General features: G+C 35.9%; 115 protein-coding genes, 2 pseudogenes and 1 other annotated feature (2 of these 118 only partly in view). Of the genes and pseudogenes, 92 read left to right on the top strand and 25 right to left on the bottom strand.

The features are described from left to right. From KUA55_RS08075 to KUA55_RS08085, 3 genes are all read right to left on the bottom strand, one after another. Positions 1-63, bottom strand: partial view of a hypothetical protein gene (locus KUA55_RS08075; protein WP_218325691.1) — the 5' end (the start) only. The gene continues 144 nt to the left of window position 1, outside the view; 63 of the gene's 207 nt are visible here — the first part of the coding sequence; its start codon is at positions 61-63; its stop codon lies off the left edge, out of view. 114 nt (positions 64-177) lie between these two features. Beyond that, a complete protein-coding gene (mgsA, locus tag KUA55_RS08080; RefSeq protein WP_218325692.1) occupies positions 178-606 on the bottom strand; it encodes a methylglyoxal synthase in 429 nt (142 codons plus the stop codon). A 5-nt stretch (positions 607-611) separates the two neighbouring features. After that, positions 612-1,985 (bottom strand): M24 family metallopeptidase, encoded by a 1,374-nt coding sequence (locus tag KUA55_RS08085; protein ID WP_218325693.1) that lies wholly within the window; start codon positions 1,983-1,985, stop codon positions 612-614. A 629-nt stretch (positions 1,986-2,614) separates the two neighbouring features. Here KUA55_RS08085 and KUA55_RS08090 point away from each other — a divergent pair. Genes KUA55_RS08090 through KUA55_RS08125 form a run of 8 tightly spaced genes read left to right on the top strand, consistent with a single transcriptional unit; the run spans position 2,615 to position 10,889 of the window. After that, positions 2,615-3,208: a YveK family protein gene (locus tag KUA55_RS08090; protein ID WP_218325694.1), complete on the top strand. Its 594-nt coding sequence runs from the start codon at positions 2,615-2,617 to the stop codon at positions 3,206-3,208. 16 nt (positions 3,209-3,224) lie between these two features. Then, positions 3,225-3,899 carry a sugar transferase gene (locus tag KUA55_RS08095; RefSeq protein WP_218325695.1) on the top strand — a complete coding sequence of 225 codons (675 nt, stop codon included), beginning with the start codon at positions 3,225-3,227 and terminating at the stop codon, positions 3,897-3,899. Between the two features lie 12 nt (positions 3,900-3,911). Then, positions 3,912-5,093, top strand: coding sequence for a beta 1-4 rhamnosyltransferase Cps2T (gene cps2T, locus KUA55_RS08100; RefSeq protein ID WP_218325696.1), 1,182 nt, complete (start codon positions 3,912-3,914; stop codon positions 5,091-5,093). Then, positions 5,094-6,347: a glycosyltransferase gene (locus KUA55_RS08105; RefSeq protein WP_218325697.1), complete on the top strand. Its 1,254-nt coding sequence runs from the start codon at positions 5,094-5,096 to the stop codon at positions 6,345-6,347. It abuts the gene before it with no gap. A gap of 4 nt (positions 6,348-6,351) precedes the next feature. After that, complete coding sequence (locus KUA55_RS08110; protein ID WP_218325698.1) at positions 6,352-7,593, top strand: O-antigen ligase family protein; 1,242 nt, start codon at positions 6,352-6,354, stop codon at positions 7,591-7,593. Next, positions 7,572-8,477 carry a glycosyltransferase gene (locus KUA55_RS08115; protein ID WP_218325699.1) on the top strand — a complete coding sequence of 302 codons (906 nt, stop codon included), beginning with the start codon at positions 7,572-7,574 and terminating at the stop codon, positions 8,475-8,477. The genes KUA55_RS08110 and KUA55_RS08115 overlap by 22 nt, the downstream gene beginning before the upstream one ends. Then, positions 8,464-9,450 carry a Stealth CR1 domain-containing protein gene (locus tag KUA55_RS08120; RefSeq protein WP_218325700.1) on the top strand — a complete coding sequence of 329 codons (987 nt, stop codon included), beginning with the start codon at positions 8,464-8,466 and terminating at the stop codon, positions 9,448-9,450. The genes KUA55_RS08115 and KUA55_RS08120 overlap by 14 nt, the downstream gene beginning before the upstream one ends. Before the next feature lie 11 nt (positions 9,451-9,461). Beyond that, entirely contained in the window at positions 9,462-10,889 is a 1,428-nt protein-coding gene (locus KUA55_RS08125; protein ID WP_218325701.1) for a lipopolysaccharide biosynthesis protein, read from the top strand. Between the two features lie 16 nt (positions 10,890-10,905). Here KUA55_RS08125 and proS read toward each other — a convergent pair whose 3' ends face one another. Next, positions 10,906-12,345 (bottom strand): proline--tRNA ligase, encoded by a 1,440-nt coding sequence (proS, locus tag KUA55_RS08130; protein WP_218325702.1) that lies wholly within the window; start codon positions 12,343-12,345, stop codon positions 10,906-10,908. A 42-nt stretch (positions 12,346-12,387) separates the two neighbouring features. Continuing rightward, positions 12,388-12,583 (bottom strand) — a binding site (T-box leader). Between the two features lie 105 nt (positions 12,584-12,688). On the opposite strand from proS, the gene KUA55_RS08135 reads away from it, so the two are divergent. The 3 genes from KUA55_RS08135 (at position 12,689) to KUA55_RS08145 (ending at position 14,413) form a co-directional block, all read left to right on the top strand. Continuing rightward, positions 12,689-13,570 carry an AraC family transcriptional regulator gene (locus tag KUA55_RS08135; protein WP_218325703.1) on the top strand — a complete coding sequence of 294 codons (882 nt, stop codon included), beginning with the start codon at positions 12,689-12,691 and terminating at the stop codon, positions 13,568-13,570. Between the two features lie 104 nt (positions 13,571-13,674). Further along, on the top strand, positions 13,675-14,073 hold the full coding sequence (locus KUA55_RS08140; RefSeq protein WP_218325704.1) for a helix-turn-helix domain-containing protein: 399 nt from the start codon (positions 13,675-13,677) through the stop codon (positions 14,071-14,073). Between the two features lie 13 nt (positions 14,074-14,086). Continuing rightward, complete coding sequence (locus KUA55_RS08145) at positions 14,087-14,413, top strand: hypothetical protein (protein ID WP_218325705.1); 327 nt, start codon at positions 14,087-14,089, stop codon at positions 14,411-14,413. 188 nt (positions 14,414-14,601) lie between these two features. Here KUA55_RS08145 and KUA55_RS08150 read toward each other — a convergent pair whose 3' ends face one another. Further along, on the bottom strand, positions 14,602-15,147 hold the full coding sequence (locus tag KUA55_RS08150) for an SHOCT domain-containing protein (protein ID WP_218325706.1): 546 nt from the start codon (positions 15,145-15,147) through the stop codon (positions 14,602-14,604). Positions 15,148-15,312: 165 nt separating this feature from the next. Between KUA55_RS08150 and KUA55_RS08155 the strand changes: the two genes are divergently transcribed. Further along, positions 15,313-16,413 (top strand): glycerol dehydrogenase, encoded by a 1,101-nt coding sequence (locus KUA55_RS08155; protein WP_218325707.1) that lies wholly within the window; start codon positions 15,313-15,315, stop codon positions 16,411-16,413. Between the two features lie 40 nt (positions 16,414-16,453). Here the strand turns inward: KUA55_RS08155 and KUA55_RS08160 are convergent, their stop codons facing one another. Continuing rightward, positions 16,454-17,500: a DUF975 family protein gene (locus KUA55_RS08160; RefSeq protein ID WP_218325708.1), complete on the bottom strand. Its 1,047-nt coding sequence runs from the start codon at positions 17,498-17,500 to the stop codon at positions 16,454-16,456. Between the two features lie 475 nt (positions 17,501-17,975). On the opposite strand from KUA55_RS08160, the gene KUA55_RS08165 reads away from it, so the two are divergent. Then, positions 17,976-19,244: an MFS transporter gene (locus tag KUA55_RS08165; protein WP_218325709.1), complete on the top strand. Its 1,269-nt coding sequence runs from the start codon at positions 17,976-17,978 to the stop codon at positions 19,242-19,244. A 12-nt stretch (positions 19,245-19,256) separates the two neighbouring features. Beyond that, positions 19,257-20,453, top strand: a complete 1,197-nt coding sequence (locus KUA55_RS08170; RefSeq protein ID WP_218325710.1) for an amidohydrolase — start codon at positions 19,257-19,259, stop codon at positions 20,451-20,453. Between the two features lie 48 nt (positions 20,454-20,501). Here KUA55_RS08170 and KUA55_RS08175 read toward each other — a convergent pair whose 3' ends face one another. Together KUA55_RS08175 and KUA55_RS08180 are read right to left on the bottom strand one after the other, a co-directional pair. Then, positions 20,502-20,876 (bottom strand): hypothetical protein, encoded by a 375-nt coding sequence (locus KUA55_RS08175; protein ID WP_218325711.1) that lies wholly within the window; start codon positions 20,874-20,876, stop codon positions 20,502-20,504. After that, a complete protein-coding gene (locus KUA55_RS08180; RefSeq protein WP_218325712.1) occupies positions 20,873-21,079 on the bottom strand; it encodes a helix-turn-helix transcriptional regulator in 207 nt (68 codons plus the stop codon). Before KUA55_RS08180 ends, KUA55_RS08175 begins: the two co-directional genes overlap by 4 nt. Positions 21,080-21,234: 155 nt before the next feature. Here KUA55_RS08180 and KUA55_RS08185 point away from each other — a divergent pair, with 155 nt between their 5' ends. The 9 genes from KUA55_RS08185 (at position 21,235) to KUA55_RS08225 (ending at position 28,284) form a co-directional block, all read left to right on the top strand. After that, on the top strand, positions 21,235-21,555 hold the full coding sequence (locus KUA55_RS08185) for a DsrE/DsrF/TusD sulfur relay family protein (RefSeq protein WP_218325713.1): 321 nt from the start codon (positions 21,235-21,237) through the stop codon (positions 21,553-21,555). A 14-nt stretch (positions 21,556-21,569) separates the two neighbouring features. Beyond that, entirely contained in the window at positions 21,570-22,316 is a 747-nt protein-coding gene (locus KUA55_RS08190) for a sulfurtransferase (RefSeq protein ID WP_218325714.1), read from the top strand. A gap of 157 nt (positions 22,317-22,473) precedes the next feature. Next, on the top strand, positions 22,474-23,274 hold the full coding sequence (locus KUA55_RS08195) for an SDR family oxidoreductase (RefSeq protein ID WP_218325715.1): 801 nt from the start codon (positions 22,474-22,476) through the stop codon (positions 23,272-23,274). Between the two features lie 18 nt (positions 23,275-23,292). After that, positions 23,293-25,143, top strand: coding sequence for a BglG family transcription antiterminator (locus KUA55_RS08200; RefSeq protein ID WP_218325716.1), 1,851 nt, complete (start codon positions 23,293-23,295; stop codon positions 25,141-25,143). Then, complete coding sequence (locus tag KUA55_RS08205) at positions 25,140-25,625, top strand: transcriptional regulator GutM (protein ID WP_218325717.1); 486 nt, start codon at positions 25,140-25,142, stop codon at positions 25,623-25,625. Before KUA55_RS08200 ends, KUA55_RS08205 begins: the two co-directional genes overlap by 4 nt. Next, complete coding sequence (gene srlA, locus KUA55_RS08210; protein WP_218325718.1) at positions 25,625-26,194, top strand: PTS glucitol/sorbitol transporter subunit IIC; 570 nt, start codon at positions 25,625-25,627, stop codon at positions 26,192-26,194. Before KUA55_RS08205 ends, srlA begins: the two co-directional genes overlap by 1 nt. A gap of 19 nt (positions 26,195-26,213) precedes the next feature. Next, the gene (gene srlE, locus KUA55_RS08215) at positions 26,214-27,218 is read left to right on the top strand and encodes a PTS glucitol/sorbitol transporter subunit IIB (RefSeq protein WP_218325719.1); all 1,005 of its coding nucleotides are present in this window, start codon (positions 26,214-26,216) and stop codon (positions 27,216-27,218) included. An 11-nt stretch (positions 27,219-27,229) separates the two neighbouring features. Further along, on the top strand, positions 27,230-27,589 hold the full coding sequence (locus KUA55_RS08220) for a PTS glucitol/sorbitol transporter subunit IIA (protein WP_218325720.1): 360 nt from the start codon (positions 27,230-27,232) through the stop codon (positions 27,587-27,589). 17 nt (positions 27,590-27,606) lie between these two features. Further along, positions 27,607-28,284, top strand: coding sequence for a fructose-6-phosphate aldolase (locus KUA55_RS08225; RefSeq protein ID WP_218325721.1), 678 nt, complete (start codon positions 27,607-27,609; stop codon positions 28,282-28,284). A 50-nt stretch (positions 28,285-28,334) separates the two neighbouring features. Here the strand turns inward: KUA55_RS08225 and KUA55_RS08230 are convergent, their stop codons facing one another. Next, positions 28,335-28,877: a DUF1697 domain-containing protein gene (locus KUA55_RS08230; RefSeq protein WP_218325722.1), complete on the bottom strand. Its 543-nt coding sequence runs from the start codon at positions 28,875-28,877 to the stop codon at positions 28,335-28,337. A 127-nt stretch (positions 28,878-29,004) separates the two neighbouring features. On the opposite strand from KUA55_RS08230, the gene KUA55_RS08235 reads away from it, so the two are divergent. From KUA55_RS08235 to dagF, 12 genes are all read left to right on the top strand, one after another. After that, entirely contained in the window at positions 29,005-29,868 is an 864-nt protein-coding gene (locus tag KUA55_RS08235) for an SAM hydrolase/SAM-dependent halogenase family protein (protein ID WP_218325723.1), read from the top strand. A 122-nt stretch (positions 29,869-29,990) separates the two neighbouring features. Beyond that, positions 29,991-31,694 carry an ABC transporter ATP-binding protein gene (locus KUA55_RS08240; protein WP_218325724.1) on the top strand — a complete coding sequence of 568 codons (1,704 nt, stop codon included), beginning with the start codon at positions 29,991-29,993 and terminating at the stop codon, positions 31,692-31,694. Next, positions 31,694-32,527 (top strand): energy-coupling factor transporter transmembrane component T family protein, encoded by an 834-nt coding sequence (locus tag KUA55_RS08245; RefSeq protein ID WP_218325725.1) that lies wholly within the window; start codon positions 31,694-31,696, stop codon positions 32,525-32,527. Before KUA55_RS08240 ends, KUA55_RS08245 begins: the two co-directional genes overlap by 1 nt. 297 nt (positions 32,528-32,824) lie before the next feature. Next, complete coding sequence (locus tag KUA55_RS08250; protein ID WP_218325726.1) at positions 32,825-34,678, top strand: BglG family transcription antiterminator; 1,854 nt, start codon at positions 32,825-32,827, stop codon at positions 34,676-34,678. A gap of 4 nt (positions 34,679-34,682) precedes the next feature. Next, on the top strand, positions 34,683-35,015 hold the full coding sequence (locus tag KUA55_RS08255) for a PRD domain-containing protein (RefSeq protein ID WP_218325727.1): 333 nt from the start codon (positions 34,683-34,685) through the stop codon (positions 35,013-35,015). A 19-nt stretch (positions 35,016-35,034) separates the two neighbouring features. Then, positions 35,035-35,391, top strand: coding sequence for a glycine-rich SFCGS family protein (locus tag KUA55_RS08260; protein WP_218325728.1), 357 nt, complete (start codon positions 35,035-35,037; stop codon positions 35,389-35,391). Between the two features lie 11 nt (positions 35,392-35,402). Beyond that, positions 35,403-35,762: a DUF4312 family protein gene (locus KUA55_RS08265; RefSeq protein ID WP_218325729.1), complete on the top strand. Its 360-nt coding sequence runs from the start codon at positions 35,403-35,405 to the stop codon at positions 35,760-35,762. A gap of 17 nt (positions 35,763-35,779) precedes the next feature. After that, entirely contained in the window at positions 35,780-36,559 is a 780-nt protein-coding gene (locus tag KUA55_RS08270; protein ID WP_218325730.1) for a DUF4311 domain-containing protein, read from the top strand. Between the two features lie 53 nt (positions 36,560-36,612). Continuing rightward, a complete protein-coding gene (locus KUA55_RS08275; RefSeq protein ID WP_218325731.1) occupies positions 36,613-37,305 on the top strand; it encodes a DUF4310 family protein in 693 nt (230 codons plus the stop codon). 18 nt (positions 37,306-37,323) lie between these two features. Then, the gene (locus tag KUA55_RS08280) at positions 37,324-38,430 is read left to right on the top strand and encodes an amidohydrolase/deacetylase family metallohydrolase (RefSeq protein ID WP_218325732.1); all 1,107 of its coding nucleotides are present in this window, start codon (positions 37,324-37,326) and stop codon (positions 38,428-38,430) included. Then, entirely contained in the window at positions 38,420-39,511 is a 1,092-nt protein-coding gene (locus KUA55_RS08285) for a DgaE family pyridoxal phosphate-dependent ammonia lyase (RefSeq protein WP_218325733.1), read from the top strand. The genes KUA55_RS08280 and KUA55_RS08285 overlap by 11 nt, the downstream gene beginning before the upstream one ends. A gap of 11 nt (positions 39,512-39,522) precedes the next feature. Further along, positions 39,523-40,260 (top strand): 2-dehydro-3-deoxy-phosphogluconate aldolase, encoded by a 738-nt coding sequence (gene dagF / locus KUA55_RS08290; RefSeq protein ID WP_218325734.1) that lies wholly within the window; start codon positions 39,523-39,525, stop codon positions 40,258-40,260. Positions 40,261-40,301: 41 nt separating this feature from the next. Here dagF and KUA55_RS08295 read toward each other — a convergent pair whose 3' ends face one another. Further along, positions 40,302-42,209 carry a BglG family transcription antiterminator gene (locus KUA55_RS08295; protein ID WP_218325735.1) on the bottom strand — a complete coding sequence of 636 codons (1,908 nt, stop codon included), beginning with the start codon at positions 42,207-42,209 and terminating at the stop codon, positions 40,302-40,304. A 174-nt stretch (positions 42,210-42,383) separates the two neighbouring features. On the opposite strand from KUA55_RS08295, the gene KUA55_RS08300 reads away from it, so the two are divergent. From KUA55_RS08300 to KUA55_RS08330, 8 genes and pseudogenes are all read left to right on the top strand, one after another. Then, positions 42,384-42,698 (top strand): PTS sugar transporter subunit IIB, encoded by a 315-nt coding sequence (locus KUA55_RS08300; protein WP_218325736.1) that lies wholly within the window; start codon positions 42,384-42,386, stop codon positions 42,696-42,698. Positions 42,699-42,710: 12 nt separating this feature from the next. Beyond that, positions 42,711-43,979, top strand: coding sequence for a PTS sugar transporter subunit IIC (locus tag KUA55_RS08305; protein ID WP_218325737.1), 1,269 nt, complete (start codon positions 42,711-42,713; stop codon positions 43,977-43,979). 17 nt (positions 43,980-43,996) lie between these two features. Further along, on the top strand, positions 43,997-44,344 hold the full coding sequence (locus KUA55_RS08310; protein ID WP_218326151.1) for a PTS sugar transporter subunit IIA: 348 nt from the start codon (positions 43,997-43,999) through the stop codon (positions 44,342-44,344). Between the two features lie 83 nt (positions 44,345-44,427). Then, positions 44,428-45,219 (top strand): histidine phosphatase family protein, encoded by a 792-nt coding sequence (locus KUA55_RS08315; protein ID WP_218325738.1) that lies wholly within the window; start codon positions 44,428-44,430, stop codon positions 45,217-45,219. A 79-nt stretch (positions 45,220-45,298) separates the two neighbouring features. Continuing rightward, positions 45,299-46,726, top strand: a complete 1,428-nt coding sequence (locus KUA55_RS08320) for a glycoside hydrolase family 1 protein (RefSeq protein ID WP_218325739.1) — start codon at positions 45,299-45,301, stop codon at positions 46,724-46,726. A gap of 468 nt (positions 46,727-47,194) precedes the next feature. Then, a pseudogene (locus KUA55_RS08325) lies at positions 47,195-48,403 on the top strand (MFS transporter). Between the two features lie 124 nt (positions 48,404-48,527). Then, positions 48,528-48,686, top strand: coding sequence for a hypothetical protein (locus tag KUA55_RS18710; protein WP_425514609.1), 159 nt, complete (start codon positions 48,528-48,530; stop codon positions 48,684-48,686). A gap of 348 nt (positions 48,687-49,034) precedes the next feature. Beyond that, positions 49,035-49,991 carry an alpha/beta hydrolase gene (locus KUA55_RS08330; RefSeq protein ID WP_218325740.1) on the top strand — a complete coding sequence of 319 codons (957 nt, stop codon included), beginning with the start codon at positions 49,035-49,037 and terminating at the stop codon, positions 49,989-49,991. A gap of 333 nt (positions 49,992-50,324) precedes the next feature. Here the strand turns inward: KUA55_RS08330 and KUA55_RS08335 are convergent, their stop codons facing one another. The 5 genes from KUA55_RS08335 to KUA55_RS08355 all read right to left on the bottom strand — a co-directional run bounded on the left by KUA55_RS08335 (position 50,325) and on the right by KUA55_RS08355 (position 53,764). Further along, positions 50,325-50,714: a VOC family protein gene (locus tag KUA55_RS08335; protein WP_218325741.1), complete on the bottom strand. Its 390-nt coding sequence runs from the start codon at positions 50,712-50,714 to the stop codon at positions 50,325-50,327. 80 nt (positions 50,715-50,794) lie between these two features. After that, a complete protein-coding gene (locus KUA55_RS08340) occupies positions 50,795-51,568 on the bottom strand; it encodes a helix-turn-helix domain-containing protein (protein ID WP_218325742.1) in 774 nt (257 codons plus the stop codon). A 233-nt stretch (positions 51,569-51,801) separates the two neighbouring features. Beyond that, entirely contained in the window at positions 51,802-52,542 is a 741-nt protein-coding gene (locus KUA55_RS08345) for a hypothetical protein (RefSeq protein ID WP_218325743.1), read from the bottom strand. Beyond that, a complete protein-coding gene (locus KUA55_RS08350; protein ID WP_218325744.1) occupies positions 52,539-53,399 on the bottom strand; it encodes an ATP-binding cassette domain-containing protein in 861 nt (286 codons plus the stop codon). Before KUA55_RS08350 ends, KUA55_RS08345 begins: the two co-directional genes overlap by 4 nt. Continuing rightward, the gene (locus KUA55_RS08355) at positions 53,396-53,764 is read right to left on the bottom strand and encodes a GntR family transcriptional regulator (protein WP_218325745.1); all 369 of its coding nucleotides are present in this window, start codon (positions 53,762-53,764) and stop codon (positions 53,396-53,398) included. Before KUA55_RS08355 ends, KUA55_RS08350 begins: the two co-directional genes overlap by 4 nt. Positions 53,765-53,953: 189 nt before the next feature. Here KUA55_RS08355 and KUA55_RS08360 point away from each other — a divergent pair, with 189 nt between their 5' ends. From KUA55_RS08360 to KUA55_RS08390, 7 genes are all read left to right on the top strand, one after another. Continuing rightward, positions 53,954-54,898, top strand: a complete 945-nt coding sequence (locus tag KUA55_RS08360) for an AAA family ATPase (RefSeq protein ID WP_218325746.1) — start codon at positions 53,954-53,956, stop codon at positions 54,896-54,898. Next, positions 54,898-55,971, top strand: a complete 1,074-nt coding sequence (locus KUA55_RS08365; protein WP_218325747.1) for a DUF58 domain-containing protein — start codon at positions 54,898-54,900, stop codon at positions 55,969-55,971. Before KUA55_RS08360 ends, KUA55_RS08365 begins: the two co-directional genes overlap by 1 nt. After that, entirely contained in the window at positions 55,968-58,172 is a 2,205-nt protein-coding gene (locus KUA55_RS08370; protein ID WP_218325748.1) for a transglutaminaseTgpA domain-containing protein, read from the top strand. The genes KUA55_RS08365 and KUA55_RS08370 overlap by 4 nt, the downstream gene beginning before the upstream one ends. A 2-nt stretch (positions 58,173-58,174) precedes the next feature. Further along, entirely contained in the window at positions 58,175-58,588 is a 414-nt protein-coding gene (locus KUA55_RS18650) for a helix-turn-helix domain-containing protein (protein ID WP_218325749.1), read from the top strand. A gap of 509 nt (positions 58,589-59,097) precedes the next feature. Continuing rightward, positions 59,098-59,931, top strand: coding sequence for a PRD domain-containing protein (locus KUA55_RS08380; protein ID WP_218325750.1), 834 nt, complete (start codon positions 59,098-59,100; stop codon positions 59,929-59,931). A gap of 4 nt (positions 59,932-59,935) precedes the next feature. After that, positions 59,936-61,795, top strand: coding sequence for a beta-glucoside-specific PTS transporter subunit IIABC (locus KUA55_RS08385; RefSeq protein ID WP_218325751.1), 1,860 nt, complete (start codon positions 59,936-59,938; stop codon positions 61,793-61,795). Positions 61,796-61,811: 16 nt separating this feature from the next. Further along, entirely contained in the window at positions 61,812-63,242 is a 1,431-nt protein-coding gene (locus tag KUA55_RS08390; RefSeq protein ID WP_218325752.1) for a family 1 glycosylhydrolase, read from the top strand. A 411-nt stretch (positions 63,243-63,653) separates the two neighbouring features. Here KUA55_RS08390 and KUA55_RS08395 read toward each other — a convergent pair whose 3' ends face one another. Both KUA55_RS08395 and KUA55_RS08400 read right to left on the bottom strand, forming a co-directional pair. Next, the gene (locus KUA55_RS08395) at positions 63,654-64,892 is read right to left on the bottom strand and encodes a hypothetical protein (RefSeq protein WP_218325753.1); all 1,239 of its coding nucleotides are present in this window, start codon (positions 64,890-64,892) and stop codon (positions 63,654-63,656) included. Between the two features lie 101 nt (positions 64,893-64,993). Continuing rightward, complete coding sequence (locus KUA55_RS08400; RefSeq protein ID WP_218325754.1) at positions 64,994-66,070, bottom strand: NAD(P)/FAD-dependent oxidoreductase; 1,077 nt, start codon at positions 66,068-66,070, stop codon at positions 64,994-64,996. A 136-nt stretch (positions 66,071-66,206) separates the two neighbouring features. Between KUA55_RS08400 and KUA55_RS08405 the strand changes: the two genes are divergently transcribed. Then, on the top strand, positions 66,207-66,530 hold the full coding sequence (locus tag KUA55_RS08405; protein ID WP_218325755.1) for a PadR family transcriptional regulator: 324 nt from the start codon (positions 66,207-66,209) through the stop codon (positions 66,528-66,530). A 7-nt stretch (positions 66,531-66,537) separates the two neighbouring features. Continuing rightward, a complete protein-coding gene (locus KUA55_RS08410; protein WP_218325756.1) occupies positions 66,538-67,497 on the top strand; it encodes a permease prefix domain 1-containing protein in 960 nt (319 codons plus the stop codon). A 160-nt stretch (positions 67,498-67,657) separates the two neighbouring features. Here the strand turns inward: KUA55_RS08410 and abc-f are convergent, their stop codons facing one another. Beyond that, positions 67,658-69,148: a ribosomal protection-like ABC-F family protein gene (gene abc-f / locus KUA55_RS08415; RefSeq protein ID WP_218325757.1), complete on the bottom strand. Its 1,491-nt coding sequence runs from the start codon at positions 69,146-69,148 to the stop codon at positions 67,658-67,660. A gap of 614 nt (positions 69,149-69,762) precedes the next feature. Between abc-f and ppdK the strand changes: the two genes are divergently transcribed. The 4 genes from ppdK (at position 69,763) to KUA55_RS08435 (ending at position 76,762) form a co-directional block, all read left to right on the top strand. Next, the gene (ppdK, locus tag KUA55_RS08420; RefSeq protein WP_218325758.1) at positions 69,763-72,390 is read left to right on the top strand and encodes a pyruvate, phosphate dikinase; all 2,628 of its coding nucleotides are present in this window, start codon (positions 69,763-69,765) and stop codon (positions 72,388-72,390) included. Positions 72,391-72,972: 582 nt separating this feature from the next. Further along, positions 72,973-74,385: a dipeptidase PepV gene (pepV, locus tag KUA55_RS08425; protein WP_218325759.1), complete on the top strand. Its 1,413-nt coding sequence runs from the start codon at positions 72,973-72,975 to the stop codon at positions 74,383-74,385. Positions 74,386-74,472: 87 nt separating this feature from the next. Continuing rightward, entirely contained in the window at positions 74,473-76,401 is a 1,929-nt protein-coding gene (locus tag KUA55_RS08430) for an OPT/YSL family transporter (protein ID WP_218325760.1), read from the top strand. Next, positions 76,394-76,762 carry a PqqD family protein gene (locus KUA55_RS08435; RefSeq protein ID WP_218325761.1) on the top strand — a complete coding sequence of 123 codons (369 nt, stop codon included), beginning with the start codon at positions 76,394-76,396 and terminating at the stop codon, positions 76,760-76,762. The genes KUA55_RS08430 and KUA55_RS08435 overlap by 8 nt, the downstream gene beginning before the upstream one ends. A 47-nt stretch (positions 76,763-76,809) precedes the next feature. Here KUA55_RS08435 and KUA55_RS08440 read toward each other — a convergent pair whose 3' ends face one another. Continuing rightward, positions 76,810-77,331, bottom strand: coding sequence for an HdeD family acid-resistance protein (locus tag KUA55_RS08440; RefSeq protein ID WP_218325762.1), 522 nt, complete (start codon positions 77,329-77,331; stop codon positions 76,810-76,812). 528 nt (positions 77,332-77,859) lie between these two features. On the opposite strand from KUA55_RS08440, the gene KUA55_RS08445 reads away from it, so the two are divergent. Both KUA55_RS08445 and KUA55_RS08450 read left to right on the top strand, forming a co-directional pair. Continuing rightward, entirely contained in the window at positions 77,860-78,330 is a 471-nt protein-coding gene (locus KUA55_RS08445; RefSeq protein ID WP_218325763.1) for a hypothetical protein, read from the top strand. Between the two features lie 29 nt (positions 78,331-78,359). Beyond that, entirely contained in the window at positions 78,360-78,599 is a 240-nt protein-coding gene (locus KUA55_RS08450) for a hypothetical protein (RefSeq protein WP_218325764.1), read from the top strand. A 44-nt stretch (positions 78,600-78,643) separates the two neighbouring features. On the opposite strand, the gene KUA55_RS08455 is transcribed toward KUA55_RS08450, so the two are convergent. Both KUA55_RS08455 and KUA55_RS08460 read right to left on the bottom strand, forming a co-directional pair. Next, positions 78,644-78,859, bottom strand: a complete 216-nt coding sequence (locus KUA55_RS08455; protein ID WP_218325765.1) for a hypothetical protein — start codon at positions 78,857-78,859, stop codon at positions 78,644-78,646. A 187-nt stretch (positions 78,860-79,046) separates the two neighbouring features. Beyond that, positions 79,047-80,771 (bottom strand): Na/Pi cotransporter family protein, encoded by a 1,725-nt coding sequence (locus KUA55_RS08460; RefSeq protein ID WP_218325766.1) that lies wholly within the window; start codon positions 80,769-80,771, stop codon positions 79,047-79,049. 204 nt (positions 80,772-80,975) lie between these two features. Here KUA55_RS08460 and KUA55_RS08465 point away from each other — a divergent pair, with 204 nt between their 5' ends. The 15 genes and pseudogenes from KUA55_RS08465 to KUA55_RS08535 all read left to right on the top strand — a co-directional run bounded on the left by KUA55_RS08465 (position 80,976) and on the right by KUA55_RS08535 (position 94,653). Next, on the top strand, positions 80,976-81,293 hold the full coding sequence (locus KUA55_RS08465; protein WP_218325767.1) for a DsrE family protein: 318 nt from the start codon (positions 80,976-80,978) through the stop codon (positions 81,291-81,293). After that, on the top strand, positions 81,287-81,805 hold the full coding sequence (locus KUA55_RS08470; protein WP_218325768.1) for a GNAT family N-acetyltransferase: 519 nt from the start codon (positions 81,287-81,289) through the stop codon (positions 81,803-81,805). The genes KUA55_RS08465 and KUA55_RS08470 overlap by 7 nt, the downstream gene beginning before the upstream one ends. Before the next feature lie 52 nt (positions 81,806-81,857). Then, entirely contained in the window at positions 81,858-82,547 is a 690-nt protein-coding gene (locus tag KUA55_RS08475) for a response regulator transcription factor (protein ID WP_218325769.1), read from the top strand. Continuing rightward, entirely contained in the window at positions 82,540-83,559 is a 1,020-nt protein-coding gene (locus KUA55_RS08480; protein ID WP_218325770.1) for a sensor histidine kinase, read from the top strand. Before KUA55_RS08475 ends, KUA55_RS08480 begins: the two co-directional genes overlap by 8 nt. Positions 83,560-83,659: 100 nt before the next feature. After that, a complete protein-coding gene (locus KUA55_RS08485) occupies positions 83,660-84,418 on the top strand; it encodes an ABC transporter ATP-binding protein (protein WP_218325771.1) in 759 nt (252 codons plus the stop codon). Positions 84,419-84,420: 2 nt separating this feature from the next. Further along, a complete protein-coding gene (locus tag KUA55_RS08490; RefSeq protein ID WP_218325772.1) occupies positions 84,421-86,424 on the top strand; it encodes an FtsX-like permease family protein in 2,004 nt (667 codons plus the stop codon). A 125-nt stretch (positions 86,425-86,549) separates the two neighbouring features. Further along, positions 86,550-87,509 carry a DUF4097 family beta strand repeat-containing protein gene (locus KUA55_RS08495; RefSeq protein WP_218325773.1) on the top strand — a complete coding sequence of 320 codons (960 nt, stop codon included), beginning with the start codon at positions 86,550-86,552 and terminating at the stop codon, positions 87,507-87,509. A gap of 14 nt (positions 87,510-87,523) precedes the next feature. Further along, positions 87,524-88,186: a TetR/AcrR family transcriptional regulator gene (locus KUA55_RS08500; protein ID WP_218325774.1), complete on the top strand. Its 663-nt coding sequence runs from the start codon at positions 87,524-87,526 to the stop codon at positions 88,184-88,186. 78 nt (positions 88,187-88,264) lie between these two features. Beyond that, positions 88,265-88,909, top strand: a complete 645-nt coding sequence (locus KUA55_RS08505) for a putative ABC transporter permease (protein WP_218325775.1) — start codon at positions 88,265-88,267, stop codon at positions 88,907-88,909. Positions 88,910-88,912: 3 nt separating this feature from the next. Continuing rightward, a complete protein-coding gene (trhA, locus tag KUA55_RS08510; protein WP_218325776.1) occupies positions 88,913-89,557 on the top strand; it encodes a PAQR family membrane homeostasis protein TrhA in 645 nt (214 codons plus the stop codon). Positions 89,558-90,021: 464 nt separating this feature from the next. Continuing rightward, complete coding sequence (locus KUA55_RS08515) at positions 90,022-90,714, top strand: DUF969 domain-containing protein (protein ID WP_218325777.1); 693 nt, start codon at positions 90,022-90,024, stop codon at positions 90,712-90,714. Next, positions 90,715-91,659 (top strand): DUF979 domain-containing protein, encoded by a 945-nt coding sequence (locus KUA55_RS08520; protein WP_218325778.1) that lies wholly within the window; start codon positions 90,715-90,717, stop codon positions 91,657-91,659. It begins immediately after the preceding gene. 18 nt (positions 91,660-91,677) lie between these two features. Further along, positions 91,678-92,322 carry a pyroglutamyl-peptidase I gene (gene pcp, locus KUA55_RS08525; RefSeq protein ID WP_218325779.1) on the top strand — a complete coding sequence of 215 codons (645 nt, stop codon included), beginning with the start codon at positions 91,678-91,680 and terminating at the stop codon, positions 92,320-92,322. A gap of 13 nt (positions 92,323-92,335) precedes the next feature. Further along, positions 92,336-93,274 carry a 5-oxoproline transporter, DUF979 family subunit gene (locus tag KUA55_RS08530; RefSeq protein ID WP_218325780.1) on the top strand — a complete coding sequence of 313 codons (939 nt, stop codon included), beginning with the start codon at positions 92,336-92,338 and terminating at the stop codon, positions 93,272-93,274. A gap of 399 nt (positions 93,275-93,673) precedes the next feature. Next, positions 93,674-94,653, top strand: a pseudogene (locus tag KUA55_RS08535) (aldo/keto reductase). Between the two features lie 41 nt (positions 94,654-94,694). Here the strand turns inward: KUA55_RS08535 and KUA55_RS08540 are convergent. Then, a complete protein-coding gene (locus tag KUA55_RS08540; RefSeq protein ID WP_218325781.1) occupies positions 94,695-95,138 on the bottom strand; it encodes an Lrp/AsnC family transcriptional regulator in 444 nt (147 codons plus the stop codon). Positions 95,139-95,340: 202 nt separating this feature from the next. Here KUA55_RS08540 and KUA55_RS08545 point away from each other — a divergent pair, with 202 nt between their 5' ends. Beyond that, positions 95,341-96,522, top strand: a complete 1,182-nt coding sequence (locus tag KUA55_RS08545; RefSeq protein ID WP_218325782.1) for an MFS transporter — start codon at positions 95,341-95,343, stop codon at positions 96,520-96,522. A gap of 11 nt (positions 96,523-96,533) precedes the next feature. Then, a complete protein-coding gene (gene kynU, locus KUA55_RS08550; RefSeq protein ID WP_218325783.1) occupies positions 96,534-97,805 on the top strand; it encodes a kynureninase in 1,272 nt (423 codons plus the stop codon). Positions 97,806-97,872: 67 nt separating this feature from the next. On the opposite strand, the gene KUA55_RS08555 is transcribed toward kynU, so the two are convergent. Next, positions 97,873-98,052: a hypothetical protein gene (locus tag KUA55_RS08555; protein ID WP_218325784.1), complete on the bottom strand. Its 180-nt coding sequence runs from the start codon at positions 98,050-98,052 to the stop codon at positions 97,873-97,875. Positions 98,053-98,125: 73 nt separating this feature from the next. On the opposite strand from KUA55_RS08555, the gene KUA55_RS08560 reads away from it, so the two are divergent. The 5 genes from KUA55_RS08560 to KUA55_RS08580 all read left to right on the top strand — a co-directional run bounded on the left by KUA55_RS08560 (position 98,126) and on the right by KUA55_RS08580 (position 101,203). Beyond that, positions 98,126-98,305, top strand: a complete 180-nt coding sequence (locus tag KUA55_RS08560; protein WP_218325785.1) for a hypothetical protein — start codon at positions 98,126-98,128, stop codon at positions 98,303-98,305. A gap of 74 nt (positions 98,306-98,379) precedes the next feature. Further along, positions 98,380-98,559, top strand: a complete 180-nt coding sequence (locus KUA55_RS08565; RefSeq protein WP_218325786.1) for a CsbD family protein — start codon at positions 98,380-98,382, stop codon at positions 98,557-98,559. A 75-nt stretch (positions 98,560-98,634) separates the two neighbouring features. Further along, positions 98,635-99,168, top strand: a complete 534-nt coding sequence (locus KUA55_RS08570) for an acyl-CoA thioesterase (RefSeq protein WP_218325787.1) — start codon at positions 98,635-98,637, stop codon at positions 99,166-99,168. 69 nt (positions 99,169-99,237) lie between these two features. Further along, positions 99,238-99,882: a bifunctional 4-hydroxy-2-oxoglutarate aldolase/2-dehydro-3-deoxy-phosphogluconate aldolase gene (locus KUA55_RS08575; protein ID WP_218325788.1), complete on the top strand. Its 645-nt coding sequence runs from the start codon at positions 99,238-99,240 to the stop codon at positions 99,880-99,882. A 91-nt stretch (positions 99,883-99,973) separates the two neighbouring features. Then, entirely contained in the window at positions 99,974-101,203 is a 1,230-nt protein-coding gene (locus KUA55_RS08580) for a serine hydrolase (protein ID WP_218325789.1), read from the top strand. A gap of 15 nt (positions 101,204-101,218) precedes the next feature. Here the strand turns inward: KUA55_RS08580 and KUA55_RS08585 are convergent, their stop codons facing one another. Together KUA55_RS08585 and KUA55_RS08590 are read right to left on the bottom strand one after the other, a co-directional pair. Then, positions 101,219-102,100 (bottom strand): helix-turn-helix domain-containing protein, encoded by an 882-nt coding sequence (locus KUA55_RS08585; protein ID WP_218325790.1) that lies wholly within the window; start codon positions 102,098-102,100, stop codon positions 101,219-101,221. A gap of 127 nt (positions 102,101-102,227) precedes the next feature. Continuing rightward, entirely contained in the window at positions 102,228-102,962 is a 735-nt protein-coding gene (locus KUA55_RS08590; protein WP_218325791.1) for an epoxyqueuosine reductase QueH, read from the bottom strand. A gap of 163 nt (positions 102,963-103,125) precedes the next feature. Here KUA55_RS08590 and KUA55_RS08595 point away from each other — a divergent pair, with 163 nt between their 5' ends. The 12 genes from KUA55_RS08595 to KUA55_RS08645 form a co-directional block, all read left to right on the top strand. After that, positions 103,126-105,510, top strand: a complete 2,385-nt coding sequence (locus tag KUA55_RS08595; protein ID WP_218325792.1) for a Xaa-Pro dipeptidyl-peptidase — start codon at positions 103,126-103,128, stop codon at positions 105,508-105,510. Between the two features lie 13 nt (positions 105,511-105,523). After that, entirely contained in the window at positions 105,524-105,877 is a 354-nt protein-coding gene (locus KUA55_RS08600; RefSeq protein WP_246601441.1) for a hypothetical protein, read from the top strand. A gap of 180 nt (positions 105,878-106,057) precedes the next feature. Beyond that, positions 106,058-106,702, top strand: a complete 645-nt coding sequence (locus tag KUA55_RS08605; protein ID WP_218325793.1) for a TetR/AcrR family transcriptional regulator — start codon at positions 106,058-106,060, stop codon at positions 106,700-106,702. Between the two features lie 66 nt (positions 106,703-106,768). Beyond that, complete coding sequence (locus tag KUA55_RS08610) at positions 106,769-107,302, top strand: GNAT family N-acetyltransferase (protein ID WP_218326153.1); 534 nt, start codon at positions 106,769-106,771, stop codon at positions 107,300-107,302. Between the two features lie 119 nt (positions 107,303-107,421). Next, positions 107,422-107,547 (top strand): hypothetical protein, encoded by a 126-nt coding sequence (locus KUA55_RS18515; protein WP_281419018.1) that lies wholly within the window; start codon positions 107,422-107,424, stop codon positions 107,545-107,547. A gap of 225 nt (positions 107,548-107,772) precedes the next feature. Next, positions 107,773-108,363 carry a TetR/AcrR family transcriptional regulator gene (locus tag KUA55_RS08615; RefSeq protein WP_218325794.1) on the top strand — a complete coding sequence of 197 codons (591 nt, stop codon included), beginning with the start codon at positions 107,773-107,775 and terminating at the stop codon, positions 108,361-108,363. Positions 108,364-108,467: 104 nt separating this feature from the next. Then, a complete protein-coding gene (locus tag KUA55_RS08620) occupies positions 108,468-109,826 on the top strand; it encodes an aldehyde dehydrogenase family protein (RefSeq protein WP_218325795.1) in 1,359 nt (452 codons plus the stop codon). 8 nt (positions 109,827-109,834) lie between these two features. Next, the gene (locus KUA55_RS08625; protein ID WP_218325796.1) at positions 109,835-110,716 is read left to right on the top strand and encodes a phosphate acyltransferase; all 882 of its coding nucleotides are present in this window, start codon (positions 109,835-109,837) and stop codon (positions 110,714-110,716) included. A gap of 4 nt (positions 110,717-110,720) precedes the next feature. Continuing rightward, complete coding sequence (gene buk / locus KUA55_RS08630) at positions 110,721-111,782, top strand: butyrate kinase (protein WP_218325797.1); 1,062 nt, start codon at positions 110,721-110,723, stop codon at positions 111,780-111,782. Positions 111,783-111,795: 13 nt separating this feature from the next. Then, positions 111,796-112,914, top strand: coding sequence for an NAD(P)-dependent alcohol dehydrogenase (locus KUA55_RS08635; RefSeq protein WP_218325798.1), 1,119 nt, complete (start codon positions 111,796-111,798; stop codon positions 112,912-112,914). Between the two features lie 11 nt (positions 112,915-112,925). After that, positions 112,926-113,597, top strand: a complete 672-nt coding sequence (locus KUA55_RS08640) for a hypothetical protein (protein ID WP_218325799.1) — start codon at positions 112,926-112,928, stop codon at positions 113,595-113,597. Positions 113,598-113,794: 197 nt separating this feature from the next. Continuing rightward, positions 113,795-115,343 carry the 5' portion of a carbon starvation CstA family protein gene (locus tag KUA55_RS08645; protein WP_218325800.1) on the top strand. Its footprint extends 206 nt past the window's final position, so the window shows 1,549 of its 1,755 coding nt (coding positions 1-1,549); the start codon lies at positions 113,795-113,797; its stop codon lies off the right edge, out of view.

Genomic DNA, 115,343 nt, shown 5'->3' on the forward strand with positions numbered 1-115,343 from the left:
ATAAGCTAAATGAAGAAAAATAAAAATATAGATACTTCTAAAAATTAAATGGTATGCCACCATGAATTACACCTCTTGTAAAAAAATATGGGTTCTCTTCTTAGTATAGCATTTATTTTTATTATTTTTACCAATAAAAAAACTGCTCTTCTGCTAAAAGCAGAGGAGCTGTATTGGTTATAAATCAAAACTAATACTTTTTTTAGGTGCATCGTCAATAATTTGGCGAAAATCTAGTAGGCCCTCAGCTAATCCACGAATCAAAATCTCAGCAGTGCCTAAATTTGTTGCCAATGGAACATTGTAAACATCACTTAATCGAATTAATGCATTAACATCCGGTTCATGAGGTTGAGAAGAGAGTGGATCTCTCAGGAAAATTACCAAATCTAACTCATCTTCGGAAATTAAAGCGCCAATTTGCTGATCACCGCCAAGAGGGCCAGATTTGAAGCGGTGAACCTTTAGTCCAGTCGCTTCACTAATTCTTTGACCAGTCGTACCAGTAGCGAATAATTCATGATTTTTCAATAATGGTTGATAAGCGGTAACTAATTGAACCATCAAATCTTTTTTTCGATCATGAGCGATAAAAGCTATTTTCATTTGGCTCACTCCTTATTATAAAATGCTAATTCTTGATTTAACAAAAATGGACGATAATAAGCAACAGTATCACTCATCGGTAAAATTTCAGGTGCTAACTCAATATTCAACGACTCTGCCAAGTAATCACGGCGACGAGTAAAATCAGCCCAAACTTTCGGATAATCCCGCTTAATTTCTTCTCGCAAAGCTTCATCCGCTAAACAAATCCCATCTTCACAGCCAACGCCAGCATAACCAGCAACTTTAGGAATGAGATCAATTTGTAATAACTGCCCACTTTGTAAAACAGCGCTAGAATTTTTGGCAAATGGTGAAGACAACCATTCTTCATCGGCAATAAAATGACCAGGATTTAGTTCCCAGTGGTAATCTTTTTGTGGTAAAACTTTATCGATTTCAGTAAATAAAGTAGCGCCAGTTAAACCAAGCTTGACTGTTTTCAGCCAAGTAACCAAGGCTTGGTAATAGGGATAAGCCACTTTTTCTAGATAATCTTGTTGCTTTTCTGGTAAGTCATTAACATTATTTGCGACAAATGCTGCACGAGAAGACAAACCACCTTTGTAACTTGTGGTTAATGAAAAAGTATCTCCCAGCTTGGTTTGCTTATTGCGAGGATAAAGTGTCGCGTGACTGAAACGTTCACCAGTGGCGCAAATCGTTGTTACATTATGTTGTTGTCCAAAAGCCGATAAACTTGTTGCAATCGCCAGCTCGGTTTTATTTAATTCAATTTGATTTAAGGTTTCTAATAAACAATTACCTGCTAAACTCGCACCAAAACTATAATGAGCGATTTCGTTGGCATTGTTCGTAACGCGCAGACCATCTATTGGTGATAATAATAAATCAGCCACATTTTCCACGGAGGTAATGCTTTGTAAAGCTTGCAAGATATAGTGGGGTAAATCAAATAATTGACGGTTGTCTTCAATAGAAGAAGTAAACATTTTCCAACCAATTACGCCGACTTTAGTTAAATTGTTTAAGCCTGCTTCCGCAAAATAGCTACTCAAGGGGGCATCGCCTAACATCGGTTGATTTGGTAAAGAGAAGAATGGAACATGAATTACTTGATTTTCCAGTCGCGCGACTTTACCCATCTTAGTATTTTCATTACCTAATAGTAAAAATGCTTTTCCATCTTGATGAAGTACCAAACAGGCTTCTTCAAAACGAGGAATAAAACCAGTAAAGTATTCAAAGTTAGCACCATGTTCACGATCGGCATAAATTACGACTGCATCCAATTGTGCGGCTTTCATTTTAGTTAAAAAAATCTGTCTCCGTTGGTTTAATGTTTCATCGGTTAAGTCGATCGGTGCAAGGTCTTCACTTCGTTGAGGTGAAGTTATTTTTTTTGTTTGAATTGTCATAAGAACTCCTTTATAGCTTTTCTAAAATGATAGCATAAAAAGGATTTTGATGGGACATTGATTTATTGAAAAATCAGACTATTTATATTCCATCAAAAATATTATTTTTTTAGAAAAAAACGATAGAAAAAACACGAACGTTTAATTATGTAAGGAGAAAGCCTAAGTTAACAAGCTTTCTCTTTTTTTGAATCATTTTCAATCAGTGAATTATTTTGCTTGTGAAAAATGTATTAGTGAAAAATAGATCATTTTGAAAACGTAACACTTTCTTGTTAAAGAAACCATTTTTTCTTAGAAGAAGTCAATAATAGCTTGTTTTTCATCAAAAATATCTAGCTATTTTTTCAAATAAGCATACGAGATTTTCATTTATAAAAAGATAATTTCCATTAAAGATGAATGAATAATTACTTGTGAACATTAAATATTTTTAGTAAAAAAAATAAAAAACATTATTATATAGGCATTTAAACGTAATAATTTTTATAATTTTTGATTGCGATAAAAATCACAATGAAATTCATTATTTTTGTTTCTGAAAATCGCAAGAAAGAATGCTTGGCAGATTCTCATTTTCTGATTATATTAATTTCACTTTTAACGAGGAAATAGAGAGGAAGTATGGCATGGAAGAAACAATGAATTTAAGTCAGCTTTTTAAACAGTTTAGAAAAGGCATCGGCTGGTTTGTCGGACTGACTATTGGAGGAGCATTAATCGGTGGCATTATCGCTTACCTGATTTTAACCCCGCAATATACAAGTCAAAGTCAATTAATAGTAAAAATATCTGATACAAATAATAGCGGAAAAATAAGTGCAGGTTTAGCAATGATTAATACCTATAAGGATTTTGTTACTAGCGATGTAGTAGTGAAAGAAGTTAAACAGGAATTATCCGAAAATGAAAATCTTCAGCTCTCAAAAAAAGCAATAAAAAATAGTCTTGAGGTTAATCAAAGTCCCAGTTCACAAATGTTTACGATTGAAGCGACTGCGACTGATAAAAAAGAAGCGGCAAAAATTGCAAACACAACAGTTGCTGTTTTTAAAACGAAAATTCGTGATGTTTTAGAAGTAAAAGATATTAAAACAGTCTCAAAAGCAACGCCCGCAAATCAAGCATCGTTTCCTAATCACTTGTTAATTGTTGGAATGGCTACATTGTTGGGCTTATTACTAGGATTTATAGTTGCTGCATTTAAGGGTAAGAAAGATTAATCAGGGGTGATTTGATATGGAAAAATCAATTAAATTAGTGGTTGAAAATCATCAATTACTGAATCGATTGCTTTACAAAAACCGACCTATTTATGGTTTCTTTAAAAGATCAATGGATATTGTTGGAGCCAGTATCGGCTTAGTCTTATTGTCGCCATTATTCATTATTATTGCATTGCTGATTACCCATGAAGATGCAAAGGGATCCATTTTCTTTGTTCAAAAAAGAGTTGGCAAGGATGGCAAAGTTTTTTGGATGTATAAGTTTCGCTCTATGTGTGTAGATGCTGAAAGTCAGTTGACTGCTTTGTTAGATCAAAATGAAATTGCTGGCAAAATGTTCAAAATGAAAAAAGATCCCAGAATCACAAAAATTGGTCGTTTTATTCGTAAAACCAGTATCGATGAATTACCTCAGCTTTTTAATGTATTAAAAGGTGAGATGAGTTTGATTGGTCCACGACCACCTTTGGAAAATGAAGTGGACGATTATTCCAGTCAAGATGCCAAACGTTTGTTAGTTAAACCAGGCTGCTCAGGCTTATGGCAAGTTAGCGGTCGAAATCAATTAAGTTTTGAAGAAATGGTTGCATTAGATGTTCGCTATATCCAAACCCGGAATCTAATATTTGATATTTTAATAATCGTCAAAACGATTTGGGTAATGATTAAACCAAACGGCGCATATTAAGAAGGAAAAACAATGAAAGAAAAACATATATATATCATCGGTTCGAAAGGGATTCCTGCAAAATATGGTGGATTTGAAACTTTCGTAGAAAAATTAACAGCCAATCGTTTAAATAATCAATTAACCTATCATGTAGCTTGTACGAAAGAGAACTCTTTAAAATCGGGCATTCAAGAAAAGACTTTTGTTTATCAATCAGCCCAATGTTTTACGATTGATGTCCCTGATATTGGGCCAGCTAAAGCAATCTATTACGATATTGCAGCTTTAAATTACGCAATTCAAGAAGCCGAAAAAGAAAATTATCAACAACCAATCTTTTACGTTTTGGCTTGCCGGATTGGTCCATTTATTCAAGGATTTAAAAAGAAAATTGAAAAAATCGGAGGACAATTATTTTTGAATCCCGATGGTCATGAATGGTTACGGGCAAAGTGGTCTTATCCTGTCCGCCGTTACTGGAAACTTTCAGAACGGTTAATGGTGAAACATGCAGATTTAATTATTTGCGATAGTCAAACGATTGAGCAATATATTCAAAAAAGTTACGCCAAATATCAACCTAAAACCACTTATATTGCCTACGGTAGTGACATTCCCCAACACTACTTAACTGCAACTGAGCCGAAAGTTCGTAAGTGGTTTTCTGACAATCATATTCGCGAAAAAGAGTATTATTTGATTGTCGGTCGTTTTGTACCAGAAAACAATTACCGCGCAATGATTGAGCAATTCATGAAATCCACTAGCCAAAAGGATTTAGTGATTATCACTAATGTCGAACACAATAAATTGTATCAGCAATTATTAAAACAAACTGATTTTACTAAAGATGCGCGGATTAAATTTGTTGGGACGGTCTATGATCAAGAATTATTAAATTATATTCGGGTAGCAGCATATGCGTATCTCCATGGACACGAGGTTGGCGGTACCAATCCTTCATTATTAGAGGCACTTGCTACCACACAATTAAACTTGTTATTGGATGTCGGCTTTAATTACGAAGTTGGCGAACAAGCAGGTGTTTATTGGCAAAAAAATAATTTAGCAGAAGTAATTACCACGGTTGAGAAATATTCCCCCCAAAAGATTTCTCAATTGAAGGAGCAAGCTGTCAGACGAATTAGGCAGGATTTTAGCTGGCAGAAGATTAATCAACAATACGAAAGCTGTTTTAATGAAGGTGTTTAAATGAAAATCTTACATTATACATTAGGCTTTGAACCTGCTAGGAGTGGCGGATTAATCAATTATGCAACTGATTTGATGCAAGAGCAACATCATTCTGGACATCAAGTCTTTGCATTATATCCTGGAAAAAAATTGCTAACTAGTCAAAAAATAAAATTTTCCTTTCTTCAAAAAGAAGGAATCACGCGGATTGCGCTGAGAAATAGTTTGCCGTTGGCTTTGTTTGGCGGCATTAAAAGCCCCACGGATTTCATGACTCCAGTGGAAGTGGTCAATTATTTGGCATTTTTGAAAAAAATCCAACCAGATGTGGTTCATTTACATACTTTAATGGGACTGCATCTGGAATTTCTGGAGGCCTGTCGTCAACTGAATATTCCTACAATTTTTACCAGTCATGATTATTTCGGTTTGGCACCAGAGCCCAATTTTTTTGATGGCAAAACCAGTTATCACCAAGATAATACAGCTTTAAATTGGCAAAAGGCCTCTGAGGATGCTTGGTCCACTGAGAAATTACGTTTATTTCAAAGTCGTTTCTATCCATTGATACGAACGATGGGGCGCCGTTTACCTCAATCAAAATTAATTCAGCAAGATCCATTTTTTGCAAAAAAAACCGAGTATCAAGCCTTAAAAAGCTATTATCTGAAAATGTTTCGCTTGATTACCAAGTTTCACTTTAATAGTCAGGTAGCAGAAAGCGTGTATAGAAAAAACCTGCCTTTCAGAATAAACGGACAGGTTTTAAGCATCACTACTAACAATATTTATCCGCGAACGATGGCTCAAAAAGAGCTGGCAGAAAAAATAAATGTCGCTTATATCGGACCAGCCAAAAAATTTAAAGGCTTTGCTGATTTTCTACAATTAGCCAAAGTATTACCGACGGAGAAATATCGTTTTCATACATTTGGTTATGCAGTCAAGAATAGTTATTTTAATATTCACCAACATGGCCGGTTTGAAAAAGCTGATTTGGCGGCAGTCTATCATCAGATTGATTTGCTGATTGTTCCCAGTCAATGGCAGGAAACCTTTGGCTTGATTGTGTTGGAAGCTTTAAGTTTTCAAATACCTGTTTTAGTCAGCGAAAAAGTCGGTGCCAAAGATATTTTACCGAACCATTGGCAGTACAAAAACTTGTCAGATTTAATTGAGAAGCTCAAAAAATTTGATTTTACTTTTAGTCCGGTTCATTTGAAGGACATATCGCAACATAGTGAAGAAATATTGACCCTTTATAGGAGGTGAGACGATGGAATTAGCATTAACTTTTAAAAAATCAACTATTGGATTGTTACTATTTGGGTTCTTGGTAGCAGCTCAAAGTTTATTTCCCCGAACGATTTTTTTTATTAGTGCAATTGTCGTTTTGGGTATACTTTTTGGACTGGCAGATTATCATTTTCCCTTGAAAATCGTCTCATATCAAACACTGTTAATTGGATTGTTTTTCTTAGGATTATTTGGAACTTTATTTCCTTTGGGTAATTATCAAACGACTGATCTGATTAGAGATATGGTTTATTTTCTTTCCCCGGTTCTTTTTATTCTAATTGGTCGATACTTATCTATTTTACAGGTTTCATTTGAAAAAATTATTCAATGGGTCATTATTCTTTCAGCAATACTTAGCCTTTATTTCATAGGACATCTCATTTGGGTTTTACTGCAGCTGAATGTCACAAATATATATAATTTGCGAAATCAAATCGGTCATGGCTATACGATTGTTCCTTTTGGTCTAACTTTACTTATTTTTACTTCAGTTATAAAAAATAAATTTTGGCGCGTAGTTTTGAGTTTATTGATGCTAAGTCACTTAATTCTGTCTTTTTCTCGTTCGCTAATGATCATTACCATGATTCTAGTCTTGGTTTTGGCGATGGAGAAAAAAGCCAGTCGGAAGCTTATTTCAGTGAGCTTAATTATTCTATTGGCGGCTGTAATTTTTAAAATTTTCGAAGAACAAACCTTTATTGCAAATTTTCTAACAAAAATCATGCGAACAATCACTGAATTAAGTGGCAGCCAAGATTGGAGTAGTAGCCAGATGATTACTAGCAATTGGCGGGGTTATGAAACCCATCAAGCTATGACCGAATTTAATAGTTGGAATATTTTCCATCAGTTATTTGGGGGAGGCTTTGGTAATAATATTTATGTTGGAGACTATGCTTATTTAGTTGGTGTGAAAGGCAATAGTATTCCTTTTTTACATAATGGTTATTTCACTATTTTGATAAAACAGGGCGTTCTTGGTGTTATTATTTATTTGGCCTTTTTAGGATTGAATAGTTTAACGGCTTTCGGCGCAATTTTACGTAAAAATAGTTTTGAAAATCGTTTACTGTTAGCAGTTTTCTTAATTATTTTAGTCACAACTTATACGACTACTGGCATTTTTACTTTGGAAAATGGTGGATTCTTATGTGTATTTATCGGTTATTTAGCTAAGAAAGAACAGGTGTCCATTTGGAAAACTTCGTTAACTTAATTGTTTTAAATTACAATAACTACCAAGAAACTAGTAATTTTGTGAAAATTATGGAGGAACGCCGCCAGATTGATCAAATTATAGTGGTAGATAATGCTTCAACTGATCGTTCTTACGAATATTTGTGGCGTTTGCGAAACAAAAAAGTTCATGTGATCCAAGCAACAAAAAATGGGGGCTATAGCGCCGGTAATAATTTCGGAATTTTTTATGGATTGAAGCATTTTAAGCCCCAATTTTTTTTAATTGCTAATCCTGATATTGCAATAAGTGAGGAAGACTTGGATCAGTTTATCAAAAATTTAGCTGATTTGCCTAAAAAAACTGGGATTGTCGCACCCATCATGCTGACAAAAGAAAAATCGCAAGCTTACAATTCCGGCTGGCAGTTACCTAGTTATGGCTCAGATTTACTGGCAACTAGTTTAATCTTGAATAAATTTTTTAAAAAAAGAAATAGTTACGGCAGCTTACCAGACGAAAAAAAATTAATCCCTGTAGATGTATTGCCAGGCTCATTTTTTGCTATTTCAGCTGAAGCGCTAGAAGAGATTGGCTATTTGGATGAAACGACGTTTTTGTACTGTGAAGAACGAATTTTAAGTTATAAATTACGAGCGCATAGTTATAGGAATTTTTTAGACAGTCGATTTGTCTATTTTCATGACCACGGAACGACTACCAAAAAACAAATCAGCAAATTAAAACAACAAGAAATTTATTTCTCTAGTATACGTTATTACTTAAACCATTATTTACAAGTATCAACTTGGCAGAAAAATGTTTTTTCCTTTTTTGCTTATGCAGGATTATTAGAACGAAAATTGATTTATTCGTGGCAAGATTGGTTATTAGAAAAGAGGCAAAAAAATGGAGAAAATTGATTTTGTTGTGACCTGGGTCGATGGTAATGACCCAATTTGGCAAACTAAAAAAGCCCATTATCAAACAAAAAATCCGTTATTAAACAGTGAAGCCCGTTATCGAAATTGGCAATTTTTACATTATTGGTTTCGTAGTGTGGAAAAAAATGCCCCTTGGGTCAATCGAATCTTTTTGATCACAGAAGGACATTTACCCAGTTGGTTAAACACTGCGCATCCCAAGCTGGTTCATGTTCGTCATGAGGATTATATTCCTGCAGAATACCTACCTACGTATAATTCTAATGTGATTGAACTTCATATTCATCGAATTAAAGAATTGAGTTCGCAGTTTGTTTTATTTAATGATGATATGTTTTTAAATCGACAAATGCGTCCTACGGATTTCTTTTCAGCTGGTAAACCGCGAGACTTTGGAATTTTTAGTCCTTTAGTGCCACAAGCTAATTCATTAGACACCGTCATTCTAAAAATGAATCAATTGATTAATCAACATTTTTCAAAGCAAAGCATTCTAAAAGGACATTTTTCTCAATACTTTAATCTGAAATATGGCCGCCAATTGTTGAAAAATTTTTGTGTTCTTCCTTGGCAAGGTGTATTGGGTTTTTACGATCCCCACTTGCCGGTCGCTTATTTAAAAAGTACTTTTGAAGATGTTTGGCAAATTGAGCAAGCTGAATTGGAGAGGATTTCTCAGCATCGTTTTCGTGAAAGTGACGATATAAGTCATTGGTTAATGCGGTATTGGCAATTAGCCAGCGGTAATTTTGAGCCACAACCTATTTCTGTCGGAAAAAATTATCTGATTGGTGAGTTACCGATTGATATTGAAAGAGAAATTAATCAAGGAAAACATTCCTTGGTTTGTCTAAATGATAATGATTTTTTGAAAAATTTTAATAGAGCCAAAGAAATGATTTTGACCGCTTTTGACAATCGCTATCCTGAAAAATCTGCATTTGAAAAATAAAAGGAGCTTGAATGAATACAAAAACCAAAAATTTACTCAAGAATCTACGCTATACCTTATCTGCTAATTTTTTAGTGTTAGGTATTTCACTGATCTTAAATATTGTGGTGCCAAAATTTATTTCTACTGAAGCGTATAGTTATTGGCAATTGTATGTTTTTTATGGCACTTATGTAGGCTTCTTTCATTTTGGCTGGCTTGATGGAATTTATTTAAAAACCGGCGGGAAGTATTACCAAGAATTGGACAAAAAATCCCTCGGTAGTCAATTTTGGTATTTAATGATTTTTGAGACCTTCTTAACCTTGATTGTTGGTGGGTACGGAATAATATTGAATAATAATAAAGGGATTGTTTTGTTGTTTACCGCGATTCTTTTAGTAGTAACCAATAGCCGGACGTTTATTTTATATATTTTGGAATCCACCAATCGTTTTAAAGAATATGCCCAACTTTCCCGCAGTGATCGCTATTTATATCTTTTATTTTTAGTTGGTTATTTACTTGCTGGTGGGCGGGATTTTATTTGGTTGCTGGCTTTTGATGTGTTAGCAAAAGGGCTAGTCACTTTATGGGGGATGTATTTGATTCGGGATTTGCTGAAGGGAAAAGTCTTGAAATTAAAATTTCTCCAATTTGAGATTGGGGATAATTTAAAAATTGGCAGTAATTTGTTAATTAGCAATCTGGCTTCGATGTTTATTTTAGGGATTACTAGAATTTTTGTGGAGCGCAGTTGGAGCATCAATACGTTTGGTAAGCTTTCATTTACTTTGAGTATGTCCAATCTATTTATGACTTTTATTAATGCAGTTGGTGTGGTGATGTTTCCTTTATTAAGAAGAACCAATCAAGAACAATTGCCACAATTGTATCAAACCATCCGTAACGTTTTTGTACCAATCACTTTTGCTATTTTATTAACCTACCAGCCGATTTCTTATTTATTAAACTTGTGGCTGCCTCAGTATCAAGCCAGCTTAATTTATATGGGTGTTCTTTTTCCCACCGTCATTTATGAAGGCAGAATGGCTTTGTTAGTCAATACTTATTTAAAAACCATGCGTCAAGAACGGACGATTCTTATGGTTAATCTAACAACTTTATTTTTATCGACTGCTTTAAGTGCACTAACTGTTTTTATTTTTCACAATATCCTTCTAACAGTCGGAGTTATTTTATTGAGCTTAGTATTTAGGTGTATCTTCGCGGAAAAAATGCTGACAGGACAATTGGAAATAAAGGTGGGTAAACAAAATATTCAAGAACTTATTTTGGTGACAGCTTTTGTGTTTGGAAATCTATTGCTGACACCTCTTGTGAGTTTTATAGTTTATTTCGCTTTGTATGGTGCTTATCTATTGATTAATCTGTGGCGCACGCGAGATAGTCTGAGTTATTTTTTAGTTTTAATAAAAAAAACAAGTACGGCTCTATAGTTTGAGCCGTACTTATTTAGTATGCCCGAGCAATCCAAACAGTATATTTTGCTGGCTTTCCACTGACTAAGTCAAATTCTTTTTCCACCGGTGCTTGAAAAGGAATAATGCGGGTTGTAAATCCTGTTTCAGCTTTTATGATTGCTTCTGTTTCTGTTGAACCATCCCATCCGATTAAAACAAATCCAGGTGTTTTTTTGGTTTCACGACAGTTTTTAATATGATCTTTTAACTCTTGGAGAGTCTGAATATTTGTGTATTCATTGCTTGTAGCACGTTGCCGGGCTTTTTCTAATAATCGTTGTTGCATGTCATTCATATACTTCTCAATGGTAGGTACTAATTGTTCTAAAGAAACGGTCTCTTTTTCTGTTAAGTCTCGCATTTTTAAAGTGATACTATTTTTAACCAGGTCTCGAGGCCCCAACTCCAATTGAACGACAGCACCTTTTTGTTCCCATTTATTAAATTTGAAACCGGCAGTATTATCAGAGTCATCTAAGCGAACACGAATTCCCACAGTCTTTAATTGCTCTTTAAGTTCATTTAATTTGGTTAAAATTTTTGGTTCTTTTTTATATGGACCGACTGGAATTAAAATTACTTGGGTTGGAGCAATCTTTGGTGGTAAAACCAAACCTTGCTCATCACCATGAACCATGATTAGTGAACCAATTAAACGAGTAGAAACTGCCCATGAGGTTGTATGGACCAACGTATGTTGATTTTTTTGATTTAAGAAACGAATATCAAATGCTTCTGCAAATTTCGTACCTAGGTAATGGGAGGTACCTGCTTGAACTGCTTTCCCATCTTGCATCATGGCCTCGACAGAATACGTGTCTACCGCTCCAGCAAAACGTTCTGAAGGTGTTTTTTTCCCTACGTAAACCGGGATGGCTAAAAATTTTTCTAGTAGCTCAACATAAAAGTTCAATACATGTAATGTTCTTTTCCTTGCATCTGCTTCGTTAGCATGGGCTGTATGTCCCTCATGCCACAAAAATTCTGATGTCCGTAAAAAGGGCAGTGTTTTCTTTTCCCAGCGAAAAACATTCGCCCATTGATTAATCTCATATGGTAAATCGCGATAAGATTTAATCCATTCATGAAAAGATTGCCCAATCATAGTTTCAGAAGTGGGGCGTAATGCGTACGGTTCTTCCAACTTTTCATTTCCAACTTCTGTTACCCATGGTAATTCTGGAGCAAAACCTTCAACGTGCTCTGCTTCTTTCATAAAATAGCTTTTAGGAATTAACATAGGAAAATAAACGTTTCGAATGTCTTCAGATTGTAAATAGCGATTAACTTCTTGCTGGATTCTCTCCCATAATTCAAAACCATCTGGACGAAAAACGATACAGCCTCGCACCTCCGAATAACTCATTAATTCTGCTTGTTGAATCGTTTGTAAATACCATTTTGAAAAATCCTCTGTTTGTAAATTGGTCATGTTTTTTCCTCCTTTGATAAAAAAAGCAAACTCGTCCTATAAAAAAAGGACGAATTTGCTTCGCGGTACCACCTTGATTGGTTGCCTGCAACCCAACTCAAATCTTTTAACGCAAGAATACGGACTAGTTTGCTAGCCAAAAATTTAGTAGGTTCAATTTGATTGATTATCGAATTCGCAGCAACATCGACTCTCTGAAAATCAATTCATATTTACTAAGCTAAATTAAATTGTTGAAGCTAGCTTATCAAGATTATACGTAAAAAAGTCAGATTATTTTCTCCAAAAATATAAAAATCTGCTCAAATTAAGTTATACTTGTTAAAAATTGGAGGTGCCTAAATTGGATAATCGTTTACATGAAGAAAATAAATATAAATATTCAACTTTTCCTTTCGAAATCTATCGCGTAAACCAATTTTCTATGACCCCTAAAGGTCGGGGATTTGATGATCTTCACTGGCACGAAGAGTTACAATTTACAATTGCTGAAAAGGGGCCTTTACGGATGCAAGTAAACGGTGAGCTAGTTTTTTTAGCAGAAGGTGAGGGATTATTTATTTCACCAGAAGTTCTACATACAACTAAAACGATGCAGACCGACGGCAGTTATTATAGCTTAAATGTCCAAACTAAAATTTTATCATTCTTTCTAGGAAGCTTAATGGAGCAAAAATATGTTTTACCTTACCTTAAGCAACAAAGATGGTTACATTTGAATCAAGGCGATCTTAGTCAGGAAAAAATTTTGTCTCAAATCAAACAGATTAATCAAATTTATTTAAATCAAAGCGATTTTGCTTGGGAATATCAAATTGCTGTTTTGTTAGTAAGCTGCTGGCAAGAAATTATTCAAGCTCAAGAACAGTTATCATTACCTGCGGATAAAAAACAGTTACAGCATCAGAAACGAATGCAATCGTTATTAAATTTTGTTCAAGAAAATTATATGCGAGACCTTCGGCTTTCTGAAATGGCTCAGGCAGCACACATTTCTATTTCTGAGTGTACGCGTTCTTTTAAAAAATTTACCGATTATTCGCCATATGAATATTTGTTGCAGTATAGAATAAAAAAAGCCGCTGAAAAATTATTACAAACTGAGCTAACAGTTGAACAAATAGCTATTCAAACTGGTTTTAAAGATACGTCTAGTTTTATTCAAGCATTTAAAAGGAGAGTAGGTTTAACACCTTTAAAATATCGGAAAAATTACCAAAATTAACGATGTAAAAGCTTTTTTACGTACTTGGTAAAGAGTTTTTATCGTCATTAGCAAAGAAATTTGATTTAATAGAAGTGACAAATAATAGAAAATGAGGGTATCAGATGGAAGTTGGGATGCGCATTAAGCAACGACGAAACGAACTTCATTTAACGCAAGATGAAGTAGCGGAAGCGTTAGGAATTACTCGTCAAACCATTTCAAATTGGGAAAACGGACGCAGTTATCCTGACATTGAGCGAGTGATTCGTTTGTCGGAAATTTATCAGTTGTCATTAGACGAATTATTGAAAGGAGATGTTAAAATGGTCCATCATTTACAAGATAATACCAATGTGAATCGTTATTTAAAGCTATTTATTTTATTACTTGGCATCAATATTTTGTTGATGCTGTCGCTTTCATTTTTGGGTCCAATAAATGAAATTCTTTTATTTGGTATTTTTGCCTTGATTGGGATTAATTCTTTTTCCATCTTCTATCTGATTATTAAAAAAATTTAGGAGTGAGAAGTTTATGATTGAAGCAGTTTTCATAGTGTGTATCGGTGTGATTTTAGTCACTAGCGTCTTTCTATATTATTATTTGTACCAGTTAGTTTTATTAGATGCCAAAAGCCGCGACATTGCCCATCCGAAATTATGGTCATTATTTGCTACAAGTGGGCAAAACAGCAGTGGTTTATTCTTGTATTTATTTAAGCGACGAAAAACGACTAGCTTTTTGACAGCGGAGCAAAATTTAAAATTTCTAGGAATCAAACGTAAAATATATTGCTTAATGGGATTGGAATTGGCAGTTTTTTTAATGATGTTAGCTAATTTGATTCGAGGAATAAGATAAATAGTTGTGACATTAGCTTTTTTTACAGATGAGTTATCCAAGTAAGGGTGTACTTACTTTCGTGGTTTAGTAATTTTTTGAAGTTAAGAATGAAGCTTTAGCTATATAACTTCTGGACAATTTGAATCTGTTATAACTTTTGTCACATTTTTTTCAATCAAAAAAGCACTTCGAAAAGTGCTTAAAAATTATAGTTTATCAAGAACTTTAGCTTTGGCGATCGCAAATTCTTCTTCCGTCAATAAGCCAGCTTCTTTCAATTCAATTAGCTCTAAAATTTCTTTACTTAAATCTTTTATAGCTGGGGCTTTCGGAATGGATTCTTCCAGCGGATAAATTTTTTCAAAAACATTATTCGGTGAGGTTCCTTTTTTATACTCAGACAAGGCTAAAGCTGCACCGACAATTTTTAACACATTCATCGCTAAAATGGCACTGACTAGATAAAAAATATTCCAACCTTGTGACATCGGCACTTTTTTTAAACCTATATAAGCAACTACTTGAAAGGCCACAAATCCAACAACCACTAGAAACATCAAGACTGAGGTAAACATCATGGCACCTTGTGCATAATAATCGTAATAGTAATAACTATCCAGCATCATTCCCGATACAATAATTAGTCCGAATAAAAATGCCAAGATCCCGCAACCTGTACCAATCCACCAACTAATCGTCAAAATTGTTCGAGCGGTAGACTTAGGCAATTCTTCTTTTAAATCTTCTTTCATTTTTTCTCCTTCCAAACATCCTTTTGAAAACTTCATCTAAATATACCAGACTTAAGCTCAAATAGCTCATAAAAAAATCATCCGGACTTAAAATTATCCGTCTATTTGACATTATTTGATTAACTGGTACCATTCAGCTAAAGAAAAAAAGAGGAGCTATGATTTATGGATAAAATATTTGCTAGCCCATCTCGTTACGTACAAGGTGAGAATGCTTTAAAAAGAAGTCCAGCTTATTTAAAAGAATTGGGTCAGAAAGTTTTAATTATCACTGATGAGATGGTTTGGAAGATTGTCGGAGCAACGCTGGCGGAAGATTTAACTAACCAGCAGTTTGAGGTGGCAAAGGAAATTTTTCAAGGTGAAAGTTCTTTAAAAGAAATTGAACGGATGACTATGACTGCTAAAGATGCATCGGTTGAAGTAGTCATTGGCTTAGGTGGAGGAAAAGCTATCGATGGTGCTAAAGCAGTAAGTAATCAACTGAATACTAAGCTAGCAATTTTTCCAACGAGTGCTTCGACCGACGCGCCTACATCAGCCATTTCAGTCGTTTATTCTGAAGAAGGACATTTTGAAAAATACCTCCATTATCAGAAAAATCCTGATTTAGTTTTATTAGATACAGCTGTTATTAGTCAAGCTCCTGTTCGTTTGTTAAAATCTGGTATTGCAGATGGGATGGCAACTTGGATAGAAGCAGAAGCCGTCTTACAAAAAAACGGAGAGAATTTATTAGGTGGGCGGCAATCGCTGGCGGCTTTAGCCATTGCAGAAAAATGCCAACAGGTTTTATTTGATAGTGGTTTTGCAGCTGTTGCAGCTAACGAAGCAAAAGTTGTTACAGAAGCTTTAGATGCGGTGATTGAAGCCAATACTTTATTAAGTGGAATTGGTTTTGAGAGCGGTGGTTTAGGTGCAGCACACGCGATTCATAATGGTTTTTCTGCGATTGCTGGCAACATTCATCAACTGACTCATGGAGAAAAAGTTGCCTATGGGACTTTGGTACAATTATTTTTAGAAAACCGACCTACAAATGAAATCGACAAATATATTGCTTTCTATCAGAAACTAGGTTTACCAACTACGTTAGAAGAAATGTATCTAGCAAAAGCGACAGAGGAAGAACTTTTAAAAATTGGAGAACTAGCAACCTCATTAAGTGATACGATTCAGCAAATGCCTTTTGAAATTACAGCAAAAGAAATTGCTGCAGCATTAAAAGCTGTTGATTTATATGTAAAAAAATTTGCCAATCAATAAAAAGAAAGCTGCGTAGAATTTTCTACGCAGCTTTCTTGAATTAAGCTACTTCAGCATTTTCAGCGCGAAGAGCTTTTTGTTTTTCGATATAAGCGTTATAAACTTTATCTAGAAAAGCAATTTCAGTTACTGTAGCATATGGTGTTACGTAAAAACTCATCCAGTTAACTCCCAGTGAGAAGAAAGCTGTAAAACCGGAAATAATATACCAAACTGAGAATGAAGCTAGTAAAATCCAATATTCTAATTTGTAACCGTCCATAATTTCACGACTTAAAGTAATCGCATCAGAGGCATCCAAGGTTGGGTGTTTCTCCAATAAATAATTTGTCATCGCATAAGAGGCCGTTTTGACTAAACCAGGAATGACGAATAATAATGACCATAAGAAAGTGAAGATTGCTACCATGACATTGGCTTTTAGTACTCGATTTTTTGAATGTTTGAACAAATAACTAAAGATTTTCACGCCATCGGCTTTTTGATCTCTTAAGGTATAGATGGCACACCATTGGAAAGTTGCGCGAATCAAAGCTTGCGCTAAGAACAATAGTAACCACATTACGATAAAGAAAATAAACCAAAAGAAAACAGAGGCGCCACTATAATAAGGAGAATAATAATTGCCGTAGTTACCATAATAATTGCTACCCAATGAATTGTACATGCCACCGTAGATAGCACCTTCTACAATATTGAACAAGCCAGACATCATCCGATTAATTGGCATCATCATTAGAAAAGTAATAACTGTGATAATAATGACTGACCAAAAAATACTCCAGAACCATTCACCAAAACGACCAGAAAGTTTTGTTTGAGCATATTTTTTTAATTCAGCTCGGGTAATATTTAAACCTTCGCTTTGCTCAATTTCCAACGCAACAGGTTCTTCCGGTTCCCCATTAATAAATTCTTCTTGCATTTTTTCTGAAACACTTTGTTTTGGAGTAGGTTGAATCAAAGGCTCATTATTATTTTCTTCAGCCGCTGGTTCACTTTCAACGCCCTCCAAATCAAAACCACAGTTTGGGCAAAATTTTGCAACATCACTTACTTCTGCCCCACAATTTGGACAAAACTTCATGAACAGCACCACCTTTATTTTTTTTATTACCTCAATAGTATAACAAAAAATATTTTAATAATCTGTTTTTACTAAATCAAATTATAAAAAATACCAAAAACGATAATTTTTTTTATTAAATTAGTTCAGTAAAGTATTGTCGTAGAAATAATGAAAACGAAATCACAAAAACCTAAAAATAATTAAGAAAATCGACATTCCAAATAAGGAAGTTGAATAAATATTAAAAAAAACTATTGAAAAACTCATCAAAAAAAATGATTGTTCTTTAAAAGTTGTCAAGACACAAGGCTGATGTTAAATGAAAAGCAAGGATTCACCGTTTACTAGATAGCTCATTTATAAATATTAGAAATTTCTTGTATTTTTAGTCAAAAAAATACTTAAAATCACAAAAAAATAATTACGATAAACAACAAATTTGGGGTAAAATGAAAAAGAAATAAAATTTATGAGAGTACAAGGAGGAAAAAGAATGAGAAACAAGCCGATCTTTTATGGCTGGTGGATTGTCGCAGGCTGCGTAGTTATTACCGCAACAATTGTTCCATTAATCATGTCATTATCAGGAACTTACGCCTTGGCAGTCACCGAAGAATTGGGCATAAGTCGCAGTCAATTCATGATTGCAACGATGGTGGTCCAGATCACTGGAATTATTTTATCGCCACGGATTTCAAAATTAGTTGCTAGCGGTCAAATGAAACGGATGCAAGTGATTGGTGTTATTGGTTTTGCTTTGAGTTACTGTACTTATTCTTTCGCGCAGAGTGCTTGGCATTTGTATCTATCTTCCATTTTTGTAGGAATATTTTATTGGATGTCAGCGATGATTCCAGTCAGTTACATGATTACTATGTGGTTTCAAGAAAAAAGAGGTTTAGCACTAAGTATCGCTATGGCTGGTATCGGTTTAGGCGGGACTATTTTATCTCAAGTGGTTAGCTTGCTGTTAAACAATTTTGGCTGGCGCTCGACTTATCAAATCATGGGAATGATTGCTTTAGTTTGTTCATTGCCGATTGTTTTATTTGTCTTCAAAAGCACACCGGCTGAAAAAGGGCTGGAACCTTATGGGGCTAATTTGGCAAAAAATCAACAATCTGAAGGAGCCAGAGAAGAAAATAATGATTCTCAGCTAACCGTCAAAGAGACTTACAGTAAAGCTTTCTTTTGGCTAGTCATGATGGGAATGTTCTTAAATGGATTGATAAATACCGGAGCATTATCGAATTTTCCAGCAGCGATTCAAGGAATGCACGATCCGGTAACAGCTGCCAATGTTATTTCGATTTATTCTTTCATGGGAATTTTCGGTAAAATTATTCTAGGTTGGGTTAATGATAAATTTGGTGTAGTTGTTAGTAGTTTCTTTGGTTGTGGGGCCTTTTTCTTGGCATTTATCTTAATGATTTTTGGTGATCAAAACATGGTGATTTACATGATGGGCTTTGTTTTTGGTTTAGGTACACCGATTGGCACTGTTTCACCGCCATTAGTTACCACAGCAGTTTTCGGAATCAAAAATTATCCAGAGGCTTATGGTTTGATTAATAGTACCGTTACGATCGGAATGGCAGTTGGCTCAGTCTTTGTGGCAAGTATTTTGGATTTGACAGGTTCATATCAAATTGCTTGGATTTTAATGGCTGTCTTTAGTGCTTTGACATTGTTTGGTTGGGTATCAGCATACTTAGGGTCACGGAAATATTTTAAAAATACAAATTTTGAAACTGTAGAATAGGAGGCTTTTAAGATGGATTTGAAACAAGAATTATTTGAAAAATTGCGGGCAAAAGAGGACCGCATGATCGAGATACGGCGTTATTTACATCAGCATCCGGAACTTTCTTTTAAAGAAGCTAAAACCGCCAAGTATATTGCTGATTTTTATCAAAATAAAGGTTTAGATGTGACGGTAGAAACTGATATTAATGGTGAACATGGTGTGATTGTTGAAATTGATTCTGGAAAACCCGGAAAAACTTTAGCGATTCGGGCTGATTTTGATGCATTGCCAATTCATGAAGAAACAGAATTGCCTTTTGCTTCAGAAAATCCTGGCGTTATGCATGCTTGTGGTCATGACGGACACACTGCTTATATGTTGGTATTGGCTGAAACTTTAGCTGAAATGAAAGATCAATTAGCTGGGAAAATTCGGGTCTTGCACCAACCAGCTGAAGAAACTCCTCCAGGCGGTGCTTTGGGAATGATTAAAGCTGGTTGTTTAGAGGGCGTTGACAATGTTGTGGGTATTCACGTTATGAGCAATTTTCCTTTTGGCAAAATATTTTATAAAGAAGGAGAAGTTCAAACGGGTCGTTCATTTTTCAAATTAACGATTAAAGGAACTGGTGGGCATGGTTCTTCACCCCATGAGGCTAATGATGCAATTGTTGCCGGTAGTTATTTTGTGACGATGGCTCAAACGATTATTTCTCGCCGAATCAATCCATTTGATATGGGTGTGGTAACAATCGGATCTTTTGATGGTAAGGGTTCTTTTAATGTCATCAAAGATCAAGTTGTTTTAGATGGAGATGTACGTGCAATGACTGAACGGGCGCGAAACACAATTGGGGAAGAAATTCATAAATTAGTCAAGGGCTTAGAAGTAGCGTATAGTGTAAAATGTGATTTAGAATACACGACTGATTATCCAGTTTTGTATAACGACCCGGCCTTTACTAGACAAGCCGCTAATATTTTACAAAATACTAAAATTGATCGCGTGACTGACGTGGTTGAGACTGCAGCAATCCCGCCTTCAGAAGATTTTGCTTATTACGCGGAAAAAGTTCCTAGTAGTTTTATCTATGTAGGAGCAGAAGTAGAGGATAAGGCGGTCTATCCTCATCATCATCCAAAATTTGATATCAATGAAAAATCATTATTGATTTGTGCAGAAGCAATGGGCGCCATTGTGGTGGATTATCTAACGGAAGCATAACAAAATGAACCGAGGAAATTCGTTATTAAGAATTTTCTCGGTTTTTCATCAATAATTTTTTTGATTCAATTTATTTAAGCGAATAATTCCTAAAATTAGTAGTACTAAAGAGAGAATTAATAGGCCTAATAGCAAGGGTTGATTTAATAGGTAGGTCGCTAAAATAGTAAAAGCCGCAGTAACGATTGAGCTATTTAATATAAGTAAAGAAGATGTATCCGTAATCATGGTATTTAATAAGCCATAATTAATTATCCAGCAAAGCTGTTGCGCCACATAAAAAGCAACAATCGCGAAAAAGGCATTCATTTCTCCGATCCCAGCTAAAAAAAGCATTAGTATAACCGTTGGCGCAACACTTCCCATCAAAACGTAATGGGCTCCAGTTCGTTGATTTCCCACTTGTCTTTCATCTTGTTTCATTTTTCTTCCTCCTCTTCAAAAATAAAAATTTCCTCAATTGTTTTACCGAAAATTTGTGCCAAATGATGGGCTAGATGAATCGAAGGATTATAGCGATCAGTTTCCAAAAAATAAATCGTTTGCCGGGAAACACCGACAAGACTTGCTAATTCTTCCCGACTCATTTTACGTTTTTCTCGTTCTGCTTGGACAATATTTTTCATAGGTTACTCCTTCGTTAAGTTAGCTTAACAACTTGCGTTAAGTATACTTAACGAGATAGTTACTGTCAAATTTTTTTATAGTATAATAAAGAAGAAAATGGGAAATAAAAGTTTACTTTAATTTATTAAAGTTTACTTAAAAAGGAGAGAGCCAAATGAAACTAGGAATTATTTTAGAAACGAAAGAAGCGGAAAAAGCTTGGAATGCTTTTAGATTTGCAGTTACAGCTTTGAAAAAGGAGCATACGGTGAAATTATTTTTAATGGGTGAAGCAGTTGAAGTGGAAACCATCGCGACTGAACCCTACAATGTGGCGGATCAATTGGCACAATTTTTAGCAAATGATGGTGAAATTTTGGCTTGTGGCACCTGTTTACGTTCGAGAAATTTAGAGGATCAAACGGCTTGTCCAATTTCAACTATGGTGGATTGTGTCGAATTAGTAGAATGGGCAGATAAAACAGTCACCTTTTAGAATAGGAGAAATATATGGATTTTTTGATAGATGCAAAAGATTTAACCGACGAAATCTTGATAGACGCAAGAAGTTTGCCAGCTTTTGAAACCATTAAAGGAAGCATTGCTTTGAACTTTGAGACGGTAGCAGACAAGTCTCCAGCAGAATTATCGTCGATCTTCAGTGAAACTGGCCTAAATCTAAAAGATAAAATTGCCGTTTTCAATGACTTAACTACGGGTTTAGGTGATGATGCTCGGTTAGTTGAGATTATGAGGGCTTGCGACTTTGGACAGGTAAAAATCGTTGATGGTGGTTGGAATGCTTTATTAGCTGCAGGCTTTGAAACTGCTGAGGAAAATTCTTCACTACCAGCTAGCAAAATAATAATTGGCAGAGTTGAAAAAAGTCATTTTATCTCTAAAGAAGTCTTACTTGAAAATTATGGTCAATATAAAATTATCGATGTTCGTTCTCAAGCAGAATATGATGGGGCCATTTTATATGGGGAAGCTCAAGGAGGACACTTGCCGCAAGCCTGTTTAATTCTTTTTGAAAGCTTATTTCTACCAAATCAAAAGCTCCTTTCCAAAGAAAGCTTGCAAAAAATATTCACTGCTGGAGGTTTAAAGCCGCAAGATGAGATTGTTGTCTATTGTACAATTGGTGTACGGGCAGCCTATATGAGCTTAGTTTTACAAATGTTAGGCTTTGAAAGAGTAAAAAATTATCAGCAGGGCTTTTTAGAATGGAGTAAGCAAGAACAGGTTGAAAAATAATAAGTAATTTTAGCTAGTTAATTGATTAAGCCAATCAGTTAGCTAGTTTTTTTAATTAATACAAAGATTTTTTAAGCAGTAGAAAAATGATTGTATTAATTATTTCTAATAAACCCCTTACACTGAGTTCAGCAAAGAAATGTAAGGAGTGATTTGATTGGAAAATTGGTTAGCAATTGAGAACAAAATTATTATTGTCACCGGTGGTTCTTCAGGAATTGGTGAAGTAATTGTTGAGGAATTACTAGACGTTGGGGCAAAAGTAGCGAATTTTGATTTAAATGATAATCAGAAGAAACATGATAATTTATTATTTCTTCAAACGGATGTCTCTTCAAAAGAAAATGTTGAACAAGCTGTTGCAAAAGTAGTTGAAAGATTTGGCACGGTGGATGGTTTAGTCAATAATGCAGGCATTAATATCCCTAGGTTATTGGTGGATTCAAAAGAGCCTAACAGCATGTTTGAATTGACAGAGGAAAACTTTGATAAGATGGTGAGCATTAATCAAAAAAGTCTTTTTTTAGTTTCCCAAGCAGTGGGACGGATTTTAGTTGCTAAAAAAGATGGCGTAATAATCAATATGTCTTCAGAAAGTGGCTTAGAAGGTTCAGAAGGTCAAAGTATTTATGCAGCCACCAAAGCGGCGGCTAATAGTTTAACCCGTTCATGGGCCAAAGAGTTAGGCAAATCAAATATTCGTGTTGTAGGAATTGCACCTGGAATTATGGAAGCAACAGGCTTGCGAACGATCGCTTATGAAGAAGCTTTAGCTTATACAAGAGGAATCACAGTAGAGGATTTAAGGGCTGGTTATAGTAAGACAACTACGATTCCATTAGGACGTAGTGGAAAATTAAAAGAAGTAGCAGATTTAGTATGTTTTTACCTTTCGAATCGGGCCAGCTATATTACCGGAGTGACAACGAATATTGCCGGAGGTAAGACGAGAGGGTAAGTAAGGAGTGAAAATATCTTGCCTTTAATTGATCGTTGGTATCAAATATTACAATTTTTTATGGTTCATCCACAACTAACGATAGACGATTTGAAGAAAGCAACTGGTACAAGCAGTCAGACAATCAAAAACTCGATTCAGATGTTGAATGAACAAATTGCTGACGTGGCAGAAATTATCCAAACGGGGAATCAGTTTGAGTTAAATATCATAGATTTTGATGGTTTTGACTCAATTTTGACGGGAAGCTTGAAGGAAGAGACGGATTTCAATTCGCCATCTAAAAGAACAGCTTACATTATAGATCAACTGATTTTTTCTGAAAAGCACTTGTTGATTGATGATCTGTCAGAAAGTCTGGGTGTCAGTCGTGGCACAGTTAACAATGATTTAAAAAGTTTAAAAAAATTATTATTAAATTTTGAACTGAGATTGGAAGGTACACCCAATCGTGGTGTGAAATTGGTTGGTGATGAATTAAATATTCGGTTGCTTTATTCAAGTCAAGCATATGATTATTTTAGCCATGTTCCTTTGAAAAATGGTGTGGTAGAGCTGGCGAAAAAGCTAACTCTTTATTGGCAAATGGAAAGCAAGCATTTTTATTTTTGGCAAAAGGTGATTGATATTACCATCCAAAGAGTCAAAAATAAGCAGAGTCTGACGGAGCCCATCTCCCATTACATTAATACAGTTGAACGTAATCAATTGGTAGAAGAATTTATTGCTCAAATTGAAATTGATTATGGCATTTTATTAGGTCAATCTGATTTAGCTTTTTTGTTTTTTCCCATTAACCTGCATCATTTCGGGAAGAATGTTAGTCAGTTAAATGAATTAGAAGATATTTTTCAAGAAATGATGCACAAAATTCAACAAGTGATGATTGTTGATTTAGACCTTAAGCAAATGTATGAAAATGTCAAACAGCATTTATTATTTTTAATCAATCGCTTGGTTTTTCATATACAGCCAACTGATATTTTTCAAGATGAAATTGAAAAAAATTATCCTTTTGCTTATCAGCTGGCGTCAATCGGTATAGGTGTCTTGGAAAAACAAATCAATCGTACAGCTGGGAAGGCTGAAATCAGTTATTTAGCCATTTATTTTGAATTGATTTTAAGAAATGTCTCGCAAAATGATCAAAAAGAGGTAGCGATCGTCTGTACGACAGGTCGGGGAACGGCAGCTTTGATTAGGCGCCAAATTGAGAATGTTTTAGGGCCAGAGGTCAAGATTCAGCAATTTTTAGAGAACGAATATGAAAAAGTTGATTTAAATAAATTTTTTGCGGTGTTTACAACTATTCCTTTAAAACAAATTAATCCTAATGTACCAGTGATTCGCATCAGTAATCTTTTTAATGATGATTGGATACGTAGCGAATGGGAACGGGTGAATCATGAACAGTTAAGTAAGTTTGAACATGTTTTGTTTTATTTTAATCAAGTGAGTCAAAAGCAAAACTATCAAGAAATTTTAGTCCAACTGCTTAATCAATTTGAAGCTGAAGCAGTCGTTGATTTGGGCTTTGCTGAAAGGATATTTGAGCGGGAAGCCAAACACACTACGATTTTTAGTCAAGGAGTTGCTTTTCCTCATGCTATTTTAAAAAATAGTCAGAAAATTTTGTATTCAGTCACAATTTTACAAGAGCCGTTAATCACTGACGAAGGTGAAGTATCCGTCATTTTTTTAGTTGGCATACCGGAAGAAACGACTGAAGAAAACGAAAGCGAGTTACTAGTTTTATACGATCTTATTTTTGCCATTGCGGCTCGTCCAAATTACAAAAATGAATTATTGGGTTTGTCAAATGGTCTTGAGTTTAAAGCTTATTTAAAAAGGGAGGGATTAATCTCATGAGTTTTATGATGATTTTTGGGATATTTGCATTATCAGCCTATGGTTTACAAATTGTGTTTTCATTAAAACAAATCAAACATTTTAATCAAATTTATCGTCAATTGAGGCGAAAGGGGAAAGTCGCCATTGGTCGTCGCTCCGGTAAAGTAAAAGCAGGTACGATTATTATGTTTGCAGTAGACAATCAGGGGTTGGTGATTGATTGCTGGAAAATGCAAGGGATTTCAGTGGTTGCTAAATTTAAACAACTACCGGAATTTATCGGTGAAGATATTCATTATTTAGATAAATTTAATCCGATAGTTTATCAACAAAATAAATTGTTGATTCAAGCAATCGAGGACGCAAGAGAAATATATCTGCGGGTAGAAGCGGGCAATTATGTTGAAGAAAAACCCATGTCGCCACTTTCTGGATTAGTTTTACAAGCAAAAATATCAAAAATGAATCTTCAAAATAAATTAAGAGGAAGTGTTAAGTAATGGAATATGTAGTTAAATTTGCAGAAGGATTTATGAATTTGTTCCAAACAGGGGCGGAAACTTTTATTAGTTGGATGACTAGTATCGTTCCAGTAGTATTAATTTTGATGGTATTGATGAATACGATTATCGCCTTTTTAGGGGAAGAAAGAATGACTAAGATTGCCAAAGCATCTTCTAAAAATCCCTTGACACGTTATTTGATCTTACCCTTCTTAGCCGCTTTTATGCTAGGGAATCCGATGTCCTTTACTTTAGGACGCTTCATGCCAGAATTTTATAAGCCTAGCTATTATGCTTCATTAGCACAATTTTGTCATACTAGTAATGGGATTTTCCCTCATATTAATCCCGGTGAATTATTTGTTTGGTTAGGGATTGCACAAGGAATTACTACATTAGGATTAAACACAACAGAGCTTGCGATTCGTTACTTATTAGTTGGTTTAGTGATGAATGCATTAGGCGGCTGGGTAACAGATTTAACCACTGCTTATGTATGTAAGCAACAAGGAATTGAGTTAAGCAAGTCAGTTGAATTAACTGAAGGCAAAAAAGCTGCAGCATAAAAAATAAGGAGTGAAAATCATGGAATATAAAAGCATAAAAGTAACTAAAGGTTCAGGCGGATATGGTGGCCCATTAACGATTACACCGACAGCAGAAAAACATAAAGTTGTTTATATTACTGGTGGAGGAGAAAAACCGGCGATTGTAGATAAAATTGAAGAATTAACGGGAATGGAATCAGTTAATGGTTTTAAAACATCGATTCCAGATGAAGAAATCGCCTTAGCAATTGTCGATTGTGGAGGCACATTACGTTGTGGAATTTACCCTAAAAAAGGAATTCCGACAATCAATGTTTTGCCCACTGGAAAAAGCGGACCATTGGCACAATATATTAATGAAGATATTTATGTTTCTGCAGTTGGTCCTAATCAAATTCAAGCAACTGATGAAACGGCAGTAGTTGTTGAAGCCGTAGCAGATGAAAAAGAAAGCAATACCAGCACAGGAACTTATGATACGAGTAAAAAAATTACCCAACAAAAAGCTGAACAAGGAAGCTTTATTGCTAAAATCGGAATGGGTGCAGGTAAAGTCGTAGCGACATTTAACCAATCTGCCCGCGAAGGTGTTCAAACCATGATCAACACGGTTATTCCTTTTATGGCCTTCGTATCATTACTAATCGGAATTATTCAAGGATCAGGAATTGGCGATCTTTTTGCAAAAGTAATGTCACCTTTGGCAGGAAACGGTATTGGATTAGTTATTATTGGTTTCATATGTTCGCTACCATTTTTATCTCCACTTTTAGGACCTGGTGCGGTTATAGGACAAGTAATTGGCACTTTAATTGGTGTGGAAATTGGTCAAGGAAATATTCCGCCACATTTAGCATTGCCAGCACTATTTGCCATTAATACTCAAAATGCTTGTGATTTTATTCCAGTTGGTTTGGGATTAGAAGAAGCGAGTGCTGAAACAGTTGAAGTAGGTGTACCATCGGTTTTATATTCCCGCTTTTTAAATGGTGTGCCACGAGTAGCAGTTGCATGGTTAGCAAGCTTTGGATTGTATAGTTAGGAGAGAAATGTATGTCAGTATTTGAAACTGAAGTCACAAAGATTGGCCCAGAAGCCGAAATGTTTAGAGCAGAAAAAATGTTGATTTTATTTGGGGATAATGCCCCCGAGGGTTTAGCGGAGTATTGCTATAATATTGTAATGGCTAAAAGCGCTAGTGATATTACGACAGAAATGGTTTTAAATTTTGATGATAAATCTTATAAAATTACCGCAGTTGGTAATGTCGTTGACAAAAATTTAAATGAACTAGGACATATTACTGTAAAATTTACTGGTGAAATGGAGGCAGAAATGGCAGGAACCTTGTATGTTGAAGCCACCGAGATGCCTCAGCTAGCAATCGGTACAAAAATTTCTATTACAAAATAATTTTAGGAGCTGAAATGATGGAACTATTATTAGATACAGTTAATCTTGAACAGATTGAAAAATTAGTGGCGAGTATGCCAATCGCTGGTGTAACGTCTAACCCTTCGATTATTAAACAAGAAGGAAAAATCGATTTCTTTAATCATATGAAAAAAATTCGCGAAATCATTGGCTTTGAAAAAACGTTACATGTTCAAGTGGTAGCCACCAATTATGAAGGAATTTTGGCGGATGCCAAGGCCATTAAAGAAAAGATAGATCCTGAAGTCTATATTAAAATACCTATCAACGATGAAGGCTTACATGCAATAAAAACTTTAAAGGCTGAGGGCTATAACATTACAGGAACTGCTATGTATACTAAAATTCAAGGCTTATTGGCAATTAGTGCTGGTGCAGATTTTATCGCTCCATATTTTAATCGCATGGAAAACCAAAATATTGATTCATTTGATGTCTTAGCGGCTATGAGCCAAGAAATTGAACGAACTCAAGCGAAAACTAAAATTTTAGCAGCTAGCTTTAAAAATATTCGGCAAGTAACTGAAGCTTTTGAAGCTGGTGCGCAAGCAGCAACTGTCGGAACAGACATTGTTAAAACGGCATTTGCCATGCCATCCATCAATCAGGCTGTTGTAGATTTTAATGCCGACTGGGCTAGTATTTATGGTGACGTCACGATTGCAGAAATGTAGAAAGCTGTTGAAAAACTTCTCAGGTTTAGGAGTTTTTCAACAGTTTTTTTTCAGTCTTGACACAAAGTCATTAATTTTTTTACAGTATTGCTATTTCGAATCGTTACTTGATTGTTTACTTTTGAACTGGCTATTTTTGACCAACGGGCTTTGTTAAAAGTTTTTCGCGGAGCACTCCAATAAATGATGTTTTCACCAAAGTCGATTTGTTCATATTCAGGATTTATTTCACCAACCGCCGCTGAAACTTCATCAGTGGTAATTGGCGGAATTAAAAAAATAGCATAATGAATCGTTTCATCAGCCTGATCCCACCAATCTGGTGCATTTTTGAGGGTATCATTTATTTCAGTGTCGGTAACGATTGTGACAGGAATATTCAATTGAAATTCGTCTTGGATCAGTGTTTCAATTTGTTGAATCAAAGCTTTTTTATCGGTCATTGGACTACTAAAAATAATATTACCACTATTAATGTAAGTTTTGACTGATGAAAAGTTGGCATCCTCAAAAATCTTTTTTAATACAGGCATAGGGATTTTATTTTTGCCACCTACATTAATCCCTCTCAATAAAGCGATATATTTTTCCATTTTCCACCTCGGAATGCATTTATTTTTACCTTATTATAGCCTATTTTTGTGAGAAAGATTCTGATTGCTTTTTTTTAGTAAAAATTATAATATGATTGAGTGATTTAAAGAATTTAAGGAGGATTTTATGGGTAAATACTTAGTTTTACAAACAGATTTTGGATTAGGTGATGGAGCCGTTAGTGCAATGTACGGGGTCGCTCATATGGTGAGTGATGAAATTACCATCAATGATTTAACGCACGACATTCCTCCTTATGATATATGGACAGCTTCTTATCGTTTATATCAAACAGTTAAATACTGGCCGGCTGGGACTGTTTTTGTTTCAGTGGTGGATCCTGGCGTAGGGAGTCATCGCCGTAGTGTAGTAGCAAAAACAGCATATGGCCATTATATTATTACACCGGATAATGGTTCTTTGACACATATTCGGAATTACCAAGGAATTACCGAAGTCCGTAATTTAGACGAAGTGAAAAGTCGTCTGCCTCACTCAGAAGAGAGTCATACTTTCCATGGACGAGATATTTATGCCTATAATGGTGCTCGTTTAGCTAGTGGTGAAGTGACTTTTGAAGAACTAGGTGGCATTGTGCCGACGGATAGTATTGTTGAAGTTCCGTTAGTTGAAGCAAAATACGACGGTAAAATTTTCAGTGGTAGTATTGATGTCTTGGATGTTCGTTTTGGTTCATTGTGGACCAATATTCCGTTAGACTATTTCAAAGAAGCTAAAATTGATAGTGGTGATCGTCTGCAAGTGACGATTTATCATGACGGTAAAAAAGTTTATCAAAACATCATGCAATTTGTCCGTTCTTTTGCAGAAGTAGAAATTGGCGAGCCGTTAGTTTATGTTAATTCATTAATAAATATCGGAATTGCGGTTAATCAGGATTCTTTCTCTGATTTATACAATATCGGTACTGGGACTAGCTGGCAAATTGAGTTGCGTAAAGCAGCCAAAGTTATTTTCGAAGAAGATTAATCCTTTAAAGGATTGCTTGTGTTGGTGCGAACGTTTATTATATGAATGAAGCAGTTTAGGAAAAGGTCCGGGGTGGGTACATGCACTTCTCCTGACCTTTTTTCTGATTGAAGGAGAAATAGATGACAAAACCAATGATTGATTTTAAAAATTTTACTTTCCAATATCATAGTCAAGCTGAGCCAACCTTAAAAAATATAGATTTATCGATTCAAAAAGGTGAAAAAGTGCTGATTGTCGGGCCTTCCGGCAGTGGGAAATCGACTTTTGCCAACTGTATTAATGGTTTAATTCCCAATCAATATGAAGGGAAAATCGAAGGATCGGTAGAAATTGATGGTCAAAATATTGCCGACCGTTCACTTTTTGATTTATCTTTTAGCACTGCAACTGTTTTGCAAGATACCGATGGGCAATTTATTGGCTTAACGGTAGCAGAAGATATTGCCTTTGTTTTAGAAAATGATTTGGTTTCCCAAGCTGAAATGAAAAAACAGGTAGCTCATTGGGCTGAAGTTGTTGATATTGACCAGCATTTGGAAAAACGCCCACAGGATTTATCTGGCGGACAAAAGCAGCGGGTGTCGATGGCCGGCGTCTTAGTCAATGAAGCACCGATTTTATTATTTGATGAACCATTAGCAAACCTGGATCCGAAAGCTGGTAAAGAAGCAATTGCATTAATTGATCAACTACATAAGGAAACCGGCGCAACTATTTTGATCATTGAGCATCGTTTAGAAGATGTTTTAGACAAGCCAGTAGACCGGGTAATTGTTTTTAGCGAAGGGGAAGTGGTGGTTGATACCACGCCAGATGCATTACTGAAATCGACTACTTTGGCAACCCATGGTATACGTGAGCCTCTCTATGTAACGGCTTTGAAATATGCGGGTGTTGATTTAAATCAATTGACACAAATTGACCAATTGGAAAAAATCGATGGGCCAGTTGTCAAAGAAAAGATGGAAGTTTGGCAATCTGCCCACTTTGATTTGCCAAAATTAACTGAAAAAGCCCCATTATTGGAATTAAAAGATTTGATTTATCGCTACGGTCAAAATGAACCGCTGGTAATTGATCATTTAACTACCACTATTAACAAAGGTGAACGAATTGCAATTGTTGGGAAAAATGGTGCTGGAAAATCAACTTTATTTAAAGCAATCTGTGGCTTCATTAAACCTCAAGGCAGTCTAAAATGGGAAGGTCAAGAAATCGCCAAAGAGTCCATTAAAGAACGGGCTGATAAAATTGGTTACGTGATGCAAAATCCGAATCAAATGATTTCAAAAAAATTGATTTTTGATGAAGTTGCCTTAGGCTTAACTTTACGAGGGGTTAATGAAATTGAAATCAAAGAACGGGTGGAAAAAGCTTTAAAGGTTTGCGGCTTATATCCATTCCGGAAATGGCCGATTTCAGCTTTGAGTTATGGACAAAAAAAACGGGTAACGATTGCAGCGATTTTAGTATTAGAGCCGGAAATGATTATTTTAGATGAACCAACTGCCGGTCAGGATTTTCGCAATTATACTGAAATGATGCGCTTTATTGAAGAGTTAAATCATTTAGGTAAAACGGTAGTCATGATTACACATGATATGCATTTGATGTTGGAATATTCAGATCGGGCCCTCGTGGTTAATCAAGGGAAAATCTTAGCTGACACTACACCGATTGATGTTTTAACTTCACGGGATTTGGTTGAACAAGCATCGCTAAAAGAAACTAGCTTGTTTACTTTTGCGGAAAAAATCGGTTTAGCCGATCCAGTCGAATTTACCCGGAAATTTATTCATTATGATCGTGAGGTGAGACGTTAATGGAAAATAATCAGACCTTAGGTTATCATCCCGGTGAGACAATATTGCATCATTTAAATGCGACAGCCAAATTGATTTTTCTATTATTAGTCTCGATTGCCTGCATGACTACTTATGATACCCGCTTTTTGATTGTCATTAGTATTTTATCTTTGGCAATGTTTAAAGTGGCTAATGTGAAATGGTATCAAGTGTCATTTGTGATCAAATTTATTGTCTTCTTCTCGATTTTAAATTTATTAGCAGTCTATATTTTTCAGCCAGAATATGGGGTGCAGTTGTATGGTACTCGCCATGTGATTTTCGCTGGTTGGGGACGTTTTACTTTGACGCAAGAACAATTATTCTATTTGTTTAATCTAGTATTAAAATACTTTTGTACGATTCCAGTGACATTGATTTTCTTATTTACTACCAATCCTAGTTCTTTTGCTTCTAGTTTAAATAAGATTGGGGTCAGCTATAAAGTCAGTTATGCAGTGGCTTTAGCTTTACGCTATATTCCTGATATTCAAGAGGATTTTCAAAATATCTCGCAAGCGCAACAAGCTCGTGGTTTTGAAATGTCTAAAAAGGGTAAGTTGATGCAGCGGGCAAAAGGAACAGCTCAAATTGTTTTGCCATTGATTTTTTCTAGTTTAGATCGAATCGAAATCATCAGTACGGCAATGGAGCTACGGCGTTTTGGTCAAAAGAAAAAGCGCACTTGGTATGTAGATCAACCGTTTCAAATGAAAGATTATCTCTTGATTGCACTTAGTATTATACTCGTTTTAATTACGATAGCTTTATTTCATGTCAATGGCGGACGTTTCTATAATCCATTTAAATAAATAATTTTTACAGACGGAGCCTTTCTGGTTTCGTCTTTTTTATTTTTCAAGAATAAAATTTAAAAAAGTGAAAAAATAATAGTGAATATAACAAGAATTTTTAATCAAAAATATTTCTATTAGTGCAATAATAAAAGGAGAGAACGCGCGGTTTTACACTAGAAAAAAGCGGGAAAATTTAAAATGCACGAATGATCGAAGTAAAATCAAGGTTTGTTGCACTAACTAAAGTGCAAACATTTCATATTGTCGTAAAAACAGAAAGCGCTTATATTTAAGCCATAAGGAGCGAGAAAAATGCAACAATTAAGTAAGAGAGAACTTAGAATCCTGCTTTACTTATTAGAAAATTCCGAACCAGTGACGACGCAAAAGTTAGCTGATGAAGAAGCAGTCAGTGTTCGAACGGTGAAATACGCTCTAGATAATATTCGACTATGGCTAAAAGAACGGCGCTTGCAATTAGGCAGCAAACGCAGTCAAGGAATCTGGATTGAAGTCAATGGTTCAGAACGGATGAAACTAAAAAGTGAGCTGATGGCAGTTGATCGCTTGGAGTTATTTCCTGATCAAGGCTTGCGGTTAGATCGTTTGATTATTCAATTATCATTGAGTAAGTCAGCCACTACTGCGCAAGAATTAGCTGATCGTTTGAAAGTTAGTAAAGATACGATCATGAATGACTTTGTTGTTTTAGAAGAGAAGCTAGCACGAAGAGAGATGGAATTATCACGTCAAACGGGAAAAGGTTTTTCAATCACGGGGACTGAAAGAGAAATTCGCTTATTGATCGAAGAAGTCTTGCAACAAGGTTTCACCGATTACGACATCTATCGCATCATGGAATTATTGTTGCAGGGAGAAGAATGCGATCGTTACGAGATTTATTCAGCTTCCCAAACCTTATTGCAAGAAGTTTTTAATCAAGCCATTGTCAGTTTAAGAGAATTATTGGCTGTCGAAAATTTAGATGAATTAAATTATTCTGAGCTATTAAATATGCTGATTCGCGTTTCTGTTGCCGCTACGCGAATCCAGTCAGAAAACACGATTGGTGGCTATCAATTATTGCAAACAGATCAAATTAATCGCGAAGAATTGGCATATCAATTAATGTCGGTTATCTCAGCTAAGTATCATTTACCTCTTTTTGAAGACGAATATCGTTATATTTACAGTGATACTTTTGATAGCGGACCGCAACAAGATGTGATGACCTTGACGAAAGAAATTATTTCACAGGTTAGCGAAAATCAAAATTATCCATATAGTCAAGATCCAGTACTATTAACCAATTTATATGCCCATCTGTCTTTGCGTTTTACCCGCAAACAAAAATATGTCAATGAATATAATCCTTTCAAAGATGAAATCAAAGCCAATTATCCCAGCTTATTTGCCGCAATTGAGATGGCCGTAAAAAAAGAGATGATTGATGAAAGTCTCTTGGTGAACGATTCATTTATTGCTTATATCGCTTTACATTTCTTGGTTTCCTTTGAAAAAGAAACAGATTCACGACGTGTCAGAGCAGTCTATGTTTGTTCCACTGGTCTAGGCGTCACTAGTTTAATCAAACAAAAAATTTCAGAAGAGCTATCTAATCTTGAAGTGGCTGCCTTTGCTTCGGTCTTAAATGCTCAAGAAATAGTCAAAAAGAAAAACCCTGATTTAATCATTAGTATTTTTCCGATTGAAGGCGTTGATCGACCTTTTGTGAAGGTACATCCTTTGCCAACGAAGGAAGATTTGAGAAAAATCCAAGTTGAAATTAAGCGAATTCTTGGTCAAGACAATCAAAAAACACCAAATAGACTTGGCTTAGCCAGGGGTCCAATCAATCATGATTCGGCTGAATCTTGCAGTAAAGATTTGATTTTAAAAGGGTATACAGTTTATGAGCGTCTATTGGTGTTATTGAAAGATCACTTAATTATTGAATATCGAGAGGGCTTTTTACTCCATGTCTTGTTATTAGTGCATCGGATTACCTTCGAGCAACAATATATCTTAGAAGGCGGTCACGAAGATCAACGAATCATGCAACAAAAAAATTTAGTTGAGCAAATTGAAGCTTTGTTCGCTGAAAATAATTTAGCCATTAATAAATCAGAAATTCATGCGTTATTTGCGTATCTGAGAGAGGAGTAAATCATTGGAATTGTCAGTCGATGCCAAAAAAATTATCGCTGAAAGTCAGCAAAGAAAAGCTCTAGAGGAACTGATTGATTTTGTCGAAGAGCAGTTAAAAACGCCAGCGATTGAATTATCAGAATTACAGTGGACGGTCTTAATTAATCACTTGAATGAAATGTTAAAACGCTCGGAAAATCATGAGGCAATTCAAGAAGTTGATGCCAGTATGTTTAATGAAGTATCAGAAGAATCATTAATGATCGCCAAAAAAGTTGTCGATTTTATCGGTCAGCTACCAATTGATGAAATGTATGTCTTATCGATTCATTTTGAAGCAGCAAAAAACAATTAAAAATTAGGGGGAAACAAAAATGATTACAGTAGTTATCGCAGATCGCATGGGTAAAGGACAAAATGTCGCAAAAGGAGTAGAAGCAGCAGGTGGAAAAGCAGTAGTTGTTCCAGGTATGGGTGCCGATATGCGGCTAGGTGATGTGATGCAACAAGAAAATGCAGATATGGGAATTTCATTTTGTGGCAGTGGTGGCGCAGGTGCTTTAACCGCCGCAACAAAATATGGTTATCCTGAACGTCACGGCATGCGTTCAGTTGAAGAAGGCTTGACTGCCATCAATGATGGAAAAACGGTTTTAGGCTTTGGTTTTATGGACCAAGAAGAATTAGGCAAACGTTTGACGGAAGCTTTTGTTAAAAAACACGGCTTATAGGAAGTGATGAAATGACTGCACAAAAAACAACTCAAAAAAAAGTCATTGTTAACGGCAAAGGTGATTCAAAGCAACATGCCTTTGCGGCAGCATTAGGTGAAATTCAGCAAAAATTAATGCAAGAATCAGAGGTTCTGTTACGAGTTGAACCGCTTGAAGTCGAAGTTTTGGCAGCAACCGAACAAACTTTTACCGAACGATTTTTATTTTTCTTTTTTCCGCGAAAACGGACCAACTATCAAGTTCAGTTGGCAGTAACGGTGGAAGTCAGTGAAATAGATTTGACACTGGTTCCTTTCATGCAAGAAAAGATTGCTGATCCGGAAGGGATTAACCTGCCTTTTGTATCCAAAAAAATAAAAACTAACTAAAGAGAGGAAGTTATTTCGTGGATTTTGCAATTATATTAATTAAATCAATCATCATTGGCGGATTGTTAGGTTTTTCTGCATCAGTCGGTGCAGCTCGAATGTTTCATGCTCCTAGCACTCAAGGTTTAGGTGCTTTTCGGACATTGGGAGAAATGAATGCCTGCATGGGCGATCCTGCTTCGCATTTTTCTTTCGGTTTAGGGTTCTTCTTTAATGCTTGGGCATCAACTGTTGGTGCCGGTGCCTTCACGCAAGATGTGACCCACCGGATCGTTCCCAACTGGGCAGCCGCAGCTTTATTATTCAAAAATAAAAATGTTGGCGAAACCGTCCATAATCCTAAGAAAATGGGGATTGTCGGCGCCGTGATCGGGGCTGTCGTAGTAGCCTTTTTAAATTCAACTGCCGCAGCTATTCCAGAATCTTTACAAGTCACAGCAGTCGCAGTCTTAGTTCCGGCAGCAACAATTTTAATTAATACCGTAATGCCGGTTATTTTCTGGCTAGCAGCTTTAGACGCAGGCAAACGAACTGGTTTCTGGGGAACTTTATTTGGCGGACTTGCACAATTAATCATGGGTAACGCGGTACCAGGTGTGGTATTAGGGATTTTAATCGGTAAAGGTGTTGACGAAATCGGTTGGAACAAAGTTACTAAGAGTATGATGGCAGCAATTATCTTACTGTTCGTGTTAAGTGGCTTCTTCCGTGGTTTCGATTTACAAATGTTGGAAAGCTTCAAACTTTCAGCACCAAATTGGTTAGATAATCTGCATGGTATTTTTAATATCGAATAAACAAAAGAAATTTCTGAAGAGAAGCTTTATGCATAAAAATTAGGAGGAGAATCATGGAGAATACGGAACAGTGGGAAAAAGAACAAGAAGAGATATTGGCCGCACAAAAACAAAAAAGTTTCTGGTTTGCGGATTGGTCATTTCCGATTATTGTAGGCTTGATGTCGGCAGCTGTTTTTGCGGGAACCCATATGTATGTTACTTATGGCGTGGGCGCCTTTAATGAAGTATCGATTGTAGCAATGTTAAAAGCTGGTTTAGATGGCGGATCTTATGGTGCGGCAGCGGCTTTTGGCGCTAGTTTCTTATTTGCCCGAATTTTAGAAGGTTCATTAGTCGGTATTTTAGATTTAGGCGGTTCAATTTTAACAGGAATCGGGATTGGGATTCCAGCGATTTTTCTTAGTATGAAAATTACTGCGCCAATTGATAACTTTGCTTTGTCATTAGCGACAGGTTTAATTTTAGGTGCGTTAGTCGGTGGAGTGATAATTTTGATTCGTAAGTTTACGATTAATCAATCAAACTCGACTTTTGGCGCGGATGTGATGATGGGTGCCGGAAATTCGTCTGGTCGTTTCTTAGGACCATTGATTATTTTAAGTGCTTGTCTAGCATCCATTCCCATCGGCATCGGTGCAACTTTAGGCGCATTAGCTTTTTATGCATGGAAAAAACCAATTGCCGGTGGCGCAATTTTAGGTGCGATGATTTTAGGTGCACTTTTCCCTGTAGCGATTAAATAGAAGGAAGGCAGTTCATAAATGTTTGATAAATTAATCAAAAATGGGAAGCAAATCGACGGTAGTAAAATTGAGATTGCAATTTCAGCTGGAAAAATTGCCAAAGTCGACACAACGATTACTGATGAAGCAAAAGAAGTCATTGATTTAAAAGATGATTATTATATTTCAGCTGGCTGGATTGATGATCATGTTCATTGCTATCAAAAGATGAAATTGTATTACGATTTTCCTGATGAAATTGGCGTAAAAAAAGGGGTAACCACAGTGATTGATGCCGGAACCACCGGCGCTGAAAATATCAATGATTTTTATCAGTTAGCAGAGGCGGCAAAAACCAACGTTTATGCATTACTTAATATTTCAAAATGGGGCATTGTCGAGCAAGATGAATTAGCTGATCTTACCAAAGTGCAAGAAGATTTAGTTCATCAGGCTTTAATGGAGTTGCCTGAATTTATTGTAGGGATCAAAGCTCGCATGAGTAAAACAGTTGTGGGAGAAAATGGGATTACACCACTAGAATTGGCTAAAAAAATCCAAGCGGACAATCATGATTTACCTCTGATGGTGCATATTGGATCAGCGCCGCCAGAATTACAAGAAGTATTGACAGTGATGTCAAAAGGTGATGTCTTAACCCATTGTTTTAACGGAAAACCCAATGGTATTCTTGATCAAACAACCCAAGAGATTAAAAGTTTTGTTTGGGATGCTTATCGTAAGGACATCATTTTTGATATTGGTCATGGAACAGATAGCTTTAATTTTAATGTTGCAGAAAAAGCATTTGCAGCAGGAATGAAAGCTCACTCAATTAGTACCGATATTTATGTTCGTAACCGTGAAAATGGCCCTGTTTTTGACTTAGCGACAACGCTAGAAAAATTACGAGTCGTTGGCTATTCTTGGGAAGAAATAATCGAAAAAATCACAGTTGCACCGGCTAAAAATTTCAATTTAAACAATAAAGGGAAAATAGCTGTCGACTATGATGCTGATTTAACCATTTTTGAAATTATCCCAGCAGACAAAGAATTAATTGATTCTAATGGTTTTACTAGAATGGCAATCGAACAGATTAAACCCCATCAAACAATCATTGGAGGCGTCCTTTATGACAATTAATTTTGAAAAATTAGGCTTGAAAGAAGTTATTAATGCCTCAGGTCGCATGACTATTTTAGGGGTTTCAAAAGTTTCTGAGAATGTTTTGACAGCCCAACGTTTTGGTGGTGAACACTTTTTTGAAATGAGTCAGTTAGCCATCCAGACTGGGGCCTATTTAGCTAAATTATTAAAAGTGGAAGACGCACAAATTGTTTCTTCCGCTTCAGCTGGAATTGCCCAATCAGTGGCGGCCTTGATTGGTGCTGGAGATTTATATCATGCTTACCATCCGTATACTGACAAAATCAATAAAAGAGAAATCATTTTACCGAAAGGTCATAACGTTGATTATGGGACACCAGTTGAAGTCATGGTGGAACAAGGTGGCGGACAAGTGATTGAGGCAGGTTATGCCAATATGTGCGGACCAGACCATTTAGAAATGATGATTACAGAAAAAACAGCGGCGATTTTATATATTAAAAGCCATCACACTGTTCAAAAAAGCATGCTGACGGTTGCTGAAACGGCAACTGTAGCGAAAGCACACAAGATTCCACTAATTGTCGATGCAGCAGCGGAAGAAGATTTATTTAAATATATTCAAGCGGGTGCAGATTTAGTGATTTATTCTGGTGCCAAAGCGATGGAAGGGCCAAGTGCTGGTTTAGTCATCGGTAAAAAAGAATATATTGAGTGGATTCGGCTGCAAGGCAAGGGAATCGGTCGCGCCATGAAGATTGGTAAAGACAATATTTTAGGTTTTACACAAGCGGTGGAAGATTACTTAGTCCATGGTAGTGAAGCCGGCAGTGAAATGAAGGCGAGAATGCTTCCTTTTATCGCAGATCTTAACGAAATTTCAGATTTATCCGCCGAAGTCGTTCAAGATGGTGCCGGTCGCGATATTTATAGAGCCAGCGTCAAAGTCAGCGGCGAAAAAAATGCCAAACAAGTGATTGAAGAACTGAAAGAAAAAGATCCTGCAGTTTATACGAGAGAATATCAAGCTAATAATGGCATCATCGAATTTGATGTACGCTCAGTGAATCAAAGTGAAATGACAAAAATTGTCAATCGATTAAAAGAAATTATGTAGGGAGTTTAATTATGTCATTAAGTCCAAAATATTATCAAGAACGGGTTTGCTTAAATGTTTTAGCAAATTCAGTTGAAAATGCAAAAGATTGTTATGAAGCTGCTGAAGGTTATGTAGTTTTAGGTGTATTGTCAAAAAATTATGCCAGCGACGAAGCGGCCATTGAAGACATGAAAAAATATCAAGCAGCGACAGAAAATGCTTTATCGGTGGGACTTGGTGCGGGTGATCCAAACCAAAGTCAAATGGTAACCCGCTTATCTGGAGTTTTACAACCGCAACATGTGAATCAAATATTTACTGGCGTTGGTGCTTCACGAGCATTATTAAATCAAAATGAAACAGTTATAAATGGTTTGGTTTCTCCAACCGGAAAAGTTGGTTTTGTAAATATTGCGACTGGCCCGTTAAGCTCAAAAGCGCCAGAAGCAATCGTGCCAATCGAAACAGCCATTAAATTATTACAAGATATGGGCGGTAGCTCGGTAAAATATTTTCCAATGAAAGGCTTAGCTCATAAAGATGAATTCAAGGCAGTGGCTGAAGCTTGTGGCAAGTATGATTTCTATTTAGAACCAACTGGCGGGATTGATCTAGAAAACTTTGAAGAAATCCTACAAATTGCTTTAGATGCTGGTGTGAAGAAAATCATTCCTCACGTATATAGCTCGATCATTGACGGAACAACTGGCGATACTCGACCAGAGGATGTAGCAACTTTACTTTCGATTATTAAAAAAATCGCATAAAAAAGCAGCAGCGACGTGAAATTTTCCGTCACTGCTGCTTTTTAAATTTTGGCTAAAATTAATTTACGGAAACTCTCAAAATCTTTGACTTCTTTGATTTCTTGATAGATACCCGCAGAATCAAAAACCGATATCAAGGCTTCGTAAATTTCGGTAAAATACCGTCGGTCAACTTCATTAATGGCTGCCAATAAAACCAATTGAACTTTTTTTGTTCCCCATTGAATCCCATCTTTGGCAATAAAAATCGAAATTGTCGTTTTTTCAGCTTCCATATAGACGGAATGGGGTATCGCCACTGCTTCAAAAGCTGTGGAAGAAGCCAATTCTCGTTCTAAAACATGGGTATAAAAATCTTCTGAAACAATTTCTGCACTTTCTAATTGCTGACAAATTTTCTTCAAGACGGTCATTTGATTGGTTTCATTTTTTTGACAGGTAAAGAATTGTGGATCAAAATAATCATCGAAATTCTTGGCTAAAATACGATGTTTTCTATGTAATCGTATTTGCCCAACTTTAGATAGAAGTAACAAGCGCTGCTCTTCAGTGAAAATAGGCGAAATTTGAATGGTTTGAAAACTTGAGCTGGCAGGTACCGGTAAGGTCGTAATCAATAACTCAATATCAGGTGTTTTTAATTGATTATAATCGGATATCACCGCTTCAATCTTTAAATCATTGCCAAATTGCTGGTGCAGTTGCTCATATAATTTTTCATCTAAGTTCATATATTGTGGGCATAGTAAAACCGTCGAAATTTTAAAGAGATCTTTTTTCTGTTGTTCTAATTCAGAACCCACATGGAGCGCAATATAAGCCGCTTCATCTTCAGCCACATCAATCGATAAATAATGATTTAGACGTAAAGCAATAAAGACTGCGATATCATAAACAATCGGAAAATCTTTTTTCATGGAAGGCAACATTGGGTTTTTTAAAGAGGTTGCTTGCTTTGCTCGGGAAAAAAGTCCGCTAATATGCAACGAAAAAGGCACTAAGAAAGATTCACTAGTTAAATTGACACCAAAAGTCTGGCAGGTGTCACTGACGATATTTTGCACCGCTGTCATAATATCAGCACCGACAATCTGCTCCAATTCATCCAGATTATTGGAAGGAATATAGTTGACATTGGCTTGGAAAATCATATGAATTTCTTCTTTTTCATGATGGTTCAAGACTAGATCAAAATCTTTTTCAATCGCATGAATCATTTGCGTCACTAGTTTGGCTTTGTCTTCTCTCAGCCAAGAACTAAACCAATTACGACTGATGAGAGAATGATCATTACGAACTGACTCCAGTAAAATCAGTAGATGCAACATCAAATTAATAAATGAAAAATCATTAAGGCGGTATTTAGTCGCTTGCAAAGTTTCAGTAATAATATTCGCCAGCTTGGTTACGTCATTTTGGTTAAAGTTCTCTGCTAAAATTTCTTGATTGATGAATTGATGGGGGACTTCCTCGAAAATAACGTAGGAAAGCAATTGACGTTTGTCTTTCTCCTCACCGATGATCTGTAAAGTGTCATTTTTAATCATGAATTTGACGTGGTATTTGGCAAAGGACTGGTTCATTTTAGCGACGTCAGTTTTCAAAGTAGCGTAGCTGACAAATAATTCCTCACTTAAGTCAAAAATATTCAATTGGCGATTTTCAATCAGACTTTTTTTAATCAAATAAAAAGAGCGCTCTTTAAAATTTTGTGGGAGGGCTTCTTTTTGCGGTGTCTGACTCAAGATTTTTTGTCCCGCTTGATGTTCGATTTGATAGCCTAATTGTGAGGATAAAATAACGGGATTTCCAGATGATTGATTGATTTCATAGATATAATTTTTAATTGTTCTGACGGACACACCAATTTTTTCAGCCAAAATACGGGCCGAAGTTGGGTGCTGTTGTTGTAAAAGATAATCAATTAATTGTGCTTGTTTGGCTTTCATAGGTGGCCTCCTTACAACACTTTATAAATATTATAACGTGGATTAAAACCAGATGATATATTTTTTTGCACGGGGGTGTGCAATTGTTTAGTTGAGGGTGTAAGTGCAAATCAGCCATAATACGAAGTGTAAAGAACAACGAGTTAAATAAAAAAGATACTGGAGGACAGCAAAATGAAAACGGTTAATATTATGTTATGTTGTGGCGCAGGAATGTCGAGTGGCTTTTTAGCTCAAAAAACTAGAAAGGCAGCGAAAAAACGTGGCATCGGTGGTTCTATTGAAGCCCGCAGTGAAAGCGAGATTAGTCAATATCTTGATAGCATCGATATTTTATTATTAGGTCCACATTACGCTTCTTTTAAAGAGGAAATGACGGAACAAGCAAAACCTTTTAATGTCACAGTCGATGTGATTCCGCAAGATATTTACGGCATGTTAGATGGCGATGGGTTATTAGATTTTGCTTTAGCTAAATTAGAAGCATAAGGAGGCACAAACATGAAAAAGTTTATGGATTGGCTAGCGAATTCCTTTGCACCTAAAGCCAAGATTCTAACTCAAAAACCTGCAGTAGCTGGATTGTCCAGTGCGATGCAAAAGTTAATTCCTTTTATCATGACTGGTTCGATTGTATTTTTCTATAATGTTTTTCGTTCGTATATTCCACAGTTACCAGACCTAGGAAATATTTCTAATTATTCTTTTGGAATGATCGGTTTGATCGCCTCTTTCATGGTAGCCAATCAATATATGGAAAAGTTAAAACATCCTAAGTATGCCATTACCGCAGGAATCGTTGCAATTTGTTCGTTAATGATGACGCTACATCCGGTGGGTGCTGAAGAAGGCTTTTATGATATGGGACGCGTTGGACCGACTGGGATTTTAATTGGTGTCATTGTCGGTGGTGTCGTCAGTATTATTTTCCATTTATATTCGAAACTGAATTTATTGAAAAACAGTGAAATGCCAGATTTTGTCATTGAGTGGATTCACAATATTATTCCAATCTTCTTGAGTTTGGCATTGTGGTCAACCTTAATCTTTAGTTTCAAATTAGATATCTTTGACATTATTTTAAATCTTTTTGAACCGATTCAAAGTTTCGGTCAATCATTACCAGGTTTAATCTTGTTAGTATTAATTCCCGCTTTCTTCTATTCAATGGGAATTTCGACTTGGTTGTGGTCAGCGATTCAAAATCCGATTTTTATTGCCGGAATTGCTGCCAACGCTTTAGCAGTGGATCAAGGCAATGCGGCTATGAATATTGTTACCAATGAAACTGTTTATAGCTTAGGTTTAATTATGATGGGCGGTACAGGTGCGACATTGGCCTTAAATTTATTAATGTGTTTCTCAAAATCAAAAAAATTAAAAACGTTAGGTCGAATTTGTATCGCCCCTTCGATTTTTAATATTAATGAACCAATTGTCTTTAGTACGCCGGTGGTGATGAACCCAATCTTAATGATGCCAATGTGGATTAATTCCATTACAGGTAGTTGCGTCGTTTGGTTTGCGATGCGTGGTGGTTTACTGAATATTCCAGAACAATTGATGCAAGTAGCTCAGATTCCGGCACCGATTTCTAGTGTCATGATTTTACAAGATTTCCGAGCAGTTCTTTGGTATATCTTATTGTTCGCGATGTATCTAATTACTTGGTATCCATTCTTTAAAGTGTATGAAAGAGAACTTTTAGCTGATGAAATTCAAACAGAAGAAGCGCCAGCAATGCCTGCTGCCTCTGTTAGTCCACAATAAATGAGGTGTAAATTATGATGGAAGAAAAAGAAATGACAGAAAACGAATTAATCCCAGTAGCGATGCAAATTATTTTACACGCTGGTAATGGTCGAACGAAAGCCCAGGAAGCCATCAAATTGGCGAAAGAAAATGATTTTGTGGCAGCAAAAGAAGCTTTAAAAGCTGCCAAAGACAATATTGTTTTGGCTCACAAATCCCAAACTGCAGTCATTCAAAATGAAGCAGCCGGTAAAAGCTATGAGCCCTGTTTATTGTTTACTCATGCGCAGGATCATTTAATGACAATTTCAAGTGAAGTAAGTTTAACAAAAGATTTGGTCGAGTTTTTCGAGTTGATAACCAATAAGCTTGAAGCAAACTAACTGATACGAGGTGAGAATCCTCCGTTTCTCACCTCATAAATATTTAAAAATTTTTCAGATACAAATTAGAAGGAGTTTTGACTGTGAAAAAATTTGGACTGGCTTTATTAGCTATCGTAGCAGTTAGTTTTAGCTTTTTTGGTGGAGTAAATAATGCTGAAGCCAAAGGAAATACCGATAATCAAGAAAAACCAATCACGATTTATTTAGTCCGCCATGGAAAAACTTGGTTTAACACAACCGGCCAAGTGCAAGGTTTTGCTGACACCCCATTGACAGATGTAGGGATTGATCAAGCAAAATTGGTAGGTGGATCTTTGGCTGATGTTAAATTTTCCGGTGCTTATTCTAGCGATTTAGGACGACAAAGGAGCACTGCGCAATTAATTTTAGCTGAAAACAATAAAAAAACACCAACATTAACTGAAAACAATGGCTTCCGCGAAAAAAACTTTGGTGGCTTTGAAGGTCAAACCAATGAAGTTATGTGGAATACAATCATGGCACCTCATGGACTTGCCTATAAGGATGATTGGTCAGATTATTCAGCATTGGTAGAAGCGTTAGGTGGAGAGGCTGGCGTTGTCGATGCGATTGCCGCAGCAGATGAAACTGGTACGGCAGAAAACTTTGCCACTGTCCAAAAACGTGGACTGGCAGGTATGAAAAAAGTTATTAAGCAAACAGAGAAAAAAGATGGCGGCAACGTATTAATCGTTTCTTCCGGTGGCATGATTCCAATATTGTTAGAAGAAATCGTCCCAGGACAATATCAAGGTGAAGATATCGGCAATTGTAGTATTACCACTTTGAAGTATCAAGCTGGAAAATATACATTAGAAAAGTTAGCTGATACGAGTCATTTAGATGAGTAGTTTTTTAATCAAGGTAAATTGATGTAGTCCGTTATTGACTCATCCTTAATTTAAATAAAAAGATGAGGAGCGAAACAACATGCAAAAAGAATTTCCAAAAGATTTCCTATGGGGGGCTTCAACTAGCGCCTATCAAGTAGAAGGGGCCGCTGCTATCGATGGCAAAGGCGTTTCACAACAAGATGTGATCAACCAAGAGCGACACGAAAAATTTGGTTTTGCTGATGCCAGTGTAGCCAGCGATCATTACCACAAATATAAGGAAGATATCGCCTTGTTTAAAGAAATGGGCTTCACTAGTTACCGTTTTTCGATTGCTTGGTCACGAATTTTTCCAAATGGAGATGGTGAAGTCAATCAAGAGGGGGTTCAATTTTATCGAGATTTAATCAATGAATTGAAAGCCAACGATATCGAACCAATCCCAACTTTGTATCATTATGATTTGCCTTGGCCTTTGGTAGAAAAATATGGCGGCTGGTTATCTCGGGAAGTGGTAGATGATTTTGCGGTCTTTGCAAAATATATTATTAATGAATTTAAAGATGATGTGAAATATTGGATTACCATTAATGAGCAAAGTATTATCGTGCAATATTGGACGCAAAAATGTTATATTCTGCCAGAATATCAAGACAATAATCAGTTGCGCTATCAAATCAATCATCATATGAACTTGGCGCAAGCTATTGCTGTGAAGTATGTTCATGAAGTAGGTGGTTTAGCAGGTCCGGCTTTAGGTTATTCACCGATTTATGCCAGAACTTGTAAACCAGAAGATCAAATTGCGGCTTTAAATGCCAATGATTTAAGAAACAGCTACTACTTGGATGTTTATTTCAAGGGTTACTATAATGTCGCAGCTTTAACTTATTTGAAACAAAATGACTTGGCACCAGAAATGGCTGCTGACGATGAAAAATTATTCGCTGAAAACTTGTCAGATTTCTTCGCTATTAATTATTATGACAGCAATTGTGCTCATGCTTGTCCAGAAGGGGCTGAGCGACGCTGGTCCGGATATAATTTAACTGGTAAAAAAGGTGATATGTCTGGTTTTGAAACCCATCCTGGATTTTATCAAATGTGTTCAAACCCTGAATTAAAAACAACAGACTGGGATTGGGCAATCGATCCGATTGGTTTGGAATATGTTTATCGTGATTTGTATACTCGCTATAAGATTCCATTTATGATTACTGAAAATGGCTTAGGTGCTTACGATGAATTAACGCCTGATGGCAAAATTCACGATGATTATCGAATTGATTATTTACGGGAGCATATTAAAGCCACCAAGCGAGCGATGGATCTTGGTGTTGAAGTGATCGGCTACATGCCTTGGTCAGCTTTAGATTTACTGTCTACAAGTAACGGCTACAAAAAACGCTATGGCTTGATTTATGTCGATCGCACAGATGACGACGAAAAGGAATGTGCCCGTATCAAAAAAGATTCTTTCTACTGGTATAAAAATGTGATTGCTAGTCAAGGAACTGAATTATAAAAAGTAGCAGACGGATTTTCCGTCTGTTTTTTGGTCTAGCTAGTAAACAGCGAGTCCAAATAACCCACGTTGACACTGGGAAAGAGAGTATAATATAGTTATCGAGAAGAATTTAAGAGTGAAGCAAAGTTTATTTGATGAACGGGGTTGTATTTTTGAGCGTAACAATGTCTATCTAGATGAATTTAATAGCCGATAAGCAATTGTTTATTTGGCGTGTCTATAGATATTCTTACATTCTCAATCATCATTCATATGAACTTGCTTATAACGAGTGTCAGTTGAATCATACTATTGAGGGCTAGGAGAAATCCTAGCTTTTTGTGTGCTTTTATTTGACGACGTTCAGTAGACATCCATAAATAAACCATTGCCTGAAGGCGAATCCGATTTTAAATTTCAGGAGGTTTTACTTTGAAACAAAGTAATGCAAAACGCCAGTGGCACGTCAATGTTCAATTATTTTTAATGAGTCAATTTTTAACAGGAATCACCAGTATGACTGTTCAGTATGCCATCATCTGGTATCTGACTGAACAAACGAAATCCGCAACGATGCTGAGTTTTGCGACATTATTAGGGATGCTGCCGATGGTTGTATTAAGCCCATTCGTCGGTCCGTATGTGGATCGCTTGAACAAAAAAGGACTGTTGGTTGTGCCAGATTTGATTGCGGCTTTATTTGCGATTATTCTATCTGTCACCGGAATAGTTACCGGAACTTTCCCATTTTGGCTGATTTATGTCTCTTTATTTGTTCGCGCGGTGACGCAAACATTCCAGACACCGACGATCCTATCGATTTTGCCAACGATTGCGCCAAGAGAAGAATTAACTAAAGTCAATGGACAACTAGGCATGGTGCAATCCGCCAATAAAATCATTGCTCCAGGAATTGGCGCGTTTCTTTTTGCCCTTATGCCGTTGCATTTATTGTTGCTTTTAGACGTTTTAGGAGCATTCTTAGGTCTAGTGTTGTTACTTTTTGTAAAAATACCGAAAACTGCAACGCATTCCGGCAATACACTGGCACTTGAAGATACAAAACAAGGGATCAGAGACCTGCGCAGTAAAAAAGGTTTGTGGATTACCGTGCTGATTGGCGCCATATCCTCCATCTTTATTATGCCAGCCGCCAGTATGTATCCTTTAATGACGATTGGTTATTTTGAAGGAACTGTCAGCAACGCAGGATTTGTCCAAATTATTTACTCGATCGGAATGTTGGTAGGTGGATCAATTATTGGTGTCTTTGGAAACTGAAAAGACCGTATGAAGCCTTTAATCATTGCTTATCTAGTCATCGGAATCACGTTAGCAGCAAGTGGTCTTTTACCTGCAAATAATACTGGATTAATCTGGTTTATCATTTTTAGCGCCTTTACCGGGATAGCTGCACCATTTTTTGACACCATATTAATGGCAATGATCCAGCAAACTTTTCCAATCCAGCAGCTAGGAAGAATCATGGGTGTAGTCATGGCATTATTAAGTTTACTAGCATCAGTCGGTCTAATTTTCGCCTGTCCAGTAGCCGATCGCATCGGTGTAGAAAAATTATTTATCATTGCCGGATGGGGGATTATCTTATGTGCCATTATTAATTGGCTGATTGCTCCAGCAAAAAATTACGATAAACAGTTACAAGAAAAAGGTGTAATGGAACGTTATAAATAAATCGATTTTTCATGAATAATTTTCTATTTTAATTGATTTAGTAGGAAAAAATAAAAATCTAAAGTTAGAAGCCATTTATCAAGGCTTCTAGCTTTTTTGTCTGAAATTAGTTTAGTCGTTACTGATTCGGTGGAGATTACAGGCGAGCAATGGAGTGGGGAGACCTGTCCACCGTCTTTACAACCAAAAGTTCGACGAACATTTCTACATGCTAGATGCTAGTAAATATGAAAATATCGCAAACGCTGGCTGTGAAAAAGAATGGATGGCATTCTACGCTTGAGAAGACATAGAAATTCCAATCTAGCGCGTGTTTAATCCGAATCCCAAGATGTGGGATCGGATCATTATACGTTGAGCATCGATGGAAAATCTTGGTTGATTACAGAAGGTTGGAAAGCAGAAGGCACCGCTTCTTAAGGAAAATAAGTGTATATAAAAAAAGTCAGACTGTCTGATCTTTTTTCGTTTTTATCATAACCAACAGGCATAACAGTGTGTTCTTTATAAGTATTAGCTATTCGAATGGCGGGCTTCTATACTAAATGTAACCAGCAGGAAAATATTTTTCTTGACTTAAAGTCAAGGTGAAGCTTTAGACTGCATTTATCAAAGAAAAGAGGTCATCATCATGGAAGAAAAATTAAATTTAACAATAGAATGGGATAAAGTTTTCCCGCAAAGTCAACTGGTGAATCATCGTAAAGTCACCTTTCACACTCGTTATGGCATTACTTTAGCAGCGGATTTGTTTGAGCCAAAAAATATTTCTGGCAAGCTTCCGGCGATTGCAGTTAGTGGACCATTTGGCGCAGTCAAGGAACAATCTTCTGGTTTATATGCCCAAAAAATGGCAGAAAATGGCTATTTGACTATCGCTTTTGATCCGTCTTTTACTGGTGAAAGTGGCGGGACACCGAGATATGTGGCGTCACCCGATATTAATACGGAAGATTTTCAAGCGGCGGTGGATTTTTTATCGGTTCAAGACAATGTTGATCCAGAAAAAATTGGGATTATCGGAATTTGTGGTTGGGGCGGTATGGCGTTGAATGCGGCGGGGATCGATACAAGAATCAAGGCGACAGTAGCGGTCACTATGTATGATATGTCACGGGTTAATGCCAATGGTTATTTTGATGCGATGGACCAAGAAGCCCGTTATCAAGCCCGTCAAAATTTAAACGCCCAAAGAATTGAAGATTACAAAAAGGGTGAGTATGCTTTGGCTGGTGGTGTAGTGGATCCATTACCGGAAGATGCGCCTTATTTTGACTATTATAAAACCGACCGCGGCTATCATCAGCGTTCGTTAAATTCAAATAACGGTTGGAATGTCACTTCGGCTTTATCATTTATGAATATGCCTTTATTACAGTATATTCATGAGATTCGCAATGCTGTTTTACTGGTTCACGGGGAAAAAGCCCATTCGCTATATTTTAGTGAAGATGCTTATAAAAGTCTTACTGGCGACAACAAAGAATTAATGGTGATTCCAGGCGCGAGTCATACCGATCTGTATGATCAACTAGAGATAATTCCTTTTGAAAAAATCACCCAGTTTTTTGATCAAAATATTAAATAGTAACATAGAGGGGAAGATTAAGATGATCAAACCTCACATTACTGTGCATATTTTTAGTTGTTGTTCGAGAAATGATATCTTTAACTATCCACCAAGAATGACCCGTGGTAGAGACTATAGTTCTTTGATAATTACCTTTAAAATGCATCTGTAAAATCTTAATATAGTTTATCAACTGCTACTTCTAGCCCATTCTTACATCATAAACCGAACTAAACTAGTGAAGTGTTGGATGCCATACTCAGCTTATACCAAAATATCAGAACAGAAACTTGTAAATACTAAAAATGACGCTCAGTTTTGTGAACGTCATTTTAGTATTCAATTGTGAATTTACTTCTTTTCTTCAGTAAAAGTTAAAACGTAGCCAGAATTATCTAGTATTGCAAACTCTTTGGTTCCATAGAATGTCGTGTGCATTTCAGTGTTAATCGTATGAACTGCTTTTAAATTATCGTACAAGGAATCCAAATCGTCAGTTTGGATATAAAGACTAATGGACGGTTTAACTTTGTCCGTTTCCAACGCCGGATACTCACTAATAAAATTATTCTTTTCTTGAACCATTAGGGTTAGATCATCCTTTACAAGAATACCAAATTGCAAGCCGCCTTGCTCACTTGGAACAGAAGCAACCATAATAAAACCTAATTTCTCTTCATAAAAGCTGATAGTTTCTTCAACGCTTTCTACCATTAAATTGGGTGACATGCTTTTCATCATCATATACTCCTCCTCTATTTAAGGATAGCTTATCAAGAAAATAATTTGCCGTATTGGAAAAAATAGTCAAAAATTCCACTTTATTGGTAACGAGAAATAAGCTCAAGTGGAGTTAATCCAATGTTTCGTTTAAAATCATTGATAAAATGCGATTGATCATAATATCTAACAAACTCTAAAACGTCACTTGGTCTTGATTTTGTAGAAGTTAAAATAGTAATGGCTTTTTGAAACCTTAAAATTGAAAGAACAACTTTGGGGGTCAAGCCATAATGTTTAATGAAGTTCCTTTGACATTGGCTTTGACTAAGATTCAAAATCTGACAAACTTCACTTACTGAAGAAGGTGGGTCCTGACTAAACTTACTGAATAACTTTGAATAAGTATCAGGTACAAAACCATCCATTTTATTCGAAATGAATCCTATTAAGTATTCTCTGGCTTCTTCAAAGGACAAACTAAAAAATAAGTCACAATCAAAATCAGTATATATTTCAGCTATAGGCAATAGTTTATCTAAAGCATCTTGTGGTTTTCGACCAGTAAGTTGGTGGAAAGCATTGGGCATTAGACGTAACCCCATAAACTTAGCTGGTAGATGGATGGGGAAATGAAAGTCCGTGCTAGTCATACCGGAGAACCCAATTACTTTTGCTTCAAAATCTACAACTAAATCAATACATCCGTCTAAAATGATGATATTTTCTAAATAAAGTGCTTCATCAGTAAGGGAAATCATATCCCAATAACAAATAATAAAATCGGATAATTCATCAATGACAGTTTCACTGTATTTAATATGCTTTTGAAAAGATAAATCAAGGATATAGGGAATTTGGATTGGATAATACATAGCAGAGTCTCCTTTGTGATAACCTATATACCCATTATATTATAAAAAATTAAGTGGCTTAATGTCTTTCATTAAGGTATGGAGTAGGAGAAGGATAATAATCCGACAAATTTACCTGTCGGCTTTCAATTAAAATCAGCCGAAGTTCTCTCGGGAGATACTTTGTGGTTGAAGTATTTGCCTAAAAAAGACTAAAAGAAACACGGTGATCAACTAGCGATCACCGTGTTTTTCTATGCATTCAAACGTCGAACTTCCCGACGAACATTTAATAAATAGGTAATACCTAAGCAAATCACCATACCAACTAAAAGTGAAATACTCATTGGCAATAGATGGAAACGACTATTTTGCAAGCCTATAGTAAGTTTCATAAATGTTGCTACCCAAGGACTAAGGGTCGTGCCAGTAGCAATCGGAAACAAAGTTAACAAACCAGTAGGAATCATAATCAATAATAAAATAATGACAATTTTTTTCATTCCTTGGACCCGATCATTAAAGGTACCAGCTAATAAAGCAATACATGTACCAAAGAACAGGATCCAAGTGAAAATAAACAAAGTTTTTAATAAATTTCCATCAGAATAAAAATCCAAGAAGAAGGTACTTAAAGTAAAATTCTCAAACATTGGTAGTGAATCAACCACTTTTTTAAGTAGTAAACAGATTGCTGCTAATCCAAAAGATTGTAGTAAATTAGAAATAATATTGGTGATAAAAATTGTACGACGAGAGACACCATTTTGAATAAATAATTTGAAATCAGAATTTACCCCAATAAAAGCCATAATGAAACCATAAATTAACGGACTGAATAGAAGATCCGAGTAGACTTGTTCGTGACTACCACCTATCGCTATAACTCCCAGTAGTGGAAAAATAATGGCAAAAGCCACGAAAAATCCAAAGTAAATCCCACCGGAAATGGCTATATATTTTAATCTATATCTTAAGGCTGTTGTCAGTTTCATTTTGCTTCCCCATTTCTTTTTGTTAATTGCACAAAGTAGCTTTGTAAATTCATCGGTCCTAAGCGAATTTCTCCGGGTAATTGGGCAGGTAAATCACCAGTCACAAAAGCTGTTGCTTGGTTACCTAATAAATCAATATTTAAAACATGTAAATTTTCAGTCGCAGCTAAAACCAAATCCTTCGGTCCAGTTAAAGTTTTTCCCTCACCTAAAATATCCTCGACCGTTGCTTGTTTGATCAATTTTCCATGATCAATAAAGATCACTTCTTCTAACAAATTAGCGATTTCTTCGATTAAGTGAGTAGATAATACAAAAGTTCGTGGACGTTCTTCGTAAGTTTCTAATAAAAACTGATAAAACAATTCTCGGTGATTGGCATCTAAACCTAAAACAGGCTCGTCCAGAAAAATATAATCACAAGGAACTGATAAAGCTGTAATCAATTTTGCGATGCTACGGTAACCAGTTGATAGTTTGCGCATTTTTAATTTCGGGTCTAAATCGAAAGCTTTGATCATATGATTGGCTAAATCCCAGTCGAAGTTGCCATAAAATCCTTCACTTAATTTAAAGACATCTTTGACTTTCAAAGGTGAAGGGAAGAGATTGTCTTCACTCATTAAATAAATGTTGTCTAGGGCATGTTCGTTATCAGTCACTTTTTCACCATCTAGATTGACCGATCCCCGACTAGGAAAAGCGCGATTGCTGATAATATTTAGTAAAGTACTTTTACCAGCACCATTTCGTCCTAATAGACCATAAATTTTTTCTTTTTCAAAAGTTAATTGAATATCATCTAAAGCATTTTTTTCTTTATAAATTTTAGTTACCCCATTAATCACTAAACTCATTTTTGATACCCTCTTTCAATTAAGGCTTGCAGCTGTTCTTGGCTGATGCCGATTTTTTTTGCTTCTTCGACTAAGTTAGCAACTTCTTTCGATAAAAATTCTTCTCTGCGATTGGCGCGGATTTTTTCTTGTGCCCCAGCTAGTACAAACATGCCAATACCTCTTTTCTTTTCGATTAAATTTGTTTCAACCAGTAAATTCATGCCTTTTAAAACTGTGGCAGGGTTGATTTGATAACTCTTAGAAATTTCTGTGGTGGAAGGTATTTGTTCCCCTTCAATAAAATCACCATTTAAAATCCCTTCAGAGATCTGATCGGCTACTTGCTGAAACAAAGGTTTTGCATCGGTGTAATTAAATTCCAAAATGTTCACCTCAGTTGTTTGGTTAGTTACTTGTGTAATTAACTATAAAACTATATAACGTCTCTGTCAAATAAAATTTTAAATAAATCAAAATTTTTTCCTAAAATCGCTTTTTTTTGGCTTAAAAGATTGACTTAAACTCCACTCGAAGGTCTAAACTAAGGTCTATCAAACAGCGAGGAGCATTCTATGAATAATCAAGAAAAGATTTGGCGTTTGATGGAAAAGTTAAATACGGTTATTTTGGGGAAAGAAAATTTAATTATGTCAGTTGTGGCGGCATTTTTAGCCGATGGACATATTTTGTTGGAAGATATACCGGGGGTAGGAAAGACGACTTTGGCGACGGCCTTGTCGAAAGTTTTTGCGTTGAAGAATAATCGCGTGCAGTTTACACCAGATGTTTTACCATCGGATTTAACAGGTTTTTCGATTTATCAAAAAGATCAGGATCGTTTTGTTTTTCAAGAGGGAGCTGTTTTCTGCGATTTATTATTAGCCGATGAAATCAATCGAACATCACCGAAGACCCAATCAGCTTTATTAGAAGTAATGGAAGAAAAACAAGTGACAGTTGACGGAGAGACTAGAAAGTTACCGCAGCCATTTTTTGTAATTGCGACTCAAAATCCGCAAGGGACTGTCGGAACGCAATTATTGCCGCCGGCTCAAATGGATCGTTTTTTAGTTTCATTATCAATGGGTTATCCCAGTGAGGCCGATGAAATTATTTTAGCGAAGCAAGTTGCCAACGGTCGCCGCACAGATAGTTTAAGGAACCTCGTTAACAAAGATGAATTATTAGAAATACAAGCCGAAGTCAATCAAATTTATATTCATGATGCCATTTATCAATATTTAGTCAAATTAGTTCGTGAAACACGCCAAAGTAATGAGATTGAAATAGGCGCCAGCCCGCGAGGAGTCTTAGCATTAGTCAAATATGCCCGAGCGATGGCATGGTTAAAAGGGAATCAATTTGTTCAGCCCGCTGATGTGGCGGATTATTTTGAAGCGGCGATTGCCCATCGAATCGTCTTAAGTCCCAAAGCACAAGCTGATGGTCTAACAAAAAAAGCAGTGTTGCAAAAAATCGTTGCTCAAGTCGATAAACCGGTATTGAGGAGGATTTAATGCGAAAAATTTTTTATTTGTTAGTGACGATTGCCAGCTTCTATTTCGCTGGACGTTACCATTCAAACTTATTGATGATTTTTTCTTTAGTATTATTGCTATTTTTTCTTTTCTCTTTTCTACAAGTTTGGTGGATTGGTAATCGGTTAGATATAAAAATTGAAAATCAGACGCAAAAAGTATTTCAAGGAACTGCTGGTGAGACAGCTTTTATTGTAAAAAATCATCAGTTTTGGCCGGTGCCAAATTTTAAAATCTTGGTGACAGCTGGAAATACTAAAGATCCAGCAAAAAAAGTGACCCAATCTGAGCTATCTGGTTACGTTGATGGACGATCTGAGACGATTTTAAGTTTGCGTCTAACTTCTGAATACAGCGGTGAAATTGCTGTGGCTGTCGAAGGAATTGTTTTTTATGATTATTTGAAATTATTCAGTCATCGCCGTAGTGTACAAATCGGCAGTGTACAAAAAGTTTTCCCGCGACCTTTAGAGATGACAATTGTTTATCAAAGTGCAACAAATACAACTTCAGATAACCAACCACTTGCTGAAATTCGTGGAAATGACGGTCCAGATATTTTTTCCGTTGATGTTTATCAGGTGGGAGACCATCCGAAAAATATTCATTGGAAGCTTTCGGCACGTACCGGAGAATTAATGACTAAAGTTTATTCTTTAGAAGAAAATCGGCAGGTTGTTTTGTGGCTGGATTTATTATTAGAAGACCAACAAAAACTAGCAGATGTTGATCGCTTTTTAACTTTGACGGCTAGTTTAGTGAATCAGTTGATGGTTCAAGGAATTTCTCAGGAAGTTCATTTAATTAATGGACTGTTGCCGATTTCACCAATCACTGTCAATAATCCTCAATCTTATCAGCGTTTGATGACCGAAATCATTAATCAATTGTCGATTGAAAAAAAGGTCGAGCAAACAACTACGCCACATGCTTATGGTAGTAATAATCTTTCATTGAACTTGAAGGGGGAGTTGTATGTGAATCAAAAATTATTGACCACATTCAGCGAAGATTATCAGCAAAAACTTCCACAGCAGGTGATTTACCTATGAGGTTATTTAAAGCAAAAGAATCGGAAAATGGCATTGCCTTTCAGCAACAATATACGATTAGTGGAAAGCCAAAAAAGAATCTTAGCTTTTTAGTGATTTTCTGGTTAAATTTTTTTGCGGGCAGTTTATTTGGTTTTGAAATTTTAAAAAGTTTGTTATTGAAACAAGTTACCAATTATCAGAACTGGTTAGTCATAACCATCGGTGTCATTTTTAGTCTGCTTTTGTTGTTACGCTTTTTCAGTCAAAAAAAAGGTTATGATTTGGCTGTTATAGCTTTTTTTGCGACTTATGGCATCCTTTTTTTACCCATTTATCGTCAATTTAGCGGGCTCATTACTGGAACGAGCTTAAATAGTCCGACGACCTTATCGGTAAGTTTGTTATTTGTATTCGTTGTAAGCTTGATTTATTTAATGGTGGTCGTTTTGCGACAACGCTTTATTTTTACCATTTTAGCAGCCGTGGTCTTATTTGTATCTCCTTATATTGGTATCGAGACTACAGGTTTTTGGTATGGATTGTTGTTTTTTATTATCGTCACTAATTATGTATTAACCGGCAGTAATTTAGCAGGAAATAAAAATAATATCAAAGCATTTCAACGAAAAACCAATATTATCGGCAAGACAACGATTATTATTAGCCTGTTATTTAGTAGTGTGTTTTTGGCTTTTTATCTGCTACTTCAACCGCAAATGAGTCGTTTACTGGAGATTCCGATCCAATTGGAAACGCGAGTTAGAGATCTTTCATTGCAGTTATTAAATATTAATCAGGAATCAATCAATGGTCGGATCAATCGCGGCAATAATTATCCTTCTGATCAAGAAGAATTCAGAGTGACGGTCAGTCAATTACCGACCGAGGATCTATATTTAAAGGATCAAGCTTGGAGCGATTATCAAGGTGATCAATGGTCGGAATTAAATGAGCAGCCTTTTTTTGATGAATTAACCACCGCTTATGAACGCAATGGCTGGGGGACAAATTATTACGCGAACGGGAATTATTTTGATGGCCGCTATACCTATTTATTGGATTATGGGAATGACTGGGATTACTCAGCCAATCAAGCAGCTAGAAATAGCAGTTATGATCTACAATTAGAAAAGTTGAATCAAAATTTACAATCTTATTATCAACCTTATTATTCCTTAAATAATTATGGTACAGCAGACAATGCCAGGTATCGATTACTCAGCCAAACAGATTATCTGACGGCTTTGAATCAAGCTGATCCAAATCAGATTGATTGGTTTGATCGAGTTGAGAATCTTTATAGCCGCTATGTCCAATCGGAATATACGAAAATCTCTACTGAAGAAGTGCCGCGAATAGCAGAACTTGTTGCTAGCCAAAACTTAACTGAAAGAAGCGAAATCACTGCTTTTATTATTGATCAGCTCCATTCTCGAGCGAGTTATTCTCTTACACCTGGTGTAATGCCTTTTGGAGAAGATATTGCAGAGGGGTTTTTATTTGATACGAGGCAAGGCTATTGCCAACATTTTGCGACAGCAGCGGTAATTATGTACCGATTATTTGATCAGCCGGCCCGTTATACGACGGGTTACAAAGTACCCGTTTCAAGTTTTGAAGAACAAGAAAATGGTCAATACGTGGCAACTGTCAAGGATGGTGATGCTCATGCGTGGGTGGAATTGTATCAGGAAAATTCTGGCTGGTTACCGGTGGAAGTAACACCTGATGCCACTAATCAAGCGAGTCTAACGAATCAAGAAAATACGACCAATGTAACCAATACTTCTACTAGACAAACTACTTTTCTTAGTCGTTTCGGTGTTGTATTGGTAACAATCTTTTTAGCAATCAGTTTGGTAATAGTATCGTTTTGGTTGCGCCATAGATACAATAAAAAAAATGCTGAAAAAAATCAACAGAGAGCAGATCAGGCTTTCCAAAATATGTTGTCAGCTGTTAGATATGCTAAAAAAATACCCCTCACTGGGAATGAAGCAGATTTTTCTAAACAAATGCACGAGCTTTTTCCAATGATTTCTGAGGGGAAATTCACCGAAATATTAAGACTTGTCATTCAGACCAGCTTTAGTCCGACTGAATTATCAGCCTCTGAAGTAGGTCTGGTAAATGAAACAGTCCAGCAAGCCATGAAAAAAAATCATCAAGAAATGACGACAGTGAAGAAAATTATAGCCAAGTATTGGTATGTCTATTAAGAGTGAAAATCGTCAAAAATATCAATCAAAAAAATATAATCATTATTCATTTAAGCGAAAACAATCAAGGCGATAGTGAAGTCCTGACTGGGGCAACTTATTTATCTCCCACAGCTTCTTTGGAAAATATCCGCGAGACACTCTGCCTCGAAGAAGAGATCCCAAAAGAAGCGTTCCGTCAAGAATCTTTATTAGAAAAATTGGTTCTGACAAAAAGGGAATTTCGTGTACTCCAAGAATTAATCGAGGCAGATGGTCGACCGCTTTCACAAGAAGAATTATGTCGACTTGTCTGGGACAAAGCAGTGCTGAACGCTTCAATTAAATGCCAATTATCTACTTTAATCCGAAAACTACGAGATAAGATGGATCATGCTGGTTTTTGCCAGCGACAAACTAAAAACCGTTCACGGTAAAGGTTATCAATTAATAAAAGAATAGGTGAATTCATTGAAATAGATAATTTATTAGTCGAGGAAACTCGGCTTTTTTAGTAGCTTTGGTTAAAGGGGTTAACTGAAATAGTCGGTGAAGAGATTTTATATAATCTGAAAGTAGTTGAGCTTGCAAGAAGATCATTCCAGATTCACTTTCAATAATAGCCAGTATTGATGAGAGCACATTACTGGCTATTATTGATCTAGAAGGATTGTCTAACACAGAAAAAGATGTAGACATTCTAGTGATATTTATGAAAGGTGATCAAAAAAACAAAAATCAGAAAAAGAAAGCGTTGACAACTATCAGGGTTTGATGCTATTCTTTTTTTGTAAGTAAGAAAAAAAGCTAGGAATGACAAGGTAGTCATTTTTAGAGTGATGTGACTGGTAATGCAGGCAGAACTCAGATTATGCACTAAATACACCGAAAAATTTCGGTTTGTTTAGTCTGTAATCTGAGTTTTTTTTCTGGAAAGGGGTAAATGATGAAAGTAGTAAAAATCTTAAATAATAACATAGCAATTATCGAAAAAGGCGGACATGAGTCCATTGTTTATTCTCCAGGAGTTTCATTTAAAAAAAACGTTGGCCAACGAATTAATGATTCTGAAATAGAGAAGACTTATGTTTTAGACTCCAAAGATCGCTTAGAGCACTTTAGCTATTTGCTCACCCATTCTGATGAAAAAATGATTTATCTTTTAAACGATATCGTGGCGTATGGAGAATCAGTCAATCAACAAAAAGCGAATGATTATTTATATTTGGCGCTATTAGATCATCTTACTTTTGCATTGAGACGTGGAAAGAAAGGTCAATTCATTTTGAGTCCGTTAACTTGGGAGGTTCAGAAATTTTATCCGAAGTTTTATGAGATTGGTACTTATGCTGTTGCATTAATGAGAAAAACTTTTCAAATTGATTTTCCAGATGAGGAAGCCGTTTCGATCGCCTTACATTTTGTAAACATTAATGAAAGTCAGTCATTACTAGCTGAAACTGTCGAAAGTATGGAAATTTTGCGAGACATTTTAAATATCATAAAATATCATTTTCAGATTTCATTAGATGAGTCGTCAATGAATTATATGCGCTTGGTTACCCATCTGCAATATTTTATCGAACGATTAAGAAAACAAGAAGTCTATGATCAAGAAAGTTCTTCTTTGTATGAACAAGTAAGAATGCTTTATCCTGAGGCTTATCTAGCAACTGGAAAAATTGATATTTACGTAAAGGGCAGGTTCAATCAGTATCTGACACCAGATGAATACACTTATTTAATGATTCATATTAATCGTGTAACTGAGAGGAAGTAAAAAGATGAAATATCAAAATTTTAATCAAGAGATTATCGAATTAGTCGGTGGAAAAGAAAATATTCAAGCGGTAGTTCACTGTATGACAAGGCTACGGTTTACCTTGAAAGATCGTTCTAAAGCGGATACAGAGGGACTAAAAGCTTTAGACGGAGTAATTGATGTAGTCAGTAATCAAGTAGCCTATCAAATAATTGTTGGTACGCATGTTAGTGAAGTGCATAAAGAATTAACGACCATGCTAGGGATCAATGACGATGCGCCAACCCAGCAACCAAAGGCCAAGAAAAATTTTGTTAAAGCGGCTTTAGATGTTGTATCAGAATCAATGACACCGATTTTAGAGCCAATAATTTGTGCGGGTCTTTTAGCGGCAGTTCTATCCATTTTATCGTTAACGGGATTGATTTCGCCTGAGAGCTCAACTTATATCATTTTAGATACATTAAGAAGTGCGGTCTTTTATTTCTTGCCAATTTTTATGGCTATGAGTTGTGCTAAACGGTTAGGTGCAAATCCTTATTTAGCCGTTGCTTTAGCAGTTACCATTTTATCAGATTCAATCAATGGCGTTTCTGGTTTAACAATGTTCGGCATTCCTTTACCAGAGATTACTTATTCAAATAGTTTTGTACCGATTTTGCTGGCTGTTTGGGTGATGGGATACGTCACAAAATTTATCAAAAGAATTGTGCCAAATTCTTTACAATTGTTTTTAACACCGTTATTAGTGATGTTAATCATGTTACCAGCGACTTTGCTGGTTTTTGGACCAATTGGTTTTTATTTAGGTGAAGGCATTATTGGTATTTTTACTTGGCTATTAGATACGGTAGGTGCGTGGTTTGTAATGATGCTTTATGCGGCCTTACAACCTTTCTTAATTATGTTGGGTGCTGGTAATTTCATCATGCCGGTGGTAGCTTCGTTAATTGCTGCCAATGGTTTTGACCCAGCTTTTATTACCGCATGTACAATATCAGATATTGCAGTAGGTGGTGCGATGCTGGGCTATTTCTTAAGAACACGAAATAATAAGCAAAAACAATTATTCGGGACGGTTACATTATCAGCAATTTTAGGAATCACTGAACCAGCTATTTACGGAGTTTTTGTAAAATACCGTCGACCATTTGTAGCAGTTATTATTGGTGGGGGATTAGGCGGTTTGTTTGCAGGAATTACCGGTGTGAAAGCTTATTCGGTTGCTTGGGGACTATTTGGTCTTCCTTCTTATATTGGTGAAGGTGATTTTAGCAATTTATGGTTCATGGTCGCTTCAGTAATAATCAGTTTTGTAGGTGCAGCAGTGGCAGCTTTTCTATTAGGTGTTCCTGCTGAAGAAGATGATTCCCAAGAAGAAAATGCTAAAAGCAATCAAGAATCAGAGGGTAAAATTAACTTACGCACAATTCCTTTAAAAAGTGTAGTGAAAGGTCAATTGGTACAACTTTCTGAAGTAAGTGATCAGGCTTTTTCATCAGGTGCATTAGGTAAAGGTGTGGGCTTAATTCCTGAAGCTGATGACATTTTTTCTCCAGTCGATGGAGAGGTTACTGTTGTTTTTCCGACAAAACATGCTGTAGGTATTAAAGGGAAAAATAATGAAGAAGTATTGATTCATATTGGAATTGATACCGTTGAATTGGATGGCATGGGTTTTGATATTGATGTCCAAGCAGGTGATCAAGTAAAAGTCGGTCAAAAAATAGGTACTGTTGATTTTAAAAGTATAAAAGAAGCAGGGTATGACACTACGACAATTGTGGTAGTGACGAATACCAATGATTATTTAGACGTTATTCCAGAAACCAATCGAACGGTTTGTGACAGTGATTTATCAATGAATATTATTTTTGAATAGAAGTCGAGGAAAGTAAATGAAATTAGATAGTAATTTTTTATGGGGCGGTAGTATTGCCGCTCATCAATGTGAAGGTGCTTTTCAAGCAGATGGAAAAGGAACGGGAATCATGGATTTAGTGACAATTGGTTCTTATCAGCAGCCAAGAGAAATTGATTCTGAAATAAATCCTAATAAACGGTATCCATCTCATCAAGGAATTGATTTTTACCATCGATATCGAGAAGATATTGCTTTGTTTGCAGAAATGGGTTTTAAGGCTCTGAGAATCTCAATTGACTGGTCTAGAATCTATCCAAAGGGGGATGAAGAGCAACCAAATCAAGCGGGTCTAAAATATTACCAAGATGTTGTGGAAGAATTATTAAAACACAATATCGAACCGATTGTTACCTTGTATCACTTTGAAATGCCGGTTCACTTAGTTAAACAATATGGTTCTTGGGCGAATCGAAAAGTAGTTGATTTTTATTTGAAATTTTGTGAAACAGTTTATCAAGCACTAAATCATAAAGTGAAATATTGGGTGACCTTTAATGAAATGAACCATATTGATCCCCAAACTGAGGCCAGTGACATATTTACTTATATCATTGCCGGACTAAAATACTCTGAAATAGAAAATAAAAAACAAACACTAGCAACGATTGGTTACAATATGACTTTAGCCAGTTGTCTAGCTGTAAAAATGGGCCATGAAATAAATCCTGATAATCAAATTGGCTGCGTGTTTGGTATTGAGCCAGTTTATCCAGTTGATTGCAATCCAGAAAATGTTCTAAATGCTTTTCAACAGATGGATCGAGATTTTTATCAGATTGATGCCATGTGTAATGGAGAGTTTCCTAAATATAAACTAAATGAATACCAAGATTTAGGTATCGAATTGCCAATTAATCCTGAAGATTCTCAAGCATTTGAACACGGTCGTCTAGATTTTATTGGCATGAACTATTATGCATCTTCGGTGGCAGAGTATGAAGGTTCTGACGCAAATTCGAGTGCATTATTTGGAGGCTTACAGAATCCATTCTTAAAAACTAGTAAGTGGGGGTGGACCATTGACCCAATAGGTATTCGTTATCTATTAAATTATACTTATCGTAAATATGGGTTACCAATCATTATTACTGAGAATGGTTTAGGTGCAGTGGATAAAGTAAATCAAGCAGGAGAGATTGTCGATGATTATCGAATTGCTTATTTATCGGATCATATTTCTGAGATAAAAAAAGCGGTTGAACTTGATCAAGTAGCGTGTTTTGGCTATTTGATGTGGGGACCAATTGATCTGGTAAGTGCAACAACTGGACAAATGAGCAAACGTTATGGCTTTATTCATGTTGATTTGGATGACGAAGGTCGGGGAAGCTTGGCTCGTACCCGAAAAAAATCTTTTAATTGGTATCAACAGGTGATTACTGAAAATGCAGAAAATTTGAAATAAACAAAAGGAGAAATGCCGTTCATATAATGAATGGTGTTTCTTTTTTGTTCATCATAAGGTTATTTTGAGTGATCGAAGGGAAGTAAGGGGAAAATAATATACTTCTTTAATCATTTCAGCTTGAAAAAGTGAAGTTTAACAGATTAGATAAATGGTCATGACACGCTATTAGCTTTTATTATTGCTTTTTTAGTACCAAAAAAAGAGGGATGAATTATTAAAATCATCCCTCTTCTTGTTAGTTAATTAGTTTCACTGAAAATATAAATTATTCTGATGTGACAAAAGATTTCGACAAAAATATTCATCAATCATTATCTATGATCTCCAATTAGTTCGATTGATCGCGATTACTTTTATAAAAGTAATTTTTTTGAGAGAAATGGTGACAGATTAAGAAGTTTTTGTCACTTACATTTTATACAAAATCACTTTTGAGTAGCCAGTGTTTGAGTAGATATTGCTAATCCGATTAACAGGGTAGACTTGGTGGAAAGCTACATTTTCATGAGGTGTATTGCCCCAGAAAAAGCCGATGTGACAATCAAAGTTGACTTCACCAAAGTTAGGTTCGAAATAGAAGATATCTCCTTTTTCAGCCAATCCACTGTTTAATAAGGCGGCAACGTTTGGAAATTCGTGACGCGTGGTTCCTTGATTCAAGGCATTACGCCAGTTATAACCATTAGCCCAACTGCCCCAGTTGTTTGAAATAGCAGAAATTCGGTTTAAATCGCCACCAGCATTTCTGATAGCTGCAGCGACAAAACCGGCACAATTCATACCAGAACCTGGTTGCATATAAAGCTCCGGATTATTAGAAGCAACGCCTCTAAATGGTGTGCCTAGGTAGCGACCGCCATTAACGTTAAGTTCATCAATAATTGCTTGTCGTGTAATTCCGAAAAAGTTTCTCTGTGGTGCGGGATTATTAATCGGATCACCTTTAGCGACCACATAATAAGCAATGCCTTCATTTTTCCAGCCAGCTTTAACTAATCCATCTCGTTCACCAGCATCCGTGGTGTAATGATGACTGCCAGCATTTCTAGCATTTTGATTGAAGAGCCGATACATGGGGATCCCTGTATCTGGTGTACTCCAAGCATTACCTTCATATACCCAACCATTTCTTCTTAAAGAATCAATTTCACCTTGATTAGCAGTCCAAAAGTGTTCACCAGAGTTAGGATTATAGACCCTAAATAAAGCATTGCCGGTCATGTTAACTTTCATACTAGTGCCTTCATAATACCAGCCGATGCTGACTAAATAATCTTTTTCACTGGCACTTTGTGTATGCAGATGCTCGCCATTATTAGGGTTATAGATCCGATGAATTACGATTAAGGCTTCATTTGCTGCCATCGCACTTCTAACTTGTGGATCAGCAACAGCTGTATTTGATCCCGGATTTTCAGCAAATGTTTCCGGTGCCATTTCTTCAGCTTTTCCTTGACGGTCTAGATAAACTTCTGGAACGTCACTGGTAATTGGAAATTCCTCGCTAGAATTTTCAATGATTTGTGTTTCTTCTGATTGAATATCTTCGGCAGAAGCTTCATTCACAGATGCTAAACTAATACCCAAAATAGTTATTGTAGATAACAAAAGTAGACTGCCATAACGAAATTTCCCCGACTTTTTCATTATTTTCTCCCCCTTAATTAGAATCATTTTCATTTCCTAATTTTATTATAACTGATTTTTCCAATAGTTCAAAAGCAAATCAAAAGGATGTAATAATTCTGTTATTTTAGATAATTAATAAGAGATTTTTGATAACTATCCCATTTTTTCTCGTGATTATTTAAAAAATTTGCTAATAAATTTGCAATCATTGGTCCAGTTGTTAAACCAGAAGAGCCTAAACCACTGGCGACAATTATGCCATCTGGAAGTTCACCAAAAAAGGGCGCAAAGTCACTAGTGTATGCCCGTGTACCAACTCGTTGGCTATGAGGAAATTGAAATAATTTTTCTGGTTGGATTAAAAAGCTAGCTGCACCTTCAGTTAATTGATGAAAGGCGGCATTCGTTGGTTCCAAATCCCAATTAGCATCATTCTCGTGGGTGGCGCCTAATAAAATTTTTCCATTATTAAAAGGAATCAAATCACTTTCTCCTGCTAACATTGCTACTGGCCAATCTTCACTAGTAAAATTTGTTTCAAAAACAATTAATTGACCCTTTTGCGGACGAATATCCACCTGATAATTTAGTGGAGCTGATAATTCTTTTAAATGAGGACCCACTGCTAAAACAATTCGATCGTATTGCTCCGGACCATGACTCGTCAGCAAAGTTTCGGGATTTTTTATCTGCACCTTTTCGTTGTGAAATTGAATGTCGGTAGCAATTTTTTTTAAATGATTCAAATAACCTAAACCATCTAATCGTGCGCCTCCGGTAATAAATAAACTTTTTTGCGGTTTTAATAAAGGGAGCATTTCAGCTGTTTCTTGGTTAGATAAAAGATGAATGTCACCAATTTCTGGCGCATCAATTTTTCGGGTCTCAGCTAATTCTGTTAAAGCTGCTAAATTTTCCTCAGGTTGTAAAATTAAGCTACCTACTTGTCGATAGATAGCTTCATCTAATTGGAAATCTTGCGCTAATTTAGGTAATAAAGCAGCGCCTGCTTTTGCTAATTGATACCATTGTTTGTTCCGTCTTTTGGAAAGCCAAGGGGAGATGATACCGGCACTGGCTTTGGTTGCTTGACCAGTGGGCTCATCATATAAAGTAATCTCAAATTTTTCAGGCGGCAGGAGATTGGCTAAAGTTAATCCGATGATTCCACCGCCGACAATTGCTATTTTTTCCATCGTCATCCTACTTTCTCTATTCATTTTCCCATAGAAAAAATTTTTTTCAAAACATCTTGAATTTTACTTTACCTGTCGTAGTAATTACGCTATACTAATTACAACGACAGATGAAGTAATTTTAGGAGGGAACAAAATGATCTCTAGCGATGGGATTCGCGGCTATAATGACGTAATCATTTTGTCCATTCTAAACGAAGGGGATTCTTATGGCTACGCCGTTTCAAAAAAAATCCGGGAGATAACCGAAGAATTGTATGCGATTAAAGAGACAACCTTGTATTCAGCCTTTAATCGATTAGAGAAAAATGGATTGATTGAATCTTATCCTGGCGAAGTTACCCACGGGAAAAAGCGTACGTATTATCAAATTACCGCAGCTGGACAAAATTTTTTGGAAGAAAAAAAACGCGAATGGCAGCAAACAAAAAAAGTTGTGAATCGTTTTATGAAAGAGTGAGGGTGCTATGGATACAATAAAAAATTATTTAGAGACATTATTTTTAGAATTGCCGAAAACAGAAGCCGTCGAAAAAGCTAAAGCTGACTTGTTGGCAAATATGGAAGATCATTATTTTAGTCTAATCGATGAGGGGAAAAGCGAACACGAAGCAATTGGTGCAGTGATTAGTGAATTTGGTTCAGTGGATGAATTACGCCAGACTTTAGAAATTGAAGAGGAACCTGAAGCTGATTTTTTCGAGGATGAAGATGAATTAACCTTGCCAATTGCTGAAGAAGAGATGCTGACCTTTTTAGCTGGACGAAAACAGATTGCATTAGGTTTAAGTTTAGGTATCATGTTTACCATCTTAGCTGTAGCTGCCATGATTCTATTTTCTGAAGTAGGGGAAACTTTAGGAATGTCGATCTTCTTCATTTTTGTGAGTATTGGTGTCGGATTAATTATTTATTATGGTATGCAGTTTCAAAAGATTGATAGTCCTTTACATGACCGAATGATTTCACGGAACCTGGTAAAAAAAGCACAAGTCCTCAAAGGTGAATACACCAAAAGCTTTACTATTGGCTTAGTTTTGGGTATTTGTAGTTGTATTTTATCTTTAGTTCCTTTGTTTATTTTTAGTTACGCAGAAAATTTGGGAGCGGCTTTGCTGATGGCTATGATTTCAATCGGTGTCTTTTTAATTTGTTATAGCAGCATATATTATACTGGTTTCGATAAGTTTGTTGAAAGTCGTTTTTTCGTTGGTGATGAAGACAAGTTAGGTCCCAATGCTAGAAAAGAGAAATATGGAAACAATGCTGAAAAAAAGTACGTAATTGAAAAAATGTATTGGCCAGTTATTGTTGTGACTTATTTTATTTGGTCATTTGTTTTTGGTGCTTGGCATATTAGCTGGGTCCTTTTAGTGGCTGGTGGGATTTTATGGAGTGGGATTGAAGCTGTAATAAAGAAGGTATAATAATTAAAGCACGATTCCGAATTGATTGCCGGAACCGTGCTTTTTTTGGGTATTATTTAATAGGATAACTAGCGTCTGAATCGCGATTTTTTAGTTAGCCAGCTTTACAGTTTAGACTATAAAAAGAATCTGCTAGAGGATATTACTGATATTTCTAGGTTTATCCTAACTTAACGATACCTGCGCTGACATTTTTTAAAAACCGCTCATCATGTTCCACAATCAGCATAGCTGGCTTAATCCGCACCAATAATTCTTCAAGCTGTTTCTGGTTAAAGACGTCCAAATAATTTAGTGGTTCATCCCAAATATATAGCTCTGCAGGTTGGGCTAGTGATTTTGCTAGCTCGACTTTTTTTCGTTGTCCCATGCTCATTTGTTCGATTTTATTATGGAAGACATTTCGTTCCATTCCTAGTTTCCGTAAATTATTTAGAAAGGAAGAATAGTCTAATCTTTCTTTTTCAGCAAAAGCTTTTAAGGTGCCTTGGTTATCTTCATAATTTTGCCGAACATAACTAATTGCTAGTTTTTGTGGACGTAAAACTTCACCATCTGAAATGCCAGTAAAATTCTCCAGCAAATATTGAATCACACTGGATTTTCCCGAACCATTAGCGCCGGTTAATGCGACAATTTCGCCTTGATTTATTTCAAAGGAGAGGGAAGAAAAGAGGGATTCCATCCCGTAAGATAAACGCAAATTTTCAACTTTTATTAATTGTTTGTGATATGTTGGCTGATAATTCAGACTTAGCTGATCGACGGTCTCAATATTTTTTAATAATCCTTCTTTAGATTCGATCTGACTCTGCATGCGACCTTCCATTTGCTTCGAACGCTTCATCACACGGGCGGCACGAGCACCAATAAAACCAGTATCACCAATCGCACCACTACCTTTTTCAGAAGGCTTACCATATTTATCCTTTTCTCGAGACTGTGACCAAGCTGCTTTTTCAGCAGCGGTTTGTTTAAGGCGACCAATTTCTTTTTTTAATTTACTATTTTCAGCCTGTTCGTAGGAATCTTGTGTTTCCTTTTGTGTTTCGTACGTCGAAAAATTCCCTTGATAAAGAACGATTTGATTTTTTTCGATAGCTAAGGTGTGGTTGCTTACCTCATCTAAAAAGTTGCGGTCATGACTAATAACGATATAACCAGCTTTTTGTTGCAGGTATTTCGCGACTTGTTGGCGGCCTGCTGCATCTAGATGATTGGTGGGTTCGTCAATTAATGGAAAGAAATTTTCTTCAGTAAATAAACAAGCCAGCAATACTTTTGTCTGTTCGCCGCCAGATAATGTACTGTAAGGTTGCCATAATAAATCTGGCGATAAGTTTAAATGATTCATCTCTCGCTCTAACTGCCATAGTTCAAAAGAACTGACTTCAGTCAACGCGTCATAAGTTAGTAAATCTTCATTTTGAATGTTCAACGGAAAATAAACCGTCGATAAGGGGATAACGATATCTCCTTGATAAGTTAAGTGTCCCTGCAGTAAACTCAGTAAAGTTGTTTTTCCTCGACCGTTTCGTCCGACTAAACCTAGTTTCCAACTAGAGTCCATCACTAAGTTGACATCATCAAATAATAAATCCCCTTGACCGTCATAGCCAAAAGTTAAGTGTTTTAATTCAATTGTACTCATCTATTCACCCCATTATAAAAAGCCCAAAAACTATTTTCAGAATTTGGGCTTAAGCAGGCGAGTACACAAAAATAGACCTGTCGTTAAATCCCTAAGCCAATCCTGAAAATCTGCCGATAAATCCCTTGGTATTAACCAAAAATTTATATTACTGACAGCTTTCAACATTCACTTAGATTTTCAACGGCAGATCCCTCGTTTCTTTTTATTTCATCACTATTTAAACAAATTTGGGAAGGATTGTCAAAAAAAGATGGACGTAGCCGCTTCCCCAAACAAACTACGCCCTGGAGTGACCCCCGATAAACGAGGTGAAGAAAAATTCTTCTTCACTTATTATAGTAGCATATTTCAAGGAAAAAAGAGGTTTTAAAGCTTCCTAAATGAGAAAAAAATATCATTTTTTTTGAATAAGTCATAAATCTTTTATAAGTATTGAAAAATTAAAGAACAAAAGTTATCTATAAACTTTTACGAATATTGCATTGAGCGATTTTAAAAACTATAAAAGGATATATATGTGACATAATAAAATTATTAAACATCTTATTGACTTTATATAATCATCGTATTAAACTGATGTCAGATCAAATAAACAAATAAAGGAGAATTTTATGAAACGCTGGGTTTATTTATTTTCAGAAGGATCAAAGGAACAAAGAGATTTACTAGGAGGCAAGGGCGCCAATCTAGCTGAAATGACTAAATTAGGCTTGCCGGTACCGACTGGCTTTACCGTAACAACGGAAGCATGTTTACATTATTTAAACAATGGCAACGTGTTAACGGATGATATGAAAGATCAAGTAATGGCATCAGTGATGCAGCTAGAAGAAAAAACAGGAAAATCTTTTGGCGATTTCAAGAATCCATTATTGGTTTCAGTACGTAGCGGCTCAAAATTCTCTATGCCTGGGATGATGGATACCGTTTTAAATCTTGGTTTGAATGACGAAACAGTTGAAAGTTTGGTACGTAATTCCGAAAATGAACGTTTTGCTTATGATTGTTACCGCCGCTTATTACAAATGTTTGGTGATGTGGTAATGGGCATCGATAATAGTAAATTTGAATCGCGGATTACTCAGTTGAAACAATCAGAAGGTTTGAATTTTGATAATGAATTAACTGCTAATCATTGGAAACGAATTGTAAGCGAGTACAAACAACTGTATCGGGAAAACTTAGATCGTGATTTCCCACAAGATCCTGTTGAACAACTTTATTTAGCTATTGAAGCTGTCTTTGGCAGTTGGAATAATAATCGAGCAAAAACATATCGCCGCTTGCATGACATTTCAGATGATTTAGGTACGGCAGTAAATATTCAAGAGATGGTCTTCGGTAACTTTGGTGAAACTTCCGGCACTGGTGTAGTATTTTCTCGCAATCCATCAAATGGTGAGCCGGGATTATTCGGGGAGTATTTAATCAATGCCCAAGGCGAGGATGTGGTGGCAGGTGTGCGCACACCAAAATCAATTCAAGTTTTAGCTGAAGACATGCCAGAACAATTTGAACAATTAGATACAATTTGTAAAAATCTCGAAAAACATTATAAAGATATGCAGGATGTCGAGTTTACGATTGAGCGGGGTAAATTATTTATTCTACAAACTCGCAGTGGAAAACGAACTTCTAAAGCACAATTGGCGATTATTTTAGACTTATTTAAAGAAGGAATAATTGATGAAGAAACATTAGTTCAACGAATTGAAGCCAAAGATTTAGAAGCAGCTTTGCATCCTAGCTTTGATGTAAAAGCGTTAAAAAATCGGGTTCATTTCTTATCTGGTTTGGCAGCAAGTCCTGGTGCAGCAGTCGGCGCGGCTTACTTTACAGCTGAAGCAGCTACTGAAGCTAAAGACCGCGGTGAAAGAGTTATTTTGGTGCGAGAAGAAACTTCACCAGAAGACATTGAAGGAATTGCCGTAGCGGAAGCCGTTGTTACTAGTCGCGGCGGAATGACTTCTCACGCCGCAGTTGTTGCTCGTGGTATGGGTATTTGCTCAGTAGTTGGTTGTGAAGCATTAACAGTAGTTGATGGTGAAAATCGTGGAACTGTTGGTGAAGAAACAATTGAAGAAGGGACCATTCTATCCGTGGATGGGACAGCTGGAAAAATTTATTTCGGTGAAATTCCGATGGAAGAAGTAGCAAATACGGTTGCTTTAGATGATTTACATGAAATTTGGGATCGTCATGCAACCATTAAAGTTCGTGCCAATGCAGAAACACCAAATGATATTGAAACAGCCATGGCCTTAGGCGCGGTGGGCATTGGCTTAGCTAGAACGGAGCACATGTTCTTTGAGAAAACTCGTTTATTGCAGTTCCGTCGCTTGATTTTAGCGGATACTTTGCAAGAACGCCAAGAAGTTTTAAAAGAATTAAAAGAAGTCCAAAAACAAGATTTCAAATTTATGTATCAAGCGGGAGCTGGTAAATCAGAAAATGTTCGTTTACTGGATCCACCATTGCATGAATTTTTACCGAAAACAACTGAAGAATGTCGTGAAGTGGCCAAAGCTTTAGGTAAAACTTTAAATGAAGTGAAACGTAAATCGGATAACTTATCTGAAACAAATCCAATGTTAGGTTTCCGTGGATTACGTCTTGGAGTGGCTTACCCAGAAATTTATCAAATGCAAGGAGAAGCAATTATCGAAGCTGCTTATGAAGTCATGGCAGAGCAAGGATTTGAAATAAAACCAGAAATCATGATTCCATTTACAATTGATGCGACAGAATTTGCGACTGTCCGTCATTCAATTGAAGAAGCAGTCCAAAAAGTCATGGCAGAAAAACAATTGCCGTTAGATTATCAAATCGGTACGATGATTGAAATCCCGCGGGCTTGCTTTGTGGCTGATGAAATTGCTAAACATGCTGACTTCTTCAGTTTTGGTACCAATGACTTAACTCAAATGGTTCTAGGTTTGTCCCGTGATGATTCACCAAGAATTGTAACGCAGTACCTAGATGCTGGCATCTTCCAAGATGATCCTTTCCAAGTTATCGACGAAGCAGGTGTGGGTGCGATGATTAAGATTGCGATTGAAAATGGTCGTAAAACCAATCCTAATTTAAAAATTGGTATATGTGGTGAAGCAGCTGCACATCCGAAGTCAATCGAATTTTTAAGTACGCTACCAATTGATTATATTTCTTGCTCGCCATTTAGAATTCCGCAAGCAAAAATGAAATTGGCTCAAGTTCGCGTGGAAGAAACTATCAAATAACAATTGTCAGACAATTCAAATAGCTTGTATAAAAATTGAAAAGTTATTCAAAAAGAGATGGAAGAAATTTTCATCTCTTTTTCTTCGTCTTCTTACGATTATTTAATTATTAGAAGAATTTCACTTTTTAAATGAAAAAATTAGATTTTTTCTCACCAAATCCAGTAAAAAGTAATTTGTAAACGGTGCCAATATCCTATATAATTATAGTTAGGGCGATAACGATGCTAATGAGCAAAAATAGCTCTTTAGTATGCTAGCTTTGGTAACTGAATAGGTTTAATTATCATAAAAATGGGAAATTAAAATTTTTTTATGAGAAATTTGTTATTTTCAGAATGACACAGAAAACGATTTAGCGTATAATGTTTTGCGGAGGAGGTGAACTTTTCTGCGACTTTGGTTAGGAGAAATAACAACGCTTGTTGTATTATAGTCAGTTGCTCATGATTTTTTCATGACTGAGGTGACTAAACAAAATTAATCTTTATTCAGTCAGACTAGCGGTTTGACCCAAGTTTTTTTCTTACGATCTAACAAGTAACTTAACTTGTTAAATAAATATGGAAGCAGGGATAGACAATGACAATCGATTGGCAAAAAGAAGTAGAAGCACGCAAAGATGATTTACTTCGTGATTTAGGCGACTTAATCAGAATTAATAGTGTGCGAGACGTGGAACATGGAACTAAAGAAGAACCTTTAGGACCTGGACCATCTAAAGCGTTATATGAAATGTTAGATATCGCTAAACGTGATGGTTTTGAAACGAAAAATGTTGCCAATGTAGCAGGACACATTGATTACGGTGAAGGCGATGACATGGTAGGTTTATTAGGTCACGTGGACGTAGTACCAGTAGACGATAACTGGGATACAGATCCTTTCGAACCAGTAATCAAAGATGGTAAATTATATGCTCGTGGTTCTAGCGATGATAAAGGTCCGTTAATGGCTTCTTATTATGCTATGAAAATTATTAGAGACTTAAAATTACCAATCTCTAAAAAAATCCGCATCATCATCGGTACAGATGAAGAAAGTGAATGGTATGGTATCCATCGTTATATGGAAACTGAAGAAATGCCTAAATTTGGATTCTCTCCAGACGCTAACTTCCCAATCATCAATGGTGAAAAAGGAATTTTATCTTATGTCGTAACATTTGCTGACAAAGCAGCTGATAACGGTGACTTTGATTTAGTAAGCATGAAATCTGGCTTACGTACAAACATGGTACCAGGGGATGCTACTGCTGTTCTTAAAGTGAACGAAGGTAACGTTGCTGACATGAAAGCAGCTTTTGAAAAATTCATCGCTGACAACAGTCTAAAAGGTGAATTTAAAGAAGAAGGCGGAAATGTAACAATCACTGTAATTGGTAAAGGTGCACACGCACAAGAACCTAAATTCGGTGTGAACTCAGCTACTTTCTTAGCAGACTTCTTAAAAGGCTACAAATTAGATTCAAATGGTCAAAACTACATCAACACAATCGCAAATTACATGCACTTAGATTACACAGGTAAAAAATTAGGTGCTTATCACAAACATGATGTAATGGGTGAATCTACTGCATCAGCGAACTTATTTGATTACACAAACGACGGCGTGAAAAACATTACTATTAATGTCCGCCATCCAGAAGGTATCACTAAAGATGAAATCATGGACAATATGGTAGGAATCTTAAAAGATGCTGATGTATCAATTGAAATCGTTGGCGATATTAAAACACCTCATTATGTACCAGGTGACGATCCATTAGTTCAAACACTATTAGCTGTTTACGAAGATCACACTGGTGAAAAAGGACATGAAATGACAATTGGTGGCGGTACTTACGGCCGAATCCTAGAACGTGGTGTTGCTTATGGCGCAATGTTCCCTGGTGAAGAAAACGTAATGCACCAACCAAATGAATATATGCCGATTGATAGTTTATTAAAAGCGACAGCGATCTATGCGGATGCTATTTATCGTTTAGCTAAATAAAAAGGGAGTTCTGTGTGGAGTCCTTTTTTCAGGGCTCCTCACTTTTTAAATGAAAAAAGGTAGGGTATGAAAGAAGGGATAGGTAAAATGAAAAAATTGTCAAAAGGTGCATATGGCGGTGTCGCTGGTAAGGATTATGTACCATACGTAGAGGAAAAGCCTAAAAAGGCTGGTTCTACCATCATCTTAATTTTAGGGATTTTATTAGCTGCCTTGTTTGCCGCTTCAACTGCTTACTCAGGGATGAAAGCCGGTTTAACTGTAGCAGCAGGGATTCCAGGTGCAATTATTGGTTCAGGTCTAGTGGCCGTATTAGTAAAACCTAGAACAATCCTAGGAAAGAACTTATTACAATTAATGTCAAGTGGTGGTGAATCTGTAGCCTCTGGTATGATCTTCGTATTACCTGCCGTAGTTTTAGTCGGTGGTAAAATCAACTTTATCCAAGGTGTCGGTTTAGGTGTCGGCGCAGTATTACTTGGTGTTGGTGTGTTCTCATTAGTTCAAGAATACATGTTAGTTGAAGAACATGGTAAATTGGTCTATCCAGAAGCAATGGCGATTTCTGAAACGTTAGTTGCCTCAGATACTGGTGGCGATTCTCTTAAATATATGGGAATTGGTTTTGGTATCGGTGGGGTAATTACTGCTTTAACTGGTTCTGTATTTGGTATTATGAATAACGTTATTGGTTATACAAACGAACAATTCTACAAATGGAATTTCCAAATGGAAGTTAATCCACTGTTAGCTGGTATTGGTTTCATCGTAGGGATGGACGTATCTTTACTAATGTTTGCTGGTTCAATCTTAGCTAACTTTGCAATTGCGCCATTATTAGGTTATTTCATGGGTATGGCTGGTCCTGGTGCATTTACTTGGGACAACGCAAGTCAATTATTAAGTGCAGCTGACTTCTCAGTAATCTCTGGTTCTTATGTACGTTACATCGGAGCTGGTATGATGATTTCTGGTGGTTTAATTGGTGCAATTAAATTAATTCCGACTATTGTAACTTCAATTTCTGCAACTTTAAAAGGTCGCAAATCTGAAGGTGCTGAAGCAAATGAGGGCGGCGGCGGAATCTTACCATTATTAATTGGTGCAGTTGTTGCAATCGTAATGGGCTTCGTTATTACTGGAAGCATTTCAATGGCACTTATTGGTGGTATTTTATCAATCATCTTAAGTTTACTATTCGTTATCGTAGCCGGACGTTTAACTGGTACAATCGGTACATCTAACTTACCGGTATCAGGTATGACAATCGCGTCAATGGTTATCTTAACTTTAGTATTCGTAGTAATGGGCTGGACTTCAGCTGAAAATACGCAACAATTACTATTATTTGGTACCTTTATCGTGTTGGCTATCTCTGTTGGTGGTGGTTACTCACAATCACAAAAAGTTACTTTCGTTATGGGTGGTAACTTAAATGAAGGTCGTCGCTACTTCATGATCGCTGGTATCGTGGGTGTTGTTATCGTTACTGGTATGATGGTAATCTTAACACCTCAATTAGCTATTACAGGTGCGAACCCACCATTTGGTTTGCCACAAGCGAACTTAATGGCAACATTAACTTCAGGTATTATTTCAGGTAGCTTACCATGGCACATGGTTATCGCTGGTATCGCAATGGGTATCGTATTAACATTGATGAAAGTTCCAGTAATGACATTTGCGATTGGTTTCTACTTACCAATTTCTACGACTTCAATCATTTTAGTTGGGGCATTAATCCGTGTATTAATCGAACGATTAAACAAAAAAGAAGCTGTCGAAGTCGGCGAAGAAAGAATTACTTTGGGTGTCAGCTTATCCTCTGGTTTAATCGCTGGTGGTTCAATCATCGGTTTAATCGGAATTATCTTACAAGTAACTGGTATTGTTACTCCAGGAACACCAACTGGCTTTTTAGGTGGTAATGGTGCAGGAGTACTAATTCTGATCGTGTTAGTAATTGCAATCATCGTACCTTTACTAAGCGTAAAGAAAGTGAAAAGTAATGACTAATCAGCAACCTGCTGTGAATGAAGAAACAGCTCGTTTGCTGCAAAGAGTTTATCGTATCAAAGATCCAATTCATTATGAAGTTCGGGATGGCGTGGTTTTTATCATTAAAGAAAATAATGCCAAAATCCAAAAAGTCTTACGAAAAATTCGCTATAAGATTCCAAAAACATCTGAGATGGAATTGGATGAATATGGTAGTTTCATTTTTCAACAAATTGATGGCGTTAGAACAGTCGGTGAAATTGCTGAATTGCTAGGGGATGCAATCGAAGAAGCAAATAACCAATTGTATGATCGTCTGATCATTTATATGCATCATTTAGAGAAAAACGAGAAATATATTGAATTGGTAAAGAAATAAAAAAAGGCCGTTCTAGCTTTGGCTAGAACGGCCTTTTTGCGGTTCAGTTAAAATGCTGCAATTAAAAAGTCGATTCCTGAAATCATAAAATAAAAACCAACTAAAAATGAAATCGTAAGTGCTGATGCAGCGGCATTGAATAATAGCATGAAGCCTAAGACAACCCCTAAAATATTGATAATGATTTTAAACCAATAATAACCTGTACTCATTTCCTTAACCGCCCCAGCCATCAATAATTCTCCTAGAGAATCAATAATGAACCATGCAGCAAAGACATAAGGTAAAGCAATAATTCCAGCAGTTGTGTTAAACAGTAGGAAAATGCCCAAAATGACATCAATAATACCTAAAACTAATAACCAAGTCGCTTTTTGACCAGTAAATCTTGCCAAACGACGACGTAAGCCAATTTGAAAAATCCCTTCTAAAATGGCTGAAATAGCGAATAAGAAAACAATTGCTAAAAGACTACTCAAAGGGTTTTTAAAAACCATTAATGAAGTCAAAATAAACAAAATTCCTAACAGAAACTCTCCCCAATTAAATTTGCGTTGATTTGCTACCATAATAAATCATTCCTTTCCATTTCCATAAAATAAGTGTAGCCCTAAAAAAGAATTCTGGAAAATATAAACCATTGAAATGAAAATTAAATGAGAGATAAACTAAAAAAACAGTGTCTAAACAAGATTTAATAAATCTAAAAAAATTACTGATAAATGAATAATTATTAAGGAGAAAAAGTATATTTAGCTAGCTAATAAAATCCTATTATTTATAACTATTTAAAAAATATTTCGTAATGTTTCATATGTGAGAAACAAAAAGTCTTAAAACTAAATACTCATGGTATTTTCGGATATCCATCTCTTTATGTACTAAAAGAGTTCTTATTTAAAATGTGGATAACTCTATTCACTAGAGTGTCTTTTAAGGAAGATAATTGAGATAAAGTAATTACTATTTTATTTTCAGGAGTTTTAGGATTTGCAGCAGGTGCCTCAGCGGTCGAAACTCCTGATAATCCAAGCGCGGGTTCAAAAACCGTAATTGACCAATCAGATACAACGGTTGAAGTTGAAGGAACTTTAGGAATGGATAATACTGATCCTACAGCTCCAATCCCAGAAGATGATATAAAATGGGTGAATGTGACTGTTCCAATGAAAACAATTTTCTACAGTGTGGGTAGTTCAACTAGTGTCTCATCTCCAACTTACACAATTAAAAATAATTCTGGTCGACCTGTAACAGTTACAGCAAATAGTTTTGCAACACAATCATCAGGAGATCTTACTGCTGTAACAAGTCTAGATGTTGCTCTAAATGTAACAAATGGTCCGACAGTGAACGTTATCACTGATGGTGGAGCTAGTATTGTAACACCGACTGATCTAGGTGAATTAGCAAATAGCGAAGGCAAATTAAATGAAGCTGATGCTGAAGATTCGGAATCACAAGAATTAACTTTTGGATATTCAGGTAGTTTTACTGCAGGTGACGTAACAAGTACAATTACTGAAACTTACGATCTTGGATTGAAATTTGCTCCAACTGCATGGTAATTAGCATTTTTTAAGAGGGGGGCAACAAGATGGATAGCCAAATTGAAGTTCATGGCACATTGGGCGTTGCACCAACTGAAGAAAAGTTACCTGTGACGAATGTGAGTAAACCAACGCGTACATTCCAAGAGGTAAAAGTTTATCAAGGTTCGCTACCAAAAACCAATCAATTACCAGAAAGCAGTTTATTGTTTTTAGGCGTAATTTTGTGTTTGATAGCGATTGTGCTAGGAAAACTTAAAAAAATTCAGCAGAAACCAATTTGCTGAAAGATTGAAAAAGATCGTTCACAAAATTTTGTGAACGATCTTTTTTAGTTAAGTGATTGATTTGCTGAAGAGTGTAATTGACGATAGTATTTAATAGTTCTTCCAAAGAAATCATTATGGAACTCGTCAAATGATTTGAAAGAAGTAGGATATTGATTACGCTGGTCACGCCACATTTTTAAGGCATCCGTTTTTAACTTATTGTGTAATTCTTTTTCGGAAATGATTTTGCTGCTGTTATTGTTTATAAATAATTTCATTAATAATAACCCCTTTGACATTTTTTCTAACTTTTATTATACATTTTCATACTGGAAAATAAAAGTTATATAACATGTCATATCTTAAGTTTTTTGATTATTATTATATCAATAAAAGAATTTGTCGATGATATTATTAATTTATAAAAATAATTCAACTACATTTTTATTTGAATTACACTCGTTATTATATAGAATCGTTTTGATAATTAAAATTGGTAGTATCATATTTGAAGTTGTATTTATTGCCTAAAATATATTTTGCAATATGCAGGCTACGATCACTGGATCTTTCTAAGTTGGAGCTGATATCAATCAATAATACCCCATCGGCTGCACGACCTTGGCCGGTATTCATTAGCTTGACATATTTTTCGCGTAATAAGTCAACAATCTGATTAATTTCTTGCTCTCGTTGTAACATTTTTTGTGCCAATTCAGTGTCATCATTTCGTAAAACAGCTAAAGCATCGCGAATATTTTTCGCTACTTTTTCAAATAATTGAGTCAAATCTTCATCTAATAAAAGATAGGTTTCACGATTATTGTTGCTAGTTTTTTTCGCACGTTTTTCTTTTTGCCGCTGTTGAGTTTCTAATTCGATCGATTCAGCTAAGTCTTGAATAATATTTTTACAGTGATCGCCCATTCGCTCAAAATCTTTGGAAAATTCTAGTAGCATCGCTTGTTTTTGACTTTCTAGTGGAGAAAGGGAAGCCGTTGAAATTTTGGCTAAATAATCGGTTAAGGCGACATCGTAATGGTTAATGGCATCCTCGTACTGCATCACGTCTTCGTAGTATTCATCTTTATTTAAACGATAGTATTTGTGAGCGCCTTCCAAAGCTTGGAGGACATAGCTGCCCATTTGTAAAATTTCTGCGGTAGCTTGTTCAATCGCCATAGCTGGAGCAGTTTGAATCAGTTGCTCGTTTAAAGTAACTGTTCGAATATTTAAATTTTTCTCGGTACCTGGGACTATTTTTTTCACTAATTTTTCAATCTGTGGAATAAATTTAAACTGTAGTAATAAGTTGGAGATATTAAATAAACCGTGAGCAAAGGCAATTTGCATCGCTGGGTTTAGATTTAATTGACTGGTTATCGCCATCACCACTTGAGTAAAAGGTGCCAATAATAAGGTGAATATAATGGCGCCAACTAAATTAAAAAAGACATGTGAGGCAGCTGTACGCTTAGCAGCGACACTAGCACCTAACGCAGCAATTACTGCGGTAATCGTTGTTCCAATATTATCACCAAATAAAATCGGTAAAGCGGCAGCTAAATTTAAACTACCTTGCATATAAAGCTGCTGTAAGATCCCGATGGTAGCACTGGAACTTTGCAAAACCATGGTTAAAAGGGTTCCAATTAAGACACCTAAAACAGGATAGTCAGCGACATTTAGCATTAATTGATGGAATTGTGGTAAGTCTTTTAAAGGAGCCATACTATTTCCCATTAATTCTAAACCGAAAAATAATGCCCCAAAGCCAAATAATACTTGACCAATATTTTGAAAATTTTTCCCTCGAGTAAAAAATAAAAGTAAGGCTCCAACACCGATAATTGGTAAAGAATAGGCACCTAAATCAAAACCAATAATAAAGGCGGTGACGGTTGTACCGACATTGGCGCCCATAATGACGCCAATCGCTTGTTTTAAGCTCATAAAGCCGGCGCTGACTAATCCAACTGCTAAAACGGTTGTACCAGAACTACTTTGAATTAACCCGGTTACGATGATTCCTGCTAACACAGCTCGTAGTGGAGTAGAAGTAAAGCGGTTCAAAATTTCTCTCAGACGATTACCAGCAGCTTTTTGTAAACCATCCCCTAAATATTTAATCCCGAATAAGAAAATTCCTAATCCCCCGAGAAAAGTAAAAAACATCTCTTGATATGACATGATTACCTCCATTTAAAAACGTTCTATCTATAAAATAATAAAAATCGGAGCAAAATGAAAGCCTTTTATTAAAAATAATTTTGTGATTTTTTTGTTGTTTTGACTTGAGAATTATTTATTAAAGAATGTTTTGAAATCTTGCTGGTTTTCTTATATCATTAAAGTAAGAAATGAGATAACGTAAATTGATCGGAGGAGATTTTAATGAAAGTCGTTTTTCATGTTGATGAGTTAGAGAAATTGAGACAGGCCCGCCACAGTATCGAAAGTTTACTATTAGATGAACCAAAATGCCAAGTTATTTTAGTGATTAATGGAGAAGCTATTCAAGGCTATTTGTTGCCAAAAATGACAAAATTTATTAAAGAGTATCCGAATGTAGAATTTCATGCATGTCACAAATCAATGCGCGGTTTCCAAGTTCGAACCAAACAATTATCTGAAAAAATTAAAGTTGTACCAGCTGGCATTACTGATTTGGTTCGTTTGCAGGCTGAAGGTGCCCACTATATCAAATGTTAAGTAGTCCAAGATTAAGTTATCGCGAATTTACTGATAATGATTTCGATATACTAAAAGAAATTTTACAAAATCCAGTGTTAATGCTGCTAGGTTGGCAAAAAACTTTTGATGATGCGGGGGTTGCTATCTGGTTAGAAAAGATTCAAGCCCAATATCGAGATTTTGGTTCCAGCTATTTTTTAATTGAGGAAAAAGAATCTGGAGAGTTTGTAGGAATGATTGGTGTGCTACCAATAGATTTATTCGAACAGCAGCAAATCGAAATGGCGTATCTAATTAAGCCGGAATTTCAAGGTCGAGGTTATGCATTTGAAGCAGCTCAAGCGGCGGAATCATTTATTTTTCAAAAACTGCAGGCTGAGGAATATATTGCACAGTTTGTGGTAGAAAATATTTCTTCAAAAAGAATCGCTGAAAAGTTAGGAATGCATTTTTGGCGAAGCTATGATCGGACAGATCAAGCGGAAACTCGTAAACATCTAATTTATCGTAAAACTGTAGGGCAAAAATAAATCATCTGTTGATTATTTTTGCCTATTAATTTTTTATAAGTAAGGAGAATATATGGTACACAATAAGATTTTGATTGTAGAAGATGATCAAAAAATCAGCCAAATTATTCAATCAGAGTTGAAAAAGTGGAATTATCAAGTGCAAGGAATTACTGATTTCCAAAATGTTTTACAAGAATTTGCAGCTTTCCAACCTGATCTGGTGTTATTAGATATCTCGTTACCGTATTTCAATGGCTATCACTGGTGTCAGGAAATCCGTAAAACATCTACAGTACCAGTTATCTTCCTGTCTTCAGCAAATGATAAAATGAATATGCTGATGGCGATGAATATGGGCGGCGATGATTTTATCGGAAAACCAGTTGATTTAGAATTATTGACAGCAAAAATTCAAGCAACTTTTCGACGGGCTTATCAGTTTAACGAAACACCACAAGAAATGGTTTATAAAGCAGTAAAACTGAATGTACTAACAGGTGAACTTTTTTACAAGGAGCAAATGGTTCGTTTAACGCCGAATGAAACAAAAATCGTGGCTATCTTGTTTCAGCATCCTGAACAAGCCGTTTCAAAAGAAACCATCATGGAGAAACTATGGGAAAGTGAAGAATTTATCAGTAAGAATACATTGACTGTCAATCTGACCCGCTTAAGAAAAAAACTAAGCGCCAGTGGCTTACCGGTATTGATTCATACGATAAAAGGGGTCGGTTATATGCTAATGATGTCTGATGATTAGAAAAAATATGTATTTTATGAAGCAGCTTCTGAAAGAAAATGCTGGTGTTATTTGGCTCTATATTTTAGTGGTTGTATTATTTGCGAGCACTTTTTTTCTTTATGACATTCCGATAAATGTTTATCAAGATGCCATAATTTTTACTTTTCCATTGCTAATCATATTTCTGATAATTCGAGGAATCAAATTAACTAGGAAACATCAAAAATTGCAGCATTTGTTGCAAGAACCGATTTTAAATGATTGGCACAAACAAGAGGAAGAATTTTTAACTATTCTTGAAAGTGACTATCAAGAAATTATTACAAAAGTGACCCGGCAAACCCGAGACATGCAGGAGCAACAAGAAAAACAAGAAAAAGAGTTGATGGATTATTACAGTCTTTGGACCCATCAAATAAAAACACCACTGGCAGCCTTGGATTTAATGATTCAAACATTTGACCAGCCGCAAAAAAACGCTATGCAAGAAGAAACATTCAAAATTCAGCAATATTTAGAGATGATGCTGCAGTATTTGAGAATGCAGTCGATTCAACAAGATTTTCGTTTCGAAGTTATCTCGATTGAAAAAGTAGTTAAAAATGTCGTGAAAAAATATGCTCGTTTTTTCATTCATAAAGATTTAGAAGTAGATCTGACCCAGTTGACTGGTGAAATTATTACTGATGAAAAATGGTTTAGTTTTATCTTGGAGCAAATCATTTTTAATGCGATTAAGTATACGCAAATTGGAAAAATCGCGATTTATACACCGGTTGATCGTCCTCAAGAAATAGTCATTAAAGATACCGGGCAAGGGATTTTAGCGGAAGATATTCCCCGTGTATTTCAAAGAAGTTTTACTGGATATACTGGTCGACAAAATCAAAAAGCCAGTGGGTTGGGTTTATTTATGAGTCAAGAGATTGCCCAAGAACTGGGATTAAATCTGCGTTTAACCTCAAAAGTCGGTGTTGGGACAGAAGTAACTATCGACAGTTCGAAGCTGAAGACCTTTTCTTTAGAGTAAGCTTACAAAAATGTAGGATTGGAGCAATTGATTGTCACTGTTTTTTACCGTTGATCGCCCTTAAACTAAAAGTATCAAGAAAAAGAGAAGGGGCAAACAAATGACATTATTAGAAGTAGAACATTTAAAAAAAGTTTACCAACCTAGACTTAGTAATTTACAAGTAGCAGCCTTGAAAGATATTACATTTACGGTCGACAATGGAGAATACATCGCCATCATGGGAGAATCAGGCTCAGGAAAAAGTACCTTGCTAAATATTTTGGCGACTTTGGACCAAGCTTCTAGTGGTCGCGTACTACTGCAAAAAAAAGATCTAAGTCGGATTCCAGAAGGAGAGTTAGCGAAGTTTCGACGGGAACATTTAGGTTTTGTTTTTCAAGATTTTAATTTACTCGATACCTTTAATGTGAAAGATAATATTTTTCTCCCCTTAGTTTTATCGCGAGTAGCCGTCAAAGAAATGAAAAAGCGGATTGAGCCATTAGTGAAAGCCTTACAAATTGATGAACTATTAAACAAATTTCCTTATGAAATCTCTGGTGGACAAAAGCAACGTGTAGCGGTGGCAAGAGCTTTAATTACAAAGCCAGACTTAGTGTTGGCTGATGAACCAACAGGTGCTCTAGATTCCCGCTCGGCAGATGCTTTACTGCAATTATTTGATCAAATCAATCGTCAAGGTCAGACAATTTTGATGGTGACCCATAGTGCTATTGCAGCAAGCCATGCACAACGTGTCTTATTTATTAAAGATGGCCAAATTTTTCATCAGCTTTATCGCAGTGATAATAGTCAAGAGGAATTTGTCACTCGAATTACTGAAACGACGACCGTCCTGTTAACAAAGGAGGTCTAGCGATGTTTTATTTTAAATTAGCTTGGGGAAACTTACGAAAAAACAAAACAGTCTACTTGCCATTTTTAGCTTCAATGACTTATTTAGTAATTATGAATTTATTGATGCAAGTGATGGTGAATAATCCTGGAATGCGCTCGATGCCAAGTGCTATGACAGTTCATTCGATGTTTAGTTTTGGTAATGTTGTGATTATTATTTTTTCAATTATCTTCTCCTTTTATACCAATAGTTTTCTGATAAAACGGCGCCAAAAAGAGCTAGGATTATATAATATTTTAGGGATGGACAAAAAATCGTTAAGCTTCATGCTAGCGATTGAGAGCTTGTTGAGCTTGATAGCTGTTCTGCTTGTTGGATTGATTTCAGGAAGTATTATTGCAAAATTTTTATTTTTAGTATTGAAGAAAATGACTGGCTTTGGTGAAGATTTCGTTTTTCATCTTTCGCTATCAATGTTTGTAGTAGTGACGGTATTTTTTGTGGTTTTATTTTTATTATTGCTGATAACAAATATTCTTCAATTGATGAAAACAAACCCTATTGAATTAATGAAAAAGGGAGAAGCAGGTGAAAAAGAGCCGAAAAGTCATTGGTTCCTCACTTTAATCGGCTTAATTTCTTTAGGCAGTGGTTATTATATTTCTTTAACATTAGAATCACCCATTGCAGCACTTAGCGTCTTTTTTGTAGCAATCATTTTAGTAATCATTGGAACATATTTATTAATGATTACAGCTAGTGTGACAATCTTGAAATTTTTAAGAAATAAGGAAACGCTATATTATCGTCCCAAACCATTTATCAATATTTCTGGAATGATTTATCGAATGAAACAAAATGGCGCTGGCTTGGCAAGTATTTGTATATTATCAACCATGGTATTGGTGACCGTAGCTTCCACAGCTGGCTTATATTATGGTAAAGAAGATATCGTCAAACAGCGTAATACTAGCGATGTGAGTTTTAATACCCAATTGGTCAATGATCAGGTCCAACCGCAATTAAATCAACTTGCTAAAGAACATCAGCTGAAGGTTGATGATAGTTTGAAAGTGGATACGCCTAATATTAACTTAGTCCAACAAAAGGGAACCCGATTTCAAGTTTTTAATGGTAACGATCAAACGCAAAATGGGTTGGTGGCTTTGAAGATCTGGACTGAAGATGATTACTTTCAGATGACCGGGAAAAAAGCAAATTTATCAGAGAATCAAATATTGTTTTATCCAATTACGGGAGAATATTCAGGAAAAACAATCAGCTTTGGCGATGAAACCTATTCGATAAAAAAACAAATTGAAAGTTTAAAGCTGCAACCTAAAATAAATGATATTTACAATTCCTATATTTTGTTTGTAAAAAATGCTGAATCTGTCGAAAAGATATACTCGGCTTTGGAAACAACTGGAGCACAGGAACCATTAGCCTATTCGACCGAGGTGATGATGAACGTGTCTGGTAGCCAAAAAAATCAAAAGGAATTCACTGACGGAGTATTTAGTTATCAAGAACAGTTAAATCAAGAACTCTCACAACAAGAATTACCAAGTCCTTCTATGCCATATGCTAGAGCCTCCGAGATAGAAAGAGACCGACAAGAAGCTAATCAATTTACGGGCGGATTTTTATTTATTGGCGTTGTTTTCGGGATTAGTTTTACTGTCGCCGCTGCCTTAATCATCTATTACAAGCAGGTATCTGAAGGTTATAGTGATGCCAACCGTTTTGAAATTATGCAAAAAGTTGGTTTAAGTCACCGAGAAGTCAAACAAACGATTAAAAGCCAAATTTTAATGGTCTTTATTTTACCAATTCTATTAGCCGTCATTCATTTAACTATCGCCTTGCCGATCATTCGCAAATTGTTAATTCTCTTTGGTTTAACCAATAATCAATTGATTACGATTGTAACGGTGATTGTGGTGGCAATATTTACACTATGTTATCTATTCTTTTATTGGCAGACATCAAAAGTTTATTATCGTATCGTGAAAAGAAATTAGTCGTACATTTACCGAAGTGAAAATCGCTTCGGTTTTTTTGCGGATCAAATTGACAAGTGAAAATAATACTTTTATAATATAATTGAATGAATGGTTCAATTAATTTAAGAAAAGAGTTGATCTGAATGAAAAAATTTTTGGTACTGTGTCTGACGGGTTTCATGTTGTTTATTTTAACCAGTTGTGGAAAAAAGGCTGAACCAGAATTAGTGAATACTGTTGAGATCAAGCAAGTTGTCAATCAGATCAAAGTGGATTATGACGCAGATGATTTGAAGGTAAAATATCATAATCAACCTTCGATTATTCTAAAAGAATATATGAATGAAGATAATCAAAAGTATTATGCAGAAATTGATTCGAGTCAAAAAAGCGTGAAGATTACTGAAGGTAAACGACCGAAACGGACAAGCTTTAAAGCTTTTATCGAACTAATCTTACCTGAGGAATTTGATCAAGACCTGACGTTGCACACTACTAGCGGAGATATTGATCTGCTAGAAACTAAAAAAGAATTTGATAGCATTTCTTTAGATACAACTAGTGGCGAGATTCAACTGAGAAATAGCCAGGCTAAATCAATCAAGCTAACGACGACTAGTGGGAAACTAATGGCAGAAAAACTGGCTGCAACAGATGAAATGATTGTTGAAAGCACAAGCGGGTCGGTCGAATTTAAAGATATCGCTGCTGAAAACTATCAGATAAAAACGACAAGTGGAGAAACAAGTTTAGAAAATGTAACGGGTAATGTGCATTACACAACCACTAGTGGAAAGTTAAATAGTTCAGACTTAGTCGGTGGCGGCAAATTTGAAGCAACAGGTGGTGGAGATATCCAGTTAGTGTATAAAAAAGTAGAACAAGATATTTCTATGGATGCTAAAAACGGTCAAGTTACTTTAGATTTACCAACAAAAACCAATTATCAGATTAAGATCAATACAAAAAATGGAACAATTGAGAGTGATTCAGAATTTAATTTGAAAGGAAATCAACAAGAAAAAATTGGTGGGACAAAGGACCCAGAATATGTAGTAAAATTGGCTACAAAAAATGGTAACATAGATCTTAAAGGTCACTAAAAGGAGTGAATCAGATGAAAAATCGTTTGGATTTATTTTATGGAGCAGGCAGCCATTTATTTATCAACAAAGGCTATGCCCGCACGCAAATGAAAGACATTGCTCAACAAATCGGTTTGTCAACTGGCATGATTTATCAGTATTTTAAAGGTAAGAATGATTTATTGGATTTTATTATCAAGTGTACGATTGAGCCTAGTTATCTGCACCAAGATTTTGACTATCCGATTCAAGGTCAGTTGTTTGAACATCTAGATCAGGAAATAGATGCTGCTTTTGAAAAAAATGCTGCCGATTTTAATAAAGGCATGGAAAATCCCAATTATACCTTGGTAGAAATGTTTTCTGATGCCTTTGATGTGATTGCAAAATATGGAGTGGGTTGTTTAATTATTGAACATAATTTAGATGATTTACCTAAGTTGGCTGAGTCTTACCGTGATTTTAGAAAGATTTATTTTAAACAAGTTTATCAATATGTTGAACGATTTATTAATGAAGGTCAGATGCGAGAAGTTGAGGATAAACATTACACTACTCGGACAATTATTGAACTATTGGCTTTTTGGGGAATGCATATTATGAACGATGCTTTTGAGCGAGACGAAGCTTTGACCCATGAAAAAGCCAAAAAAATCTGTTTGGACAATCTTATACCTGCTTATAGTAAGAAATAATCTGGATGATTAACTATCCAGATTGTTTTAGCACAATTTTATGAATGAATGGTTCAATTAATTCGTGGAGGTGATAAAATGATGAATAAAAAAATGAAGATACGACAGTTTTTTTGGCTTTTTGTAATTGGTTCGGTAATTGGTTTTTTAATAGAAAACTGTTATAGCTGGATTCTTTTAGGAGACTTGAGTTTTAGAAGAGGCTTAGTTTTAGGACCATTTACGCCAATCTATGGTTTTGGAGCGGTCATATTTACTTTATTTTTAAAACCGTTTCGGCGAGAAAATCCAGTGATTATTTTCTTTTTCTCTAGTTTACTTGGAGGAATTATAGAATTTACAGGTAGTCTAATCGAAGAACTAATTTTAGGAATAAAAATGTGGGATTTCAGTCAACAGCCATTTAATTTAGCTGGTAGAACTAGCTTGATATACATGTTCTTTTGGGGTGTGATTGGAGTATTTTATTTGAAATTTCTGTATCCATTTTTAATCAGACTCATTAATCATTATTTAATCCAACAACGAATGATTTATTTTATATTTGTTGGTTTCTTTATCATGAATTTCACCTTATCAGGATTAGCTATCAACCGTTGGACGGAAAGACAATCTTATCAAAAAAGTGACAATCAAATCGATAAAAAATTGGATCATCGATTCCACGATGATTATTTGACTGAAATTTTTCCCAATTTAGAATTAGCTGAACAGGAGGAGTAGAACATGAAACAACTTTATTGTGATTCGGAAAGTATCACTAGTGGCTTAATTCATTTGTGGGGAACCATATTGGCGATTGGTGGCACAGTTTTATTAATTTTAAATGCCAAAAGTTCTGAGGCAATCGTAGCTACCTGTATTTACGGGGCTAGTTTAATTGGATTGTTTCTTGCATCGACAATTTTCCACATTTTTTATGTATCAACAAAGATTCATCGCATTTTACAAAAAATCGACCATTCATTCGTATTTTGTTTAATCGCTGGAACGTATACGCCTATATGTTTATTGGTTTTAAATAAAACCATCGGACTAGTATTGTTAGTCAGCATTTGGTCATTGGCACTGGTAGGTATTTTAGGAAAAATCATTTGGTTTCAGCAAAGTAAATGGTTTTCGACGATTATTTATTTGCTAATGGGATGGGGGATTGTTGCATTTAGTGGGCCTTTGATGGATAAACTTCCGAGAGAAGCGATCTTGTTTTTACTTACTGGTGGAATATTTTATACTATTGGTGCAATTATTTATGCGACAAAACCTTTACAGTTTCATTTTAAAGCCTTTGGAAGTCATGAATTATTTCATCTTTTTGTGTTAGCTGGAGCTATTTGTCATTATTATTTGATGTATCAATTCATTATCTAATCTTAGAAAATGAGAGAAGAATCTCTATGTGAGGTTCTTTTTTTGTGTTTAAGACAACAAAAAATATAGTGATCCGTTATTTTAAATACACTTATTTGTAACGAAAAAGGAATCTTACTTAAATCATCTGGTTGTCTCTTTTAAAATATCACATGAAGGGTATGAATAATCTGATAATTATTATATATTCAAATTTTTATTTCTAAAAAACAAAGTATGTTTATAGTAGATAGAATGAATAATTAGTTATTTTCTGCGAAGAACCAATTATCTAACATTAATAAAGAATTTTTTGCCGTACCAATCTAGCAAGCCTTCATCTCAATAAATAGGTAATATAAAAAATGTTATCTATATTTATTCAATAATTATTAATATTAAGCAATTGATTTTAAATTAAACGATTGATATTTTTGTGAAAATGAGCTAAAATCAATCTAATTTATAAGAAGGTAGGGAACAGCTTGGACGGAAATATTTTAAGTTTAATTGGGGTGCTGATTGTTATTGTTGGATTCGCCCTGAGATTAGATTCAATTTTAATTGTAGTTGTGGCTATGATTGTGACGGCACTAGTAAGCGGTTTAGGGATTGAAACGATGCTAGAAACTTTGGGTAGTAGTTTTGTCGCAAACCGAGGGATGGCAATTTTTATTATTATTATGTTGGCAACTGGAACTTTGGAACGTAATGGTTTGAAAGAATCCGCTGCACGAATGATCAAAAAATTCAAACGGGTGAATACAAGTGCTATTTTAATGATTTACGGTGTATTCAGAACTGTTTTTGCGGCCTTTAATGTCAGCTTTGGCGGTGTAGCTGGTTTTGTGCGCCCAATTGTATATCCAATGATGGAAGGTGCAGTTGAATCAAAAGGCTTGCCAGATAATGAAGAATATTTTGAAGACTTAAAAGGGATGTCTTCCGCGATGGAAAATATCACTTGGTTCTTCGGACAAAACTTATTTATTGGTGGTGCCGGAGCGTTGCTGGTACAATCTACTTTGAAAAGCTTAGGCTATGATGTTTCATTGGTTAGATTAATGGTAGTAGAAATCCCAGTTGCATTGGTAGCATTAGTCGTAGCATGTATTTATTTCCATTTTAAAGACAAACGATTAATGAAAAAATACTACGGCGACAAGGGGGTTAAGTAGATGTCATTTTTCTTAGGCTCAGAAGCTTTACTTAGTGAAAAATTATTAGAAATTATTTATATCGTAATGGGACTCATTGCAATTGGGACAGGTATCTATAATTTAATGGACAAAACCAACAAAAATCGCTATGGCTCAGGACTTTTCTGGCTGGCGATGGGGATAGTTATCGGTTTTGGTCGTTTTATTCCTAGTTTATGGACAGGTATTATCATTATTATTATGACAATTCCAGCCATCCTACAAAAAGTAACAAAAGGTAAAAGCAATGCTGCAAGTCGTGAATATATGGAAAAAATGTCTGATAAAATTGGCATGCGAATTTTCATTCCAGCTTTAACCATTGGTTTCGTGGCGATTATTGTGGCATTATTTACCGATTTAGGAGCTTTAGTCGGTGTGGGAATTGGTGTCTTACTATCAATTATTATTTTGATGCTATTTTCTAGAGACAACAAACCATCTGTTTTCTTTAAAGATGCGGTAGATATGTTGGGAACAGTTGGTCCATTATCAATGTTACCAATGCTTCTAGCTTCTCTTGGGGCAATCTTTACAAGCGCTGGAGTTGGTGAAGTGATCTCAAGTGGTGTAAGTAGTGTCGTTCCAGCTGGGAATTTACCGCTAGGAATTACGATTTATGCGATTGGCATGGTGATCTTTACGATGATTATGGGTAATGCTTTTGCGGCGATCACTGTAATGACTGTTGGAATTGGCGCACCTTTTGTTTTAGCTTATGGTGCTGATCCAGCATTAATCGGAATGATTGCTTTATCATGTGGCTTCTGTGGTACTTTAATGACACCAATGGCAGCCAACTTTAATGTCGTACCTGTCGCGATTTTAGAAATGAAAGACAAATATGGCGTTATCAAAAATCAAATTTTCGTTGCGTTATTTATGCTAGTTTTCCAAATTTTTTATATGATTCTATTTAGTTAAGAAGGGAATTGATCTTTAATGAAAGTTTTAGTTACCGGATTCGACACATTTGGCGGAGAAAAAGTAAATCCTGCCTTTGAAGCAGTAAAATTATTACCGTCAGAAATCGCTGGCGCAGAAATTATCAAATTAGAAGTACCAACAGTTTTTGGTGAAAGTGGTGAAAAAGTTGCAGCAGCCATTAAATCAGAACAACCTGATCTCGTAATCTGTGTTGGACAAGCTGGCGGACGAGCTTCTGTTTCATTTGAACGGGTAGCAATTAACTTAAATGAAGCCCGGATTGCAGACAATAAAGGCAATCAACCATTAGGTCAAGCGATTCAAGCAGATGGAAAAAATGCATACTTCACCTCATTACCAATTAAAGCGATGGTTCAAAATGCCAATGATCATGGCTTACCAGCGTACATTTCTTATACTGCCGGCACATTCGTCTGCAACGAAATCATGTACAATTTATTGTATACGATCGAAAAAGAAGGCTTAGGTATCAAAGGCGGATTCATTCACGTACCTTTTGAACCAAGCCAAACAATCGGTAAAGCAGTCGACGTACCATCAATGCCAATTGAAACAATTTCTAAAACAATTGAGTATGGTATTGCAGCAGCGGTTACCAATAAAGATGATATTGAAATCAATCTTGGCACCACACATTAGAAAGTAGTTGCTTATGGAGTTCTTTTTAAATTCAGAAATACCTATGAATGATAAATTATTAGAGCTCATGTTTATTGTGATGGGCCTCTTATGTATTTATCTTGCTTTAAAACATTTAAGAAGCTGGCAAGGATTCGCCAGCTTTGAAGCTTTTTTATTCTGGTTCTTATTGGGTGTGGTTTTGGCAGCGGGACGTTGGTTGCCTAGTTATATAACTGGTATTTTAATTTTGATCATGACCCTACCAGCGATTCAACGGAAAAGTCAGCCTTTTACTGGAGTAGCGAAGAAAATTAAGTTTGATCCCCAACTATTTCAAGGAAATAAGATTTTTATTCCCGCTTTATCCATCGGTACAGTCGCTATTTTGTGTTCTTTTTTCACAGATATTAGTTCGCTGGTCGGCATTGGGATTGGCGTCGTTTTAGCGATGTTCATTTTATTCATTTTTTCGCGGAAAAATACTCCACGGGTCTTCTTACGAGATGGCGCTAATATGTTAGAAACAATTGGCCCGTTGTCGATGTTACCGATGTTGCTAGCCTCGTTGGGAGCCATTTATACCGAAGCTGGTGTTGGCGTAACGATTGCAGAAATCATGCAAAACATGGTGCCAAAAGGAAATGTCTATGCAGGGATGATTTTACTTTCTGTCGGCATGGTAATTTTCACGATGATCATGGGAAATTCTTTTGCTTCGATTACAGTGATGTTAGTAGGAATTGGTTATCCTTTTGTTTTGAGCTATGGCGTAGATCCGGTGATTGGCATGGTTGCTTTAAGTATCGGCTCCTGCGGAACGTTAATGACACCAATGGCGGCAAATTTTAACATTGTCCCGGTAAATATCCTAGAGATGAAAGACAAGTATGGCGTGATAAAAAACCAGATTGTGGTGTCATTAGCAATGTTTGTTTGTCAGTTGTTGTATTTGTTTATGTTTATATATTGAGAAGTCAATTCAATTTAGCTTGAATTGGCTTTTTTGTTGTCTAGTTTAAGAAAATTTGAGATGTTATCCTTAATTAAGATGAAAAAATGACTTTATTATTTTTTTCGAATATTTAAAGAGAGAGTTTATAAATGATTGAATTGTTTTCGATCAAGTATCAAGGTCATTATTATGAATTGCTGCAAATACTTGACGAAATCTAGTAGGATAAAACAAAAGCATCTCTAATGATGCGACAATATGAAGTCAAGAGATCAAAAAGAATAAAAAGCCAAAAGATGATTAGTTCGTCAATGCTGTATTTTCATGCCTTTTAAGCATGTTTGAAAATTTAATAAGTATTGGCATCAAACGAATCTCTCCGTTAAAGTTGAATAAACATTAAAAGGAGAATCTGCGATGGAATATACAAAATTAGGTAATACAGGATTAGATGTCTCACGAATTTGTTTAGGAGCGATGAGTTTTGGTGATCCGGTGAATTGGGTGCATAAATGGGCTTTAGAGGAAGATGAAAGCCGGCCGATAATTAAGAAAGCCTTGGATTTAGGAATTAATTTTTTTGACACAGCCAATGTTTATTCGATTGGTCGCAGTGAAGAAATCTTGGGCGCAGCCTTAAAGGATTACGGTAAACGCGATGAGATTGTTTTAGCGACTAAAGTGTATCAAAAAATGTTTGATGGACCAAACGGTGCAGGACTTTCGCGGAAACATATTATGTCGCAAATTGATCAGAGTTTGGCGCGCTTGCAGACGGATTACGTGGATTTATATATTATTCACCGTTGGGACTATGGCACGCCGATCGAAGAAACGATGGAGGCTTTACATGATTTGGTAAAAGCTGGAAAAGTCCGCCATATTGGTGCTTCAGCGATGCATGCTTTTCAGTTTGAGCAGGCGAATCATGTGGCAGAAAAAAATGGTTGGACTAAGTTTGTCTCGATGCAAAACCATTTGAACTTGATTTATCGTGAAGAAGAACGGGAAATGATTCCTTATTGTGAATCTGAAAATATTGCCTTAACGCCGTATAGTCCGTTAGCTTCTGGTCGTTTAGCACGTAGTCCGCAAGAAACTTCGAAACGTTTAATTACTGACGATGTTGCCCGATCGAAATATGATGAGACGGCAGATAAAGATCAGTTAATTATTGATCGTGTTGGTGAATTGGCTGGAAATATCAGGTTAGTCGTGTGGAAGTATCTTTGGCGTGGTTATTTAGTAAGCCGACTTTAGCAGCGCCAGTAATTGGAGCGACAAAATTATCCCATGTTGAGACAGCCGTAAAAGCAGTTGATTTAAAATTATCTATTGAAGATATACAATATCTTGAAGAACCTTACGTGCCGCATAAAATTGTTGGCTTTTCTTAAAAAAGTAATCTGTGCATAAATTTTATGCGCAGATTATTTTTTTACATTAAATCAATAATTTTTTTTCCGGCAGTTTCTTCCAAAATAATTGAAGTTGATACTTTGCCGTAATGCATCAGTGCAGCTAGTAATTTTTCTATTTCTACAATCGTTTGAGCGCGTCCCTGTATAATATAGTTTTCTTCGCCAGTCACTGAGTCAAAAGATAGAGTGGGGTTAATTTGTTGTGCCTTTTTTATAAAATCGGTGAAAGAGATGGTTAAATTACTTATTTTTACATAAAAAGGGATACTGTAACCCAATTTGCTATAGTCTATATCAATCGTAAAAGCTCTTAAAATTTTAGCATCTACCATTTTTTCAATTCGGCGTTTGACACTTGGCTCTGACAATTTAACGGCTGTTGAAAGATCTTTGATGCGCATGCGGCTATCAGTCGATAGTAATTTCAAAATTTTTAAATCAGTTTCATCAATCGTCTCCATAAGTTGGCTCCTTCAAGATAAAAATTGTGTTTTTTTTCGAATAATGTCATTTTCTCTAAAAAATGATGGGTCATTTGTATTTTAAACGAAAAATTAGTCGAAAGAAACTTTTTTAAGGCATATTCAAACAAATCAATCATTCGATATAATAAGTCCATAGTTTGAAAGCGCTTTTAAATTAATTAAAAGAAGGAGGAAGTCAGTGAATAAATGGATGAAATTTTTCTTACTTTATTTGGGTGGTACCTTAATCGGAATGTCTCAATTAAAAATTGCGCCAGTTATTAATCCATTGTCGCAATATCTCCACACCTCTTTAACCCAGATGTCACTACTAACATCAGTATTTACTATTTCAGGAATTTTTATTGCGATTCCTGGCGGCGCATTAGTTACTAAAATTGGTGCGAAGAAGTTGCTTTTGGGGATTATCGCTTTGTTGGCAATTGGTAATTTCTTAGGAACTGTTGCAGGCTCGTTTTCAATGTTACTAGTCACCCGTGTGATTGAAGGGATTTCTTTTTCGACAATTGTTATGACGGCAGTCGTTTTAATTAGCTACTGGTTTAGAGATAGTCAGTATTCTGGCACGGCGATTGGTATTTTCACAACCTTTCCGGCTTTGGCTTCATTGATCTCAATGAATTTGTTTTTATCTTTGTCAGAAAAATATGGGCATTTTGCTAGTTGGTATTTAATTGGTGGGCTTTCTGTTATTCTATGGATTTTATATTTCTTTTTCTTAGATGCACCGAAGGCAGAAGATCAGTCAGTAGAAGAAAAAATTGATGCACCTTTTCGTACGGTTTTAAAAAATAAATCAGTTTGGATTTTGGGAGTTTTACAAGGTTGTATGGCGTTTGTATTATATGCTTACATCGCTTTGTATCCAGTATTGTTTAGTGATTATTATCATCTATCGCAAGGTACGGCCAATTTTTACTCGGGCTTGTTTGGTTTATTTGGGATTCCTTTTGGTGTTGTGGCAGGATTTTTATTGGATCGAGTGAAAAAATCTGGTTTAGTGATTTTGGTGGCTTTTTCTACGATGGCATTGGCGTGTTTAGCAGCACCTTTTTTAGGTGGAGTTAGTGGTTTGATTATTGCTCAAGTCTTTTTTTTATCAGCAGCAGCCATGTTGGCTTCCTCTTCCATCACCATTTTAGTACCAAGAGCGGCAGGAAAAGAACAGTTGATTGGTTATTCAATGAGCTTTGTCAATTTATTTTATTATACGATGATCGTGATTGGTGCCCCTTTAATTTCTAAAATAGTTGAACAATTTTCTTGGTTGACAGGATTATCAGTTTTAACTGGGGTGGCTTGTATCGGCGTGATTGGATCAATTATTTATTTAGTAACAAATCAGACAATTAAAAATTAGGAGGAATTATTGTGAACACAAATTTTGAAACAGGTTTAAATTATGCCAAAGATTTAGATACTAAGGATGAGTTACATCAATATCGTGAAGGTTTCTTTATTCAACCGGGTGAAATTTATATGGATGGCAACTCTTTAGGAATGGCTTCTAAAGCTGCTGTAGAAAATATCGATAAAATGATTGAACGTTGGAAAAAAGAAGGCGTCAGAGCCTGGAATGATTTATATATTTATGGCGAAAAAATTGCGGCTTTAATGGCGCCAATCGTGAATGCTTCGCCTCAAGAGATTACTGTGACAGGCAGTACGACTTCAGATATCCATTCGGCTTTAGCAACATTTTATCATCCGACAAAAGATCGTTATAAAATTTTAGTTGATGACTTGAATTTCCCAACCGATCGTTATGCTGTCGATAGTATTGTAGAATTAAAAGGATACTCTATTGAGGATGCAGTGAAAGTTGTCAAAAGTCCAGATGGTGAATTTATTGATGAAACAGCTGTGATTGAAGCGATGACAGATGATGTAGCAGTGATTTTATTACCAACTGTTTTATATCGAAGCGCTCAAATTATTGATATGAAACGTTTGACTGAAGAAGCCCACAAACGCGGAATTATTATTGGCTTTGATTTATGCCATGCGATTGGCGCGATTGAGATTGACTTTAACGATGTGCAACCTGATTTTGCTGTTTGGTGCACGTATAAATATTTGAATGGCGGTTTAGGTTCGACGGCTGGCTTATACATTAATCAAAAACATTTTGATAAAAAACCTGGTTTGGCTGGTTGGTTTGGCAATCGCAATGATACCCAATTCCAATTAAAACATCAATTCGAACCACAACCTGATGCCAGCGGTTGGCAAATTGGTTCCCCAGCAATTTTTTCAATGGCTGGCTTAGAAGGCTCGTTACAAATTTTCAATCAATTAGGGATGAAAAAAATCCGCGAAAATTCATTAAACAAAACAGCCTATCTTATGTATTTAATCGATCAAGAATTAGCAGAATATGGCTATTCTTACGGAAACAGCACCGATGATCAAGTTCGCGGCGGCCACGTTTGCTTACAACACGAAGAAGCGTATCGGATTGCTGCAGCTTTAAGAGATAATGGTGTGGTACCGGATTTCCGTGAACCGAATGTGATTCGCTTAGCACCAATTGCTTTATATACTTCCTATGAAGAAATCTATCAAGTTGTTCAAACCTTGAAAAAAATTGTTACAGAGAAAATTTACGAAGATTATAGTAATGTGCGGTCTTCGGTGGTTTAAAATAGAGCAAGAAAATAGGAATTGAGAGGGTAAAGTCTTCTCAATTCCTATTTAAATTTCGCAATTTTTATTTTTCTGCTTTTTCATTCCATTTATTAGGACTCCAAATATTTCCTTCTAACGCAATTTGTAAAGACTCGTTATCATCTTCTAATTGCTCGATATATTTGATGGCTTCTGTGATAGCTAAGTTATTTTCGCTATTTTGTAATTTCGTTAATTCTTCAGCTAACCATGTATTTCGCATTTCCTTCACCTCAAAAAGAGTGTATCATGGATATTGGGAGTCCAATAAAATAATGCTTGTTAGGAGAAATACAATGAGGCTTAATGAAAACGTTATCAAAGAAGTTCAAGCTGAGATTGAAAGTGTCAAAGAGGAACTGGCTTATATAGAAAGCAGTAATTTTTCTGGTGAGTTAAAGGATCAGCGGATTTTAGCATTGACGAAAGCATTAAAAGAAGCAGAAGATTTTTTGGCTGCACAAGCAGAATCTTAGTCTAAAAAAACCTACGATGGTATACTCAAATGGTAGTAAAATTATTAAAAATTTGAGAAGTGGGGGACAGAATTATGACAAACAAAGATGAACTAAAAGGCAAAGTAAATGAAGCCAAAGGTAAAGTGACTGATGATGAGTCCACTGAATTAAAAGGGAAAGTACAACAAAAATTTGGTGAAGCTAAGGATGCTGCGAAAGATAAAATGAACAAAGCTGCTGGCAAAATCAATGAAAAACTAGATAAAGAATAATATTTTACCTGTCTCCTTTAAAGAGGCAGGTTTTTTTCGTATAATATTGCTTAAGACAAAAATTAAGGAGATAGCATGGTAGACTTTAAATATTGTAAAGATTCATTCGCAATTCAAACTCATCGGATTTTCCCATTAGATTTAAATACATACGGTTTCTTATTTGGTGGAAAATTAATGACATTAATTGATGATACAGCGTCTATTTCAATTTCTAGACATTGCCGCCGAGCTGCAGTAACAGGTTCATTGGAGGAATTAAATTTTTTAAATCCACTTCATAGCAATCATTCCGTCTGTGTGGAAAGCTATGTTTCAGGTGCGCATCGTAAATCAATGGAAGTTTTTGTTAAAGTGATTGGCGAAAATTTAATGACAGGAGATCGCTATCTAGCGGCCACTTGTTTTATTAACTTTGTAGCAATTGCTGATTCAGAACATCCAGATAAAGATTTTGTCGTGCCTCAAGTTCAACCACAATCAGAGGAAGAAAAATTGATTTGTGATGGTTATCCAGCAAGACGGGCTGAGCGCTTAGCGAAAAGAACCGATTATAAAGAGTTTATTGAAAAGCTTTCAATTGCTTTACCATGGGAAGCTGAAGCTTAATTTGACAAACAAGTAAAACTTTTCAATAATACTTGAGAATACAAATCCAAATGATTGAAGGAATTTTTGATGCAAAAAGTTGAAATATTAAAGCGATTAGAAAAAGCTGGTGTCATTGCTGTTGTTCGTGGTAGCAGTAAAGCTGAAGCGTTACAAGCAGTAGATGCAATTGTTTCTGGTGGGATGAATGGTATTGAATTGACTTTTACTGTTCCCCAAGCAGATCGAGTAATCGCCGAATTAGTCTCAAAATATCATGATCAGCCGGAAGTGGTCATTGGTGCGGGGACAGTTTTAGATGCTGTAACAGCTCGCTTAGCAATTATGGCAGGTGCGCAATATATTGTCAGCCCGAGTTTTGATAAAGAAACCGCTAAAATTTGTAATTTTTACCAAATTCCTTATTTACCAGGTTGCATGACAATCACCGAAATGAAAGAGGCTTTAACTTACGGTTCAGATATTATCAAACTATTTCCTGGTAGCGCCTTTGGGCCAAGTGTGATTAAAGCATTTAAAGCCCCACTGCCTCACTTGAATATTATGCCAACAGGCGGTGTCAGTTTAGATAATATGCAAGAATGGTTTGATGCTGGCGTGATTGCTGTTGGTGTTGGTGGAAACTTAATGGCACCAGCTGCCCATGGCAACTTTTTAGAGGTCACCAATATGGCGGAAAAATATATGGCTAAATTTAACGAAATTAAAAAATAATTTTTTGAGCTGAAGATGAAAATCTCAGCTTTTTTTGTATCCAATAAAGAAATCATTTACAATAAAAGTAATATTAATTTAGGAGGATATAATGAAAAAATATTTGTGGGGATCAATTATTTTTTTTGCCTGTTTATTTTTAGGGGGAACTGTCTCGGCTAATGCAGAGGCACAAATGTATCGTTTATACAATTCTAACTCGGGAGAACATTTTTATACAAAAGATCCAGGGGAACGGAATTATTTGATTACTTCTGGTTGGGATTCAGAGGGGATTGGTTGGATTGCGCCAGACAATGGGGAACCAGTTTATCGTGTTTATAATGCAAATGCTGGCGATCATCATTACACCATGAATCTGAGTGAAAGGGATTATTTAATTTCGGTGGGCTGGAAAAATGAAGGAACTGGCTGGTTTTCTGATGAGGACAAGCGAACACCTATTTATCGAGCCTATAATCCAAATGCGAAAGCCGGTAGCCATAACTATTCGGCACATTCTAGTGAACAACAAGGCTTGATTTCTGCTGGTTGGCAAGATGAACAAATTGGTTGGTATGCTGTTGCGGCTGGTGGAAATTACAGTGCTGCTGAAAAAATAGCACAAATAAATGCATTGTCTCAACGCTATAGCAATCGAAATGTTAATATTTATTATGAAGGTTTAGTCGATAACAATGCTGGTACAGCTGGAATCAATCCTGACCGACAAATTTTTGCTGCCTCAGTAGCTAAATTACCGATTGCTGCTTATGTACAAGATCGAATAAATCGTCAGTTGTTGGCGCCATCGGCTGAACTTTTATATTTAAATTCAGCCAATTATGTAAATGAGGCCACTTCAACTGGTGGGACTGGTTCAATCCAATTTGAAACAAATTTTTGGAACAAACACTATACTGTCGATGATTTAATGCGGCGTTTATTTGTGAATTCAGATAATTTAGCTAGTAATCAACTACTCGCGCAAATTTGTTACAATAATATGGAAGACTTTCAGCGTTATATCAATAACGTTTATGGAGTTAGTCAATATTCAAGAATGATGACGGCTAGAGAAGCAGGTAAATTAATGGCTGCTATTCATCGACAAAATGGGATTGCTAATCAGGTCATGTCAGAAACAGATTGGAAAAATGATAAAATTGGCGCTTTACCAGTAAAAGTCGATCATAAAGTTGGTATGGCAAATCGTTACAATCATGACGCTGCAGTTGTTTATGGCAGTCAGCCGTTTATCTTGGTAGTACTAGGAACAGATATTAGTAATCAAGAAATTACCAAAATAGCTCAAGGAATATATCAAATTGTTCAAAGTTAAAAAAGACCTCAAAAGCTAGACTAGCTTTTGAGGTCTTTTATTTGGGAAAAAGTCTTTTTTCATTTGGATTAAACCATAAAGTAAAAAACTGACTGCGAGTAAGACAATAGTTACCAATAAAATAATGCCACCAGATAACAATACAGGAGACTGTAAAACAGTGAGTAATGGATTGATTAAAAAAGTTGAGCCACCTTGCTCTTTCAAATTTTCTAAAGCTCGAATCACATCATTTGTTTGAAAATGATTAGGCATTGACTGACTTAAGCTGGCTAATGGACGATTGGCGATGGCTAAATAGCCAGCAGCGAAATTTCCCAATGCCAACAGACCTAAACCAAAATTCCCCATGCTTAATATGCCAATCGAAAAGTTACCAAAGCCAGCTAATCCAGCTGTAAAATTGCCAAAAGCCAGTAAGCCGATAGAAATGGCACCGATGGAAATCAATCCAAAAGAGAAAACACCAAGACTGAAAATTCCTTGAGAAACGATGCCAAAGGAAACAATTCCCCGTGAAAATAAGGCTAAACTAAAAATGCCAGTGGCTTTTGGGAGTTCTCTTAGCTGATGAAACAATTCTTTTTTAGTAAAGCTTTGCCGATATAACCAATTAAAGTTAGGAATGACTATATGAATTAATGGAAGCATACCAATCATAAATGAACTGCAAAATTCAAAATAAGTGGGTGGCGCTTCTTGATCTAACAATTCGTCAAGCGATATATTTAATAAATTCGAAATTTGTTTCAAAGTTGCAATATCCGGCAGACCTGCTTGACGTTCCCATTTTGAAATTGTTTTATCTGAAACATGTAAAAGGGCAGCCAACTCTTTTTGTGTCAGATGATGATTTGCGCGATAATTTTTTAATTGTTGACTTAAATTATTTTCCATATGCTGCCTCCTCTTTTTTGAAAGTTTAGCAAAATAAACTCGAAAAATGAATAGTTTTTAAGGAATTCATGACTCTACTCTTAGTAGAATACCGATGTAACAGCAAAAAACGACAGATCAACTGCCGTTAGAAATCTATTTCATCTTGATGTTCAGCAACATAAGCTTTGGCTTCTTTGTTGATTGTTTTCAAATCAACACCTTGTTGTTTTGCCGCAAAAACACAACCACAATAACATTGACGATAGACGTCATATTCTTTGCACATTTCTACCGAACGTTTATAGCCTGAATTTTTCTTAAAGTCGCTTGGCAAATAATTAGTATCGTAAATTTTTTGGATATCCATTCCAATTTGATTAATCAATTGACTGTTTTTCTTTGGAGAAATTGTTAAAGCTGAACCAAAGTAATCATAACCCCGCTCAACAGCTTCCTTAGCAGCTAAATCTAGACGCATATTAAAGCACGCAGAGCAACGGGCTCCACCTTCACGTTCTTCAGTCAAATTATTTTCAATCACCATTTTAACAAATTCATTTGGCTTATAATCGTCGACGATTAAATCAACTGTATTACCAGTATTTTCATTAAAATCATCAATAAATTTCTTTTGAACTAAAACGCGCCGTTGATATTCACTTTCTGGATGAATATTTGAATTGGCAAAAAAAATTGTTACATCGGCATATTCAGTTAAAAATTCCAAAGTATAAGTGCTGCAAGGTGCACAGCAAGAATGAATCAAAATTTTGGGACGTGCTGCTTGTTTTTCCCAATCTTGAATCATTTTATGTAACACACGGTCGTAATTGACCTTTTGATTTTTCATTTTATCTACAATCGTTGTTGCATCTATCATTCTCATCACCTGTTGGTATTATAACAAAAATAAGAAAATTTGAAAGTAGCATCCTCAGCCCCGTACTTTCTAAAAAAAAAGAAAGTGTTTTCATCAAACTTTAAGGCGAGTACCTGCGGTTCTTTGATATAATTGACTTGTTAAAATTAAAGGAGGACATTTCATGAAAATCAATCAGTTTGGTTTGAAAAAAACTTCGTTAGCTGATGCTAAGCAGGAATTGCAAGAGCTACAGTTTCTAACTGGAAGTGCAACAGACGGTACAGCATTATGGTTTGAATTTTTACAAAAAAGTTTATTAAAGGTTAAAGACGAGAGTGGTTTTATCGCAAAACTTGGTAATTTCTTGGCGACTGAAACTTCTGATTTAGCAAATTTTTATCAAGAAAAACAAGTATTAACAAAAAAAGTTTTCTATACTGTAGCTTTACAACAGTTGGAATTCTTCAATGAAATTGATTTCAATGTAGAGACTTTAGAAGAAGATTTAGTTAAAATCAATATCCCAGTTGTAGAGGGCGATTTTACTGATCCAGATGTATTAATCGAAGCTTGGTATTTATTATTAAATACGCATACTAAAAATGGTCTAGCTTTCATTGATAAATTAGCAAATCAAGGTTTTTATGTTGACAAAGAGTTACCAAAACCTTACTTTTTCAATGGAAAGGCCCAAGCTGTATTTGCGACAGATAAATTAATCCGTGAGGTCGTCTATGTAGAAGCACCATTAGATACTGATTTAGATGGTAATCGTGATTTATTAAAGCTAGAAATTTTACGGCCATCAGAAACAGAAACCGGTTTAAAAGTACCTACATTATTTACCGCTAGTCCTTACGCACAAGGAGTAAATGGCCCTGCCGGAGAAGCTTTAACTTATGATGTAAATGTTCCATTAGAAAGAAAAGAACCAAAGGATACTCCTTATGAGCAAATTCGCTTTAAAGGAAGAGATGAAACGATTCCTGCTGAAAGAGAGGTCAAAGGTGAAAGCAAATATGCAACTGAAACTTTCACACGAGAAGGCAGCTATACCTTAAATGATTACTTCTTAGCACGTGGCTTTGCGGTAGTTTATGGTGCTGCAATTGGTACGCAAGATTCAGACGGCATTCAAACTTGTGGCTCAGTAGAACAGACTACAGCAATGGTTGCTTATATTGAATGGTTAGCAGGAAATCGCCGGGCTTTTACCAATCGAATAGATAATATCGAAATTAAAGCATGGTGGTCAAATGGAAAAGTTGCCATGACTGGGAAGTCATATTTGGGCACTTTAGCGACTGCTTGTGCGACTCGACAAGTAGAAGGCTTGGAAACAATTATTTCTGAAGCAGCGATTTCTGATTGGTATCAATATTATCGCGACAACGGGTTAGTAATTGCACCAGGTGGATTTCCAGGAGAAGATGCGGATGTATTAGCGATTGAAACTTTCTCTAAAATGCATAACGCAGGAGATTATTTACACACCAAAGATTTCTTCAATAGCTACTTGAAAGAAATGGCTGTATTGCAAGATCGCACCAGTGGAAATTACAATACTTTCTGGGATGAAAGAAATTACTTACCATTTATTAAAGACATTAAATGTGATGTAGTCATGGTACATGGCTTAAATGATTGGAATGTGAAACCGCGCCAAGTTGGTGATTTGTGGGATGCTCTAAAAGACGTACCAGTGGCGAAAAAATTAATTTTACACCAAGGGCAACATATTTATATTAACAATATGCCATCGCTTGATTTTCACGATATGATGAATTTGTGGTTGTCTCATAAGCTTTATGGTGTCGAAAATAATGCTAAAGAAATTTTACCAGATTTATTGGTTCAAAATAATACTAAAGAAGATACTTGGGAAACGTTCAACGATTGGAAAGGCATGAAAGAAAAAGTCTATTATTTCGATAAAAATGAATTATCGGAAAACGAAACCAATGGTGAAACAACTTTCTCTGATAAATTACCAATCGCACAATACGAACGGTATAGTAAAAATAACCCATTATGGGAAACAGAAATGCTGACAGATGATGCAATGGAAGGTCATCGATATTTAGCAAAAACGTCAGAATTAAATGAAGAATTGCTGATTAACGGCCGAGTAAAAGTTAAGGTCCGTGTGGCTTCTTCAGTTGATTTTGGCATGTTGAATTTTGAGTTAATTGATTTTGGTACAGCGAAACGATTAAAACCAGTGCCAGACACTTTGGCATTAAAAGGACTACAATTAGGACAAAATTGGCGAGAAGACAACTTAGTTGAAATGAAACTAGGGGCACCAACTGAGTATAAAGTTATTACCCGTGGTCATATCAATTTACAAAATCGTGAAAATCCATGGAAAGTCAATGATTTGATCGCCGGAGAATTTGTTGAAGTAGAAATTGATTTACATCCAACGATTTATCGACTAGTCAAAGGACATAAGTTAGGCTTAGCTATTTATGGAACAGATTTTGCGTATACTGTCCGCGGCAATCAAGACATTGATTACACGATTGATTTTAATGAATCACGTTTAACTTTACCATTAGATTAATTGAGGTGAAAAAATGACAGATTTTGAGGATTTTCAACAAAAAATGTCACGTGATTTTGCTAAGCGGCTTCAAAAACGTCAATCTGATCGAACCTTGTGTCGAAAGTATCGTCGCTACGCTTTTAAAGGTGTGGGCTACGAGGACAACAATCAAATTATCTATCGTTTTCCTAACCATTATGGTGCATCCGTCATTGATGGTTTTGGTAGTCAGGGTTTGGAGTTGATGCCGGTTCATTTCTTTGGTAACGACTATCATCATTATGAGAACATGGCTGATTTTCCTTTGACGTACTTGTCTGATGAAAATTTGCAATTGGTTTTGACTGAAATTTTCGAAACAGGTTACACAACGAAAACAATTTAAAATAAAACCGATACAATTTATTAAATGAATTGTATCGGTTTTTTAATTTATTACATAAATATTAAATACGTTACTATTATTTTAGAATTTTGAATAAATATCAATGAATAAGGATTTAATTTATAATTTATATATGTTATATTTATTTGTAATTAAGAAAGCTAAAGTGAGGGATTTGTTGTGAGTACTAAAAGAGAGATGATTTTTAATACAGCGCTTTCGATGTTTAAAAGTGAAAAATATGGGAAGGTTACGTTAGATAAAATTGCTGAAGCGTCAGATACGAGCGTATTTGCCATTAAACACAACTTTCATGATAAAAAAGAATTATTTAGGTTGATTATCTTATTAATGATCGAGCCGATAGAAGAGGAATTAAGTGACATTTATGCTACAACAATGGAGTATTCTCAAAAGTTGGTTAAAGCTATTGAATTAATAAATAATCAACTATCAGTAATTATTGAACGTAATTTTGAAGATCACATCTTATCAGACCTTGCTTCAGTCAATCAGATTCAAGAAGAAGTTGAAAAATGGGTAGACTCAGTTTATTTAAGATTTATCAATTTAGGATACAATACTCATGATATTGACAAAAAAATTCAACGAGAAACCATTTTATCTTATATTCAAGCTGCTGTGAATATTCAGAAGAATAAAAAATTTAAAGCAGAAAGCTTCCATTTCAATCATCAATTACTACACTTATTTTTATATGGTTTAGTAGGTATTCCTGAAATTGATTATCAAAATGTTGACTCGCTCCAACTATTAGAAATACTAACGGAAAAAGCCAGAAGAGAACAACCGTCCTCAAATTAATTTTTGAGGGCTTTTTATATGATGTTATTCATGTTAGAATATTCAAAAAATAAGAGGTGAAAAATGATAAAAATTCGAACTGCCACAATAAAAGATGCCACTCAATTATTAGAAATATACCGACCTTACGTCCTTAATACCAATATTACTTTTGAATACACAGTACCAACCATTGCCGATTTTACCCAAAGAATCAGTGGAACTTTACAGCAGTTTCCTTATTTAGTAGCTGTTGAAGAAGAAAAAATTGTTGGCTATGCTTATGCTCACTCCTACAAAGAAAGAGCGGCCTATGATTGGGCCGTGGAAGTGACTGTCTATGTGTCAGTAAAAGATCAGGCAAAAGGAACCGGAAAAATGTTGTATGATGCTTTAGAAAATGAATTGAAGAAACAAAACATTTTAGTTTTGACGGCTTGTATAACGGGTGGAAATGATAATAGTGTCACCTTTCACGAAAAATTTGGCTATCAAAAGGTTGCTGAATTTAAGAAAATCGGCTACAAATTTAATCAATGGCATGATGTCATTTGGATGCAAAAATTTTTAAAAGAACCAACAAACCAAGTCGAGGCAGTGATTCCTTATTCTGAACTGTAATAAATGATAAAGTTGCCACTGTATTCTCATGTAAAACATGTTGAATTGCCCTTTATTATTTTTCTGAAAGAGTGGTATCCTTACATCGTCAAGTAAATTGAGGAGGGCAAAAACAGACCATGAAGAAGAATGCGTTAAAATCGCAATCACCGGTCAAGACTAGCGACATTTTAATTGAAATGTTAGGTTTAGTTATATTGATCTCTTTAGCAGTCTATGCCGTTTCTACCGGGAAAATATTCTAAAGGAAGTTGGGGCTTTGGCCGTCAGCTTATTTTTGTTTTTTCCGAGAAAAAGCTTCAGTTAGGTCAAACTTACCTAGTTGAAGCTTTTTAATTTGATCCATGTTATAGTCAAGTAAAACGCTTGCACGTTTTTCACAGAGTAAAAATGAATTCTAAAATTTTTATCATAATTCTCCACTTTTTTTCCACATGCTAAAAAATTTTTTGTTATAAAAAGGAGTTTATATGTCACGAAAAGAAGATAGTTTGCAAACAAGAGAACGTTTGTTAATAGCTGCATTTAATAATTTTTATGAATTTGGTTTTCAAAGTCCTTCTTTGGAAAAGATTTCACGGTCAGCTTCAGTCAGTCGTGGAGCAGCTTATTGGCACTTTGAGAATAAAAGTCAAATATTTAAAGAAGTGATCAAAGAGGTATTAAGTAAAATTCAATTGGAAAAAGAAAAAATCATTCAAAATGACCAATGGGATTTTCAAGAAAAGACAGCTCGTTTGATTCATGTACCAACTAAACATCTCAAAAATTTTAAATTCCTGCAACAATCCATGCAAACCTTGGAAACAGAGGCTGAGTTTTCTGAAGTGTATCAAGAGATTCAAGCTTCTAAACTACGATTGTATCAATTTTTTGAAACAGGTTTATTGACAATTGGATGCGAAGCTTCTCAGGCCAGTGAGTTAGCCAGTCTTTTTTATACTTACTTTGAAGGAATGTATGTCTCTGGCATCCCTAAAGAAGTAAAACCGACCTATAAATTATCAGTCATTAATAATAATTTAGAAATTATTTTTTCTCAGTTGAAAAAAATTTTGTAGCTTGTTGAAGTTAAATTCGACAAGTTTTTTTTTTCACTTTATTGACAACGCTTTCAATTGCTTGTTAAACTAGGTTTGTAAACATACAACGATGTATGTCAAAAATGAAAGGAGCTTTTAAAATGACAATTGAAGAGATGGTTGCAAAAGCCCGAACAGCAATGGAGGAAATTGCTAAGTATGATCAAAAACAGGTGGATGATATGCTTTATACGATGTCAAAAGCAATTTTCGAACAAGCAGAACCTTTAGCAAAACTTGCAGTGGAAGAAACAAGGCTTGGTCGTTTCGATCACAAAATTGGAAAAAATCAAAATATGGCAACCAATATTTTTAGCTCATTAAAAAACAAACCATCAGTAGGTATCATCAGAGAAATACCAGAAGAAGGTCTGATTGAAATTGCACATCCAAGAGGGGTCATTGGCTCGGTAACTCCAACAACAAATCCAACTATCACACCGCTTGGTAATGGCTTAATGGCATTGAAAGGAAAAAATGCCATGATTGTTTCGCCACATCCTCGCTCAAAAAAGACAACGAAAAAAACAATCGACATTATGCGCGATGCATTAGAGAGCATAGGTGCACCAAGAGATTTGTTGCAAGTAATTGAAGAACCAAGTATTGAGTTGTCTCAAGAATTAATGAAAAATGTTGATTTAATTGTGGCAACTGGTGGGCCAGGTCTTGTTCGTTCTGCTTATTCTAGTGGCCATCCAGCCTATGGTGTTGGGCCTGGGAATGTTCAAGCAATTTTGGATGAGGATTTTGATGTGGCAGCAGCAGCAGAGTTAAGTGTTATTGGACGCTCATTTGATAATGGGATTGTCTGTGCTTGTCAGCAAAGTTTGATTTATCCAGCAGAAAAAGAAGCCGAAGTTTTTGCAGAATTAGGTAAAAATCAAGCAGCAGTCATTTCCGATCCAGCTGAGGTTGATCGTTTGAGAAAAGTTGTCTTTCCAGAAGGGGTAGCTAATCCAGAAATGATCGGTCAGGATCCTGATATTATTGCTAAAGCAGCTGATGTTTCATTACCTGAAGGTAGTCAAATTATTGCTGTGAAGGTCGAAGAAAATGGCAAAGCAGAATTGTTCTGTAAAGAAAAAATGGTTCCAGTTCTAGCATTGAAGAGCTATCAAAACTTTGAAGAAGCAGTTGGTTTTGCAAAAGAAAATCTAGAATTAGAGGGCGCCGGTCACTCAGCTGGTTTGTTTAGTCACAATAAAGAACATATGATTTATGTTGGTGAGGCATTGCCAGTGAGCCGATTAGTTATTAACCAACCAACAATTGATGCCGGCGGCTCACCTGCAAACGGCTTAAATCCAACTGTTTCATTAGGTTGTGGTTCATGGGGAAATAACATTATTTCAGAAAATTTATATTACAAACATTTAATTAATATTTCACGAATCGCAATGCCAATTGAAGCCAAAGATACAGGATCACCTTGGGATTAGGTGAGAAAATGGATAAATTTGAAAGTCTCTTAAAAAAATTTGACGTAAAACAAAAGGTCCGGATTGGCGTAGTTTGTCCCCATGATAAAGTCAGTATTCAAGCAGTTTTTAATCCTTTAGTAGTTGATTATGTCCAGCCAGTTTTAATCGGTAATAGTCAAATTATCACTGATTTATTAGCTACATTTGATTATCATGCAGAAGTTGTTCCTTCAGAAAGTGAGGAGACTAGTGCAGCTCTTGCAGTTCAATTAGTTAAAGAAGGAAAGTTAGACTGTTTAATGAAAGGACATTTAGCGACTCGCACTTTCTTAAAGGCGATTGTCAATAAAGAACTTGGAATTGCTGAACAACTACTGACTCATGTGGCAGTTAATGATATTCCCAATTACCATAAATTATTATTAACAACAGATGGTGGCATGGTCTTACAACCAACTAAAACCGAAAAAAGAACCTTGATTGCTCATGGTGTGAAAGTTATGCAAAAACTGGGCGTCAAAAAGCCGAAAGTTGGTTTATTGGCAGCTGCTGAAATTGTCAATCCGAAAATTACCTCCAGCGTTGAAGCACAAGAATTAGCAGCCGAATTTGCTGAAACAGCCGATTTTGAAATAGCTGGTCCGATTTCTTTTGATTTAGCAACCAATCGCGAAATTGCTGAAATTAAACACTACGAAAATCCAGTTGCGGGTGAAGCAGACGTGTTAGTTGGACCAGATATTACCACCATGAATGTTTTAGGAAAAAGTTTAACTGGCTTTTCGAAAGCTACCATGGCTGGAATTGTTATGGGGGCCAAAGTACCAATTGTCATGGTATCTCGTGGATCAAATGAAAAAGAGAAGGCTTATTCAATCTTAGTCGCTATGTACTGTAGTAAGGAGTGATCCTGTGAAAATTTTAGCTTTAAATCCAGGCTCTACCTCTACAAAGATTGCCTATTATGTTGATGGTGAAATTATTGAAGAGATGAGCATTGACCATCCGGTGGAAGAATTACAAGATTTTAAATATGTCAGTGATCAGCTTGATTATCGACGAAATCATATTTTGTCATTCTTAGCTGAGAAAAAAATTGATTTAACTCAATTAGATACAATTGTTGGACGCGGCGGTATTTTACCGCCAGTGACTGCTGGAGCTTATGAAGTTAATCAACCGATGTTAGATTACTTAACTAAGAAAACAAAAATTGATCATCCATCAAATTTAGGCGCCTTGCTGGCTTATGAATTAAAAGAGCAAGCCAACAAAAGAACAATTGCGATGATTTATGATCCTGTTTCAGTTGATGAATTTGATGACGTAGCACGTGTTTCTGGATTAAAAGGTGTACCGCGTAAAAGTATAGGTCATGCATTAAATATGCGGGCAGTTGCTATGAAGGTCGCACGAGAAGCTGGAATTGATTATCAAAATGGCAATTTTATTGTCGCCCATTTAGGCGGTGGGAATTCAGTCAGCATACACAGCCAAGGACGGATGATTGATTCAATTTCTGACGATGAAGGACCTTTTTCAACTGAAAGAACCGGTGGATTACCTTTAAAATATGTCTTTGATTTGTGTGAAACCCATAGTAAAAGTGAAATGCTCCGGTTATACAAAAGAGAAGGTGGTTTAAAATCATACGCTGGAACTAGCGATGCCAGAGAAATTGAAGCAGAAATTTCAGCCGGAAATCAAGAATTAGCGATTGTTTATGAGGCTTTTATTTATCAGATAGCCAAAGCGATAGGTAGTCTAGCAACAGTAACTGATGGGAAAATTGATCGAATTGCTTTAACAGGTGGTGTGTCCTACTCACAAAAAGTAGCGAGTGGTGTCAGTAAAAGAGTCCAGTTTATTGCTCCAGTAGTCATTGAAGCAGGAGAACATGAAATGATTGCTTTATCAAAAGGTGGGGAACGTGTCGTCTTAGGGGAAGAAGAATTACAACTATTTAATTATTGAAAGGAGCTTGTTCATGAAAGTCAAAGCAGCGGTCGTTAAAGAAAAAGGTGCCCCTTATGAAATTAGCGAGATTGAATTAGCTGAAGTGGGACAAACAGATGTGTTAGTCAAAATTGTAGCTAGTGGATTGTGTCGTTCTGACTATGGAGAAAGAAACGGCAATAGTATCGAATTTCCCAATGTTTTAGGTCATGAGGGTTCAGGCATTGTTGAGAGAGTCGGCGAAGCAGTTACTTCAGTTGAACCAGGTGATCATGTAATTTTATCTTATGCTTATTGTGGTGAATGCCGTCATTGTACAGACGGTCATCCTTCCAGTTGTGAAAAATGGTTCACAGTTAATAATATCGGAAAGAACCCTCGTGGAGAATATGTTTTACACACTGACGAGGGAGAAGCAGTTAATAATTTCTTTAATCAATCTTCCTTTGCTACTTATAGCTTAACGGATGAATCGAATATAGTAAAAGTATCAAAAGAAATTGATTTACGTTTATTAGGTCCTCTTGGATGCGGGCTAGGTACTGGTAGTGGTGCAGTTTTAAGAGTTTTGAATCCTTCTGTAGGTGAAGGAATTGCGATCTTTGGAACAGGTGCAGTTGGTTTTGCGGCAGTTATGGCGGCAAAAATCGCTGGTTGTTATCCGATTGTGGCAATTGATATCAATGATCAGCGTTTGGAAAAAGCCCAAGAATTGGGAGCAAGCCATATTTTAAACAGTAGTCAAGCAAATCCGCAAGACTTTATTATGGAATTGACTGAGGGTAAGGGCCTAGATTATGTGATTGATTCAACTGGTGTGCCACCAGTAATGACTCAAGCTTTACATTCGCTAGCAAACTCGGGTACCTTTGTACCTTTAGCGGTGACTAAAAAAGAATTTGAAGTGAATACTTTCTTTGATTTAGTTTTCGGAAATAAAAAAGTGCGAGGCGTTTTAATTGGCGATACGATTGCTAAGTATCATTTGCCAAACCTAATTGATTTTTATCAACGAGGAGAATTTCCTTTTGACCAATTTGTAAAATATTATGACTTTGAAGACATCAATCAAGCTGAAGCTGATTCATTAAGCGGTGAAGTGATTAAAGCAGTAGTTGTCATGGACAAAGCTTATCAACCACCTAGTTAGGAGGCTCGCTAATGAAAAAAGGAGATGTTATTTGGCTAGCAATCATGGCTAGTTTAATCTTATTATTTGTCATTCCCGCTACCCGAGCGGCGATTATGGCGCAAAGTGGTGCTCATCCTTACCTTGGTGGATTTATCCAATTTGGCATTTTAGCAACCATGGGTGATTTATTAGGCAAACGAATTGTGACAGGGAATTACCAACTTTCTAAAGAAGTTTTTTCCCGAGCGGTAGTCTGGGGTGTGATTGGTTTAATGGTCACTTTGGTTTTCCCAATCTTCATGGGAGGAGCCGGTTTAGCTCAAATGGAAGGCTTATTACCATTCTTCGAAGTACCATTAGCTCAAGCATTGTTTGGTTCATCAATCATGAATCTGACTTTCGCACCAGCAATGAATACTTTTCATCGTGTCTTGGATGTATTGATTGATAATCGAAGCCAAAACAAAACCAGCACTTTAAAAGGGATTGTTAAACAAATTGATTGGCCAAGCTTTGTGACTTTTAATTGGTTGAAAATAGGAATTTGTTTTTGGATTCCAGTTCATACGGTTGTCTTTCTATTACCTGAAAATGTTCGCGTAGTGGTAGCTGCCTTCAGCTCGATAGCTTTAGGGATTATTTTATCTTTTGCAGCTAAGAAAAGTAGTCAAATGAGTGATGATGACGGTGCAATTGCATAAATATTTAAGCAAGAATTTTCGGATTCTTGCTTTTTTTATTATTTAGCTTTAGTTCACACCACCTTGTTAATTAGTAGCCCAGCAAGAATTGATGGAAATACGGCAGAAATATTCAGAAAATTTATAAAATTCTCTTTACATTCAAAGGTAAATATGAGAATATCATGAACATATCATGTAAAAAGGGAGTGAATTTTATGAACGGAGTCGTATTATTGGTGTTTGCAATTATTTGTTTTCTAGCAGCTTATTTTGGGTATTCTCGTTGGTTAGAAAAGAAATGGGGCGTTGATCCGAAAGCTCAGACACCTGCTTATGCATTAGAAGACGGCGAAGACTATACGCCAGAACCAGCGTTTGTGGTATTTAGTCATCAGTTTTCTTCCATAACGGGGGCAGGTCCGGTGACTGGTCCGATTATCGCCGCGATGTTTGGTTGGGTACCAGCATTTTTATGGATTTTATTTGGCGGAATTTTCTTTGGCGCCGTTCATGATTTTGGTGCGATGTATGCATCAGTTAAAAATGAAGGTAAATCGATTGGACTAATTATTGAAAAGTATATTGGTAAAGTTGGTAAGCAATTATTCTTATTATTTTGTTGGCTTTTCTCTTTATTAGTTATTGCCGCCTTTGGGGATATCGTAGCAACAACATTTAACGGTTTAACACCGGATGTCGCACAATCAGTTAACAATGCGAATGCTTCAGCAGCTTCAATTTCAATGTTGTTTATTGTTGCGGCAGTAATCGTTGGCTTGATCATGAAACGGGTTCATCTTAGTGGTTGGAAAATGCATGTTTTTGGTATTGTGGTATTGTTAATTACTTTAGCAATCGGTATGAGTTTCCCAATCTTTGCAGATAAAAGCACATGGTTGTTGATTGTTTTTGCTTATTTATTTTTAGCTTCAGTCATGCCAATGTGGTTGTTAATGGCACCTCGTGATTTCCTAAGCACATATATGCTGTTAGGAATGATCATTGCTGCTGTATTAGGTTTGGTTATGCAAAATCCAACGATTGAATTGAATGCATTTAACGGATTTGCAATTTCCGATGCTAATGGCAATATGAACTACTTATTCCCGATTCTTTTTATTACTGTCGCTTGTGGAGCGGTATCTGGTTTCCATAGTTTGGTTTCTTCAGGAACGTCATCTAAACAAGTAAAAAATGAAAAAGATATGCGACCAATTAGTTATGGTTCTATGATGTGTGAATGTGTTTTAGCTGTCGTAGCATTAGTCGTAGCTGGTGCAGTAGCCAAAAATGGTCAATTACCTGAAGGTACACCATTTCAAATTTTCTCTGGTTCAGTTGCTGGCTTCTTAGCAAACTTTGGTTTACCAATCACAGTTGCTCAAGCGTTTATGACGATGTGTGTATCTGCCTTGGCATTGACTTCATTAGATTCAGTAGCAAGAATTGGTCGTATGAGTTTACAAGAATTCTTTATGAATACTGAAGGTGAAACCACTGGTATTGCTAAATTATTAACTAATAAATATGTGGCGACAATCGTAACTTTAGCAGCTGGTTTTGTGCTAGCTTTGGGTGGTTACAACAGCGTTTGGCCATTATTTGGTTCAGCCAATCAATTATTAGCCGCAATGGTAATGATCGCCGTAGCTGTTTATATGAAAACAGCTAAAAAATCTGGCGTGATGTTTTATATTCCGATGGCTATTATGTTAGCAGTGACTTTCACAGCATTAGGAATTTCGTTGTATCGTTTAGTTGCTA

The sequence above is a fragment of the Enterococcus alishanensis genome (assembly GCF_019218635.1).
Lineage (GTDB): Bacteria > Bacillota > Bacilli > Lactobacillales > Enterococcaceae > Enterococcus_A > Enterococcus_A alishanensis.

Excerpts from the sequence above, each read along its gene's own strand:
- mgsA (WP_218325692.1), bottom strand. The coding sequence starts at position 606 with ATGAAAATAGCTTTTATCGCTCATGATCGAAAAAAAGATTTGATGGTT.
- KUA55_RS08085 (WP_218325693.1), bottom strand. The coding sequence starts at position 1,985 with ATGACAATTCAAACAAAAAAAATAACTTCACCTCAACGAAGTGAAGAC.
- KUA55_RS08090 (WP_218325694.1), top strand. The coding sequence starts at position 2,615 with ATGGAAGAAACAATGAATTTAAGTCAGCTTTTTAAACAGTTTAGAAAA.
- KUA55_RS08095 (WP_218325695.1), top strand. The coding sequence starts at position 3,225 with ATGGAAAAATCAATTAAATTAGTGGTTGAAAATCATCAATTACTGAAT.
- cps2T (WP_218325696.1), top strand. The coding sequence starts at position 3,912 with ATGAAAGAAAAACATATATATATCATCGGTTCGAAAGGGATTCCTGCA.
- KUA55_RS08105 (WP_218325697.1), top strand. The coding sequence starts at position 5,094 with ATGAAAATCTTACATTATACATTAGGCTTTGAACCTGCTAGGAGTGGC.
- KUA55_RS08110 (WP_218325698.1), top strand. The coding sequence starts at position 6,352 with ATGGAATTAGCATTAACTTTTAAAAAATCAACTATTGGATTGTTACTA.
- KUA55_RS08120 (WP_218325700.1), top strand. The coding sequence starts at position 8,464 with ATGGAGAAAATTGATTTTGTTGTGACCTGGGTCGATGGTAATGACCCA.
- KUA55_RS08125 (WP_218325701.1), top strand. The coding sequence starts at position 9,462 with ATGAATACAAAAACCAAAAATTTACTCAAGAATCTACGCTATACCTTA.
- proS (WP_218325702.1), bottom strand. The coding sequence starts at position 12,345 with ATGACCAATTTACAAACAGAGGATTTTTCAAAATGGTATTTACAAACG.
- KUA55_RS08140 (WP_218325704.1), top strand. The coding sequence starts at position 13,675 with ATGGAAGTTGGGATGCGCATTAAGCAACGACGAAACGAACTTCATTTA.
- KUA55_RS08145 (WP_218325705.1), top strand. The coding sequence starts at position 14,087 with ATGATTGAAGCAGTTTTCATAGTGTGTATCGGTGTGATTTTAGTCACT.
- KUA55_RS08150 (WP_218325706.1), bottom strand. The coding sequence starts at position 15,147 with ATGAAAGAAGATTTAAAAGAAGAATTGCCTAAGTCTACCGCTCGAACA.
- KUA55_RS08155 (WP_218325707.1), top strand. The coding sequence starts at position 15,313 with ATGGATAAAATATTTGCTAGCCCATCTCGTTACGTACAAGGTGAGAAT.
- KUA55_RS08160 (WP_218325708.1), bottom strand. The coding sequence starts at position 17,500 with ATGAAGTTTTGTCCAAATTGTGGGGCAGAAGTAAGTGATGTTGCAAAA.
- KUA55_RS08165 (WP_218325709.1), top strand. The coding sequence starts at position 17,976 with ATGAGAAACAAGCCGATCTTTTATGGCTGGTGGATTGTCGCAGGCTGC.
- KUA55_RS08170 (WP_218325710.1), top strand. The coding sequence starts at position 19,257 with ATGGATTTGAAACAAGAATTATTTGAAAAATTGCGGGCAAAAGAGGAC.
- KUA55_RS08175 (WP_218325711.1), bottom strand. The coding sequence starts at position 20,876 with ATGAAACAAGATGAAAGACAAGTGGGAAATCAACGAACTGGAGCCCAT.
- KUA55_RS08180 (WP_218325712.1), bottom strand. The coding sequence starts at position 21,079 with ATGAAAAATATTGTCCAAGCAGAACGAGAAAAACGTAAAATGAGTCGG.
- KUA55_RS08185 (WP_218325713.1), top strand. The coding sequence starts at position 21,235 with ATGAAACTAGGAATTATTTTAGAAACGAAAGAAGCGGAAAAAGCTTGG.
- KUA55_RS08190 (WP_218325714.1), top strand. The coding sequence starts at position 21,570 with ATGGATTTTTTGATAGATGCAAAAGATTTAACCGACGAAATCTTGATA.
- KUA55_RS08205 (WP_218325717.1), top strand. The coding sequence starts at position 25,140 with ATGAGTTTTATGATGATTTTTGGGATATTTGCATTATCAGCCTATGGT.
- srlA (WP_218325718.1), top strand. The coding sequence starts at position 25,625 with ATGGAATATGTAGTTAAATTTGCAGAAGGATTTATGAATTTGTTCCAA.
- srlE (WP_218325719.1), top strand. The coding sequence starts at position 26,214 with ATGGAATATAAAAGCATAAAAGTAACTAAAGGTTCAGGCGGATATGGT.
- KUA55_RS08220 (WP_218325720.1), top strand. The coding sequence starts at position 27,230 with ATGTCAGTATTTGAAACTGAAGTCACAAAGATTGGCCCAGAAGCCGAA.
- KUA55_RS08225 (WP_218325721.1), top strand. The coding sequence starts at position 27,607 with ATGGAACTATTATTAGATACAGTTAATCTTGAACAGATTGAAAAATTA.
- KUA55_RS08230 (WP_218325722.1), bottom strand. The coding sequence starts at position 28,877 with ATGGAAAAATATATCGCTTTATTGAGAGGGATTAATGTAGGTGGCAAA.
- KUA55_RS08235 (WP_218325723.1), top strand. The coding sequence starts at position 29,005 with ATGGGTAAATACTTAGTTTTACAAACAGATTTTGGATTAGGTGATGGA.
- KUA55_RS08240 (WP_218325724.1), top strand. The coding sequence starts at position 29,991 with ATGACAAAACCAATGATTGATTTTAAAAATTTTACTTTCCAATATCAT.
- KUA55_RS08245 (WP_218325725.1), top strand. The coding sequence starts at position 31,694 with ATGGAAAATAATCAGACCTTAGGTTATCATCCCGGTGAGACAATATTG.
- KUA55_RS08250 (WP_218325726.1), top strand. The coding sequence starts at position 32,825 with ATGCAACAATTAAGTAAGAGAGAACTTAGAATCCTGCTTTACTTATTA.
- KUA55_RS08260 (WP_218325728.1), top strand. The coding sequence starts at position 35,035 with ATGATTACAGTAGTTATCGCAGATCGCATGGGTAAAGGACAAAATGTC.
- KUA55_RS08265 (WP_218325729.1), top strand. The coding sequence starts at position 35,403 with ATGACTGCACAAAAAACAACTCAAAAAAAAGTCATTGTTAACGGCAAA.
- KUA55_RS08275 (WP_218325731.1), top strand. The coding sequence starts at position 36,613 with ATGGAGAATACGGAACAGTGGGAAAAAGAACAAGAAGAGATATTGGCC.
- KUA55_RS08280 (WP_218325732.1), top strand. The coding sequence starts at position 37,324 with ATGTTTGATAAATTAATCAAAAATGGGAAGCAAATCGACGGTAGTAAA.
- KUA55_RS08285 (WP_218325733.1), top strand. The coding sequence starts at position 38,420 with ATGACAATTAATTTTGAAAAATTAGGCTTGAAAGAAGTTATTAATGCC.
- dagF (WP_218325734.1), top strand. The coding sequence starts at position 39,523 with ATGTCATTAAGTCCAAAATATTATCAAGAACGGGTTTGCTTAAATGTT.
- KUA55_RS08295 (WP_218325735.1), bottom strand. The coding sequence starts at position 42,209 with ATGAAAGCCAAACAAGCACAATTAATTGATTATCTTTTACAACAACAG.
- KUA55_RS08300 (WP_218325736.1), top strand. The coding sequence starts at position 42,384 with ATGAAAACGGTTAATATTATGTTATGTTGTGGCGCAGGAATGTCGAGT.
- KUA55_RS08305 (WP_218325737.1), top strand. The coding sequence starts at position 42,711 with ATGAAAAAGTTTATGGATTGGCTAGCGAATTCCTTTGCACCTAAAGCC.
- KUA55_RS08310 (WP_218326151.1), top strand. The coding sequence starts at position 43,997 with ATGGAAGAAAAAGAAATGACAGAAAACGAATTAATCCCAGTAGCGATG.
- KUA55_RS08320 (WP_218325739.1), top strand. The coding sequence starts at position 45,299 with ATGCAAAAAGAATTTCCAAAAGATTTCCTATGGGGGGCTTCAACTAGC.
- KUA55_RS08330 (WP_218325740.1), top strand. The coding sequence starts at position 49,035 with ATGGAAGAAAAATTAAATTTAACAATAGAATGGGATAAAGTTTTCCCG.
- KUA55_RS08335 (WP_218325741.1), bottom strand. The coding sequence starts at position 50,714 with ATGATGAAAAGCATGTCACCCAATTTAATGGTAGAAAGCGTTGAAGAA.
- KUA55_RS08340 (WP_218325742.1), bottom strand. The coding sequence starts at position 51,568 with ATGTATTATCCAATCCAAATTCCCTATATCCTTGATTTATCTTTTCAA.
- KUA55_RS08345 (WP_218325743.1), bottom strand. The coding sequence starts at position 52,542 with ATGAAACTGACAACAGCCTTAAGATATAGATTAAAATATATAGCCATT.
- KUA55_RS08350 (WP_218325744.1), bottom strand. The coding sequence starts at position 53,399 with ATGAGTTTAGTGATTAATGGGGTAACTAAAATTTATAAAGAAAAAAAT.
- KUA55_RS08360 (WP_218325746.1), top strand. The coding sequence starts at position 53,954 with ATGAATAATCAAGAAAAGATTTGGCGTTTGATGGAAAAGTTAAATACG.
- KUA55_RS08365 (WP_218325747.1), top strand. The coding sequence starts at position 54,898 with ATGCGAAAAATTTTTTATTTGTTAGTGACGATTGCCAGCTTCTATTTC.
- KUA55_RS08370 (WP_218325748.1), top strand. The coding sequence starts at position 55,968 with ATGAGGTTATTTAAAGCAAAAGAATCGGAAAATGGCATTGCCTTTCAG.
- KUA55_RS08380 (WP_218325750.1), top strand. The coding sequence starts at position 59,098 with ATGAAAGTAGTAAAAATCTTAAATAATAACATAGCAATTATCGAAAAA.
- KUA55_RS08385 (WP_218325751.1), top strand. The coding sequence starts at position 59,936 with ATGAAATATCAAAATTTTAATCAAGAGATTATCGAATTAGTCGGTGGA.
- KUA55_RS08390 (WP_218325752.1), top strand. The coding sequence starts at position 61,812 with ATGAAATTAGATAGTAATTTTTTATGGGGCGGTAGTATTGCCGCTCAT.
- KUA55_RS08395 (WP_218325753.1), bottom strand. The coding sequence starts at position 64,892 with ATGAAAAAGTCGGGGAAATTTCGTTATGGCAGTCTACTTTTGTTATCT.
- KUA55_RS08400 (WP_218325754.1), bottom strand. The coding sequence starts at position 66,070 with ATGGAAAAAATAGCAATTGTCGGCGGTGGAATCATCGGATTAACTTTA.
- KUA55_RS08405 (WP_218325755.1), top strand. The coding sequence starts at position 66,207 with ATGATCTCTAGCGATGGGATTCGCGGCTATAATGACGTAATCATTTTG.
- KUA55_RS08410 (WP_218325756.1), top strand. The coding sequence starts at position 66,538 with ATGGATACAATAAAAAATTATTTAGAGACATTATTTTTAGAATTGCCG.
- abc-f (WP_218325757.1), bottom strand. The coding sequence starts at position 69,148 with ATGAGTACAATTGAATTAAAACACTTAACTTTTGGCTATGACGGTCAA.
- ppdK (WP_218325758.1), top strand. The coding sequence starts at position 69,763 with ATGAAACGCTGGGTTTATTTATTTTCAGAAGGATCAAAGGAACAAAGA.
- pepV (WP_218325759.1), top strand. The coding sequence starts at position 72,973 with ATGACAATCGATTGGCAAAAAGAAGTAGAAGCACGCAAAGATGATTTA.
- KUA55_RS08430 (WP_218325760.1), top strand. The coding sequence starts at position 74,473 with ATGAAAAAATTGTCAAAAGGTGCATATGGCGGTGTCGCTGGTAAGGAT.
- KUA55_RS08435 (WP_218325761.1), top strand. The coding sequence starts at position 76,394 with ATGACTAATCAGCAACCTGCTGTGAATGAAGAAACAGCTCGTTTGCTG.
- KUA55_RS08440 (WP_218325762.1), bottom strand. The coding sequence starts at position 77,331 with ATGGTAGCAAATCAACGCAAATTTAATTGGGGAGAGTTTCTGTTAGGA.
- KUA55_RS08445 (WP_218325763.1), top strand. The coding sequence starts at position 77,860 with ATGGATAATACTGATCCTACAGCTCCAATCCCAGAAGATGATATAAAA.
- KUA55_RS08450 (WP_218325764.1), top strand. The coding sequence starts at position 78,360 with ATGGATAGCCAAATTGAAGTTCATGGCACATTGGGCGTTGCACCAACT.
- KUA55_RS08455 (WP_218325765.1), bottom strand. The coding sequence starts at position 78,859 with ATGAAATTATTTATAAACAATAACAGCAGCAAAATCATTTCCGAAAAA.
- KUA55_RS08460 (WP_218325766.1), bottom strand. The coding sequence starts at position 80,771 with ATGTCATATCAAGAGATGTTTTTTACTTTTCTCGGGGGATTAGGAATT.
- KUA55_RS08465 (WP_218325767.1), top strand. The coding sequence starts at position 80,976 with ATGAAAGTCGTTTTTCATGTTGATGAGTTAGAGAAATTGAGACAGGCC.
- KUA55_RS08470 (WP_218325768.1), top strand. The coding sequence starts at position 81,287 with ATGTTAAGTAGTCCAAGATTAAGTTATCGCGAATTTACTGATAATGAT.
- KUA55_RS08475 (WP_218325769.1), top strand. The coding sequence starts at position 81,858 with ATGGTACACAATAAGATTTTGATTGTAGAAGATGATCAAAAAATCAGC.
- KUA55_RS08480 (WP_218325770.1), top strand. The coding sequence starts at position 82,540 with ATGATTAGAAAAAATATGTATTTTATGAAGCAGCTTCTGAAAGAAAAT.
- KUA55_RS08485 (WP_218325771.1), top strand. The coding sequence starts at position 83,660 with ATGACATTATTAGAAGTAGAACATTTAAAAAAAGTTTACCAACCTAGA.
- KUA55_RS08490 (WP_218325772.1), top strand. The coding sequence starts at position 84,421 with ATGTTTTATTTTAAATTAGCTTGGGGAAACTTACGAAAAAACAAAACA.
- KUA55_RS08495 (WP_218325773.1), top strand. The coding sequence starts at position 86,550 with ATGAAAAAATTTTTGGTACTGTGTCTGACGGGTTTCATGTTGTTTATT.
- KUA55_RS08500 (WP_218325774.1), top strand. The coding sequence starts at position 87,524 with ATGAAAAATCGTTTGGATTTATTTTATGGAGCAGGCAGCCATTTATTT.
- KUA55_RS08505 (WP_218325775.1), top strand. The coding sequence starts at position 88,265 with ATGATGAATAAAAAAATGAAGATACGACAGTTTTTTTGGCTTTTTGTA.
- trhA (WP_218325776.1), top strand. The coding sequence starts at position 88,913 with ATGAAACAACTTTATTGTGATTCGGAAAGTATCACTAGTGGCTTAATT.
- KUA55_RS08520 (WP_218325778.1), top strand. The coding sequence starts at position 90,715 with ATGTCATTTTTCTTAGGCTCAGAAGCTTTACTTAGTGAAAAATTATTA.
- pcp (WP_218325779.1), top strand. The coding sequence starts at position 91,678 with ATGAAAGTTTTAGTTACCGGATTCGACACATTTGGCGGAGAAAAAGTA.
- KUA55_RS08530 (WP_218325780.1), top strand. The coding sequence starts at position 92,336 with ATGGAGTTCTTTTTAAATTCAGAAATACCTATGAATGATAAATTATTA.
- KUA55_RS08540 (WP_218325781.1), bottom strand. The coding sequence starts at position 95,138 with ATGGAGACGATTGATGAAACTGATTTAAAAATTTTGAAATTACTATCG.
- KUA55_RS08555 (WP_218325784.1), bottom strand. The coding sequence starts at position 98,052 with ATGCGAAATACATGGTTAGCTGAAGAATTAACGAAATTACAAAATAGC.
- KUA55_RS08560 (WP_218325785.1), top strand. The coding sequence starts at position 98,126 with ATGAGGCTTAATGAAAACGTTATCAAAGAAGTTCAAGCTGAGATTGAA.
- KUA55_RS08565 (WP_218325786.1), top strand. The coding sequence starts at position 98,380 with ATGACAAACAAAGATGAACTAAAAGGCAAAGTAAATGAAGCCAAAGGT.
- KUA55_RS08570 (WP_218325787.1), top strand. The coding sequence starts at position 98,635 with ATGGTAGACTTTAAATATTGTAAAGATTCATTCGCAATTCAAACTCAT.
- KUA55_RS08575 (WP_218325788.1), top strand. The coding sequence starts at position 99,238 with ATGCAAAAAGTTGAAATATTAAAGCGATTAGAAAAAGCTGGTGTCATT.
- KUA55_RS08580 (WP_218325789.1), top strand. The coding sequence starts at position 99,974 with ATGAAAAAATATTTGTGGGGATCAATTATTTTTTTTGCCTGTTTATTT.
- KUA55_RS08585 (WP_218325790.1), bottom strand. The coding sequence starts at position 102,100 with ATGGAAAATAATTTAAGTCAACAATTAAAAAATTATCGCGCAAATCAT.
- KUA55_RS08590 (WP_218325791.1), bottom strand. The coding sequence starts at position 102,962 with ATGATAGATGCAACAACGATTGTAGATAAAATGAAAAATCAAAAGGTC.
- KUA55_RS08595 (WP_218325792.1), top strand. The coding sequence starts at position 103,126 with ATGAAAATCAATCAGTTTGGTTTGAAAAAAACTTCGTTAGCTGATGCT.
- KUA55_RS08600 (WP_246601441.1), top strand. The coding sequence starts at position 105,524 with ATGACAGATTTTGAGGATTTTCAACAAAAAATGTCACGTGATTTTGCT.
- KUA55_RS18515 (WP_281419018.1), top strand. The coding sequence starts at position 107,422 with ATGAAGAAGAATGCGTTAAAATCGCAATCACCGGTCAAGACTAGCGAC.
- KUA55_RS08615 (WP_218325794.1), top strand. The coding sequence starts at position 107,773 with ATGTCACGAAAAGAAGATAGTTTGCAAACAAGAGAACGTTTGTTAATA.
- KUA55_RS08620 (WP_218325795.1), top strand. The coding sequence starts at position 108,468 with ATGAAAGGAGCTTTTAAAATGACAATTGAAGAGATGGTTGCAAAAGCC.
- KUA55_RS08625 (WP_218325796.1), top strand. The coding sequence starts at position 109,835 with ATGGATAAATTTGAAAGTCTCTTAAAAAAATTTGACGTAAAACAAAAG.
- KUA55_RS08635 (WP_218325798.1), top strand. The coding sequence starts at position 111,796 with ATGAAAGTCAAAGCAGCGGTCGTTAAAGAAAAAGGTGCCCCTTATGAA.
- KUA55_RS08640 (WP_218325799.1), top strand. The coding sequence starts at position 112,926 with ATGAAAAAAGGAGATGTTATTTGGCTAGCAATCATGGCTAGTTTAATC.